Source organism: Oryzomicrobium sp. (assembly GCF_021287045.1).
Taxonomy (GTDB): domain Bacteria; phylum Pseudomonadota; class Gammaproteobacteria; order Burkholderiales; family Rhodocyclaceae; genus Oryzomicrobium.
The window spans coordinates 1-115,343 of the sequence record NZ_JAJTBG010000007.1 but is presented as its reverse complement, the minus strand read 5'-3'; the positions used below and the strand labels follow the sequence as shown (position 1 = coordinate 115,343).

The window sequence follows — 115,343 nt, the reverse complement described above, 5'->3', positions numbered from 1 at the left end:
CTGGCGGCCGGAGAAAGCCGGCGCCTGGCGCAGATACGCGGCAACGTCGCCACCCTTTCCGGGCTGGTGGACAACTTCCTGCTGACGGAAGCCCTCGACCACGGCGGCTTGGCCCTCTCCCGCACGCATTGCCCCATCCGCCCCCTGCTCGAAGAGGCGGTGCGCATGCTGGGCGAGGATGCCGGCAAGCGGGTCGTGCTGACGGTCGAACCCTCCGACGCAGCGTTTAGCCTCGACCCCACCCTGCTGGGCATGGCCGTGGGCAATCTGATGGACAACGCCCTGCGCTATTCGCCACCCGACACCGCCGTGGAAATCGCGGCAACAGTAAGCGCCGGAGAACTGCGCATCAGGATCGCCGACCGGGGCCCATCCCTGAACGACGAGGATTTGGCGATGCTGGGAACCCCCTACTACCGCGCCGACTCGTCGCTGGGCAAGAAAGGCAGCGGCTTGGGCTACTACTTCGCCAGACGCATCGTCGAAGCCCATGGCGGCAACTTGCAGGCCAGCGCCGGGGATGGTGGCGGGATGGTGGTGGAGATCGGGCTTCGTGGTACGGCAAAACTACACACAGCGACAGGTCCGCAAGAACGACTGTGCGATGTGGTGCATTGAGTTGTTTATTTTTTCGGCTTATTAGCTGCCTGTACGGCAGTGAAGTCCACCACCAGGCCGGTGCGGTCGGGCGACCTTTTCTGAGCTGCCTATACGGCAGTGAAGGCGGATTGGCGTACTAGGTTTCGGCTCTCGCTTTTCTGAGCTGCCTATACGGCAGTGAAGGACCTTGCCGGCGCGGCGGCCGACCGTGGCATTTTCTGAGCTGCCTATACGGCAGTGAAGCACGATCCGGATGCGGCTTTCGGATTGCGGCTTTTCTGAGCTGCCTATACGGCGGTGAAGGCGGGACAGGCTCTTGATGGCCAGCTTGCCCATTTCTGAGCTGCCTATACGGCAGTGAAGAAGGAAGTTATTGCGCAAGTGCTTGATTCATTTTTCTGAGCTGCCTATACGGCAGTGAAGGGTCTTGGGGCTGGACTGCTGGGCGGTATCTTTTTCTGAGCTGCCTATACGGCAGTGAAGTCGTCCGGTTCGCCGTCCGGCAGCTTGGACTTTTTCTGAGCTGCCTATACGGCAGTGAAGGGAGAGCGGTGACGTGTTCGCCGCGCTGCCCATTTCTGAGCTGCCTATACGGCAGTGAAGCGTAGAGGCGGATCATGGCCTTGCTCCTTGATTTTCTGAGCTGCCTATACGGCAGTGAAGGGTTCTTCTCAGCAGGCTTGGGAGGCGGTGCATTTCTGAGCGGCCTATACGGCAGTGAAGATTGTCGTCCAGGGTCAGCCGGATGCGCATCGGTTTCTGAGCTGCCTATACGGCAGTGAAGAAGGACACTTCGTGGCGCACGATTCCGTTGTCTTTCTGAGCTGCCTATACGGCAGTGAAGCGGGCGGAAGTTCAAGTCCCAGATCGACCACTTTTCTGAGCTGCCTATACGGCAGTGAAGCATGCCGTTACGGCGTAACGGTCACTCCCGTTTTTCTGAGCTGCCTATACGGCAGTGAAGGATGGCCATTGGCACGGCCTCGCGTTCGGTACTTTCTGAGCTGCCTATACGGCAGTGAAGTTCAGCTGTCAGTTGCATGGCTTTTCCTAGGTTTTCTGAGCTGCCTATACGGCAGTGAAGAACAAGGACTATCTGCCGAACACGAACAAGATTTTCTGAGCTGCCTATACGGCAGTGAAGGAGGATTTGCTGCTCGCCCGCGGCGCTGTCGATTTCTGAGCTGCCTATACGGCAGTGAAGCAACTGGACTCAGGGCGGCCCGATCATCGAGCTTTCTGAGCTGCCTATACGGCAGTGAAGGTATGCCCCGGCCTCGATCCAGAACTGAAAGATTTCTGAGCTGCCTATACGGCAGTGAAGCCAATAGGGCATCGCCTGGTTCCACGCGAACATTTCTGAGCTGCCTATACGGCAGTGAAGGCCCGGCGTCTCCGTGGCCGTGGTTTCGGACTTTTCTGAGCTGCCTATACGGCAGTGAAGCTGAAAGAATCCGGGGCGGGGGTCTTGATGATTTTCTGAGCTGCCTATACGGCAGTGAAGGAGCAGGGACGAATCCCACTCGACCTCGGGGTTTTCTGAGCTGCCTATACGGCAGTGAAGCTTCCCCGTGCCGGCAAGAGCTACGCCTCAATTTTCTGAGCTGCCTATACGGCAGTGAAGGGGAGGGTCTATAGGAAGGAAAGGTTTCAGCCTTTCTGAGCTGCCTATACGGCAGTGAAGGCCGCCTTGCCTGACGCCCGCCGGATGCGCCTTTTCTGAGCTGCCTATACGGCAGTGAAGCCAGCGCTCCGTCGGGATCGGCGTCTTTCCCTTTTCTGAGCTGCCTATACGGCAGTGAAGCACCAGCCACCCCAGGGCCTTCAAGTCGTTCTTTTCTGAGCTGCCTATACGGCAGTGAAGCGAGCGATACCATAGAAAAGGAATTCGGAACCTTTCTGAGCTGCCTATACGGCAGTGAAGATCGTCGGATCAATGATCGACCATTGCTCTTCTTTCTGAGCTGCCTATACGGCAGTGAAGAACCTATCTGGAAGGCATCATCGCCAGCATCATTTTCTGAGCTGCCTATACGGCAGTGAAGCTCAAGCCCCGCCTCTTTCTGGGTTTCGGCAATTTCTGAGCTGCCTATACGGCAGTGAAGCGGGTTCGGGGTTTCATTGTTTTATTCCAGTTTTTCTGAGCTGCCTATACGGCAGTGAAGGATACAAACCCACGGCCAAAGCCTGAATTTAATTTCTGAGCTGCCTATACGGCAGTGAAGACAACTGCTCCGCCATCGTTAAGACAGGCGGTTTTCTGAGCTGCCTATACGGCAGTGAAGATGGCCTGCCGCTTTGATGATTGCCGCTGCCATTTCTGAGCTGCCTATACGGCAGTGAAGAAAACAGACCAGCGGGCGGCCAGCGGCTCCGTTTTCTGAGCTGCCTATACGGCAGTGAAGGCGAAACAGGTCAACGCCAGGATGGCGGCGACTTTCTGAGCTGCCTATACGGCAGTGAAGGGGGCTATTCAGGGCGCATTGTGGCTGCCGATTTTCTGAGCTGCCTATACGGCAGTGAAGGGTTGGCGCTGGCGTTGTTGCGGCCAAGACATTTTCTGAGCTGCCTATACGGCAGTGAAGGACGGCACGCGCGCGGAGCGCGCCGGTCTTGCTTTCTGAGCTGCCTATACGGCAGTGAAGCCTGCTCCCCAGCGACAACGACGACGCCACCTTTTCTGAGCTGCCTATACGGCAGTGAAGTTCAAGCTCATCGAAACACTTGTGCAGGTACTTTTTCTGAGCTGCCTATACGGCAGTGAAGCGGTATGAAAAAACGCAGCACAGCGCGTTTGTTTTCTGAGCTGCCTATACGGCAGTGAAGAACGCGCCGCTGGTCAGTTCTGCGAAGCGGTTTTTCTGAGCTGCCTATACGGCAGTGAAGCTTGGCCACGGCCTCCTGCAGGTCGTTGAGCATTTCTGAGCTGCCTATACGGCAGTGAAGTTCCGTCACATTGGAAGCCTCAAAGGCTTTCATTTCTGAGCTGCCTATACGGCAGTGAAGGTCATGGAGCTGGGCTTCACCGCCGCCGAATTTTTCTGAGCTGCCTATACGGCAGTGAAGTTCTTCACAGCCTCCAGGTCCAGGTTGCCTTTTTTCTGAGCTGCCTATACGGCAGTGAAGTTGTTCGGCCAGTGCGGCGCTATCTTCTTCCATTTCTGAGCTGCCTATACGGCAGTGAAGGTGGCGCACGATTCCGTTGTCGGCGCAGTACTGTTTCTGAGCTGCCTATACGGCAGTGAAGCGCTCTGCTCAAATTTTGAGCAAAAGGGCGTTTTCTGAGCTGCCTATACGGCAGTGAAGGGAAATCGACGGACAGCCCTGGTTCGCCGGGACTTTCTGAGCTGCCTATACGGCAGTGAAGTGTCCAGCAGTTCCTCGGACACAAGTCCTACATTTCTGAGCTGCCTATACGGCAGTGAAGCAGGGCCAGACCGTCGATTTCACCGCCGAAGATTTCTGAGCTGCCTATACGGCAGTGAAGGTCCATTGTCCAATGCAAGCCAATGCTCTTTATTTCTGAGCTGCCTATACGGCAGTGAAGAAGTCAAGAAGGATTGGAGCTTTTCGCCAAGTTTTCTGAGCTGCCTATACGGCAGTGAAGGGAACAAGCCGAAGACCGTTACCGGACCAGATTTTCTGAGCTGCCTATACGGCAGTGAAGCTGGGCCTCGGCATGCAGCGCCGCGGCCTGCATTTCTGAGCTGCCTATACGGCAGTGAAGCGCCCTATGACCCCCGCAGAACTGATTGACCATTTCTGAGCTGCCTATACGGCAGTGAAGATATGTGATCGGAAGGGATCAGGCCACCACCCTTTCTGAGCTGCCTATACGGCAGTGAAGGGGAGTTTTGGCGGACTTTTCTCTTGCGTGCCATTTCTGAGCTGCCTATACGGCAGTGAAGTCAATGGTCCACCCCAGCTTCGGCGAGGCCAGTTTCTGAGCTGCCTATACGGCAGTGAAGAAATTCCGCTTCACCTCGAAGTTGCGCCTGGCTTTCTGAGCTGCCTATACGGCAGTGAAGCGGGTGGCGTGCATTGTCTGTGCCTCGAATCATTTCTGAGCTGCCTATACGGCAGTGAAGTTCTTCATGCGGTTCGTCGAGCCACTCAAGTGCTTTCTGAGCTGCCTATACGGCAGTGAAGCTAAATACAACGAGGGGAATCTGGCCGGTGAATTTCTGAGCTGCCTATACGGCAGTGAAGAACGCCAGGATGCCGGCGACGGTTCCCTTCCTTTTCTGAGCTGCCTATACGGCAGTGAAGGTGGCCCTGCTGGGCGCGGCGTGGAACATCAATTTCTGAGCTGCCTATACGGCAGTGAAGTTGTTCAGCATGTCAATATGACTTTTGGCATATTTCTGAGCTGCCTATACGGCAGTGAAGGGTTCAATGCCCAGCTTCCCCGGCGAGTACCATTTCTGAGCTGCCTATACGGCAGTGAAGAATTCGTCCGAAGAGGCGGTGGTGGCGTAGTGTTTCTGAGCTGCCTATACGGCAGTGAAGTCCCTTCCAAGATTTCGCCTTCCAGGTCACCATTTCTGAGCTGCCTATACGGCAGTGAAGATCAGGAGTGTTGCAAATATCTGATTCACTTATTTCTGAGCTGCCTATACGGCAGTGAAGCCGAAAGGGGCCGCCGAAGATGAGCACGAAGATTTCTGAGCTGCCTATACGGCAGTGAAGCTGCCCGCAGGCCCCGGCGGTAGGTTCCGTTTTTTCTGAGCTGCCTATACGGCAGTGAAGCTGCTGTTCCGCAAGCCCCTGGTGGGCACCGTTTTCTGAGCTGCCTATACGGCAGTGAAGTAGCCACAACATTACCCCAGCCCCTTGCCTGGCAAGGAACTCCAACATTTTCTCCTGGCTTGACCCAAAAATAACGCCCCTTCTCCACTTCCTTTAAAAACAAGGAGATGGCAAAGGGGCGAGAAAAAGGGTTAGAACCAGGGCAGTGTGGCGGTCGGGCTGAGGCCGTAGGCGCTGAAGGCGCCCGGGCTGGCGCCGGCCTGGTCAGGCAGGTGCTCGATGAACAGGCGGAACTGCTGGCCGGTGCTGGCGCTGCGCAGCGTCAGGTAAGGCAGGTCGAGCCGCCTGGCGCTGGCATCGGGAATGGCCTGGGCGGCTTCGGCCTCACCGATGCCCTTGCGCCGCATCAGCCGCCGCCGCAGGCGCTCCGGGCTGCTTTTGGCCTGGACCCGGCGGACGAGGCAGTGCCCGGCCCCCGGGGGAATCGGGGCAACCTGCCCCACCGCCAGGTGATCGGCCATGCCGGCCAGCCAGCCGCTGCCCAGGAAGGCCGACAACTCGCCGGCACCGCCGTGCAGCCGCAGGCAGCCCCCCAGACTGGGGCGCCGGGCATCCACCTCGGGGAAACTGATGCCAATGCGCCCTTCGCCATGGGCCACCAAACCACGGTGGAACTTGGCGAACAGGGCATTCATCAGCAACGGCTGGGGGAATTCCGGGTCGGGCAAAAGACGGAGGTCGACATAGGCGTCCATGGCGCGGGCCTCATTCCTTGTCGCTGTCGCCGAACACGCCGCCCCGGATCAGGGTGGCCATGACGAAGTGCCGGCCACCTTCGTCCGGCACCTGGTCCTTGAGCACCCAGCCGTCGAGCAGAGTGTAGAAGTCCCCCTTGCGCGGCTGCCGGTAGGCCTTGCCCTGGCTGGTGACGGAGCCGTAGGGCTCGACCGCGATGGGGCCCAGGCCATCGCCGTCCTCGTCCGGGTACCAGGTGTCGACGGTGCGCAGGGCATTGCCGACCTTCTGGCTGTGCAGGGCGGCCACCTCGTTCACCGCGTACAGCACCTTGCTCTTCTGGCCGCGCTTGTCGCCCTTGTCCAGCACCAGCTCCTGGGAGGGATAGACCTCCTGGCCGTCGCCGACCCGGGCGTAGGCCACCACTTCGAGCAGAACGTGGTCCCGGCCCGCCAGGCCCTGGGCGATGGTGCTGGCCAACTGCGCCAAGTCCTTGGCCGAAGCGGCCGGCACGTCGAAGTTGCGCAGGCTGAAGGCCATGGCGTCGAAACGCCAGGTGTGACTGGCCTCGCCGCCCACCAGATGGCGCACCACGACCTCGACCTGTTCGGCACCGACCCGGTTGCGCCACAGGAAGCGGCCATTGGCCAGGTTGATGGCGTAGCGGCGCGCCAACTCGGCAAAGCCGATCTCGTCCACGTAGCTTTGCACCGTGGCTTGCAGCTTGGTTCGGTAGGCGGCGTTGTTGCAGGCCGACGGCTGGCCGGCGCCGCCCAGCACGCGCAAGGTGAAGCGCACGCGCAGGGTGTCGGCGTCGTTGGGCAGGGCCGCCACGTCCACCGTTTGCAGGTTGGGGTTTTCGATGGCGGCGTCGAGCTTGGCGGCGTCGGCCCCCTTGGTCTTGAGCCGGTTCGAGATGGTGCCGCGCACGGATTTTTCGCGCAGGGCGACGGCCGACCACTGCCCGTCGGCGGTGCGATCCGCCCAGCGGCCGGCGGCAAACAGCGCGTCGGAAGGGTCGAGCTTGCGTTCAAAGGCGAGGACGGAGGCGGTGGTGAGTTCGTTCTTGGCCATGGTCAGGCTCCTTGCATGGTGGTTTCGCCGGCGCCGGCGAGGGTATCGACGTGATCAACGTAATGGTTGGTGCAGCGGTACAACCCGGCGAGCGGATCGGCGGTGCTGTGCCACAACAATTGCTCCAGGCAGCCGAGGCGGTGCGGCCCGAGCCACTGCCCAAGCGAATAGAGGCTTTCGACGAAGCGCAGCGGGGTGGCATCGTCCCGGGCGCCGCCGACCTCGCCCGGCCCGTGGAGCGGCGACAGACCCGCGTAGCCGACCGGCAGAGGCACCAGCCAGCCGGGCCGTCTCTCAACGTCCCAAGCGACCTTGGTGGCCTCTTTGGTGGCGTCCTTGGTAACCTCTTTAACCGCCTGCGGCCCGGGGCCGGCAGCAGCTTCACCCTCGGCCACCGGAACCGGCGGGGCCGTCTCCACGGGCGGAACGGGCGCATGGTTGAGGCCGCTGAGGTGGAGCAAGGCATCGAGCAGACCGGCTCCGGGCGCCTCGGCCTGCAACGCCGCCAGCCGTTCGGCCAGCAGGTCGGGGCGATGGACCAAGGCGAAGCCCGGCAAGAGCCGGCGGCGCAACCTGGCAAAGGCGCGGCACTGCTCGTTCCGGGATTCGGGCCAATCCAGCCAGTGTGCCTGCCACCTCGGCTTGGCGGGCAGGATGCTGCCCCCGGCCAGGCGCATGCCCAGGGCGGCCTGGCCCGCCGCTTCGGCAAACATCTGGCCTTCGAGGGCTTCGATGAAGCCGTGCTGCCGCACCCCGAGGACCAGGCTCACCTCCAGGTGGGCCTTGCCCTCCTCGACAATGGCGGGCGGCGTGCCATCAGCGACGAACTTGGCCGCATCGCGCTTGAGGTACACCGGATTGCGGCTCTGGGTGAACACCAGATGCCGGCGGCGGTTTGGGGTGAACACCTGGGGATCGAAGCCGTGGCAGACGATGCCCACGCCTTCGAACGCCACGCCGTGACTTGCCGCCAGCCGCCGTTCGAGGGCATGGGCGAAGCCGAGAAAGGCGCTGGGCGCGGGAAAGCCCCAGGTCAGGGGCCCGGAAACGGCATTGGCGTTCTGCACCCGCAACCGGGGCAGGAGCAGCACGCCGACCGGACCGGAGGGGCGGAAAGGGTTGCGGTCATTCATCGCCCAGGTTCTCCTTCAGCAGGTTCAGCTCCCGGTCCAGCACCCGCCGCCATTCCAGGGCCTCGTCGTCGCCAAAGCCGGTCTTGTCGGTTTGCAGCCGGCCATTCAGCCATGCGGCGAAGCGGCGGCACACCTCGTCCTTCCACGCCCCACCGAGGTAATGGGCCTGGCTGGCTTCGTCATCGCGGTGGTGCAGTGGATCGAGCCAGCATTGCTCGTCCAAGTTGAGCCGGCAGCCTTCGCCGACGCTCCAGCCCGGTTCCAGGGTGCGCAGTTCGGCGGCCATTTGCAGAACCTGATCGACCAGGTCCGCCACCAGTTGCTCCCGGGTGGCGCGAATGCGGACATTGCTGGGGGCATTGCGCACGCTGACCAGGAAATCGCGCAGAACCACGGCCAGCCGCCGGACTTCGGGCCGTGCGCCGAACTGGCGCCGGGCCATGAAGACCGTGTCGCAACCCAGGGGCGGCTTCACCTCCGCCGATTTCCACACGGGCGGCAGGGACGGCAGCAGGTAGTTCTCGCCCCGGCGCTCGCTGTTGAGTTGGCTGATGTTCTGGGGTTTGGAACCGCCGAAGCTCTGGATGGCCAGCCGGGGATAGTCCCGGAACCCCCGCTCGCTGTGCTTGCCGGCGCGCCGGGCCTCCCGGGCTGCCTTGGCGCCGTCGGAGAACAGGTCGTCGTTGATGCGCCGGTAGGCCGCATGGGCCAGTGACGACGAGAACAGCGGGGCCAGCAGATGGTATTGCCCCTCCCCCACCGGCCAGTAGATCTGCCGGGCCAGCTTGTGGGAGGCGGGCCGCCCGCGGGAACGGCCCAGGCCGGCAAAAGCCGACAGCCATTCACCGGCCTGGGCCGGGTCGTCGGAAAGGGCCGCAGCCAGGGCCGGGTCGCCGGCCTCGGCGCGCTCCAGCAATGTGCGGCCATCCACCTTCAGGCGCAGGAACTTGTAGACGTCGAGGGCCGCCGCGTTGCCGACCACGTCCGGCGCCCAGTCGTCGCCCAGAGTATGGGTGCCGAGTTCCAGCGGCGGCGCCGCCGGATTGCCCCGGCTGGCCAGGCTCGACCCATCCGCCGAGGGGTGGGTGAACTTGACGGCGTGGGACACCAGTTGAATCTGCCCCACCCGGCGCACCGCATCGGCCAGCCACGCGGCCGGGCGATGCTCGTCGATGAGCCGCTGCCGGGTCTCGTCATCCCCGGCCTTGAGCTTGTCCAGCTTGGGCTGGAGGCGATCCTGCAAAAAATCGATGATGGCTCGCTGAATGCGCGCCACATCGTCCATAACCGTTACGGTCGAAGCCACTATGTACTCCTTCCTAGTAGGGGGACGGTAGGGATAAAATCGGCCCCGGAGCAAAAGCTCCGGGGCCGGCTTTCAGGCTATTAAGGTTGGGTACGTGCTAGACACCAGTTCCTCCCTTTCTGCCGCATCTGGCCCTGCGGCTTGGCTCCTCGTTCTCAACGAGTAGTTGGCTTCACCCGACGACGAGGTCTGATCACCTCGTCGTCTTTCCACCTCGTCGTCTTTCTGCACCAAAAAATTTAACCTAGTTATTTCTATTTGGAAAATTATAAAAAGGTATTTATTTTTCGTCTAGAGTACTAGCATGACTGCATAAAGTGCAAGTCTTTTTTAGAAACAGCCCAATTCATGCATACCGGTGCGACAATCCGGGCCACTGCTGGATTCAAGCAGCTCAGAAGTAGTTATTTCTTTCAGGGAAATCCCTTCACTGCCGGACAGGCAGCAAACGCAGAAGCCATAGGCTTCTGCGTTTTCATTTCCACGCTCGGCTGAACCCCAGCATCGGGTGATAGCGCCAGAGCTGCGGGGCCTCCTCGCCCTCAGGCAGGTCGAGGGTGCCGAAGCGGCGCGCGCAGTCGAGGGGTTCCAGGCCCATGGCATCGGCCAGGTCGAGCAGGGCCGGCAGGTAGGCGGGCACGGCCCAGGAGGCGATGCCCGGCCCCTGGGCCAGCCCCTCGTCCAGCTGGCGTAGGCGGCTGGATTCCGGACTCGGCTCCATGGCGGGGGGCTTGTGCAGTTGCCAGAAGCCAACCTGGGCGCCGTCCTCGTCCGGCAGCAGGGCGAAGCAACAGTGCTGCTGAATCTGCCGGCGAAACGGCTGCTGGCGTTGCAACGCGCCGCTCAGATGGGCAGGGGTGTTCCACCACCAATGCACCGGGTCGGCCACTTGGGCATTCCCCGGGCTGGCGCCCAGCATCAGGTCGATGAGCCGGGCGTGCTCCAGATCGGCCAGGTTGCCGTGGGGATCGAGTCCATCCCGGGGACGGATGCGGGGCCGGGCATCCACTACCGCCCATTGTTCGGGAATGAGCACCTCCCCCAGCCGGTGGCTGCGTAAGGCGAAGTCCCCGCCTTCAAAGCCAGGGCGGATGAAGGCCAGCCCTTTTCCACCCGTCATGTGGTGGCGGAAGTTGCTGTCGAGCAGGGCGATGTTGGGAGCGTCGGCCGGGCAGGAGCGCTTGCGGTGGCGCCAGACCCGGCCGGCCAGTTGGATGATCGAGCGCATCGACGAGGGTTCGACGATGGCCCAGTCGTAGTCGTGGTCGCGCCCCACTTCGGCGACGGCGGTCGCCAGGACGATGAAGAGGTGGTCGCCCTCTTCGCCCCTATCCAGGGCTTGCCGTACCGAGGGCAGGCCGAACACGGCCTGCTCGTCGTGGCGGTCCAGGGCGGCGTCCAGCTCCCGTTCGATGGCGGCGCGCACCAGCAGGGGATGGCGCGAATGGTAGGCGCACAGGTGAATGCGGTAGCCGGCAGGAGCCCCCTGCTGGAAGAGGGCCAACGCCGTGTCGAACAGGGGGTCGATGTTGGCCATGCGGATGAGGCCGAAACTAACCCGCTTACCGCTACCGGGATCGATGCCGTGATGGCGGTGGTGCATGATCAGCGCCCGGTCGCGCAACACCTCCGCCAGGCCGGCGCCCAGTTCCCCACGCCGCCGGGCCGCATCATTCGCGGTCGGTGTGGGAAGATTCAAGGGAACCAGTTCGGCCCGGCGCCGTGGCTCGCCATCGCTGGCCAGACGTTCGATGCGTCGGGCCACGAAGGCGTTGTGGCGCGCCAGGAAAGCCCCAGTAGCTTCGTCGTCGCCATGGTCGCCCTGGTCGGTACCGAATTCGTCGAACCAGGCGCAGCAGACCGCCAGCCGCTCGCCGGCCTCGCCCCGGTTGCGCTGGAATTCCCTGCGGCCGGCACAGTAGGCGAGGAACAGCCCCTGGACCAGGGCTGGCGGCAGGGTGGCCGACGACAACAGCACCCGGCTGCCGAGCATGCCGGCCCAATGGACCAGCCGCGCCAGGGCGGGCAGGTCGTCGAGGCCGAAGTCGTCCGGTTCGTCCAGCACCAGGTCGGAGGTCATCAGGCGCAGCATGGGCAGGATCTGGTGCCCGCCCCGGGTGCTCTCGCAGGCCGGCATGAGGTGGTCCACCGTGCAGACCAGCACCGGCGCATCGAGCAAGGCGGAAGCCTGGCGGCCCCGGCTGGCGGCGCGGCGGGTGCTGGCGCCACGCCCTTCTTCCCCATACCCGCTGCCCTCGGCCTCGCCCTCCCCCGCCTCTTCTTCCGCGCCGCCCTTGCGTTCCGGGTACAGCCAGTCCTTGAGGGGGCCATCCTCCAGGCTGCTCCGGTAGCGCACGTAGCTGTGCTCCGGCAGAAGATCCAATGCCGATTCGCTGCCGCTGCCGGCCGGGCCGGGTTCGGCCTTGCCCTGCTCGTGCAACGCGCGCACGGCGGCGCCCCCGACCAGGACGGCCATGTCCTCCTCGGCCAATTCGAGCCGCTTCCGGTAAGCATCGCCGGTTTGCAGGGTGAGGGTGCGCAACCCTAGGGCGACGGTGAAGCGTGTCCCCCGGGCCGGGTCTGCCAGACCATAGAGGATGCGGGCGTTGGCCAGAGTCTTGCCGCAACCGGTGGAGGCCATGTTCACGCCGAAGAAGCCCTGGGTGGCACTGCGTTCGCGCAGGGCCCCGGCCAGGTCCGCCGCGGCATTCTGCCAGCGGTAGGCCCCCGTGCTTCTGGCGCGCAGACCCATATGGCGGGCGATGCGCGGAACGCTGTACTCCAACCGGGGCAGGGCGCGCATCAGGCGGCCGGCATTGACCTCGACACCGATCAGGTGCTCGTCGAGGCGTTGGTTGAGGTAGGGTTTGCCCGCCTCGTCACGCCGAGAATTGGCATAGAGCGCCTTGGCGCCCTTTTTCAGTGGATCGCCGTAACGGGCATGGCTGGGCTGGGACGAATAGTAGTGGTCGGCCAGCATCAGGGCGAGGCGCGACAGGTGCAGGACGTAAGGGCTGGACAGCAGCCGTGCCGCTTGCTCGCCGGTCAGCCTCGGCCGGCGCAGGATGGCCTGGGCGACCATGGCGGCGTGCTGGCGCCAGTGGCGGCTGGTCAGGGGCAGGCTGTCGAAGCGCCAGCACGCCTCCGCATCCTTGTCGCTTGCCGCCCGGCTGCCGCACCAGTCGTGAGTGGTGGCGAGGGGAATGTTGTCCAGATTGCGCGCGGACAATGCCCAGGCGGGATTCGTCGCCGTCGGCAGCCGGTGATGGCTCACCACCAGCCAGCCGACGGCCCGGGCCAGTGGCGTATGCAGGGTGCGGAACGGGCCGAGGGTGCGCCCATCGTCGACCTTCAAGCAGTCGCGGACGAGCGGCTCGGCGTCGATGTCGGGATCGGCCAGACGCTCCAGCCAGGCCCGGTCGTCCTTGCCGTCTTCGCCGACGAAGGCGGCAAAGAGGCGCAGCGAAACCCATTCGTGGCGAAACGGGTCGGCCACCGGCTGGGCGCTGACGAGCTTTTTCTGGAACGCCAGACTGGCCTTGCCCAGGTCGTGGAACAAGGCCGCCAGGCGGGCCAGGAGGGCGATGTCCTCGCCGGTGTGCCAGTCGTTTTCATCGCCGCTGCGCAGGACGTCGCGGCGGGTGGTGTTGGTGGGCGTGGCGCCGCGCAGGTTGAAGCGCCGGGCGTCGCCGACGATCCACAGCAGTTCGCTGTGGTCCTTGCCCCGTATCCAGTGGCAGGCAACGGCCGTATTCTTGCGCGCCGACCGGCGCAGGAGGCGGTAGAGGGTATCCAGCCCTTGCTGGGTGATGGCCGTCCGCCAGGTGCGCTCGCCGCAGCGTTCGGCGAACTGGTCGATGACGCGACGGGTCTGGACCAGGGCGTTCTTGGTGCATTGGGAAACCAGCAGGACGTTCATTGGCCCGCCCCTCCCACCTCCAGGGCAATGGCCTTGACCGTATCGATCATGAAGTCGAGGGCCTCGGCGCGGACCAGGGTGTCGATGCAAGCTTCGCGGAAGCCCTGCTCGTCGTCGCCGCGCATGGCGGAAATGAAGGCTTGAGGTAAGACCAGGGCATCCTTCACCAGGTCGGCGATGTCGAACACCAGGCCGCCACGCCGGGTCTTGCCGTGCAGCACCGCCAAGCCATGGGGCAACCCCAGGACCCAGGCAGCCGTGGCGCCGAGACCGTAGGCCAGGTAATTGCCGTGATCGAGGAAGCGGTTGGCCGGATCGGCCCCCGCCCCGTTGCGGGTCCGGACGAAATCGCCATAGTCGGTGGCATCGCAGGCGAAGCGGAACAGCTTTTTCGTCAGGCGGGCCTCTTCGGTGAGCAGTTCGGTGTTGTCCGCCGCCAGGCCGATCTGGCGGCGCGATTCGTCCAGCGCGGATTCGAACCGCCCGGCGGGCACGGCAAACCCGGCGTCGGCCAACGCCCGGCTGCCGCCCCAGTGCTCGCGAATGCGCTCAAGCCGCGCCCGCTGCACGCGCTTGGCGGCATCGAGGCGGCGCGCATCGTCGAACCAGAAGCGCACCCAGTGTTGCAGATATTCGGTGGGCCGGTACTCGCTTTGCGGCGAGAACCAGGCCACGTCGAAGTCGACCTCGTTGGCGCTGTAGAGCGGCGTCCCGCCCCCACCGCAAAACCCCACCAGCACACCGGCCTTGGCCAGCTCGCGCATGGCCGCCTGGGTGATGGACGTGCCGGTTCCGAGCAGAACGGTCGTGGTGTTGGCAATGGGGATGTTCCAGTACAGCGACTGTTTGCCTTCGTCGGTCACGTATTCGACGCGCCCGCCATTCACCAGCACCCGGCAATGCTGGAGGTAGTAGATGTTGGCCCGCTTGGAATGCAGGATGGTCTTGAGTTCGCTGGGGGTGAAAGCGTCCATGACAGTCGGCGGCGCAAACAGGGGAAGGAGTCGCGGAATCGGCGTCGAGCCGGCGGCGGTCGTCCCCGGCGCATGCCGGCCCCGAAACCACCAGGCACCGGATATACATCCGGCTCCACGGCATTCTGGACATGCCCAAGGCATCGCCGCGGCGATGATAAGAGCATCGCACGCCCCAGGAGGCCGGGCAACCAGTGGCAAGCCATGTATCGGCCCCACCGCCACCACCGAAGGGCCGTCCATTGCGAGCGGAAGCACCGCAATGACGAAGAGGCGGACTTGCGCCCGCCTCTTCGCGCCGCTGAAATCGGCCTGGCATTGCACCAGGCCGAAAGATCAGTCCCGGTCAGTTCCAGTCGCTGCCGCCGTCGCTCCCGCCATCGTCCCAGGACGAGGTGTCGTTGACGCCGAAGTCGTTGCCGCCCAGGTCGTTGAAATAGGTGTCCTGGAAGGTGGAGCCGATGTCGGCCGGATTGCGGACCGCGCCTTCATGTGCGGTGCCCTCACGGCCGTCGATGAAGCGGTGCATCAGGGCTTCCCCCGCCACCACGCCGGCGCCCAGGGCCGCGCCGGTGGCCAGGCCGCCCATCATCCGCGAGCCGAGGCCGGGTTCTACCGGGCCGACCGGGCCATACCCCGGCGCACCGTAAGGCGCGGCCCCCGGGCCGTAGCCATAGCCCGTGCCCGCCCCCGCCGGTTGGGGGGCGCCGGCGGGGATGTAGCCGCCGCTCGGCGCCAGGCCACCCCGGCTCGCCATCAGGCGAGTCGCCAGGACGATGAAGGCGATCAGGCCGAATCCGCCGGCCACCAGCCCCCAGGGAAAGGACGCGCCGCCCGCCGCCGGGGACACCATGGATTGGACCGGCGCCATCGCCGATGTCGTGCGGGCCTTGTTCGTCGAGCCGAGCAATCCCTTGAGGTTCTGCACCGCTTCGGGCTTGGCGAAGGGCAGCCCCGGAGCCAGCCGTTCCGCCGTGGCCAGTTCGGCCGTCGCCTTGTCGAACTGGCCCTGCTTGGCCAGCAGTTCGGCCTCGACGTAATGGGCCTTGCCGCTGCCCGGGTGGGCTTGCAGCACCTCGTGCATCATCGACTGGGCCTGGGACAGGTTGCCCGACTGGGCGGCCTGGTAGACCTGGTGCAGGCTCGGCTCGTCGGCCCGGGCCATGCCGCTGGCCAGGGCGACGGCCAGCGTCATCAGCAGTCCTACGACAATGTTCTTGCGCATCGCACGCTCCTTCACGCAAAACGCCCGAATCGGGCGGCGCACGCGGCCAAGGCCGCGCCTTCGTTTCGTCACGGTGAGAAGTTAAGAGCGCGGCAGTGCGGCTTCAACGGCGGTTTTGCAACCAATTCGTAAGCCTCTGTTTCAGATTCCGCCCGCCATCGTTTCACTGGATGGGAACCTCGCGCGGATCATGCGGGGCACGAATCTTCATGCAGACCGTTTCCCCCTGGAGATTTTCCAGGGGGAAACGGCGGGCGCAACATCACGCCTTGCGGATGACCCATTCGACCTGAGGATCGGTACCACCGCTCTGTACGCCCTTGGTGGTCAACCAGACTTGGCCTTCCTGCTGGTAATACGTCAGGTAGGGTTTGTCCGTGTAGTGCAGGTTGCGAATGCGGACCACGTCGCCCGCCCGCAACTCGGCCCCCGGCGAGCCTCTCTGCTTCTCTATCGACCAGCCCTGCCGGGTTTGGTCGTAATTTTTCTTGTAGTAGTAAAGGGCCGTGGTGTCCCAGGCACCGAGATAACAGTAGTCTCCCGTGCTCGATTCCGTTGTGCGGATGGAGAAAGCACCGCCATCGCGGACCGCCTGGGTGCCGTCGCTGGCTCCGCTGCGGTTCTCGAAGACGAGGGAAATGGCCGAATCCAGAAGGCGTGGGTAGTACTGGGTGGTCAAGGCATAAGGGGCCTCCTTCATGGCTCCCAGGTAGATACCGTTGTTGGCCTGCAAGGTGAACCGGTTGCCGAAGGCAAGGACTGCCGGCTCCCGCCCGTGGCGCGCATCCTCCTGGGCTTCGGCGGCCTCAGGCAGGCGCACGATCCAGCGACTCCGCTCCGGCTGCTCTTTTCCGGTCGTCAGATAGCGATAGCCATCATTGAAGTCGTACCATTGGATGTTCTGCTGCCCGTAGCTGATGTTCTCGATCAGGATGCTATCGCCGGGGGCGATCATGTCGCCATCGCTGCCGCCGACCTTGTGCACGATCCACCCCTGTTTCTGGGTGTCGGAATCCGGGGTGTAATAGTAAAGGGCCGGGGTCGCCCAAGCGCCGAGTTCGGAATACTTGCCCGCCGCCGCTTCGGTGGTGCGGATTCGCACCTTGCAGCCTGAAACCAGCGCTGTCCTCCCCGACTCGAGGATGAATTCGAGCGTTACCCCCTTGCTATCCATGCGCGGATAGTACTGTTCCGTCGCCAGCAATGCGCCGACGAAGGCCCCCGTCGGTGACTGCAAACGCAAGGGTACGGTAACGCAGCCTTGCGCCGTGTCGATGGTGACCCCCAGGTCCTGCTTCACCACGGACGCCACCAGATCGAGGTGGCTCCGGGCCGAGCGATTGAAGCGGTAATAGTCGGTGCTGCGCTTGTCGCCAGCGTTCTTGAACCCCGCCAGCCAGCGCTCGGGATCGTAGGCCGGAGGCACGTCGAGCCCCAGGTCGGCAAGCCGCTTCTGCCACATTTTGCAACGCCGCTCGGCAGACTCCCGGCCGGCCTCGTCCCCCTGCATGACCAGTATCTCGCGCAGGACCGCTTCCTTCGCGGCATCGATCACGCTGCCTTGGGCCGCATCCAGCGGATCGAACACGGTGTTCGCGCGGATACAGCGCATTGCCCAGGTGATCTGCTTGAACGCCTTCACGTAGCAATCCGGATTGTTCTTGACTATCCATTGGCTGGACCACATCGGCTTGTAGCGGTAGGTCATCCAGGGATAGTCGGGCAGATGGCCCATGCGGCCATGGCCCAGGTAGCAGACGGAATTGGCGAACAGGCTCGGCGGCGTCGCTTCCTCACCTCGGATCAGGTCGTTGATGAGTTCGGCGTTGCTTTGGCTCCAGTCCTTGTAATAGGCACGCTTCCAGACGACCTCGGTTTCCCGGCCGTCGGCCCCGATGTTGAACACCTGCTCCGCGGCATCGTTGACGCACCAGACCGGCGATCCCGTGTAGAACATGTGGGCCCAGGTGTCGGCCAGGACATGCATGCGGATGCCGGTGAGATGAAGCAGATAGTCCTGGCCCAGGTGATGTTCCCGGATGTCGTTGACCATCTTGCCCGCCAAACCGCTGTTGGGGAGGCACAGCATCTTGAAGCTGTCCTCTTCGACCTTGCCGAAGCGCCACGTCAAGGTCGAACGGGGCCCCTCGAACACCTTCTGCTCGGGCGTTGCGCCATAGTTACCAGGCAGGAAATGAAACGCCGACCAGACCTGGCGCAGGTTGTCCAGATACGACCCGCCCCAGCGCAGCGGATTCACCTCGAAGTCCGCCAGGTCGGGGACGGTGGAATGGACGGTCGGAACCGGCCGAAAATCCGAAATGTAGTAAGCGCCGTTGCCATCGACCAGATACGCCATGGTCGAATCATCCACGTACTGTGCGGCATGGGCGATCACGACCGCCTCATCCGTCCCATGCCCCGCCAGGCGGGCCGCCGCGTAGGTTGCGTAGTAATGAAAATCGATGTCCATTCCGACCTCCACTGATGTGAGTGAGTGAAATGCCCGGAGGCATGTTCCAGTCGGATCGGCGTGTGCCGGCGATCAAACGTCCACTACGTCCCCTTTTCGCAGGCACATACCAATCCTGCGGGCCAGGGTACAGTCAAATTTATTTATTTGACATATCCAATTGGTATTGCCAGACCTATCTCAATGGGCGTATCCGTCTGACAAAACGCCGTATTCGGGGCAGTACTCAGACGCAGCGGGCTCGATGCACGTGAACGGCCCACAACGGTCTGGCGAAGACCATTGACCATTGCGCATGCGCTAAAGGCAGCGCAAAGCGGCACTAACGAGAAGGGGAAATGGGCAGAAAGCCCCCGCCGATTTGCTCTGCCCATGGACAGAACCGGGAGGGAATGGGCGCACCACCGGACAGCGTGCGCCGAAGGTGCTCAACGCAGCCAAGCAGCGAAACAACCCATTGATTTAATGGGGTATTTAGGGGTATAGTGCGCGGTTTTGCTGCATCGACGTTTCGATGCTTGGTGCCGGGAAAGGGACTCGAACCCTTACACCTTGCGGCGGCGGATTTTGAATCCGCTGCGTCTACCGATTCCGCCATCCCGGCATGGGTGGCCTGCGACGCGGGGCGCATCTGCCGGAGTTCCGGCAACGGCCCGCGGGGCCTGGCAAGGAGGCGGATTATCCAGTATCCCGCCCCGGGCGGCAAGCCGCGGCCCCATCCTTTTCGTGCACTTTTGTATGTCCCTCACCGTCGACGATTTCGATTTTCCCCTTCCGCCCGAGCTGATCGCCCAGCACCCGGCCGCCGAGCGCACCGCCAGCCGCCTGCTGCACGTGGCCGGGCCGGCCCTGACCGACCTGGGCTTTACCGACCTGCCCTCCCTGCTCGCCCCCGGCGACCTGCTGGTGTTCAACGACACCCGGGTGATCAAGGCCCGCTTTTTCGGCGCCAAGGACAGCGGCGGCGCGGTGGAGGTGCTGGTGGAGCGCATCGCCGAGCCCCACCGGGCCCTGGCCCAGGTGCGCGCCTCCAAGTCGCCCAAACCGGGCACCCGGCTGCTGCTGGAGAACAGCTTCGGCGTCACCGTCACCGGCCGGGAGGGGGAATTCTTCGTCCTCGAACTGCCCGACGGCGGGCCTGATTTCTGGCAACTGACCGAGGCCCACGGGCGCCTGCCCCTGCCCCCCTACATCACCCACGGCGCCGAGGCCGAGGACGAATCCCGCTACCAGACGGTCTATGCCCGCGCCCCCGGTGCGGTGGCCGCCCCCACCGCCGGGCTGCACTTCGACGAGGCCCTTCTGGGGCGGCTCAAGGCGATGGGGGTGGAGCAGGCCTTCCTCACCCTGCACGTGGGAGCCGGCACCTTCCAGCCGGTGCGGGTAAGCAACATCGCCGACCATCACATGCACAGCGAGCGCTTCGAGATTCCCGCAGCCACCGCCGAGGCCATCGCCGCGACCCGCGCCCGGGGCGGCCGGGTGGTGGCGGTGGGCACCACCAGCCTGCGCGCCCTGGAATCCGCCGCTCTGCAAGGCCGCCGGGAAGACGGCACGGTGCCGGCCGGGGGCGCGGAAACCGACATTTTCATCACCCCGGGCTACCAGTTCCGGGTGGTGGACCGGCTGGTCACCAACTTTCACCTGCCCAAGTCCACCCTGCTGATGCTGGTGGCCGCCCTGGCTGGGTTCGACACCATCCGCGCCGCCTACGCCCACGCCGTGGCGCAGCGCTACCGTTTCTTCAGCTACGGCGATGCCATGCTGTTGGAGCGGGCGGCCCCGCCCCGGGCGTAAGCCGTTCAGTCCACTCGCCCCGCCCTGCGCAGACCACCGCCTTCGCCCGATATTTTTTCCAGTTTCCCCGTCTTTCCGCTCCCATGTCCGACAAGAAATTCGAACTCCTCGCCACCGACGGCCGCGCCCGCCGGGGCCGCCTGACCCTGCCCCACGGGGTGGTGGAAACCCCGGTGTTCATGCCGGTGGGCACCTACGGCACGGTCAAGGCCATGACGCCCCAGGCCCTGCGCGACATCGAGGCCCAGATCTGCCTGGGCAACACCTTCCATCTGTGGCTGCGCCCGGGGCTGGCGGTGGTGCGCGCCCACGGCGGCCTGCACGGCTTCATGGGCTGGGAAAAGCCGATCCTCACCGACTCCGGCGGCTTCCAGGTGTTCTCCCTGGGCGCCCTGCGCAAGATCACCGAGGAAGGGGTGAAGTTCGCCTCGCCCATCGACGGGGCCAAGCTGTTCCTCACTCCGGAGGAGTCGATGCGCATCCAGACGGTGCTCAACTCCGATGTCGTCATGATCTTCGACGAATGCACCCCCTACCCGGCCAGCCACGACGAGGCGGCCAAGTCGATGCGCCTGTCGCTGCGCTGGGCCAAGCGTTCCCGGGAAGAATTCGACCGCCAGGAGAACCCCAACACCCTGTTCGCCATCGTCCAGGGCGGCATGTACGAGGACCTGCGCGACGAGTCCCTGGCTGCCCTGCAAGACATCGGCTTCTTCGGCTTCGCCATCGGCGGCCTGTCGGTGGGCGAACCCAAGGAGGACATGGAACGCATCCTGGCCCACACGGCGCCGAAGCTACCGGCGGACAAGCCCCACTACCTGATGGGCGTGGGCACGCCGGAAGACATCGTGTACGCCGTGGGCGAAGGCATCGACATGTTCGACTGCGTGATGCCCACCCGCAACGCCCGCAACGGCCACCTGTTCACCCGCTACGGCGACGTCAAGATCAAGAACGCCCGCTACCGGGAGGACACCCGGCCCCTGGACGAGTCCTGCGACTGCTACGCCTGCCGCAATTTTTCCCGGGCCTACCTGCACCACCTGTTCCGCACCGGCGAGATTCTCGGTTCCATGCTCAACACCATCCACAACCTGCGCTACTACCAGGTATTGATGGAGGAAATCCGCGCCGCCATCGCCGCCGGCGAATACGACGACTTCCGCCGCCGCTTCGCTGCGGAACGGTCCCGGGGACCGGCGTAAAACGACGGCTGGCGGCGCGCGGCCGCAGCCCCCTTGCAATCGGCCCGCCCGCCCCCAATTACATACGGTTAATCAAGGTCCGGCACTGCCGGTGATACACTTCCAGACTTAAATTTTTGCCGGTCCGGCCCGATTTTCGCGGCCTGGCCCCACCTTTTAGCCAATTACCAGAACCGGAGAACCCCAGTGCTGATTTCCCTCGCCCACGCCCAGACCGCGGCCGCCCCGGCCGGTCCCGCCGACAGCTTCATGCAGCTGCTGCCCATCATCCTGATGTTCGTCGTGCTGTGGTTCCTGATGATCCGGCCCCAGATGAAGCGCGCCAAGGAACAGAAGGCCATGGTCGAAGCCCTGCAAAAGGGTGACGAAGTGGTGACCCAGGGCGGCATCGTCGGTCGCATCGCCAAGGTGGGCGACAACTACATCCACCTGGAAGTGTCCGAAGGCAAGGACGGCCCCGTCGAACTGGTGGTGCAAAAAGGTGCCGTGCAGGTGCTGCTGCCCAAGGGCACGCTGAAGTCCCTGTAAGCGGGACGAAACCGGGGGCGCCGCAAGCGCCCCTTTCGCTTTTTTGCCGCCCCCGTCTTTCTTCCCCGCCCTCCTCCTGCCGGCTCCCTGTCTCGCATTGAAACCATGAACCGCTACCCGCTCTGGAAATACATCACGGTGGCTGTGGCCCTGTTGCTGGGCCTCATTTACACCCTGCCCAACTTCTTCGGCGAATCCCCCGCCGTGCAGGTGTCCTCCGCCAAGGCCACCCTTAAGCCCGACGCCCGGCTCGAAGCCCAGGTCCAGGACATCGTCAAGGCGGCGGGTCTCAACGCCACCGGCATCCAGCTCGACGCCAACAGCGTCAAGATCCGTCTGGCCGATACCGATACCCAGCTCAAGGCCAAGGACGCCCTGGAGAAGGCCCTCAACACCGATCCCCAGGACCCCCAGTACGTGGTGGCCCTGAACCTGCTCTCCGCCTCGCCCCAGTGGCTCACCAGTCTGCACGCCCTGCCCATGTACCTGGGCCTGGACCTGCGCGGCGGTGTGCACTTCCTGCTCCAGGTGGACATGAAGGGGGCCGTGACCAAGCGCCAGGACTCCCTGGCCGCCGACCTGCGCACCCTGCTGCGCGACAAGAACGTGCGCCATTCCGGCATCAACCGGGAAGGCGACCGGGTGGTCGTCCGCTTCCGCGACGAGGACACCCGCACCGCCGGCCGCCGCGCCATCGAGGATGCCCAGCAGGATCTGACCCTGGCCGACGGTACCAGCGGCAGCGATCTGACCCTGACCGCTACCCTCAAGCCCGAGGCCATCAAGCGCCTGCAGGAATTCGCCCTCAAGCAGAACATCACCACCCTGCACAACCGGATCAACGAATTGGGCGTAGCCGAACCGGTGATCCAGCAGCAGGGCGCCGACCGCATCGTCGTGCAACTGCCCGGCGTGCAGGACACGGCCAAGGCCAAGGACATCCTGGGCCGCACCGCCACCCTGGAAATCCGCATGGTGGACGACACCCCGGGCGCCCTGGACGCCGCCCTGGCCGGCCAGGTGCCTTTCGGCACCGAGCTGTACAAGGAACGCGGCGGTCTGCCGCTGCTGGTGAAGAAGCAAGTGGTGCTGACCGGCGACCGTCTCACCGACGCCCAGCCGGGCTTCGACGGCCAGACCCACGAGCCCGCCGTGCACCTCACCCTGGACGCCGCCGGCGCCCGCATCTTCCGCGACATCACCCGGGAGAGCGTGGGCAAGCGCATGGCCATCCTGCTCATTGAAAAGGGCAAGGGCGAAGTGGTCACCGCCCCGGTGATCCGCACCGAAATCGGCGGCGGCCGGGTGCAGATTTCCGGCCGCATGAGCACCGAGGAAGCCAACGACACCGCCCTGCTGCTGCGCGCCGGCTCCCTGGCCGCGCCGATGGACATCGTCGAGGAACGGACCATCGGCCCGTCCCTGGGCGCCGAGAACATCAGCAAGGGCTTCCACTCCACCCTGTGGGGCTTCGCCGCCATCGCCCTGTTCATGATCGTGTACTACCAGGTGTTCGGCCTGATCTCGGTGACTGCCCTGGCCTCCAACCTGCTGCTGCTGGTGGCCCTGCTATCGCTGCTGCAAGCCACCCTGACCCTGCCCGGCATCGCCGCCATCGCCCTGACCCTGGGCATGGCCATCGACGCCAACGTGCTGATCAACGAGCGGGTGCGCGAGGAACTGCGCGCCGGGCTGCCGCCCCAATCGGCCATCGCCGCCGGCTACGAGCGCGCCTGGGCGACCATTCTCGACTCCAACGTCACCACCCTGATCGCCGGCGTGGCCCTGCTCATCTTCGGCTCCGGCCCGGTGCGCGGCTTCGCCGTGGTGCACTGCCTCGGCATCCTCACCTCCATCTTCAGCTCCGTGGTCATCTCCCGCGCCATCACCAACCTGGTGTACGGCCGCAAGAAGAAGCTGGAGAAGGTGCATATCGGCCAGGTGTGGAAACCCGGCAACTCCACCGCCGTCGCCAAGTAAGCCCGGGAGAACGATCTCATGGAATTTTTCCGCATCAAGAAAGACATCCCCTTCATGCGCCATGCGCTGGTGTTCAACGTCATCTCGTTGCTCACCTTCGCCCTGGCGGTGTTCTTTCTCGCCCACCGCGGGTTGCACCTGTCGGTGGAATTCACCGGCGGCACCCTGATCGAGGTCAAGTACGAGCAGTCCGCCGACCTGGAAGGCATCCGCGGCGCCCTGGGCAAGGCCGGCTATTCGGACTTCGCCGTGCAGAACTTCGGGTCCAGCCAGGACGTGCTGATCCGCCTGCCACTCAAGTCCGACCAGCAGAGCGCCCAGATCGGCCAGCAGGTGATGGACGTGCTCAACGCCGGCGTACCCGGCGCCAACCTCTCCCGCGTCGAGTTCGTCGGCCCCCAGGTGGGCCGCGAACTGGCCGAGAACGGCGCCCTGGCCCTGCTGCTGGTGATCGTCGGCATCGTCATCTACCTGGCGGTCCGCTTCGAGTGGCGCTTTGCCGTCTCGGCGATCATCGCCAACCTGCACGACGTGGTGATCATCCTGGGCTTCTTCGCCTTCTTCCAGTGGGAATTCTCCCTCTCGGTGCTGGCGGCGGTGCTGGCGGTGCTGGGCTACTCGGTGAACGAATCGGTGGTGGTGTTCGACCGGGTGCGCGAAACCTTCAAGAAGGTGCGCGGCCTGGCCACGCCCCAGGTGCTCGACCACGCCATCACCAGCACCATCTCCCGGACCATCATCACCCATGGTTCGACCCAGATGATGGTGCTGTCGATGCTGGTGTTCGGCGGCGAGACCCTGCACTACTTCGCCATGGCCCTGACCATCGGCATCTGCTTCGGCATCTACTCGTCGGTGCTGGTGGCCAGCCCCCTGGTGATGTGGCTGGGCGTCTCCCGCGAACAGTTCATCAAGCCCCCCAAGGCCAAGGACCCCAACATGACCGAGGACGGCGCCTGCGTCTGAGCCTTCCGGTCTTGCACCAAAGAAAAAGCCGCGCCACTCAATGGCGCGGCTTTTTCTTTGCCTGTTCAGCATAGGAAGGTGCGGTACACCTCCGCTCGAGACGGTCAGCCTCCTGGTGCCCGCAACCTCACGACACAGTCAGATGTTCAGCCGGTAGCCCTTGCTGGCAACGCTGCCATGCTAGCTCGAGCCCTTGGGAAACAGCGCTGGCAAATGCCGCGCTGTCGAACAAGGGAGAAGTAAGACGCTGGCTGGCCAGGCGGTTCCTCAAGAGCGCAAGATGCGCCCTATTCCGGGCCAGGGCGAGCAACATGGCCTCATAAGCCGCTTCCCCCTCGGCCACCAGTTCCGGCAGGCCGGCAGCTTGTACCACGCTGGCGGATACTCGGGAGACGAAGGTATCGCCGCAGCAGGCCGCTTGGGGAACCCCAGCCCACAGGGCGTCGCTGGCCGTGGTGTGGGCATTGACCGGGTAGGTATCCAGGGCAAGGTCGGCGCATGCCATCCTGCCCAGGTGATCGGCCAGTGGCATGCGCGGCGCCCAAATGAGACGCCCTTCGTCCACACCGGCCTCCGCCGCCGCCTGCAGCAGGCCAGACTTGGCCACAGAAGGCAGGTCGAGCAGCCACAGCACGGCGTCAGGCACCTGCTGCAGCAGACGCATCCACAGTGAAAATACCGCCCGGGTAATCTTGTAAGGCTGGTGGAACGCAGCCAGGACCCAAGCATCCTCGGGCAATCCCAACGCACGGCGGCCAGGGTTCTGGCCTATTTCTCGGTGGCAATCGTTGGGCTGGTAGCAATGGGGCAGACGGAGAATCCGTTCGGAGTAGCCAGCCTCGGCCCCGACGGGAATGACCACCGGGTCGGCAATGATGTAATCGATCCACGGTGCTCCCATGGTTCCCGGAAAGCCTAGCCACTGCATCTGCAACGCTGCCGGGCGTTGCGCCAGGACGGGGGCGCGATACCCCTGCGTCCATCCCTTGAGGTCGATGGCAATATCGATCCGGTCCGCACGAATCCGGTCCGCCACCTGGGAATCGGACAAGGCCCGGATATCGACCCATTCCGGGATGACCTGGCGGAGGCGCTGCCGATAGGCATCCGGTTGGTCCGGACTGAAGTCGTAGGCAACCAGTTGGAAGCGACCAGGATCGAGTGCCTCCAGCACGCCGACCATCAGGTGTGCAGTCGCATGATCGCGGAAATCCGACGAAAGCAGGCCGACGCGCAATGCCTTGCCGGAAGTTAAGTGCGCGCCCCCTACCGGCGGACAAGTAGTGGACGGTGCGCAACGGGAAGCAAAATGCTGTGCCACCCGCAACTGTTCGCCGGCCGAGGTTCCAGGAGTCGTGAGATATGCAAATGGAGAAACAAGCAGCCCACCCTGCGCCATCAGGGCATCGGCGGAGGCCAACTGCTCGCCCATCGCCGCCTCGAGAAGCTCCGCCCCCTCCCAATCCACCATCTGACGGCAGGCATGGGCGGCCAGCAGCAGCCAGTCAGCCCTGGGAGTGCGTTGCACGGCCTCGATGAAGGCCCCTCTTGCCGTAACTTGGTCGCCCAGATCCGCACTGACACAGCCAAGGTTATAGAACGCCTGGTCGTAATCCGGATCGAGCTCCAGGGCACGCAAGAAAACCGCCTTCGCTTCCTCGAACGCACCGGCCTCACGCAAGGCGGTGCCCAGGTTGTTATGCGCCATGGCCCATTCTGGCTTCAGTTCCACGGCCCGGGTGCCGGCAGCCACGGCTTCTTTGAGAGCCGTCCGGTTCTGCAATGCGACAGACAGATTGGACCAGGCCAATGCGTTGCCTGGATTGAGATCGACGGCCTTCTGCAACCAGCTTTCCGCCTCAGCATCCTCACCGGCCTGAAGTAGCAAGCCTCCCAGCATGCCCATGGCGGCATCGTCATCCGGCAGGGAGGCGACATTGAAACGACAAAATGCCAACTGCACGCTGGTGTCGCCCAATTCCAGCACAAGCTCACGACAAAGCTGCGCGAGAATTCTATCCCCGGGAGCACGCTCGAACGCCAGCCAGAACTGTTCCAGGGCCTCAGCCTTGCGCTGCCACGCCAGGTAGGCACACCCCAGGTTGTAGCGGTGAGTGGAGGCATCGGGTTGCAGTTCGATGGCCCGTCGATGCACCGTTACTGCTTCATCGAAACGCCCGGAATCCGCCAGGGCGTTGCCGAGATTGCTGAACGTCTGGGCATCTTCGGGAAGAAGGCGGGCAGCTGCCTGCAATGCATCCACCGCCGCTGCAGCCTCTCCCTTGGCATGGAGGGCACTGCCCAGCAGCTTGTGGAGCACACCGTTACCGACATCCCTGGCAAGCAGCCCCCGTGCCCCGGCAACCACCTCATCGTAGCGTCCGGCAGAAAAAGCCCGGACCAAGGGGGTCAAGGCTTCAAGTGGAGGAGTGGTGGAAGAAGCGGCGGGGCGAAAAGAGGCGGGCATATCCGGCGGCGAAGGAGGAAAGGTAATGGCCCTTATGGGCAAAAGCCCTCTCCAAACAGAAGGCAAAGCCGGAGTCTAGCAGGCCCCCCGCTCCCCTACCCCCGTGATGATTGCCATGCGCCGCGCTTCAGGCAGCTTGCTCCTGCACACACGTTGGCCAGCAAGTCACCGTGCCACGTGCCAGACGTTGGCCATGCCCTCGCCGCCGGCATCGCCGGGGGCCTTGTCCTTGCTCCAGTAATACAGGGGCTTGCCCTTGTAGGCCCATTGCTGGCGGCCGTCGTCGCGGGTGACCAGGGTCCAGGCCCCCATTGGCTTGGCGCCTGCCTCGGCGTAGAGCGGCGGCCAGTTGGTGGAGCAGGGGCCGATGCAGGTGCTCTTCGAGCCGTCCGCCGGGTCCCGGTCCAGGGTGTAGAGGGTCATGCCGTTGGCCCCGACCAGCATGCCGCCCTGCAAGCGGGCGGGCGCCATGGTGTCGCCGGGGGTGGCACAGGCGGTCAGGGACAGCAGGCTGGCCAATGCCAGCCCGTACAGATGCGTGCTTTTCATGATGACGTTCCTCATTGGCTGCGTGGAGGTCGGTCCGCCATGCCTGGCCACGCCCGGCAGGTGGATCGCCGTGCTGCGCTTGGTGCTTGGTGCAATGTGATTGGGCAGCCGCCCCCTTGGGATGTTCCACGGGGTCACCCACCGGCTTCGCGGTAAACTGAACCAATGAACCGTCTTTTTCATGGGAGAAACCGGCCGATGAGCGCGCAACGCATCTACCTGTGGGACCTGCCAACCCGCCTTTTCCACTGGCTGCTGCTGGCCGCCTTCGCGGCGGCGTTCATCACCGGTCAGATCGGGGGCAACCTGATCGTCTGGCACGGCCGCCTGGGCGTGCTAATTCTCGGCCTGGTGGTGTTCCGCCTCATTTGGGGGGTGATCGGCTCCACCTACGCCCGCTTCAGCCAGTTCGTCGCCGGCCCGGGCGCCATCGCCCGCTACCTGCGCGGCCAGTGGCAGGGCATCGGCCACAATCCCCTGGGCGCCCTGTCGGTGCTGGCCCTGCTCGGCCTGGTGGGCATCCAGGTGGGCACCGGCCTGTTCGCCAACGACGACATCGCCTTCACCGGCCATCTCTACGCCCTGGTGGATGCCGGACTGTCGAACCGGCTCACCGGCGTGCACAAGCTGCTGTCCAACCTGCTCATCGCCCTGGTGGTCGTCCACGTACTGGCGGTGGCCTACTACCGCCGGGTGAAGCGGCACGACCTGCTGACCCCCATGGTCACCGGCTGGAAGCACGATGCGCCCGCCCACAGCCGCTCGGCCCAGGGTGGCGGTCCCGTGGCCTTCCTGGCCGCCGCCGCGATCGCCGGCGGCGTGGCCTGGGCGGTGGGCAGTGGCTGGGCCAGCCAGACCTTTTCCCCTCCCCCGCCGCCCCCTGCCGCGGTGGAAACGCCCAGCTGGTAGGCCCCGCCACAGCGGGCAGCAACGAAAAAGCCGCCGGATATCGGATATCCGGCGGCTTTTTCGTTTTCGGCGGCAGCCGGCAGCCTGATGGCCGCCGTCCGGAACAGGATCAGTCCTTGCGGAACTTGTCGTGGCAGCCCTTGCAGGTCTCGCCGGTCTTGCCGAACTGGGCCTTGATCGCAGCCACGTCGCCAGTGGCAGCCACCTTCTCCAGCTCGTTGGCGGCGGCGCCGAAGGCGCGGGCCAGCTTGCCGGCCTCTTCCTGCTGGGCGAAGAACTCGGACTTGAGGCGGGTTTCCTTCCAGCCAGCCCCCTTGTCGCTGCCCGGCACGTACAGGGCGCCCATGCCGGAATTGGCCACGGTGGCGATGGCGCGGGCGGCGTTGGCCACCTGTTCCTTGTTGAAATTGCCGTCCAGGTTGGCCTTGATCTTGCCCATGTTCCAGGCCAGGAAGCCGTAGGCGGACTGGCGGAACTTGATGGCATCCTCGGTCTTCATCTGGGCGTGGGCGCCGGCGGTGCAGGCAAGGCAGACGACGGCGCAGGCGATGCGGGAGAGCAGCTTCATTGTTTTATGACTCCTGTTGGGCCCCGAAGGGGTCGATGGACGATCGGTCCGCGCCCGCCGGGAGCACCGGCGGGGCAGCGGGACCATTATTCCATGATCCTAGCGGGCAGCATGTAACCGAGGTTACAGAGCCGCCCCGGCCCGCAGCCTGCGGCCTTACTCGGCGAAGACGTGCTTGATGCGCAGGGTGATGCCGGTTTCGATGATCTGGAGCAGGCGGTCGATGTTGGGGTGCTTGCCCGGATTGGCACGGGCGTCCTCGGTGTGCTCGGCGTAGATTTCCAGGCCCTTCTGGGCGGCCTGGGGGGTGATGGCGCCGTAAGTCTGGGCCAGGTGGTTGTACACCGCCACGGAGCCGGCGCTGCCCGGCTTGTTTTCGAGCAGGGCCACGGCGTTGCCGTCGGCGTCGAGCAGGTTGATGGCGGCCAGGTGGGAAATGCCGGGGAGCTTTTTCAGGTTGTCAGCAAACATCGTTTCGCGGCGACAAAGGTCGAAGAAAGAAGTCGAAGAAGAAGCGACGGAGCTGAAACGGCCCCGTCCGGGGATATGGGAGCAGGCCGGCCCCAGGGCCGGTGGCGTCAGCGTCGCCGGGCCAGCCCGAGGACGAGGCCGGTGGCCACGCCGGCGAACACCAGCGACAGGACGATGCCAGGCACGCCGCGCTGGTGGCCCATCAGCCACCACACCAGGGCACCGCCCAGAGCGCCGGCGGCGCCGCCGATCAGGGCGCCGCGCAGCCCCGCCGCCCGCAGGCGGCGCAGGCGATCCTCCGGCGCCTCGTCACCCGCGCAGTGGGGGCAATAGAGGGCGTCGGCGGGTACGTCGTTACCGCATTTGGGGCAGCGCATGGCGGAATTGGCGGCCGTTGCGTCAGATGCGCTTGGCCAGCTCGGCGGCCTTGCCGGTGTAGTCCCAGGGGGTGAGCTTGAGCAACTCGGCCTTGGCGGCCTCCGGGATTTCCAGGGTGGCGACGAAAGCCTGCATGCCCTCGCGGGAGACGCGGGTACCCCGGGTCAGCTCCTTGAGCTTCTCGTAGGGGTTGGCGATGCCGTAGCGGCGCATCACGGTCTGGATCGGCTCAGCAAGCAGTTCCCAGTTGGCGTTGAGGTCGTCGTGCATGGCCTGGGCGTTGGCTTCCAGCTTGTTCAAGCCGCGCAGCAGGGAATCGTAGCCGAGCAGGGCGTAGCCGAGGCCGACGCCCATGTTGCGCAGCACGGTGGAGTCGGTCAGGTCGCGCTGCCAGCGGGAGATCGGCAACTTCTCGGAAAGGTGCTTGAGCACGGCGTTGGCCAGGCCCAGGTTGCCCTCGGAGTTCTCGAAGTCGATCGGGTTGACCTTGTGCGGCATGGTGGAGGAACCCACTTCGCCGGCCTTGACCTTCTGCTTGAAGAAGCCCAGGGAAATGTAGCCCCACACGTCCCGGTCCAGGTCGATCAGGATGGTGTTGGCCCGGGCGAAGGCGTCGAACAGCTCGGCCATGGCGTCATGGGGCTCGATCTGGATGGTGTAGGGGTTGAATTCCAGCCCCAGGCTCTCGACGAAGCGCTTGGCGAAACCTTCCCAGTCGTAGCCGGGATAGGCAGCCAGGTGGGCGTTGTAGTTGCCCACGGCACCGTTGATCTTGCCGAGCAGGCCGACCTGCTCGATGCGGCTGCGGGCACGGGTCAGGCGGTACACCGTGTTGGCCAGCTCCTTGCCCATGGTGGACGGCGTGGCGGGCTGGCCGTGGGTGCGGCTCATCATCGGCACGTCGGCCAGCTGGTGGGCCAATTCGCGCAGGCGGGCGATGACCTTGTCCAGGGACGGCAGCAGGGCCTCTTCCCGGGCCAGTTTGAGCATCAGGGCGTGGGACAGGTTGTTGATGTCCTCCGAGGTGCAAGCGAAGTGGATGAACTCGCTGACCTTGGTGACCTCGGCGTTGGCCTTGGTCTTGTCCTTGATCCAGTACTCCAGGGCCTTCACGTCGTGGTTGGTGGTGGCCTCGATGTCCTTCACCGCCTGGGCGTCAGCTTCGGAGAAGTTGTTCACCAGGGCGTCCAGCTCGGCCACGGTGGCGGCGGAGAAGGCCGGAATCTCGGCAAAGTGGGGTTCGGCCGCCAGGGCCTTGAGCCACTCGATCTCGACCTTGAGACGGTGACGGATCAGGCCGTATTCGGAGAAGGCGGAGCGCAGGGCGTCAACCTTGGCGGCATAGCGACCATCGAGGGGCGAGAGGGCCGTGAGGAAACTGGCGGGCATAGGGAACATCCAAGAAAACGGAAGGATCGTGGCGACAATCGGAGAGACAAGCGAAGAAATTCAGCTTCAAGTCAGGTAAGCTGGCACCATTTTGGTGCGCGCTCCGGTCATCAAAGCTTTGTATTTTATCACGCACCCTTTGTGCACATCCCGTTAGCTAGGCGGGTCCGGCCGGTGCGGCACGGGGCGAATGCTATACTTTGCCCCTGTTGTTCATCCGGCTCGACCTCTCGCCCGAGAAACCGACAAGAAGAGAACCATGAAGCTGTTCGGCACCCATACCAGCCCCTACGCCCGCAAGGTGCGTATCGTCCTGGCCGAAAAGAAGATCGATTACGACCTGGTGATCGACGTCCCCCGCTCTCCCGACAGCGCTGTGCCCGTGCACAACCCCTTGGGTCGCATTCCCGTGCTGGTGCTGGACGACGGCACCCCGGTGTTCGATTCGCCGGTGATCGTCGAATACCTGGACAACGTCACCCCCAACAACAAGCTGATGCCCCAGCCCAACCGGGAACGAATGGAAGTGAAGCGCTGGGAAGCCCTGGCCGACGGCCTGCTCGATTCGGCCGTAGCGATCCGCAACGAATCCCTGCGCAAGGCCAAGGAACAGAACGTCGAGTGGATCGCCCTGCACAACCAGGCGATCACCCGCACCCTGACCTTCATGGCCGACGAACTGGGCGACCTGGCCTACTGCATGGGCACCCACTTCGGCCTGGCCGACATCGCCGTGGGCAGCGCCCTGGGCTACCTGGACTTCCGCTTCCCGGAAATCGCCTGGCGCGAAGCCCATCCCAACCTGGCCCGGCTCTACGAGAAGCTGGAACAGCGCCCCTCGTTCCAGGAAACCGCCCCCCGGGACGCCTGATTCCACGGGCCTCTCCGGACCTACCCCTCGGATCGCCGCGCCTGGCGCGGCTTTCCAGGCAGACGCCCCGGAGATCGGCGCCCCGCCTGGATTTCCAGCCGGGGGCAACAAAAAAGCCCGTCGCAATGACGGGCTTTTTTGTTGCGGCGGCCGGGCCGAGACCCAGGCCGTGGCTCAGTCGCGGAAGTTGCCGTACTTGATGGGGAAGTCGGTGATCGACTTCTTCACCAGGGTAATGGTTTCCTGCAGGACGTCGCGCTTGGCGCCGGTGACGCGCACCGCGTCGCCCTGGATGGCGGCCTGGACCTTGAGCTTGGAGTCCTTGATCAGCTTGACGATTTTCTTGGCCAGCTCGCTCTCGATACCGATCTTGATCTTGAGCTCCTGCTTGACCTTGTCGCCGGACACCTTCTGCACCGCCTGGGCGTCCAGGCGCTTGGTGCAGTCGGGCTCCTTCTTCTCCATTTCGGGGAAGAGGATGACCTTGACCTGGTCGAGCTGGAAGTCCGAGTCGGCATAGACCGTGACGATCTTGTCCTTCTCGTTCATCTCGACCTTGGCGCTGGTGCCCTTGAAGTCGTGGCGGCCGACGATCTTCTTGCCGGTGGCGTCGATGGCGTTCTTGAGCGCCACCATGTCCACTTCGGAGGAAAAGTCGAAAGACGGCATTCGACCCTCCGCTCAGCCGAAGTAGCAGACGTAGTGGTAGGGCTCGACCACTTCGATGTCGAAGCTGGAGTCGCCCGGCACGTTGAAGGCCTGGCCCGGGCCGGAGGTCTTCCATTCGGTCTCGCCCTTGAGGCGATAGCGGCAGGAGCCGGCCACGGTTTCCATGACTTCCGGGGCACCGGTGTTGAAGGTCAGGGAGGCGGGCAGGATCACGCCCACAGTCTTCTTCGAGCCGTCGGCGAACAGCACGGTGTGGGAGATGCACTTGCCGTCGAAGTAGACGTTGGCCTGCTTGACGACGGAAACGTTGTCGAATTGGGTCGCTTGGGACATGGGTCAGATTCCCCAGATTTTCTGAATGATGGTTTTGGCGATGAAGCCGAGCATGCCGAAGGCCAGGACGAAGAAGAGCACGAAGGTGCCCGTCTTGCCGGCCTTCGACTTCCAGGCGATCTCGGCGATGATGAACAGCATGAAGAGGATGAACAGCCCGATCCCGAAGGTCGAACCGAAATCCGAAATCTGCTCTTCCGTGAAGCCGAACAGGGTTCCTTCCACCGGGCTACCTCTTCTCCGCCGTTAGCCGCGCTTGGCCCGGGCGTTGGCGGCGATGCGCAGACGCAGGGCGTTGAGGCGGATGAAGCCGTGGGCATCCTTCTGGTCGTAGGCGCCGGCGTCGTCCTCGAAGGTGGCGATGGTCGGGTCGAACAGGGAATCGGTCTTGGAATCCCGGCTGACGACGATCACGTTGCCCTTGTACAGCTTGACCCGCACCCAGCCGTTCACCGTTTCCTGGGTGGTGTCGATCAAGGCTTGCAGGGCGCGGCGCTCCGGGCTCCACCAGTAGCCGGTGTACACCAGGCTAGCGTAGCGGGGCATCAGGTCGTCCTTGAGGTGGGCGACTTCCCGGTCCAGGGTGATGGATTCGATGGCGCGGTGGGCCTTGAGCAGGATGGTGCCCCCCGGGGTTTCGTAGCAGCCGCGGGACTTCATGCCGACGTAGCGGTTTTCCACCAGGTCGAGGCGGCCGATGCCGTGCTTGCCGCCCAGTTCGTTGAGCTTGGCCAGCAGTTCGTGGGCCTTCATGCGGGTGCCGTTGATGGCCACCAGGTCGCCCTTCTCGAATTCCAGATCCACGTACTCGGCGGCATCCGGCGCCTTCTCCGGGGACACGGTCCAGCGCCACATGTCTTCCTCGGCCTCGGCGGCCGGGTTTTCCAGGTGACGGCCTTCGAAGGAGATGTGCAGCAGGTTGGCGTCCATGGAGTACGGCGAGCCGCCCTGCTTGTGCTTCATCTCGATGGGGATGCCGGCCTTCTCGGCGTAGGCGAGCAGCTTCTCGCGGGAGAGCAGGTCCCACTCGCGCCACGGGGCGATCACCTTCACGTTGGGCATCAGGGCGTAGTAGCCGAGCTCGAAACGCACCTGGTCGTTGCCCTTGCCGGTGGCGCCGTGGGAGACGGCATCGGCGCCGGTCTGGCGGGCGATCTCGATCTGGCGCTTGGCGATCAGCGGGCGGGCGATGGAGGTGCCGAGCAGGTACTCGCCCTCGTACAGGGCGTTGGCGCGGAACATGGGGAAGACGAAGTCGCGCACGAACTCTTCGCGCAGGTCGTCGATGAAGATGTTCTCGGGCTTGATGCCGAACTTGAGCGCCTTCTGGCGGGCCGGCTCCAACTCTTCGCCCTGGCCCAGGTCGGCGGTGAAGGTCACCACTTCGCACTGGTAGGTGTCTTGCAGCCATTTCAGGATGACCGAGGTGTCCAGGCCGCCGGAGTAGGCGAGGACCGCTTTTTTCACGTCGCTCATGATGTGTGCCTTACAACAGGAAATTGAAAACGAATGGGGGTTGGGCCGGCCGGGTCAGTTGGCCTCGACCCGGCCGAGCAGCAGGTATTCCATCAGGGCCTTCTGGGCGTGCAGGCGGTTTTCCGCCTCGTCCCAGACCACCGACTGGGGCCCGTCGATGACCTCGGCGGAGACTTCCTCGCCGCGGTGTGCCGGCAGGCAGTGCATGAACACAGCGGAGGGATCGGCCACCCGCATCATGTCGCCATCGACCTGGAAGTCGGCGAAGTCCTTGAGACGCTCTTCGTTCTCGGCCTCGAAGCCCATAGAGGTCCACACGTCGGTGGTCACCAGGTGGGCACCGCGGACGGCATCCATGGGGTCGGCGAAGGCCTCGAAGTGGGTACCGGCCACGCCGGCCCGCTCCGGCTCGACTTCATAGCCTTCCGGAGTGGACACATTGACCTTGAAGTCGAAGATTTCGGCGGCTTGCAGCCAGGTGTTGCAAACGTTGTTGGAGTCGCCGATCCAGGCCACGGTCTTGCCCGTGATGTCGCCCCGGTGCTCGATCCAGGTGAAGATGTCGGCCAGGATCTGGCAGGGGTGGTATTCGTTGGTCAGGCCGTTGATCACCGGCACCCTGGAATTGGCGGCGAAGCGCTCGACGATGTCCTGCTCGAAGGTGCGGATCATCACCAGGTCGCTCATGCGCGAGATCACCTGGGCCGCGTCTTCCACCGGCTCGCCCCGGCCCAGCTGGGAATCCCGGGTGTTCAGGTAGATGGCGGCGCCGCCCAGCTGGTGCATGCCGGCCTCGAAGGACAGGCGGGTACGGGTGGAGGCCTTCTCGAAAATCATCACCAGGGTGCGGTCGGCCAGGGGCCAGTAGCGCTCGTACCCCTTGAACTTGCGCTTGATCCAGGCGGCGCGCTCGAAGATGTAGGCGTACTCGTCCCGGGTGAAATCCTTGAACTGGAGATAATGCTTGAGTGACGACATGGGTCTCCCTCCTTATCGTTATGGGCGGCGTCCGGATCAGGCGCCGAGGAAGGTCCGGATCAGGGGCGCGAGGCGGGCCACCAGTTCCCGGGCCTCGTCCTCGGTGAAGACCAGGGCCGGCAGCAGGCGTACTACCTTCTCGGCGGTGACGTTGATCAGCAGGCCGGCCTCCAGGCCCCGGGTCACCAACTCGCCGCAGGGGCGGTCGAGCTCGACGCCGATCATCAGGCCGCGGCCGCGGATCTCGACCACGCCGGAAACGCCGGCCAGGGCCTCGGCCAGGCCGGTACGGATCAGCTCGCCGACCTTGATGGCGTTGTCGCGCAGGCCGTCGCGGTCGATGCAGTCCAGGGTGGTCAGCGCCGCGGCGCAGGCCAGCGGATTGCCGCCGAAGGTGGAACCGTGGTTGCCCGGGCCGAACAGGCCGGCCGCCTTGCCAGAGACCAGGCAAGCGCCAATCGGCACGCCGGAGCCCAGGCCCTTGGCCAGGGTGGCCACGTCCGGCAGCACGCCGGACTGCTGGTAGCCGAACCAGGTACCGGTCCGGCCGATGCCGCACTGCACCTCGTCGCAGATCAGCAGCCAGCCCTTTTCGTCGCACAGGGCACGCAGTTGGCGCTGGAATTCCAGGTCGGCGATGTGGATGCCGCCCTCGCCCTGGACCATCTCCAGCATCACCGCCACCACGTTCTGGTTGTGGCCGGCAACGCTGCGGATCGCTTCCAGGTCGTTGTAGGGAACGCGCACGAAGCCCGACACCAGGGGCTCGAAGCCGGCCTGGGCCTTGCGGTTGCCGGTGGCCGACAGGGTCGCCAGGGTGCGGCCGTGGAAGGCCTTTTCCATGACGATAATGGCCGGATTGTCCACGCCCTGCTGGTGGCCGTAGAAGCGGGCCAGCTTGATGGCGGCCTCGTTGGCCTCGCAGCCGGAGTTGCAGAAGAACACCTCGTCCATGCCGGACACGGCGGCCAGGCGATCGGAGAGCTGTTCCTGAAGGGGAATGCGGTACAGGTTGGACGTGTGCAGCACCCGGGCGGCCTGGGCGGCGATGCTGGCCACCAGGTCGGGATGGTTGTGGCCCAGGGTGGAGACGGCGATGCCGGAAAGGGCATCCAGATAGCGCTTGCCGTCGGTATCGACGAGCCAGGAACCTTCGCCGTGGGAGAACGCCACGGGAAGCCGGGCGTAGGTATTCATCAGGTGAGACATGAGCAATCCCGCTGCCGGCCGCCGGCCTGCCCGGCGGCTCGGAAACGGTGTCGCGTCGAGCGCATCCGGCGGGGCGGAAAAAAGGATAAGCGGCGGGGCCGTCGAACCTTCCGGGGCTGGCCGCCCTGGCCGGTCTGAATCCCGCCGCTCAGCTTGTAAGACCTCAGAGTTTAAGCGAAATCACCGCCCCGGCACAAACCGGAGGCGCCCGACGCGGGCATTTGTGCCGCTCCGGACGCAATCTTTACGGCATGGCGCGTGGGGAAAGCGCCAAGGATGGCGCCCCAATCGCGAAAATGCACCAAAATGGTGCGAAACATCATGATTTCCACCGTTACCCGCTCGCCGCCAGCATGGGGCCAGGCCGGTAAACGACAAAGGCCGGGAACATGTCCCGGCCCTGCATCCTACGTTGCCGGCCCAGAGGGGTCGGCACTCCATCAAATTCGGTGCTTAAACGATCAGCCGGCTTCCGCCAGGGCATCCAGGCAGGCCGCGGCGTGACGGCCGCCGCCGACCTGGCGGCGCGTCTCCAGCACCTCGCAATCGTGGTAGATCTGGCGCAGCTTGGTCACCGCCTCCTGCTCGTCGCGGCCGTAGATGAGCAGATTGTCCACTACCCCGCCATGCCGGGTGCGAATGCGAAAGCCGTATTTGGTCACGAGCAGAGGTTGCACGGAAAAACCTTAACCGGTTCAGGGCGATAGGCGAGTATAGGCAGCCGTCACGAAATGCGCAACGCATTTTGCTGGGCAAAAGCCGTTCGCGGCAGATGAAACGGCGCCTCCCCGGAGGGGCGTGACTCTGCTAGAATCCGCATCGAAAAAAGCGCCCACACCTCCTCCCGGCGCGCAGGATCGGCACGGAAGGACAGGGCTTCGGAGACAGCCCCACGCGCGCCACCAAGTGAGCACCATGACGGATCACAACGCGGACACCACCGCACGCAACTTCATCATCGTCGGCCTGACCCACGAAGGCCGGCGGTTCCGCCCCAGCGACTGGGCAGAGCGGCTCTGCGGCGTCATGTCCGCCTTCGGCGCCGAAAAGCGCATGAAGTACTCCCCCTACGTCGGCCCCTGCTCCAGCTCCGGCGAAAAGGCCGTCTTCGTCGACGGCCAGCTCTACGACATAGAACCCCTGGCCTACCGCTTCCTGCGCAACTTCGCCGCCGACAACGAGCTGCAACTGGTGGAAGGCTGCGAGCGCCCGGCCAACTGAAGCACGGCGGGTCCCGGCTCAGCGCCCTACCTTCCCGGAAAACGCGCATAAAAAAACGGCACCCTGGGGTGCCGTTTTTCTTGGCTGCGCCTTGGCGCAGCGTGCTGTCGGAGCCGGTTAGGCAGCGGCAGCCATCGCCTTGATCTGGGCGGACAGGCGGCTCTTGTGGCGGGAGACCTTGTTCTTGTGAACAATCCGCTTGTCGGCGATGCTGTCGATCACCGACACAGACTCTTGAAACACCGCTTGAGCAGCTGCCTTGTCACCCGCGTCGATCGCCTTGCGCACCTTTTTGATCGCAGTACGCAGCGTCGAGCGCAGGCTGGCGTTGTGGGCGCGTTGCTTTTCGGCTTGACGCGCGCGTTTGCGAGCTTGTGCGCTATTGGCCATGGAATTCGTTCCTAAAAAAGATAGGGTGGTTTTGCTAAAGAGGCCGGAATATACCGGCTTTTCCTCGATGGATCAAGCGTCTTTTCGCAGCGGTGCCGCGGCACCCCTCACGACAGGGCGCCCTCCACCGAGCGGGAAAGAATGAAGACGTAATCGGAAAACTCGGGACGGTGGATGTCCAGGTGCTGGAACATCAGATCCGCCGCCAGCTCGCCCTTGCCGTCGCGGATGGCCTCGGCGATGGCCATGTGCTCCTGGGCGGTGGCGGTGCGCCGTCCGGCCACCCGGTGGATGTGCCCCCGGTAGGGCTCGGCGCGGCGGCGCAACTGTTTCACCGATTCTTCCAGCAGGCGGTTGCAGCTGCCGGCATAGATCAATTCATGGAAGCGGGTGTTGGCGCTGGTATAGACCGCCGCCTCGTCGTCGGCCGCCGCCTGGAGCGTCTCCTGGGCCGCCGCCAGCAGCTTGGCCACGTCCGCCGGCTTCATGCGCCGCGCCGCGAGGCGCGCCGAGGCCGATTCCATCACCGCCAGCATTTCGAACAGCTCGAACACGCTGGCCAGGGAAATGCGCGAAACGAACACTCCCTGGCGGGCCCGGTGTTCGGCCAGCCCGTCGGACACCAGCCGGTTGAGCGCTTCCCGCACCGGCGTGCGCGATACGCCGAAGCGGGCGGCCAGCTGCCGCTCGTCCAGCCGCTCCCCAGGTGGATAGGTGGCGTTGAGGATGTCGGCCTCGATGGCCCGACTGATCCGCTCGGCCTGGGAGCCCCCTTCTTGTTGTGGCATTGCATCAAACCCCGATAAATGACCTGCAAATCATACAGTTTTTTCCTGCTGGCACAGCCATGGCGCCACAAGAAAAACTAAAAACATTTTTTGGTATACCAAAAAAAAATTATTGGTATATATTGAACCCAACAATGCCCCAAACCGGTGCAGCGTCGCCCTCAGAATCATCTGGCAGCCCTTATCGGAAAGAAGGCCGCGAACGGCATGATCACCGTGCCTTACAGCCTCGATTCCAGGCCGATTGAGAGAGAGAGCGCATCGCGCAACGGCAACTGACGGCGCCATTCTGGCATACCAGAACAACCATAAGAAGCACCAAACGGTGCCCGGCGGTAACGCCACGCAACCCCGACCCCAAGGAGGAACTGTCTTGCCTCATTCCGGATTCACCGGCGCCAGCGTCGCAGCGCGGCTTACCGCCCTGTTCGACGCCGGCACCGAATCCCCCCTCCCCTCCACCTCCGGCCTGCGCCTGGCCCACGGCAGCGTCGCGGGCCGCCCGGTGCTGGCCGCCGCTACCGATCCGGCCCGGGACAAGGGCGTGCTCGGCATTGCCGAATGCGCCGATCTGCGCCGCGCCGTCCGCCGCGCCCGGGAAAACCGGCAGCCCCTGGTGCTGCTGATCGATTCCGCCGGCGCCCGGCTCGACGATGGCCTGCCCATACAGGGCGCCCTGCGCGGACTGATGACCGAGCTGCTCGACGCCGGGCTCGACGGCCTGCCGATGATTTCCCTGCTCGGGCGCAACGTCTTCGGCGGCGCCAGCATGCTGGCCTTCACCGCCGGGCAACGCTGCTACGCTCCGGGCACCCTGCTCGCCATGTCCGGCCCCCGGGTCCTGGAAAGCGCCGGCGGCGGCGACCGGACCACGGTGCTGGCCGCCATCGACGGCCGTTCACGCAGCCGCCACGGCGGCGCCGAACGCCTGCTCGACGACACCCTGCCGGCCTACGCCGCCGCCCTGCGCGAGTGGGTGGCGGCTCTGCCCGCCTCGGAGCAAGCGCCCGACGGTCTGGACGACGAGCGCCGCCGCCTGGCCCAGCGCCTCGGCCATGGGCTGAACGAAGCGGCGCCGCCGCCGGCCGCCCTCACCGGCTTCGATGCGGTGCCGGGCCCCCTGGCCTGCCGGGGCCGGGCATTCGTCGGCGCCGCCGACGTGCTCAAGCTCGCCACCCTGGCCGAAAGCGCCGCCGCCCCCCTGGAACTGCTGCTCGATTGTGCCGGCCACAGCGTGCGCCTGGGCGACGAGGCCCTGATCCTCACCCAGTACCTGGTCCACCTCGCCCGCACCCTGCGCCGCCGGGTGGGCAACGGGCAGGAAGTGCGCCTGCGCATCGCCGGCGAGATTTCCGGCGGCATCTACATCGCCGCCGCCGGCGCCGCCTCGTCGGTGGACATCGCCCCCGGCGGCAGCGTACGCACCCTGCCCCAGACCTCCCTCGACAGCATCCTCACCCGTCCGGATGCCGCCAGCACCAACGCCAGCGCCGACTTCGCCCACTACGCCGAATTCGGTGTGGCCGACACCGTCAGCGCACTGGCCTGATTTTCATAACAAGGGCCAGCTCCGCAACGCCCGCATACCCAACCCCAACGCCATGAACGCCAATATCTTCGCCACTTTCGAAGCCATCGCCCGGGACGCCGGCCAGGCGCCCTTCCTCGAAACCGACGACGGCCAGGTCATCAGCTACGCCGACATGCTCGGCCTGACCGCCCGCTACGCCAACACCCTGACCCGCCTGGGCGTCCAGCCCGGCGACCGGGTGGCGGTCCAGGTGGACAAGTCGGCACAGAACTTCTGCCTCTACCTGGCCACCCTGCGCCTGGGTGCCATTTACCTGCCCCTCAACACCGCCTACCAGCTGGGCGAGCTGCAATACTTCCTGGAAGACGCCGAACCCCGCGTCTTCGTCTGCGCCCCGGCCGACCACGCCGTGAAGAGCGAGCTGGCCGCCCGCCACGGCGTGGCCCACTGCCTGACCCTGGCCGATGACGGCAGCGGCAGCCTGACCGCCCTGGCCGCCGGCGAATCGGACGTCTTCGCCACCGCCACCGCCCAGCCCGACGACGTGGCCATCATCATCTACACCTCGGGCACCACCGGCCGCCCCAAGGGGGCCATGCTCACCCACGCCAACCTGCTCAGCAACGGCCGCGCCCTGACCAAGCTGTGGGGCTTCACCGAGAAGGACGTGCTGCTCCACGCCCTGCCCCTGTTCCACGCCCACGGCCTGTTCATCTCCAGCCACTGCGCCCTGCTGTCGAAGAGCCGCATCCTGTTCCTCAAGAAGTTCAACGCCGAGCAGGTGCTGGCCCTGCTGCCCCAGGCCACGGTGATGGTGGGGGTGCCCACCTTCTACACCCGGCTGCTCGACCAGCCCGGCTTCACCGCCGCCAGCGCCGCCAACATGCGCGTTTTCATCTCCGGCTCGGCCCCCCTGCTGGCGGAAACCAACCGGGAATTCGAGCAGCGCACCGGCCAGATCGTGCTGGAACGCTACGGCATGACCGAGTCGGCCATCATCGCCTCCAACCCCTTCGCCGGCGAACGGCGCATCGGCTCGGTGGGCCTGGCCATCGACGGGGTCGAGGTGCGCATCGCCGACGGCGACGACCGGCCCCTGGCCGCCGACCAGGTGGGCGGCATCCAGATCCGCGGCAGCGGCGTGATGAAGGGCTACTGGCGCAAGCCGGAGAAGACCGCCGAGGAGTTCACCGCCGACGGCTGGTTCCGCACCGGCGACCTGGGCACCCTGAGCGCCGACGGCTACCTGACCATCGTCGGCCGGGCCAAGGATCTGGTGATCTCCGGCGGCTACAACGTCTATCCCAAGGAAGTGGAAATGGCCATCGACGCCCTGCCCGGCGTGGTCGAATCCGCCGTGATCGGTGTGCCCGACCGGGACTTCGGCGAGGCCGTCACCGCCGTGGTGGTGCGCAAGGACGAAAGCCTCGCCAGCGATGGCATCATCACGCCCCTCAAAGGCCAGCTGGCCAATTACAAGGTGCCCAAGCACGTCCACTTCGTCACCGAACTGCCGCGCAACGCCATGGGCAAGGTGCTCAAGAACGTGCTGCGCGACACCTACGGAAAAACCGGCACGGCTGCCTAACAGCCGGCCACCCCACCCCAACCCCAACCGATCCATCACATCCATCCCAATGGAGGAGACCATGACTCAAGCCTTCAACCCCACCCGCCGCCTGGTCTGCGGCACCCTGGCCAGCCTGCCCCTGGTGGGCCTGTCCGGGCTCTCCGGCAATGCCTTCGCCCAGAATTCCACGGCCCTCAAGATCTCCCACCAGTTCCCCGGCTCCACCGGCAACGACGGCGACTTCCGCGACCGCATCTGCCGCATCTTCGCCGCCGAGGTGGAAAAGCGCTCCGGCGGGGCGCTCAAGTTCAACGTCTATCCGGGCTCGTCCCTGATGAAGACCAACGCCCAGTTCAGCGCCCTGCGGCGCGGCGCCCTGGACATGAGCTTCTTCCCCATCTCCTACGCCGGCGGCGAGGTGCCCGAGCTGAACATCGCCCTGATGCCGGGCCTGGTCACCTCCTACGAGCAAGGCTTCGCCTGGAAGAACGGCGAGATCGGCAAGGCCCTCAACGACCTGCTGTTCGACAAGGGCGCCGTACCCATCACCTGGGTGTGGGAAGCGGGCAGCATCGCCAGCAAGACCAAGCCGGTGATCACCCCGGACGACGTCAAGGGCATGAAGATCCGCGGCGGCAGCCGGGAAGTGGACCTGATGCTCAAGGCCGCCGGCTCCGCCGTGGTCACCCTGCCTTCCAACGAGCTGTACGCCGCCATGCAGACCGGCGCCGTGGATTCGGTCATCACCTCTTCCACCAGCCTGCTGTCGTTCCGACTGGAAGAAGTCTCCAAGCACCTCACCACCGGCCGCAGCAAGTCGTTCTGGTTCATGGCCGTGCCGCTGCTGATGTCCCGGGCCGTGTTCGAGAAGCTGCCCAAGGACCAGCAGACCCTGATCCTCCAGGTCGGCGCCGAGATCGAGAAGTACGGCCTGGACGCGGTGAAGACCGACGACCGCAACGTGGCCACGGTGTACCAGAAGGCCGGCGCCAAGACCTACGACCTGGACGCCGCCACCGTCGACAAGTGGCGCGCCATCGCCCGGGACAGCGCCTGGAAGGACTACGCCGCCAAATCGCCCAATTGCGCCCGCTTCCTGCAACTGGCCGAAAAGGTGACCGGATGAGCCACGGTTTCGAACTGGAAGGCCTCAAGCCGGCAACGCCCCCGCCGGCCGGGGGCCTGACCGGGTTGGCGGCCCGGGGGCTGGCCGGGCTCAACCGGGCCATCCTCGGCCTGTCCATGCTGGCCCTGCTGGCCGCCGCCCTCGTCCTCACCGGCAGCGTCTTCCTGCGCTACTACCTGCACGTGCCCACCGACTGGCAGGACGAGGCCGCCGTCTTCCTCCTGGTCGGTGCCACCTTCCTGTGCGGCGCCTACGTGCAGGAACAACGCAGCCACGTCGGCATCGAGTCCCTGGCCAGCCTGCTGCCCCCCTGGGCCGACCGGCTGCGCCGCCTGTTCTGCGATGCCGCCTCCTGCCTCTTCTGCACCTTCTTCGCCTGGAAGTCCTGGACCCTCTTCCACGAGGCCTTCGTCGAGGGCCAGACCACCTCGTCGGCCTGGGCGCCGCCCCTGTGGATTCCCTACGGCCTGATGGCCACGGGCATGACGCTGTTGGCCCTCCAGCTGCTGGTGCAGACCCTGTCCTATTTCTCCCACGTCGCCGCATCCAAGGAGGTCGCATGAGCGAGAGCCTCGTCGGAACCCTCTACGGCCTGGGCACCTTGCTGCTGATGTTCTCGGGCATGCCCATCGCCTTCGCCCTGGGGCTGATCGCCGTCGTCTTCATGTTCTTCTTCATGCCCGGCTCCGCCCTGGATACGGTCACCCAGAACGTCTATGAGGAAATGGCCAGCATCACCCTGCTGTCGATCCCCCTGTTCATCCTCAAAGGGGCCGCCATCGGCAAGTCCCGCGCCGGCGCCGACCTGTATTCGGCGATCCACGCCTGGATGCACAAGATCCCCGGCGGCCTGGGCATCGCCAACGTGTTCGCCTGCGCCCTGTTCGCCGCCATGGCCGGCTCCAGCCCGGCCACCTGTTCGGCCATCGGCAGCGCCGGCATCCCCGAGATGCGCGCCCGGGGCTATTCGCCGGGCTTCGCCGCCGGGATCATCGCCGCCGGCGGCACCCTGGGCATCCTGCTGCCGCCGTCGATCACCATGATCCTGTTCGCGGTGGCCGCCGAGCAGTCCCTGGGGCGCCTGTTCCTCGCCGGGGTGGGTCCGGGCCTGCTGCTGGTGGGCCTGTTCGCCGGCTACGCGGCCTGGCGCTACAAGAAGGAATACAACCAGGCCCTGGACGTCTACCGGGCAGGGGGGCCGAAGTCGGCCTACCTGGACGAGCTGAACATGACCCTGGCCGACAAGACCCGCATGCTGCCCCGGGTGCTGCCCTTCGTGGTGCTCTTGATCGGCGTGATGGTGGCCCTCTACGGCGGCTACGCCACGCCGTCCGAGACCGCCGGCCTGGGCGGGGTGCTGGCCCTGGGCCTGATCGCCCTGGTCTATGGCCTGTGGCGCCCGCGCCAGCTGACCCCGATCCTGTCGAGCACCCTCAAGGAATCGACCATGCTGATGTTCATCATCGGCATGTCCCTCCTCTACTCCTACGTGATGAGCTACCTGCACATCAGCCAGTCGGCGGCGGAGTGGATCGTCGGATTGCAACTCTCCAAGTGGGTGCTGCTCGCCACCATCCTCACCATGGTGATCGGCCTGGGCTTCTTCCTGCCGCCGGTGTCGATCATCCTGATGACCGCCCCGATCATCCTGCCGCCGCTCAAGGCCGCCGGCTTCGACCTGATCTGGTTCGGCGTGGTGATGACCGTGGTCATGGAGATGGGCCTGATCCACCCGCCGGTGGGCCTCAACATCTTCGTCATCAAGAACGTGGCGCCGGACATTCCCTTGAAGGACGTCATCTGGGGCGTCATGCCCTTCGTCGGACTGATGTTCGTCGCCGTCGCCCTGCTCTGCCTCTTCCCCGGCATCGCCACCTGGTTCCCCGACCTCGTCATGGGGCCGGCGACCCTGCCCGGCGGCGGCTGACAGTTCCCTTAAACTACCCCCCTTCCCCCGCTCCGGCGGGGGTTTTTTCTTCTTCCCACGCAACGACGGAGCACAACGTGGAGCGCATGGCAAACGACACCCTGCTGCGCCTGGACCGCATCCTGGACCTGGCGGAAACCTTTCTCACCGGCCGCCCCCAGGCCCCCGACTGGAACGCCTCCTGCGCCTTCGCCTGGCGCCGGCGGCGCAGCCTGGGCAGCCTGGAGGCCCTGCGCGACGACGCCCTGGATGCCGCGCCGGAGCTGGTGGGCCTGACCCGGGAGCAGCAACTGGTGGAACGCAACACTGCCCAGTTCGTCGCCGGGCTGCCGGCCAACCACGTGCTGCTGGCCGGGGCCCGGGGCACCGGCAAGTCCTCCCTGGTCAAGGCCATGGTCGCCCGCCACCGCCGCCAGGGGCTGCGCCTGGTGGAAATCGACCGCCAGCATCTGGACGACCTGCCGGACGTGATCGAGCTGCTGCGCGACCGGCCGGAGCGCTTCATCCTCTTTCTCGACGACCTGTCCTTCGACGCCGGCGACACCGGCTACAAGTCCCTCAAGGTGGCCCTGGACGGTTCCCTGGGCGCCCCCGGCGACAACGTGCTGATCTACGCCACCTCCAACCGCCGCCACCTGGTGGCCGAGAACGCCAGCGACAACCTGGGTTACCACAGCGCCGACAACGGCAGCGGCGAGCTGCACCCCGGCGACGCGGTGGAAGAAAAAATATCCCTGGCCGAGCGCTTCGGCCTGCGCCTGGTGTTCTACCCCCTCTCCGAGGACGAATACCTGGCCATCGCCCTGCACTGGGTCGAACACCTGGGCAGCCGCCCCAAGGGCGCCAAGGCCGCCGCCGCCCGGCGCGAGGCCCTGGCCTGGAGCGCCGAGCGGGGCGCCCGCAGCGGCCGGGTGGCCTACCAGTTCGCCCGGGATTACGTGGGCCGCCAGGGGCTGACGGACTGAGCGCCCCGGCCGCTGCGGCGGCAGGCGGCCGGGCAGCGGGAACGGCGGCGGGCTGCTAAGATGCGCTGCCCGCTCCGGAGCGGGGCCGGCGCCCGGCCCCCCGCACCCCTGCCGCTCCGGCCCGGGCGCCCATAAAACGCCCCCCGCTTCCCATGAACCTTTTGCGAGCGCTGGCCACGGTCAGCGGCATGACCCTGCTTTCCCGCGTCCTCGGCTTCGCCCGGGACTTCGCCATCGCCCGGGCCTTCGGCGCCGGGCTGGCCACCGACGCCTTCTTCGTCGCCTTCAAGCTGCCCAACCTGCTGCGCCGCCTGTTCGCCGAGGGCGCCTTCTCCCAAGCCTTCGTGCCGCTCCTGGGCGAATACCGCAACCGGCGCGGCCACGAGGCCACCAAGCTCCTGGTAGACCGGGTCGCCAGCGCCCTGGCCCTGGTGGTGCTGCTGGTCACCCTGATCGGCATGGCCGGCTCCTTCTACGTGGTCTGGGTGTCCGCCCCGGGCTTCGCCGACGACGCGCAGAAGATGCAACTGACGGTGACCCTGACCCGGATCGCCTTCCCCTACATCTTCTTCATGTCCCTGACGGCCCTGGCCGCCGGCATCCTCAACACCTGGAGCCGCTTCGCCCTGCCGGCCTTCACCCCGGTGATGCTGAACGTCTCGTTCATCGTCATGGCCCTGTTCGCCGCGCCCCACTTCGATCCGCCGGTGCTGGCCCTGGCCTGGGCGGTGTTCATCGGCGGCTTTTTGCAACTGGCGATCCAGGTGCCGGCCCTGAAGAAACTGGACCTGCTGCCCCGGCTGTGGATCAACCCCCTGGTGTGCTTCCGCGACGAGGGCGTGCGCCGCCTGCTCAAGCTGATGGCCCCGGCGGTGGTGGGGGTGTCGGTGTCCCAGGTCAGCCTGCTCATCAACACCATCTTCGCTTCGTTCCTGGAGAACGGCTCGGTGTCCTGGCTGTACTACGCCGACCGGCTGATGGAGTTTCCCTCCGGCATGCTCGGCGTGGCCCTGGGCACCATCCTGCTGCCCTCCCTGTCCCGCTACCACGCCGACGGCAACCACGACGAATACAGCCGCCTGCTCGACTGGGGCCTGCGCCTGTGCCTCTTGCTCACCCTGCCCGCCGCCGTGGGCCTGGCGGTGCTGGGCGTGCCCCTCGTCTCGACCCTGTTCCAGCACGGCGCCTTCGGCGCCCACGACGTGCTGGCCACCCGTTCCGCCCTGGTGGCCTACAGCGTCGGCCTGACCGGCCTGATCCTGGTCAAGGTGCTGGCCCCGGGCTTCTACGCCCGGCAGAACGTCAAGACCCCGGTGAAGATCGCCCTGGTGTCCCTGACCGCCACCCAGTTGATGAACCTGGCCTTCATCTGGCACCTCAAACATGCCGGCCTGGCCCTGTCCATCGGCCTGGCCGCCTGCTTCAACGCCTTCTTGCTCTACCGCGGTCTGCGCCGCCACGACATCTTCACCCCCCAGGCCGGCTGGCGCCCGTTCACCGCCAAGCTGGCTATCGCCCTGGCGGTGCTCGCTGCCGCCCTGTGGGTCGGCAGCGGCCCGGAAGCCGCCTGGCTGACCATGGGCGGCGCCGAGCGCCTGGTGCGCCTGGTGCTGCTGGTGTGCGGCGGCGTCCTGGCCTACTTTGCCACCTTGTTCGCCCTGGGCTTTAGAATGAGGGACTTCCGCCGCCGCGGCGCGGAGTGAGGGGCGAGGCTTAAGCCACGGCCCGCCCCCGCCGGCCCCGGCCCACGGTTCACCATTCGGAGGATTCCGCCCATGGAACTGACCAGCACCAGCCTCGTGGATGGCGCCCCCATCCCGGGCGATTTCGCCTTCTGCCTGCCGGACCCGGCGCACCACGTCTGCCTGGGCCGTAACCGCAACCCCCAGCTGTCCTGGCGCGACGTGCCCGCCGGCACCCGTTCCCTGGCCCTGATCTGCCACGACCCGGACGTGCCCTCCCAGGGCGACGACGTGAACCAGCCCGGCCGCACCGTGCCCGCCAGCCTGCCCCGGGTGGATTTCTTCCACTGGGTGCTGGTGGACTTGCCGGCGGGACTGACCCAGATCGGCGAGGGCGAGTTCAGCCACGCGGTCACCCCCCGGGGCAAGGCCGGCCCGGCTACCCTGCACGGCGCCCGGCACGGCCTCAACGACTACACCGGCTGGTTCGCCGGCGACGCCGACATGAGCGGCGACTACTTCGGTTACGACGGCCCCTGCCCGCCGTGGAACGACGAACTGCCGCACCGCTATGTGTTCACCCTGTTCGCCCTGGACGTGCCGAGCCTGGCGGTGAGCGGCCGCTTCACCGGCCAGCAGGCCCGGGACGCCATGGCCGGCCACATCCTGGCCCAGGCCAGCCTTACCGTGCGCTATACCTTGAATCCGGCGGTGGTGTTGTAATCCCGCCGCGCGCATCGTGCCTTCCCTGATCTGGAAGGCTGCGATGCGCCGGAGCATGCCATCCCCCTTGCCAACCAAAGGCGAGCGCTGCCTTCGCCACCCATAGGTGGCGAAAACGGCCTGAGCATTGACGCGGCCCATCCCCCCCGACGGGGCCGTCTGCCGGCCGCAACTCCCGCGATTCCCGCCCCCCACACCGAAGCCGCGACGCTCCGGCCACCCTGACGAACGGCCCGCCCTGGGCCGCCGCAGCGCGCATTGCTGCGAGCGCAATATTCCACTCGGATTTGCTCAGATTTGCTCAGTTTCAGAAAAGCAAATCCCGCTACCCTCCCCCGCTTGAATCGTCACATCTGCGGGGAGGCCGTCATGAATAAAATCCACAGTACCGTCTGGAGCCAGGCACGCCGGGCTTACGTCGTCGCCCACGAAAAGGCCGCCACCGGCGGGAGGCCCTCCAGCATCCGCACCATGACGGCAGCAGTAGCGGCTGCAGTGTTGGCCCTGGCAGGGGGCGAGGCCCTGGCAGCTTGTGATGCAACGGGCTACTCGAGCTCCACCCAGGTGCTGGATAACGGCCATTGCCTCGAAATCTCCGGCACGGTTGCGCCCAGTACGAACAATGGCCCCGGCGTCGAGGTGATCTCGGGTAGCGACATCACCAACGGAGGCGCCATCGAAACCAGCGGCCTCAATGGTAACGGTATAAACATCGGACCTGGGCACGCCCTCAGCGGCACCCTGCAAAACAACGGGCTGATTGTTTCCCACATGTTTCTCGATGGGTCTTCCCTTGGCACCAACGGCATCATGGTCAATGCCGGCACCGTGGGCAGCGTGGTCAACTCGGCTACGAGCGTCATCATCAGCGACCACGGTGCAGGCATCCAAGTCCAGGCAGGGGGCACGATCAACAATGGCGTGACCAACAGCGGCGAAATCAGCGGCGGCAAATACGGCATCCGGGTGGAAAGCCAGGGCCAGATTTTTGGCGGCATCACCAACAGCGGGACGCTGAGCGGCACTCAAGCAGGCATCGGCATCCATGGCGGCACCCCCTACGGCCAGTTCGCCCCAAGCCTCTTCGGCAGCATTACCAACCAGGCCGGTGGCCAAATCTCTGCCTGGAACAACGGCATCGACATTTTCCAGGCCGTGATTAACGGCGGTATCACCAACGAGGCAGGTGGAACCATCTCCGGCCAGGATGGGGATGGGATTCATATCAGCGCCCAATCCACCATCATCGGCGACATCACCAATTCGGGCACCATTACCGGCAACGACGTTTACAGCGCCGGCATTCGCATCGAGCAAGGCTCCTCCGTGCAGGGGAATATCGTCAACAATGGCGAAATCAATGCCAATACCGGTATTTTTATCCGGATGGACAACACGGTTTCTGGCAACATCCAGAATAGCTCAACCGGCCGGATCACCATGACGGGGGACAATGGCGGCGGTATCGTCGTCGATTGGACAAGCACCGTCCAGGGCAGTATCGCCAACAATGGCACCATCGTTGCCGCGCCGGATAGCAACGGCACGATGGGCAGCATGGTGGGCATCTATGTCAAGGACGGCAGCACCGTAAACTACGGCGTCAACAACTACGGCACCATCCAGCTTGGCGGAGACAACAGCACGGGCATTGCAATCGATAGCGCCACCATTGGTAGCGGTGGTGGCGGTGTTGCAAATTATGGCGTCATCAACGATGGCGGCACCTCCCTCAGCGGTGGCATCAGCATTCGGAACGGCGCCTTCGTGCATGACGAAATCCTCAACGCCGAAACCGGCACCATCGACGTCGGCCATGGCGGCTTTGGCATCGGTGTCTTTAACAGTTCCGTCGCCGGCATCATTAATTTCGGCCGCATCAGCACCCTCGATGACGGAACAGGCATCCGCCTCGAAAACGCCTCTCTGGGAGGCAACATCACGAACTTTGGCCCTCTCAATGGTGGAATCAGCGGTATCGCGCTGACCAGCAATACCGTGGTCCATGGTGACATCATCAACGGCGGCACGATTGCCGGCGACAACACAAGCTCTGGAGCCGGCATCCTTATCGAAGGGGCCACCCTTACGGGCAGCATCGCTAACTATCAGCTCATTCGCGGACAGGGGACGGACCTCAAGGGGGGTATCGTCGTCGGCTATTTTGACGACGGCGCACATGCTGCCAGCGAGATCGGCCAGGGCATCACCAACTATGGCACCATCACCGGCGGCTACTACGGCATCGGCCTAGGCAATGGCGCGGCGGTAAACGGCGGCATCGTCAACAACGGTTATATCTACGGCGACAGCAGGGCGATCCGGCTGGACTGGGGAAGCATGCTGACCGGGGGGCTCGTCAACAACGGCCGCATTGAAAGCGCCAACGTTGCCATCAAGGTGGGTTCCGCATCGGGCTTTCCCACCAGCTTGCTGGCGGGTGGCATCACCAACACGGGCACCATTGCCGGCAGCGATACGGGCATCGCCGTCGTGGACAACGGCGCCATCTCGGGCGGCCTGACCAACAGCGGCACCATCAGCGGCGGCAATTACGCCATCAACGTGGATGGCACGTCCTCCCTCGACAGCATCCACATCCGAGGCAACGACACGGCCCTGTTCGTCGGCGACGTGGTGGCACCGAACACCCCCACCTTCGTCGATTCCGGGGCGGTCTACACGCTGCAGAACGGCAACCAGTTCACCGTCTCCAGCTTCACCAACAACGGCACCCTCAAGATCGGCGAGGGCAGCACCGCCGCCATCACCGGCAACCTCGTCAATACCGGTACCTTCAGCCCGGCAGTGGCGAGCATGACCAACTACGGCAAGATCAACGTGTCCGGCTCCGCCACTCTGGGCGGCGTCGCGTACGTCAACGTGATCGGCACCCCCACCCTCACGGTGGGCTCCACCCTCACCGGCGTGATCCACGCCACCGGAGGGGTCAGCGGCCAATTCGCCGGTGTCGGCGACAATTCGGCCTTGTACGATTTCAAGGGAGTCTACGCCGCCAACGACTTCGGCCTGAAGATCGTCGCGGCGGGCGACAACGGCGGCCCCACCGTGTTGGGCAGCGCCCAGGAGCACAACAACACCCCCGGCCTCGGCGCCGCCCGGGTGCTGGACCAGGTGGTCGTCGGCAACGACCCGGCCTGGGCCCGCGTGCGCACCGCCCTGGGCCAGTTGAGCACGACCCAGCAGGTTTCCCAGGCGGTCAGCCAGACCCTGCCCCTGCTCACCGGCAGCAGCATCGCCGCCGCCAACTCGGCCTTGTCCGGCGTCAACCGGGTGATCCAGGCCCGCATCGAGGCCAACCGGGGCCTGTCGTCCGGCGAGGAGTTCTTCAACGACGGCAACGTGTGGGCCAAGCCCTTCGGCTCCTGGGCCCGCCAGGACAATTCGGGCGGCGTGGCCGGCTACAAGGCCACCACCGCCGGCCTGGCTCTCGGCATCGACCGCTCCGTCACCGCCCGCACCCGGGTCGGCTTTGCCCTGGCCTATGCCAACGCCAGCGTGACCGGGCAGTCGGACGTGGCGCCCAACAGCGCCAAGGTGGATCTGTACCAGTTGATCAGCTACGGCAGCTACAGCCTGGATGCGACCCGGGAAATCAACTGGCAGGTCGATGTGGGCAACAACCGCAACGAGGGAAGCCGGCAGATCCGCTTCCTGGGCGAGACGGCCCGGTCCACCTACAACAGCCTGACCGCCCACGCCGGCGTGGGCCTGGGCTGGTCCTACGCCCTGGGGGAGCAGACCCGCTGGCTGCCGTCGGTCCGCGCCGACTACACCTGGATCCGGGATGCGGGATATACCGAGCACGGCGCCGACGCGCTCAACCTCAAGGTCGATGGCCGCACCACGGACCAGCTGCTGCTGGCCGCCGACGGCAAGGTCAGCCATCAGCTGGCCGACGGCCTGGCGGTGATGGGCAACCTGGGGGTCGGCTACGACGCCCTGAGCAAGCGCGCCGCCATGACTTCGGCCTTCGCCGGCGAACCCGGCCAGTCGTTCGTCACCTACGGCGTCTCGCCCAAGCCCTGGCTGGCCCGGGCCGGCCTCGGCATCTCCAAGTCGCTCAAGAACGGGCCGGAAGTCACCGCCCGCTACGACCTGGAACTGCGCGAGGGCTTCAACAACCAGACGGCTTCGGTCAAACTCCGCTGGAATTTCTGACCGGCCTCCCTGCAACCTCACCGACTCAAAGCCGCGGATCTGGACTCTCCGCGGCTTTTTTCCATCCCATGATTTCTCCTGCCCTGCGGGAACGCTTTGCCACTGCCGCCGCCCTGGAATCCCAGGGCAGGTTTGCGGAGGCCGAGACGTGCTGCCGCCAAATCGTCGCCGAGGCACCCCACTTCCATCCCGCCTGGCATGCCCTGGGCCTGCTCCTCTTCAGGGCCGGCAAGCTGCCGGAGGCCGTGAACTGCCTGGAGTCGGCCATTGCCGGCGATGGCCAGGTGGCTCTTTACCACAGCAACCTGGGCGAACTGTACCGGCGCCAGGGCCAGCCGGAACGGGCCGTGGCAGCCGGCCTGGAGGCCACGCGGCTGGCCCCCGGGCAGCGGGATGCCCACTACAACCTGGGCCTAGCCTACGGCGACGCCGGGGCGCACGAACAGGCCGCCGCCAGCTACCGCAGGGCACTGGAGATCGCCCCGGACCACGCCCTCTCCTGGAACAACCTGGGCGCCACCCTGGAACGCCTGAGAGACCAGGACGCCGCCCTGGCCGCCTATGAAAAAGCCGCGGCCCTCGATCCGCGCCATGCCATCGCCCGCAACAACCTCGGCGTCCTCTACCTGGAAAAGAAGCAGTCCGGCGCGGCACGCCAGGCCCTCGCCGCAGCCAACGGGGAATACCACCAGCAGGGCATCGAACACTACCGGGCCGGCCGTTTCGCGGCGGCCATGGAATGCTATGAGCGGGCCCTGGCGATCCAGGCGGAACAACCGGCCGTGCTCAACAGCAAGGGTTTCCTGCTCCAGGACCTGGGATTCCTGGACGAAGCCCAGGCATGCTTTGCCCAGGCCGTCGACCTGGACCCCGACATGGCCATGCCGCGCCTGAACCTGGGCATGCTGCAATTGAAGCGGGGGGACTGGGCGGCCGGCTGGGAAAACTACGAGGCCCGCTGGACGGGCTCGGCGGAGGCCGCGAACGGCACCCTGAACTGCCCGGACAGCCCCCTGCCCCAGTGGACGGGCCAGGGCGAAACCGCCGGCAAGCGGCTGCTGCTGATCTCCGAGCAGGGCTTTGGCGACGTGATGCAATTTTCCCGCTACCTGCCCCTGGCCACCGAACGCTTCGCCAAGGTGGGCTTCGCCTGCGCCCCGCCGCTCCAGCGCCTTCTGGAATGGTCCTTCGGCGACCGCGTCGCGTTCTTCACCCGCCTGCCGGCGGACAACGACGCCTGGGATTGGCAATACCCGCTGCTTTCGCTGCCCCGGGCCTTTGGCACCCGGCCGGATACGGTGCCGCGGACGGTGCCGTACCTCCGCGTTCTCCCACCGGCCCAGGATTACTGGCGCGAACGGCTGGAACGGGCGGCCCCCGGGCGCCCGCGCATCGGCATTGCCTGGGCCGGACGCAAGGCCCACCAGGCCGACGCCCGCCGCAGCCTGAAATTCGAGCGGTTGCGGCCCCTGCTGGAAAACCGGAACGTGACCTGGGTCAGCTTGCAGAAATGGGCCCCCGAAGACGAGCGTCCGGCCATTCCGGACGGGGTGGATTGGCTGGACTGGACAGACGAGCTGAACGACTTTGCCGACAGCGCCGCCCTGGCGGCCAACCTGGACCTGGTGATCACCATCGATTCCGCCGTGGTTCACCTGGCCGGCGCCCTCAACCGGCCCGTCTGGATGCTCAACCGCTTCGACGGCGAGTGGCGCTGGCTGCATCGCCGCGCCGATAGCCCCTGGTATCCCTCCCTGCGTATCTTCAACCAGTCGTCCTTCGGGGACTGGGATGGGGTGCTGGCGGACGTATCCCAGGCCCTGGCGGCCCGTTTCCCCGCCTGAGGGCCGGGGAAGCTCCGTTGGTCAGCGGCCAGCGGCGCAGGGCGCTGCTACAGGGCGAAGGGCGGCAGGCGCGGTGCCCGCACCGGGGGGCAATCCCAACGGTAGTCGGGCAGGCCGTCGTGGCTAAAGGGCGGATAGGCTTCGCCGGCGATCAGGGGCGCCAGGTAGCGGCGCCCGGCGGGGCTGGCGTGGAGGCCGTCGGCAGTGAGGAAATCGGCCGGCACCTTGCGCTCCCGGTCGGCCAGGCCCTCCAGGGCGGCCGGCACCAGGTCCCAGCGGTAGGGCTCGTCGGCCAGGCGGCGAATCGCCACCATCACCCCGGTAGTGCCCGACAGGCTCCATTCCAGGCCCGCCGCCCCCACGGCCCAGGCCTGCTCCAGATCGACCCGGGAGGCCAGATGGCGCGCCGAGCGTTGCAGGTAGTCGGCCACGGCGCAGTGGCACTTGACGCCGAGCCGGGCCTGGAGCCGGTCCGCCAGCCAGGGGCCGACACCGCCCAGTTGCTCGTGGCCGTAGGTGGTGGAGTCCCGCTCCACCGCCAGGGGCTTGCCGTCGGGGCCGGACAGCCCTTCGGCCACGGTGATGGCGCAGTAGCCGACCCGGGCGATGGTGGCTTCCACCGCCGCCGCCACCCGGGCCTCGTCGAAGGGCACCTCGGGCAGCAGGATCAGGTGGGGCGCCGCACCGGGGGCGTCCTGGGCCAGGGCGGTGGACAGGGCCATCCAGCCGGCGTGGCGGCCCATCACTTCGAGAATGAACACCTTGGTGGCCCGGGCGCCGCCGCTCATGGCCGCCAGGTCCAGGCTGGCTTCGCGCATCGAGGTGGCCAGGTACTTGGCCGCCGAGCCGAAGCCGGGGGAGACGTCGGTGTCGAGCAGGTCGTTGTCCACCGTCTTGGGCAGGCCGACGGCGGTGATGTCCAGGCCATAGCGCCGGCCCAGTTCGACGAACAGGCGGGCGGTCTCCATGGATCCGTTGCCCCCGTTGACCAGCACGTGGCCGATGTCGTGGGCGCGCAGCACCGCCGCCACCCGGTCCCACTGGTCGGGACGTTCGTCGTAGGGCGGCAGCAGCCGCCGGCTGGCGCCGAAAGCACCGCCCGGCAGCTGGCGTAAACGCAGCACGGCCTCGTCGGATAACGAGGCCGTGTCGATCAGCTCTTCCTTGAGCACCCCGGAGAAACCGTTGCGCGCCGCCAGCACGGTGCCGATCGGCGCCCCGGCCTTGGCCAGGCTGCGGGCGGCGTCGATGACGCCCCCTGCCGTGGCGTTGATGACCGCCGTCACGCCGCCGGACTGGAAGTACAGCGCGTTCCTGGAGCGTGCAGCGATCAACGGGCAGGTCCGGAGGAAAGGACGTGCTGAGGCTTACTTGAGGGCGGCGAAAGCGCGGGCGGTGATCTCGTCCACGCCACCCACGCCGGCGATCTTGCGCACCTTGGGAGCCTTGGCGTCGCCAGTGGCGGCCCACTCGGAGTAGTAGGCCACCAGGGGCTCGGTCTGGGCGTGGTAGACGTCGAGGCGCTTCTTGACGGTCTCTTCCTTGTCGTCGTCGCGCTGCACCAGGTCCTCGCCGGTCACGTCGTCCTTGCCTTCGACCTTGGGCGGGTTGTACTTGACGTGGTAGGTACGGCCCGAGGGCAGGTGGGCGCGGCGGCCGGCCATGCGCTCGATGATGTCGGCGTCGGGCACGTCGATTTCGAGAACGAAGTCGATGGCCACGCCGGCCTCCTTCATGGCCTCGGCCTGGGGAATGGTGCGGGGAAAGCCGTCGAACAGGTAGCCGTTCTTGCAGTCGTCCTGGGTCAGGCGCTCTTTCACCATGCCGATGATCACCTCATCGGGCACCAGACCGCCGGCGTCCATGAACTTCTTGGCTTCCAGGCCCAGGGCGGTGCCGGCCTTGACGTGGGCGCGCAGCATGTCGCCGGTGGAAATCTGGGGAATGCCGAACTTCTCGCGGATGAATTGGGCTTGAGTGCCTTTGCCGGCGCCCGGGGCGCCCAGAAGAATCAGTCGCATGGTGTGGTCCTCGGAAATGTGGATATCGACGAAACGGTTTCTTGAAAACGTCTGGAAACGTCGGTTTTGGGGCTGTTCAAAACGCGGCCCGGTGGTTCCGGGCATCTGTTTTTATGCGGGATCGCCGGCGGCGCGAACCTTACCCGCAATGGGCCGGGTTGGTCAAACCGCCCGGCCGCCAGGGGCCTTGGATTCAGCGCGTTCGGCCGATGTCACGAATGCGGCCCGCACCCGCTCGGCGTCTTCCGGCGTATCCACTCCGGCGGCGGGGGGATGGTCCACCGTGGCCACGGTGATGCGGTAGCCGTGCCACAGGGCGCGCAGTTGTTCCAGGGCCTCGAACTGCTCCAGGGGCGAGGCGGCCAGCCCGGCGTAGGCGTGCAGGAAGGACGCCCGGTAGGCGTACAGCCCGACGTGGCGCAGGGCCGGCAGCCCGGCTGGCAGCGCTTCGCGGCTGGCGGCGAAGGCGTCCCGGGCGTAGGGGATCGGCGCTCGGGAGAAGTACAGGGCGTCGCCGTCGGCCCGGCACACCACCTTGACCACGTTGGGGTTGAAGAAGTCCTCGGCGGCGACGATCGGGTGGGCCACCGTGGCGATGTCGGCGCCGCTCTCGGCCAGCCGCGCGGCGGTCAGCGCCACCAGGGCCGGATCGATCAGGGGCTCGTCGCCCTGGACGTTCACCACCAGGGTATCGCCGCCCCAGCCCTGCTGTTCGGCCACCTCGGCGAGACGGTCGGTGCCGCTCGGGTGGTCGGGTCGGGTCAGGGCCGCGGCGAAGCCGTGCTCGCGCACCGCGGCGGCCACGCCGTCATGGTCGGTAGCCACCAGCACGGACTGGGCGCCGGCACGGGCAGCGGCCTCGGCGACGCGCACCACCATGGGCTTGCCGGCCAGATCGAGGAGCGGCTTGCCCGGCAGGCGGGTGGAGGCGAAGCGGGCCGGAATGACGACGTGGAAGGGAACGGTCATGGCGAGGAAGGCGGAAGGTGTCCCGGCGACAGGCCTGGGAGCGGATGATCCGGCGCGGGGCGCGGCAGCCCGGCCGGGAAGGAATCCGGAAGCGCTGAACCCTGGCGGGTCAGGCCTCGTCGGCGCTCAGGGGGCGGGCTTCCTGTTCGAGCATCACCGGGATGTCGTCGCGGATCGGGTAGGCCAGCTTGCAGGGTTTGCAGACCAGCTCCTGCTTAGTCTTTTGGTATTCCAGGTTGCCCTTGCACACCGGGCAGACCAGGATGTCGAGCAGGCGAGCATCCATCGATTTTCTCCAGAACGTAAGCCGCCAGGTCCGGGGCGAGGCGGGCCGCCACGGGCAGCACCCAGGCCTCCTGCGCCCGGCCGGCCAGCGGCAGGGAGCGGCATTTTACCCCATCCTTCTCGGTCATCAGGACCACGGCATCCTCCAGCCCGGCGAAATCTTCCGGGCCGTAGGCGTGGTGGTCGGGAAAGGCCCGGTTTTCGCAGGACAGGCCGAGATCGCCCAAGGTGGCGAAGAAACGGGACGGGTCGCCGATGCCGGCGATGGCCACCGCCCGCCGGCCGCCGGCGGCCAGCCGGGCCGCCAGTTCGGCCGGGGCGATGCGGCGGCTGGGGTCGTCGAGGGCGACGAAGTCCTCCGGCGCCAGGGTCATGTCGAACACCGGCACCGCCCCCAGGTGGGCGTCGAGCCGGCCGGCCAGGGCGGTCCGGCCGCCATTGACCACCACCGCGCCCCCCCCGGCCAGCCGGCCCAGGCGGGGGAGCGGATCGCGCAGGGGGCCGGCGGGCAGGCGCCAGCCATTGCCGGGGCCGCGCCGGTCGAACACGGCGATTTCCAAGTCCCGGCCCAGGCGCAGGTGCTGCAAGCCGTCGTCGCACAGGATCAGGTCGGTATCCGGATGGGCGGCCAGCAGGGCGCGGGCGGCGGCGGCCCGATCCCGGCCGACCCACACCGGCACGCCGGTGGCGGCCAGCAGCAGGGGCTCGTCCCCCACCACCGCCGGATCGTCGCCCGGGGCCACCGGCCGGGGGGCGTCGCCCGCCGCACCGCCGCTGCCGCCGTAACCCCGGCTGACGATGCCCGGGCGCTTGCCCCGGGCCGCCAGTTCCCGGGCCAGGGCCTGGGTCAGGGGCGTTTTGCCGGCGCCGCCCACGGTGAGGTTGCCCACCACCACCACCGGCACCGGCAGCCGCTCGGTCCGCGCCCAGCCCCGGGCGTAGGCCAGGCGGCGCAGGCCGCTGACGGCGGCGAATAGGCCGGATAGGGGCACCAGGGGCCACAGGCCGGCGGCCAGGCGGGGACGGAACCAGGCCCGGGCCAGGGCCGCGGCCAGGCCGTCGCGGGGCGCCGGGGCGGAGGGAAGGGTCACGTGGGGAACGGTCGGGAAGAATCGGCGGCAGGCCTACAGGCAGTGTGCCGAAAGCTCGGCCGCCAGGCCCCGGAGCATGGAGCGGGACGGCGGCGGCCGCCCCGCATCCATCAGTGTCCGGTCTGCTGGGTGGCGAAGGAGATGTGAGGGTAGCCGGCCGCCTGGGCCGCCTGCATCACGTCCACCACCGACTGGTGGGTGGCCTTGGCGTCGGCGCTGATGACGATCAGCGGGTCGGGGCGGTCGCCGGCGGCCCGCTTCAGGCCCTCGGCGATGGTGCCGACCTCGCCGTTGGCCAGGGTCTGCTTGTCCACCACCACCTGGCCGGCGGCGGTGACCGCCACGTTGATCTCGTTGGGTTTTTCCTGCTTCTGCTCGGCATCGGCCTGGGGCAGGTTGATCTCCAGCCCGGAGAAGCGGGAATAGGTGGTGGTGAGCATGAGGAAGATGATGATGACAAGCAGCACGTCGATCATCGGGATCAGGTTGATCTCCGGCTCTTCCCGGCCGCGGCCGCGACGAAAGTCCATGGCCGGCTCCTTACGTGCGGTCGCCGTGGACCACTTCCACCAGCCGCACCGCCTGCTGCTCCATGTCGATCACCAGGGCATCGACCTTGGCGCGGAAGTGGCGCCAGAAGATCATGCTGGGAATGGCGATGATCAGGCCGAAGCCGGTGTTGTAGAGGGCGATGGAGATGCCGTGGGCGAGTTGCTGCGGGTTGCCGCCGGAGGGGCCTTGGGAGCCGAAGATTTCGATCATGCCGACGATGGTGCCAAACAGGCCCATCAGGGGGGAGATCGAGGCGATGGTGCCAAGGGTGGTCAGGTAGCGTTCCAGTTCGTGGGTGACGGCGCGGCCGGCTTCCTCGATGGATTCCTTCATCACTTCCCGGGAGGCGCGCACGTTGCGCAGGCCGGCGGCCAGTACCCGGCCCAGGGGGGAGCCGGCTTCGAGCCCGGCCACCAGTTGTTCGTTGACCCCGCCCTGTCGGTACTGCTGCACCACCTGCTGGAGCAGCCCGGCGGGCACGACCTTGGTGCTGCGCAGGGCCTGGAGCCGCTCGATGATGAGGGCCAGGGCGATGATCGAGGCGAGCAGCAGGAACCAGATGGGCCAGCCGGCGGCTTGAATGATGGCGAACACGGAACTCTCCGGGATTCAGGCGGGACCGCCGGCGGCGATCCCCAAAAAAGGCGCCGGGATGGGGCGCCGGGGTCGGGGCAACGCCGTGACGCACGTCACGGCGCGAAAGTCGGAACTTTATCCGGCGCCCCGTCCCCGGGCAAGGGCGCCATGCCGTACGGATTTATCCACAAAGTCTGTGGATAACTCTGTGAATAGGTTGTCGAGGAACGCCGCAAAGGGCCGTGGCAGCGAAATACGGCTTACCTTGCACATTTTTTACGCAAGAATATTTATCGTTAAAAATCAATACGTTGAATTTTATTCACGGTGACAAGCGGCATAGCGGGTGAGCAAGCACTCTCCCACCTTGACAGTTCGCCGGCCTGTGGATCAATCAGGCCGCGGCGGCCTCCGCTACAATGCCGGCATGGCTGAATTTCCACCCGAATTTTCATCGTTTCCAGGGGATTCCTCCCCCTCGTCCGCCCCGCCCCTGCGCGAAGAAAAGCCCTTGCCCATCTCGGCGCTCAACCGCCGGGTGCGCCAGATTCTGGAGGGCAACTTCCCCCTGTGCTGGGTCAGCGGCGAAATCTCCAACCTGACCCTGGCCGCCTCCGGCCACGCCTATTTCTCCTTGAAGGACGACCAGGCCCAGGCCCGCTGCGTGATGTTCCGCAGCCGGGTGCAGACCCTGGGCTTCCGCCCCGAGAACGGCCAGAAGGTCGAGGCCCGGGTGCTGGTGTCCCTCTACGAGCCCCGGGGCGACTTCCAACTCAACGTCGAAGCCCTGCGCCCCGCCGGCCTGGGCAATCTCTACGAGCAGTTCGTGCGGCTCAAGGCCCGGCTCGACGCCGAGGGGCTGTTCGCCGCAGAAAACCGCCTGCCGATCCCGGCCTACCCGCGCCGCATCGGCATCGTCACCAGCCCCCAGGCCGCCGCCCTGCGCGACGTGCTCACCACCCTGGCGCGGCGCGCACCGCACATTCCGGTGATTCTCTACCCCACCCCGGTCCAGGGCGACGAGGCACCGCCGCGCATCGTCGCCGCCCTGGAGGCCGCCTACGCCCGGGCCGAGGTGGACGTGCTGCTGGTGGTGCGCGGCGGCGGCAGCATCGAGGATCTGTGGGCCTTCAACGACGAGCGGGTGGTGCGCGCCGTGGCCGCCGCCCCCCTGCCGGTGGTGAGCGGCATCGGCCACGAGACCGATTTCACCCTCACCGACTTCGCCGCCGACCTGCGCGCCCCCACCCCCACCGGCGCCGCCGAACTGGCCAGCCCGGACCGGGAAGCCCTGCTCGACCGGCTCGACGAGCTGCACCGCCGCCTGGCGCGCCGCGCCGGCCGGCTGATCGACGACCACGGCCAGCGCCTCGACTACCTGGCGCGGCGCCTGATCCACCCGGCCCAGCGCATCGCCCGGCACCGGGAAACCCTGCAAGCCCTGGCCCAGCGTCTGGCCCAGGCCGGCCGCCGCCGGCTGGCCGAGCAGCACACCGCCCTCTCCCGCCTGGACGGCCGGCTGCGCGCCCGCCGCCCCAGCGTGGCGCCCCAGCAGGCCCGGCTGGCGGCCTTGGAGCAGCGCCTGCACGGCACGGCGCGCCAGCGCCTGGAAAGCACCCGGCAGCGCCTCGCCCATCTGGGCGCGGCGCTCGCCCATCTGTCGCCGGAAGGCGTCCTGGCCCGGGGCTACGCCCTGGCCTTCGACGCCGAGGGCCGTATCGTCCGCCAGGCGGCGGCGCTGCGCCCGGGGGACGGCCTGTCCCTGCGCCTGCACGAAGGATCGGCGGCGGTCCGGGTCGAATCCACCAGCCTGGTGCCGGCCGCCGCACCCAAGCGCGGCTGACCGCGAAGTTGTGCTCGCCACGCCCCCCGCATAGAATCCAAAGGTTCAGAGCGCCGCTTCCCGGCTGGTTCGCTGGTCTGCTGGCTTGGTATGGCGCTCCAACATCCCCCACTGCAACGGAGAACAATATGGAACATCAACTGCCCCCCCTGCCCTACGCCAAGAACGCCCTGGCGCCGCACATCTCCGAAGAAACCTTCGAGTACCACTACGGCAAGCACCACCAGGCCTACGTGACCAACCTGAACAACCTGATCAAGGGCACCGAGTACGAGAACCTGGGTCTGGAAGAAATCTTCAAGAAGGCCCCGGCCGGCGGCATCTACAACAACGCCGCCCAGGTGTGGAACCACACCTTCTTCTGGAACTCCATGAAGCCGAATGGCGGTGGCGCTCCCACCGGCGCCCTGGCTGACGCCATCAACAAGAAGTGGGGTTCCTTCGACGAGTTCAAGAAGGCCTTCACCGCCTCCGCCGTGGGCAACTTCGGCTCCGGCTGGACCTGGCTGGTGAAGAAGGACGACGGTTCCGTGGACATCGCCAACACCGGCGCCGCCGGCAACCCGCTCAAGACCGGCGAGGGCAAGCCCCTGCTGACCATCGACGTGTGGGAACACGCCTACTACATCGACTACCGCAACGCCCGTCCCAAGTTCGTGGAAACCTTCCTGGCTTCCCTGGCCAACTGGGACTTCGCCGCGCAGAACTTCGCCTGATCGACGTCTCCTGACGCCGCAGCGCCCACCGGCGCTGCCGACGGGGCGGGACCACATGTGCATCATGTGGCCCCGCCCCGTTTGTTTTGGCAGCGGCGCGAGCGGGGCGGAAAGGCGGAGCGCCATGTTCGCCAATCGGGCATCGCCCCCGCGAACACGGATTCGGCGCAAACGGCGGGGCAAGGCGCGGCGGCAGCGAGCGGGAATGCGCCACCCAATACTTGAATTTTTTTAATACGTCCCAACAGGCCGAATTCCAAACTCCAATACTGGCGCGGACCTTCATATTTCAGCAGGCTGGATATATTAATTTTATTAAAGTATTCCCCCCAGGTGGGAGGCCCGCCGCCACGGCGCCGGGGTGCGCCCGGAGAGCCGGAACGGCTGGCAGGCCGACAAGCGGGCAGGCCCGCCGCACCCAATCCCGCGCGGTGCGCCCCCCCCCGATTCCCACGCCCTCTGGCGCCCCTGTGGCACAGGGGATCGAAACCGACTGTGCTGCGGGAACCCATCCCCCTGGCGGCACGCCTCGCCTGCATTCAGTGCGCTTTTGGCAGGCTTTCGGCACCCCTTCTGCGCATTTCCGGCACGGGGCCATCACTCCGGGCCGAGTGCAGCAGACAAAGACCGGGGCAAACAAACTGTCATGCCGGTTTTTTGACTTTTCTGTACCTGCCCCGGCCAAGGCGGCGGCGCACAATGACGGCTGCTCCGCCGTGGAGCGGCTTGCCCGCGTGATGCCATGAACGCCACCCTGACCCTGCCCCATCCCCCCTCGCCCCCCGCCGACGCTTCCGTTGCCCGCATTCCCGGCAACAAAGGCATCTGGGTGGGCATCTTCTGCGAACTCACCGAGTTCGGCCTGATGTTCCTGGTCTATTTCATCGCCCGGGCCCACCATCCGGAGGCGTTCAGCGCCGGCGCGGCGCGCCTGTCCCTGGCGGCCGGCACGGCCAACACGGTGTTCATGTTGAGCAGCAGCTACGCCATCGCCCGGGCGCTGTCCGCCATCCGCCGCGACGAGCAGCGCGCCTGCCTGCGCTGGCTGGGGGCCGCTCTGGTGCTGGGGTTGGGCTATCCGGTGGTGAAGTTCTTCGAGGTGCAGTGGAACATCGCCCAGGGCATCGACGGCAGCGCCGGCATCTTCTTCACCACCTACTACTACCTGACCTTCAACCACCTGGTCCACGTCAGCTGGGGCATCCTCGGCCTGCTCTGGGTGATGGCCCGCACCCGCATGGGCGCCTATTCGGCGGCGGACTACCAGGGGCTGGAAGCCCTGGGCTGCTACTGGCACGCCACCGACCTGATCTGGTTGGCCATCTTCCCCCTCTTTTACGTGCTGCACTGAGGAGCGCGCCATGACCCCCGACAAGCGCCTGACCCGGACCTGGCTGGTCCTCCTCGCCCTCACCCTGGGCGGGGGCTTTCTCGGCGAGAGCCACTACGGCGGCATCGTCCTGGCGGTGGCCGCCGCCCTGCTGGTGGCAGTGAAGAGCCGCCTGGTGATCGTCCATTTCCTGGAACTGAACCAGGCCCACCCGCGCATCCGCCGGGTGGTGGGCACCTATTTCGCCGCCATGCCCGCCCTGATGGTGCTGACCGCCCTGGCCGGCCCCCAGATCGTGCGCTGGACGTCCCTGGGCGGCTGATCGCGGCCGTCCCCGGGCGCCCCCTTCACCAGTTGTTCAGCGGCCGCCCAGGCGCCGCGCCGCCAAGAGCGGCAGGCGCAGCACGAAGCCGATGAACAGCCGGGTGTGCATCCAGGTGAGCAGGGTGTTGTCGCGCAGGTAGTTGAAGTGGGAAACGCCCCCTTCCTCGGGGCGCAGGTACTTTACCGGGGCCGGCAGGTTCACCGGCGGCACGCCGCGCCAGGCCAGGCGCACCACGGCTTCCGGATCGAAGTCGAAACGGCGCATCCAGCGCTGGCCGCGCATCACCGCGCGCAGCGGGTCGATGGGATAGACGCGGAAGCCGTACAGCGAATCGCCGATGCCCATCCACAGGGTTTCCAGGTTGGCCCACCAGTTGGACACCTTGCGTCCCTTGACGCGCAGCGCCGGGGCGCTGGCGTCGAACACCGGCACCCCCAGCACCATGGCCCCCGGCGTTTCCCGGGAGCGGGCCATAAAGGCGGGGATCAGATCGGCGGGATGCTGGCCGTCCGAATCCATGGTCAAGGCGTGGGTGAAACCCGCCGCCGCGGCCAGGTCCAGACCGTGCAGCACCGCCGCCCCCTTGCCCCGGTTCTCCGGCAGCACCTCCACCCGCAGCCCCGGGTCCTCGGCGGCCATGGCCAGGAGCCCCTCGGCGGTGCCGTCCCGGCTGCCGTCCACCACCACCCACACCGGGTTCCACCAAGCCCGGGCGGCCCGCACCGTGGCATAGACCTGTTCCCCCGGGTTGTAGCTGGGGATGAGCACCAGGTGGGTGGTGGAGGGTGCGGCGGCGGATTCGGTCATGGGTACAGGCAAGAGGGAGGAAAGAATGTGGGGAATCAGAAATGAATCAAGACACGGCCCGGGAGCGGACCGGTACCGACTCCGCGTCGGCGCAGCGGCAGGACGCCCCGTCCGCCGGCCCATGGTCCGGCTGCGGCCGGGAGGGCGACGGGGACAGGGCCCCGGCGAAATAGGCTTCCAGCTCCCGGGTGAAGGCATGGGGGTCCTGGGGCGGGTCGAAGCGCTGTCCCAGGCGGATGCGGTAGGTGATGGGCAGCTCGGGCCGGCGCAGCACCGGCCAGCCCTTGCTCAGATAGGGCGAATCGGTCTCGATGAACACGGTCTGGATCGGCGCCTGGGCCCGGTGCGCCACCAGGGCCACGCTGCCCTTGAACGGCCCCACCGGGCCGCCGGTGGTACGGGTGCCCTCGGGGAACACCAGCAGGTGGTTGCCCTGGTGCAGATCGTCCACCGCCAGCAGGATCATGCCGAACAGGGAATCGTTGCGGATGTAGCGGGCGAGCCGCGCCCCGGCGCCGAGGAACAGGTTGTCCATCAACTCGGCCTTCATGATGCAGGCCACGTCGGGCAGGCGCGACACCACCATCACCGCGTCGAGCAGGCAGGGATGGTTGGGGGCGATGATCAGGGGGCCGGAATCGCGCAGGGTATCCAGGGCCTTCAGGTCGAAGCGGCAGGCCCCCAAGGCCGACAGGCCGGCCAGGTAGAGGCGGAAGCCGCCCATGATGCCGAGGCGGCCGACCCGCAGCCCGGCCCGGCGCGGCAGCAGGGGATAGAGGAGCACCGCCAGCAGGGACCAGCCCAGGCACAGCACGCCCAGGAGAACCCAGCCGAGGGCGACGGCCACGGCGGCATGGACGCGGCGCAGCGGCGGGGGCAAGCGGCGCACGAGTTCGTGCGGCAGGAAAAACGACATCAATGAACCACGCGGGAGAGATGGAAGAAGGTTACTGCTCGATCCACCCGCCGGCACGTCGGCACCGGCGGGCGGGTGGGGTCGATCAATAGTCCCACTCCACTTTCTTCGACGATTCGCCCAGCACCCAGGCGACCGCCAGCCCGGCGGCCAGGTACTGGTCGCGCCTGACCAGGGGGCTGTCCTCGAAGGCCGCGCCCTTGAGGGTGTCCCAGCGGACGAAGGCGCCCACCCAGGTGCTCTTGAAGCGCTTGGACAAGGACGACAGCACCTGAGTGCCCGCGTAACCGCCGCCCGCCTGGTAGGCCGGGCGGCCGGCGGCGGCGTACTGAGGCGCCACCGAATAGAAATAATCGTTGTAGCGGCGCGACTGGAACAGGGGGCCGGCCAGCAGCCCCAGGTTCCAACCGTTGAAGCCGGCCACGTCCTCCACGTCCAGGTTGAGGCGCGGCGAGAACACCCAGCCCAGGGACTTGGGGCTCGATTCGACGGTGAAGGCGGCGCGTACCGGCAGGCGCAGGTCGAGCTTGGTGCGGTGGTCGGTGGTGCGCCACAGGTTCACGTCCAGGGAGGGGCCGACTTCCACGGTGGGCTTGAGGTCGGTCATGCCCTGGCGGGCGTCGTTCTTGTCGCTGTTGACCGGCAGTGAGGCGGCGCCGCTGATGTTGAGCTCGACCCGGTCGGTGTCGAGCAGGGTGCCGCGCACGCCATTGCGGTCGGCCTTGAGGAATTCGCCGCGATAGACGAAGTACGGCATCGGCAGGGCGTAGGCGCGGCTCTGACTGGAGCCCCGGTAGTCGGGCATGACCAGGCCGCCGACGCCCATGCCGGCCTCCCACAGGGGCTTTTCGTCGGCTGCCGCAGGCTGGGCCAGCACTGCGCAGGCGGTGGCGAGGATGGCGGCGGTCAGGCCGGGGCGCAGCAGCGGGGAGCGTAACAGGATGGGAAACGTGGAATACGGTGCAACGGGAAACGGCACGTTCAGAACTCCAGGGAATGGCCGGTACTGGCTTCGATCTCGACCAAAAGATCGGCGCGACAGACGTCGGCTTGCAGGTAGAAGGCCCGGGCCGCCGGCAGCACCCGGCCGATTTCGGCCCGGACGGCCGGAAGATCGGCGGGATGGCGGATGTAAATCTTGAGTAGGCAGTCGGCCAGACGGTAGCCGGCGCCGGGCGCGACCCGGTTGGCCTCGGCGATCACCGCCTCCAGGTTGGCCAGGGTCTCCCGGGTCTGGGCGGCCACGTCCCCCATGTGCAGGGTCCGGTGGCCGACGATACTGGCGGTGCCGGAGATGAACAGCACGTCCTGCCCGCCATGGCGCACCACGGCGGCGCGGGAGAAGGTGGGGCTGCGCGGCCCGTACTCGCGGGGATAGTGGTAGGCGCTGGTCTGGCGCGGATTTTCCACCGGAATCGGCGCTTGCCGGCCGGCGAGGAAGAACACCACCAGGTGGCCGCCGATGGTGCCCAGGGCGCAGGCCGCCGGCACGTTCTGGACCACGGGCCGGCCGCTGGCGAGAAAGGCGTCCTGGCGGCCGATGTTGAACTGGCGGTAGCGCTCCAGGCCGAAGCTCTCGCCGTTGATGTCGTCCAGGTAATTCCACACCCGCAGCAGGTAGGGATAGCCCTCGGCGGCAAGCAGGGCGAAGACGGCCCTGTAGGCGGCCTCGGCGGCCTGTTGCAGGGGCGTGGCGCCATCCCGGGGGGAGAAGTCCGCCTCGTCCAGGGTGACGGCGCCGAACAGCAGGTTGGGCCCGGCCCGCCATGCCAGGGGTCCGGCACGACCGGCACGCAGCGGCGCGTCGCCGCGCCAGGCCTCGATCCAGGCCGGATGGCCGTCGAGCACCGGGGTGGAAACGAAGCTCCGGGGGGCCTCGCCGGGCAGGGCCAGCGGCGCGGCGGCAAAAACGGCGCTCCCGAGGAGGTCGTCCTGGAGCGCCAGCAGCGGCGCGGTGTTCCGGGCATCCCCCGCCGGCTCGCCCGTCCAGGGCTGACAGGCGACGATCAGGGGTGTTGCGCCCGGATGGTGCGGTACAGCGCTCATTGTCCTCCGACGCCGGATTCCGGCATTTCCACGTAGCGAATGTTCATGCGCCGCTTGCGCCAGGCCGCCAGGGAACGGGGCAGGTGGCGCAGCGACATGAGGTAGTAGATGGCCTTGAAGGCGAGCAGGGAGCGCCAGATCGGCGTGCGGCCGAAGATGTCGCCGGCCAGCACCGAGAGCAGGGCCTCTTCCATGCGCAGCTTGTTGCTCGGCGCCATGAACAGGTCGCGCATGGTGGGGTTGGTGACCCGGTAGATGAACCAGGAGAATTCCTTCGGCCCGTGCTTCATCACCCGGTCGAAGGCGGCCATGGCCTGGGCGGTCCGGGCCGGTTCGCGCAGGGCCGTGTCCACCGCCTCGGCGCCGGCGAAGGCGCCGTTCATGGCCAGCATGACCCCGGAGGAGAACACCGGGTCGATGAAGGCGTAGGCGTCGCCGATCAGCAGGTAGCCGGGGCCGTGGGTGCGGTCGGTGACGTAGGAGAAATTGCCGGTGGCCTCCACCCCGGCCATCAGCTCGGCGCCCTGGAGCCGCTCGGCCAGGGCCGGGCAGAGCTGGATGGTATCGAGGAAGAAGTCCGTGAGGGATTTCTGCCGGGTCTTCATGTAGTAGGGCCAGACCGTGGCGCCGACGCTGGTGGCGCCGTCGGACAGGGGGATGAACCAGAACCAGCCGTGCTCGAACCAGAAGATGGTGATGTGCCCCGCAGCCTGCCCCTCGTGGCGGCGGGCATTGCGGAAGTGGCCGTACATGGCCGAGCTGTTGTGCCTGGGGTTGCGCTGCTTGGCCTGGAAGCGGTTGGCCAGGAAGGTGTCGCGCCCCGAGGCGTCCACCACGAAGCGGGCGGCGAAGGTTTCTTCCCGGCCGTCGTCGTGGCGGGCCTGGACGGTGGCGCCGCTGCCGTCGGGCTGGAAGTCCACCGCCCGCACCTTGCAGCCCTCGATCACCGTGGCGCCCTTGGCGGCGGCGTTGTCGATCAGGACCTTGTCGAAATCGGAGCGGCGCACCTGGTAGGCGTGGGGCATGGACTTGTCCCAGGCCCGGGCGAAGAAGAAGGTCTGCCGCTGATCGTGCCAGGGCGAGACGAATTCGGCCCCCCATTTTTCCATGCCGATGGCGCGCACCTGGTCGGCCACGCCGAGGCGTTCGAACAGGGGCAGGTTGGCCGGCAGCAGGGATTCGCCGATGTGGAAGCGTGGATGACGGTCCTTGTCCAGCAAGGTCACCCGGTGGCCTTTTTCAGCCAGCAACGCCGCAGCGGTGGAGCCCGCCGGCCCGCCGCCGATGACGAGGACGTCGCACGAGGGTACGGCCGGATTTGCAGCGGTTGTTTCCCAATTCATGACATCCCTCCTGGCCGCGGCCGTTGGAGACGATCGGCAGGCATGGTGCAGCACGCTCTGGTATCGTTGCGCCCTGCCCATGATGTTGTTCTATCCGGCGCCCTGCGCCGGCCCCCCATCTGAGCGACGTATATGACAACCGCCCAGGCAAGCCGGCAAATTTTACTACATCACTCCCGCCCTACCGCCGGGCGGCGACGACTTGCCGGAACGGGGAGCCTGCACTAGCCTTTTCGCAGCACCACCGCGCCCGCCGCGACGGTAGCACCAAACCCGGCAGGCCAGGCCTGCCGACGAAAACAACGAGGGGACCCCAAATGCAGTGGTTCGACAACCTGAGTCTGCGCACCAAACTCTTTCTCAACTTCGCCATCTCGGGCGGCGTGCTGGTGCTGGCGATCCTGTTCTGCCTGTTGCAGATCCGCCAACTGGGCAACAGCACCAACGAGATCATCACCAACTGGCTCCCGTCCATCCAGGCCACCGGCAAGATCAGCCAGGAGCGCCTGCGCTACCGGGTGCGCAGCCTGGAATACATGCTCGGCACCTCGCCCGAGGAACGCGCCAAGATCGAAAGCTCCCTGAAAAAGCTTGACGGCGACCTCCAGACCATCGTCAAGGAATACCAGCCGCTGATCAGCGGTCCCGACGAGCAGAAGCTCGTCGAGCAGGTGCAGCAGGGCGTCGCCGATTACCGGAAGGTGGTGGAAGAAGGCATCGCCCTGATGAACGAAGGCAAGATGGAAGAAGCCCAGCAGCTTCGCCGTGGCGCCTGGGTGGACAAGGCCAACAAGCTGCGCGACGCCACTGACGCCCTCACCGCCTTCAACCGGGACGGCGCCAGCCATGCCTCTGACGATGGCAATGCCCACATCCATGAAGCCATGACCGGCGGCATCGTCGCCCTGGCCCTTGGCCTGGGCATCGCGATCGCGGCTTCCCTGCTGCTGTCCAACCGCATGTCCCGACAGCTGGAAGTGGCCGTCGAGACCGCCCGGCGCATCGCCGCCGGCGACCTGCAAGGCCCGGTGCCGGCCGCTGGCCAGGACGAGGTGGGCAAGCTGATCGCCGCCATGGCCGAAATGCAGCGCTCCCTGCGCACGACCCTGTCCCAGACCCGGGACAACGCCGACCGGATCTCCAGCGCCGCGCAGCAGCTCAACAGCGGCGCCGCGCAACTAGAGCAGAGTGCCAGCGCCCAGAGCGCCGCGGCATCGGCGATCGCCGCCAACATCGAGGAACTGACCGTTTCGATCAACCACGTCTCGGACAGCACCACCGATTCCAGCCGCCTGGCCGCCGACTCCGATACCCAGGCCCGCACCGGCCGGGACACCCTCCTGCGCATGGTGGATGAAATCACCCGTGTCTCGGAGGTGGTCAATACCGCCGCGACCCAGGTGGCGGCGCTGGAAGGCCAGTCGGCCCAGATTTCCCACATCGTCAGCGTGATCCGCGACATCGCCGACCAGACCAACCTGCTGGCCCTCAACGCCGCCATCGAAGCCGCCCGGGCCGGCGAGCATGGCCGCGGCTTCGCCGTGGTGGCCGACGAGGTGCGCAAGCTCTCGGAACGCACCGCCCAATCCACCAGCGAGATCACCCAGATGGTAAGCGCCATCCAGGAATCGACCCGCCAGGTGGTGGCAGGCATCCAGGCCGGCGTCACCTCGGTGGACACCAGCGTCACCCTGGCACGGGAAGCCGGCGACACGGTGTCCCAGCTCCAGGAGATGGCCCAGCGCGTCGCCCAATTGGTGGGGGACGTGGCTGAGGCCCTGCGCGAGCAGTCGTCGGCCTCCACCGACGTGGCCCGCCGGGTCGAGGAAATCGCCACCCACGCCGAGGAGAACAGCGCCACCACCGCCGAAACTGCCGGCGCCGCGCGCACCCTGGACGGCGTTGCCCGCAACATGCAGGAGGTGGTGGGGCGTTTCCGCCTCTGACCCGCCTGGCCGCTTCGGCGGGGTATCGGCAAAGCCGACACACTCCGCCGCGGCCCTTCCCCACTGCATCACTGCCCAACAAAAAGCCCCGCCGAAGCGGGGCTTTTTGTTGCCGGGAGGAATCCCGTCGGGAACGGCTCGGCGAACTCAGCGCAGCTGTTCGTAGAGCAGGCCCAGGATGCGCTTGGCGGTATCCGAGGTATCGGAGCCCCCTTCGCGAGTGAGCACCTGGACCTGGGTGGATTCGCCGCCGTCCCGCACCAGGATGCGGTACTGAACGTTGTTCTCCACCTTCGGCGAGCTCTTCCAGAACGCCAGCTTGGAGAGCAGGCCGGGGTCCTTGTTGGCGGCATCCGATTCCGGATCCACGTAACGGACGAAGAACAGGCCCTTGGAGCGGTCCCGGTCTTCCACGGTGAAGCCGACCCGGTCGAGGGCCAGGCCGACCCGGCGCCAGGCCCGGTCGAAGCGCTCGTCCACCACCACCTGAGCGGAACCGTCGCCGCCGTTGACCACCCGGGCCTTCTCCTGGGTCTTGGTGCTGGAAGCGGCGATCTGGGCCTCGGCACGCTTTTCCTCGACGCCGAAGCGCACCATCAGGCGGCGCAGCATCTCGGCTTCCAGGTCGGGGTCGGAGGCCCGGGGCTGCCAGCGGGTCTGGTCCTTCTGGGGCGTGATGTAGACCTCTTCCATGCCGCGGTGGCTGATGAAGATGTCGGTGGTGCCCGGCTGGGCGCCCGGCTCCAGGCGAGTGCGGAACTTGTCGCGCTCACCAGTGGAGTACAGGGAGTCGAGCAGCTTGCCCAGGGTGTTGCGCAGCCAGTCCTCGCCGATCTTGGCGCGGTTTTCCGCCCAATCGGTTTCCATCACGCCGGCGTCGGGCTGCTCCACCTTGACGATGAAGCCGGTCTCCTGCCAGAACTCCTTGACGGTGTCCCAGACCTTGTCCGGCGCCTGGTCCACCACCAGCCAGCGCTGGGTGCCGGACCGCTCGATGTGGGTCTTTTCCACCTGGGGCAGGACGGCAGTGTTCTGCACCTGGGTCTTGGCGGTGTCCCGCTCGGCGTTGTAGGCCGAGAAGGTGGCCGTGCCCTTGCCGCCCACGTCGGGGACGGCGTAGCGGTCGTCCTTGGTGGGCGCGGTCAGGTCGGGGGGAACTTCCAGGGTGGGAACCTGGGCCTTGCTGGCGGACTTGTAATCGATCTTCTTCGAGTCGGGCATGATGCCGCAGCCGGCAGTGGCGGCTACCGCCATCGCCACACCCGCAGCCATGGCCAGGCGGGCGGAATGAATGTCAGGGCGCTTCAAAATCGTCGGCTCTCGCTTCGTGGTTGGCGAAAAAGGGGAAGTGCAAAAAGGGCGAAGGCGGCGGCTTGCGCCGCCGCCCGGATCGTCAGGCCAGGACGCCAGCCTGGCGCATCGCCCCGCGCACCCGTTCGTGGTACTCGGGGGACAGGGCGGTGAGGGGCAGGCGGATGCCGCCGGGGATCAGCCCCAGCTGCTGCACGGCCCACTTCACCGGAATCGGGTTGGCTTCGCAGAACAGGTGCTTGTGCAGACCGAGCAGCTTGGCGTTGATCTCGCGGGCGGTCTTGACGTCGCCCGCCCGGGCGGCCACCACCATCTCGTGCATCAGGCGAGGGGCCACGTTGTTGGTCACCGAGATCACGCCATGGGCGCCGAGCAACAGCAGGGCGCAGCCGGAAGCGTCGTCGCCGCTGTAGACGGCGAAGCCCTCGGGGGCGCGCAGGATCAGGTCGGTGCCGCGCTCGATGTTGCCGGTGGCGTCCTTGATGCCGATGATGTTGTCGATGGCGGACAGGCGGATCGCGGTGTCGTTGCTCATGTCGGCCACGGTACGGCCGGGCACGTTGTAGAGGATCACTGGAATGTCCACCGCCTCGGCGATGGCGCGGAAGTGCTGGTACAGCCCTTCCTGGGTCGGCTTGTTGTAGTAGGGCACCACCGACAGCACCGCGTCGGCGCCCACGTCCTTGGCGAAGCGGGTCAGCTCAATGGCCTCGGCGGTGGAGTTGGCGCCGGTGCCGGCGATCACCGGCAGGCGGCCCGCGGCGTGCTCGACGGTGGTCTTGATCAGTTCGCAGTGCTCTTCCACGCCCACGGTGGGGGATTCGCCAGTGGTGCCGACGATGACGATGCCGTCGGTGCCTTCGGCAGCGTGGAAATCGATCAGGCGGCGCAGGGCGGCGAGATCGAGGCGGCCATCGTCCTGCATGGGAGTGACGATGGCAACGAGGGATCCGGTAATCATGGCGGAGTTTGCAGGAGAAAATCTAAAGCGTTCGATTCTACCCGAACGCCGGTTGCCGGGAAGTCCTCGAACGAGAACCCCGATTTGGGCGGCAGGACGGCGTGGCGCCCTACCGCCCCGGGCGGTCAGAGATCGGCCAGTACGCGCAGGTGGACGCCCACGCTGCGTGCCAGGGACGACAGCACGTAGCCGCCTTCGAGCATGGAGACGATGCGCCCCTTGCAGGCCTGGTCGGCAAAGCGCTTGATCTCCCGGGTGACGTAGGCATAGTCGGATTCCACCAGCTTCATGCTGCCCATGTCGTCCTCGTAGTGGGCGTCGAAACCGGCCGAGATGAAGATCATCTCGGGCTGGAACTCGCGCAGGCGCGGCATCCAGATGTCCGACACGACCATGCGGAATTCTTCCCCGGACGTCCCCGCCGGCAGGGGGACGTTGCACATGTTCTCGGCAGTGCAATCGGCGCCGCTGTAGGGGAAGAACGGGTGCTGGAACATGCTCACCATCAGCACCCGGGGATCGTCCTTGAAGATGTCCTCGGTGCCGTTGCCGTGGTGCACGTCGAAATCGACGACGGCCACCCGCGACAAGCCATGCACTTCCAGGGCATGGCGGGCGGCGATGGCCACGTTGTTGAGGAAGCAGAAGCCCAGGGCCGTCTCCCGCTCGGCATGGTGGCCGGGGGGGCGGATGGCACAGAAGGCGTTGGGCGCCTCGCCCTGCATCACCATGTCCACCGCCATGACGCCGGCCCCGGCGGAGCGCAGGGCCGCCTGCCAGGTGTGGGGGTTCATGGCCGTATCCGGGTCCAGGTGCACGATGCCGCTTTCCGGGGAACTGCGTTTGAGCTTTTCCAGGTAGCCCACCGGATGAACGCGGCGCAGTTGCTCCAGGGTGGCCAGGGGCGCGTCGTAGTGGGTGAAATAGGCGTCGATGCCCTGGGCGATCAGGTGGTCGGAAATGGCGGTCAGTCGGCTCGGGGATTCCGGATGGAACGACCCCATGTCGTGAAGAAAGCAATCCTTGTGACTGATGAAGGCGGTGGTGGTCACAACTTCTACCCTGCGTTGAAGTGGTCTGGAGCGAATCTATCGGCGCAAACGAGCCCGCACTGGCGGACTCGCGGCCGTCGACTCGACGATTCCTGCGCCGTGGCTCCGGTTGGGGGACGGGCCGGCTGCTGTTATGACTACCCGGCGCTCAAGGGCCGTTATCGTTGTGTCCCGGACCATCGCCGTGGCCGGGGTAGTGCCGTTCTCTTCTGGCATTATCATCCCATTTTACCGGGCGCCACAACTCGCCGACCGTGCTGAAATGCCGCACTGGCCGGCCTTTTCCGCCCTTTGACCGCTCTGCCCGCCCCCACCGCCATGCTCCATTCCCCTTCGGCCATCATGGATTCCGCCCTGCCCGCTGCCCGCCACCACGCCATCGTCCGCATCCTCGCCGCCGCAGACGAGGTCATCCTGGGCAAGCCGGACGCCCTGCGCCTGGCGTTGGCCTGCCTGCTCGCCCGGGGACACCTGCTCATCGAGGACCTGCCCGGCGTCGGCAAGACCACCCTGGCCCACGCCCTGGCCCGGCTGCTCGGCCTGCACTTCTCCCGCCTCCAGTTCACCAGCGACCTCCTGCCGGCGGACATCCTGGGGGTGAGCCTCTACGAACGGGATGCCGAAGGCGCCCGCTTCCGCTTCGTGCCCGGCCCCGTGTTCGCCCAGGTGGTGCTGGCCGACGAGATCAACCGGGCCAGCCCCAAGACCCAGAGCGCCCTGCTCGAAGCCATGGAAGAAGGCCAGGTCACGGTGGACGGCGAAACCCGGCGGCTGCCCGAGCCCTTCTTCGTCATCGCCACCCAGAACCCCTCCCACCAGGTCGGTACCTTTCCCCTGCCCGAATCCCAGCTGGACCGCTTCCTGATGCGCCTGTCCCTGGGCTACCCGGACCCGGCGGCGGAAAAGGCGCTGCTCGCCGGCGGCAGCCGGCGCGACCGGGTCGATGCACTGGAATCCTTGCTCGCCCCGGGCGAACTGGCCGCCTTGCAACAGGCCGCCGGCCAGGTCCATGCCGCCGCCCCGGTGGTGGACTATGTTTATGCCCTGACCGCCGCCACCCGCCAGGACCAGCGCTTCCGCCACGGCCTGTCCCCCCGGGCCGCCCTGGGCCTGCTCGCTGCCGCCCGGGCCCACGCCTTCATCGACGGACGCGACCATGTGTTACCCGAAGACGTCCAGGCCGTGTTTCCTGCCGTGGCCGGCCACCGCCTCCACCACCGGGGTAGCGAGAGCGGCTTGTCGGCCACCGATGCCCGCAGCCTGATCGAGGCGGTGCCCCTGCCGTGACCCGGCCCCTGCCGGCACGAAGCGGCTTCCTGCGCCGCTGGCGGGACCGCGCCCTGGAGCGCTGGCTGTACGGCCGCGCCCCCGACACGGTGCCGCTGACTCTTGGCCAGCGGCGTATCTACATCCTGCCCAGCGGCGCCGGACTGGGGTTCGCCGCCACCCTGGCCACCATGCTGCTGGCGGCGGTCAACTACGACCTGGGCCTGGGCTACGCCGTGGTCTTCCTGCTGGCCGGTGTCGGCACCCTGGGCATGGGCCTCACCTACCGCAACCTGGCGGGGCTGACCCTGACCGCCGGCCCCACCGAAAACGGCATGGCCGGCACCACCCTCGGCGTCGTGCTGCGTGCCAGCCAGCGCCGCAGCGAACCCCGCCCCGGCCTGGGCTTCGGCTTCGGCTTCGCCCCGACAGATGGTGACGGCCCCACCGCCTGGCTCGACCTGGCCGCCGGCAGCGAGGCGGAAGTAGTCCTGCCCCTGGCTGCCCCGAAGCGCGGCCCCCTGCCCATCCCGCCGATCCGGGTGGAAAGCCGCTACCCCCTGGGGCTGTTCACCGCTTGGTCGATCTGGCGCCCCACCGTGTCCGCCCTGGTCTATCCGGCCCCGGCGGACCCGGCTCCGCCCTTGCCGCCCCAAGCGGCCGGCAGCGGCGCTCGGTCTACCCGGCGCACCCAGGCCGGCAACGAGGATTTCGCCGGGCTGCGCCCGCGCACCCCCGCCGATCCGTTGCGCCACGTGGCCTGGAAGTTGGTGGCCCGCCAGGGTGACGGCGAGCGGCGCCGGAGCGAACTGCCCCTCAAACAGTTCGAAAGCGACGCTGCCGGAGAGCTGTGGCTGCGCTGGGAGGACGTGCCGCCGCCCGCCACCGGCCTGGCGCCGGAACAGGCCCTGGAAAAGCGCCTGGCCGTGCTCTGCGCCTGGGTGCTCGCCGCCGACGCCCTAGACGCCCCCTACGGGCTGCGCCTGCCCGGTACTGCCCTGCCTCCGTCCCGGGGCGAAGCCCACCGGGAAGCCTGCCTGGCCCGGCTCGCCCTGTTCGGCTTTGCCGACGACGGCGTGCCGGCGACGATGCCCGCTCCGGAAATGGCCCCATGAGCGCCCCATCCGCCGCCGGCCGCCAGCGTACCGAACTGGCCTGGCTACTCGGGGTCGCGGCCCTGGTGTCCGCCCCTCTGCTTCCGGCCCTGCCGCCCTGGGCCGGCATCGCGGTGGCCGTCCTGCTGGGCGGGCGCGCCCTGCTGCTGCGCCGCGACGCCGCCCCGCTGCCGCCCTGGCTGGTGCTGGCCGGCGCCCTGGCGGTGCTGGCAGCCGTCGGGCTGGAATTCCGCACCCTGTTCGGCCGCGGGCCCGGTGTCGCCCTGCTGGCCTTTCTGCTGGCCCTCAAGTTCTATGAATTCCGCCCGCCGCCGAACCCCCGCCCCTACCCGGGCCGGGACGCCTGGGTGGTCATTCTGCTGGCCTGCTTTCTTTTGCTGGCCCAGTTCTTCGAATCCCAATCCCTCGTCACCGGCGCCTGGGCCTTCGCCTGCTGCACCGCCATCGTCGTCACCCTGATCCGCCTGCACAGCGGCGGCCAGGCCCCGGCGCCCCGGGCCCTGGTCGGCCGGGGGCTGGCCCTCGCCCTGCTCGCCCTGCCGTTCATGACCGCCCTCTACCTGCTCTTCCCGCGCATCGACGGCCCCTTGTGGGGGCTGCCCCGGGACGCCTTCAGTGGCCGTAGCGGGCTGTCCGACACCATGGCGCCGGGGTCCATCGCCAAGCTGATCCAATCCGGCGAGATCGCCTTCCGGGTACGCTTCGACGGCCCGACCCCGGCCAAATCCCTACTCTACTTCCGCGGCCCGGTCCTGGAGGCCTTCGACGGGCGCACCTGGAGCGCCCTGCCTCCGCCGCGCCGCGCCACGGCGGCCATCGCCGCCGTCCCCGGCCAACCCGACTACGCCTACACCCTGACCCTGGAACCCCACGGCAACCGCTGGCTGCTGGCCCTGGACCACCCCACCGCCTGGCAGGGCGACGCCCGGCTGGCTGCCACCGGCGAGCTGCAAAGCGACGCGCCGGTAGTCAAGCGCCTGCGCTACGAGGCCCGTGCCCAACCCGCCGCCCGGCTGGCGGCGGATGAAATGCCGGCCATGCTGGAACGAGCCCTGCGCCTACCACTGGCCATCGGGGAGCACGGCAATCCCAGGGCCCGGGCCCTGGGTGCCGCCCTGAGCCAGGAAACTGCCCGGCTGCCAACTGCCGAACGCCCCTACCGGATCGCCGCCCTGCTACTCGAGCGCTTTCGCAATGACGGCTTCACCTATTCCCTGACCCCGCCCCTGCTCGGCGCCAACCCGGTGGACGAGTTCCTGTTCGGCACCAGGCGCGGCTTCTGCGAACACTTCGCCTCGGCCTTTGTGGTGGTGATGCGCGCTGCCGGCGTGCCGGCCCGGGTGGTGACGGGTTACCAGGGCGGGGAGCGAAATCCTCTGGATGATTTCTGGGTAGTCCGCCAGTCGGACGCCCACGCCTGGGCCGAGGTCTGGGCCCCAGGCGACGGCTGGGTGCGCATGGACCCCACTGCCGCCGTATCGCCGGCCCGGGTCGAGTCGGGGCTGGCCGATGCCACACCACTGGGCGAGCCCCTGCCCCCGCTGATGCGCGTCGACTGGCCCTTGCTGCGCCAGTTACGCTACCGCTGGGAGGCCGCCCAGAACGGCTGGAACCAGTGGGTGCTCGGGTACAATTCCCAACGCCAGCAGGACCTGCTCGAGCGCCTGGGCTGGCCCGACGCCGACTGGCGCCGGCTGCTGCCCCTGCTCACCGCCGCCTGCGGCGCCCTGCTGGCCCTGGCCGGACTGGCGGCCGCCTGGCCCGGACGCCGCGCCGCGCCAGCCGACGTCCCTGGACGCCTGTGGCAGTCGCTCTGCCGCCGGCTCGCCCGCCGCGGCGTGGCCCGGGCACCCCACGAGGGCCCGGCCGACTTCGCCCGCCGCGTCGCCGTACAATTTCCCGCCTGGGGGCCGCTGGTGGACGAGGCCGCCGCCTGCTACATCCAGCTGCGCTACCGCCCGCCCGAGGGCGCCGATCAGCGCCGCCCCCTCGCCCGGCTGCGGGCCCTGGCCCGCGCCGCCCTGTTCCGGAGACCCCGTTGAAGACACATTCCCGCCGCCACGCCCTGCCCGCCCTCTGCTTTGCCCTGGGGCTGGGAGGCCTGTCGGTCTTTGCCGCCCCCCCCGTTGCCGCCCAGGAAGGGGTGGCCGCTGCCATCGCCGCAACTCGGCCCTTTCTCGGCGATCCCGACGTGGAGAGCTTTATCGACGAAATGGCAGCCAAGTACGGCATGGATGCGGCCACCCTGCACCGGGACTTTGCCCTGACCGCCCCGAACAAGACGGTGCTGAAGGCCATCGCGCCGCCGACCCGGGTGGAGCAGCGCTCCTGGGTCCGCTACCGGGAACGTTTCGTAAACGCCCGCCGCGTCGGCGCCGGGCTGACCTTCATGGCCGAACACGCCCGGGAGCTGGAGGCGGCCGAAGAGCGCTACGGCGTACCCCGGGAAATCATCGCCGCGATCATCGGCGTGGAAACCGAATACGGGGTGAACCCGGGGCGCTTCAAGGTGTTCGAGGCCCTGGCCACCCTGGCCTTCCGCTACCCGCCCCGGGCCGCCTATTTCCGCGGCGAACTGGAGCAGTTCCTGCTGTTTACCCGGGAGAACGGCATGGACGATCTAGCCGTGAAGGGTTCCTACGCCGGCGCCATCGGCATTCCCCAGTTCATGCCGAGCAGCCTGCGCCGCTATGCGGTGGATTTCGACGGCAACGGCCAGATCGATCTGCGCGGCAGCAGCAAGGACGCGGTCGGCAGCGTCGCCGCCTTCCTGGAAGCCCACGGCTGGCGGCGCGGCGCGGCGATCGCACTGCCCGTCCAGGTCGATGCCGGCCAGGCCCAGTCCCTGGTGGACGAGGGCATCCGCCCCCAACGCAGCCTGAGCGAACTGGCCGGGCGGGGCGTGGCGGTGCCGGCGAGCCTGTTGCGCCCCGGCCAGGAAGAGGTGGATAACAAGGCGGCCCTGGTGGATCTGGTATCGCCGGAAGCGCCCACCGAATACTGGCTGGGCTTCGACAACTTCTATGTGATCACCCGCTACAACCGCTCGAGCTTCTACTCCATGTCGGTGTTCCAACTCGCGGAAGCGCTGCGCACCGGCGCGGTGGACGGTGTGCCAGTGGCGCCCCGGCCCATCGGTGCGCCGGCGGCGGCCAGGACCAAGCCGGCCGCTGCGGCTAAATCAGGCTCTCGCGGGAAACGCCGCGCCGGCGGATGATCCGGCGCAACTGGCCCAGGGCCTCGACCTGAATCTGCCTGACCCGCTCCCGGGTCAGGCATAGGTCGGCAGCGATGGATTCGAGGGTGGCCACTTCCAGCCCGTTGAGGCCGTAGCGGCGTTCGATCACCTGGCGCTGCCGGTCGGAAAGCTCGGTCACCCAGTGGTTGACCAGGCCCGACAATTCGGAGGACTGCAACAGCCCGACCGGGTCGGCACTGCTCTCGTCGGCGATGGCGTCGGCCACCGTGTGGTTGGGGTCCACGTCCAGGGGTGCATCCAGGGATGCGGTGTGCTCGTTGAGCGCCAGCAGACGCCGCACGTCATCCACCGGCTTGTCCACCAGGGCGGCGATTTCCTCCACCCCATATTCCTGGGCGTGGTTCGCCTCGAGCTGCCGGATCGCCCGCAGCACGCCGTTGATTTCCTTGACCACATGCACCGGCAGACGGATGGTGCGGGACTGGTTCATGATCGCCCGCTCGATGTTCTGGCGAATCCACCACGTTGCGTAGGTGGAAAAGCGAAAGCCCCGGTCGGGCTCGAACTTGTCCAGGGCGTGCATCAGCCCCAAGTTGCCCTCTTCGACCAGGTCCAGGAGGGGAATGCCGCGGTTGAGGTAGTGCTTGGCGATGTTCACCACCAGCCGCAGGTTGTGCTCGATCATCTTCTGCCGCGCCTGGAAATCCCCGTCCCGGGCGCAACGGGCCGTGGCCGCCTCCTCGTCCGGGGTCAGAAGCGGCTTGGCGCCGATGTCGTTGAGGTAAATCTGGGTGACGTCGTTGAGGAGTTCGACCTCGGGCGCCGCCGTCTCGCCATTCGGCTCGGGGGCGGAGTCCCCGTTCAGGTCGCTCCCCTCCCCGTCAGCCGCCCCTTCCGGTTCGGCAGTATCTTCGGAGAAATCCTCCTCGGCATCATCGGCGAACTCGGAATGGCGGCTGTTCATGGTCATCGTGGCGGCAAATGTTTCAGAGGATCCACCGGCTTACCCTGACGCCGCACCTCGAAATGGAGCTTCGTGGTATCGGTATCCGTGTTGCCGATCTCGGCAATCTTCTGCCCCTTCACGACGTTCTGCCCTTCTTTCACCAGAACGTTGCTGTTATGAGCATAAGCGGTCAGGTAGGTGGCGTTGTGCTTGATGATGACGAGCTTGCCGTAACCGCGCAGTCCTACACCGGCATAAACCACCTTGCCTTCGGCCGCGGCCAGCACCGGGTCGCCGGTCTTGCCGGCGATATCGATACCCTTGCTGCTGTCCGAGAATCCCGACAGGGTTTTTCCCGATGCAGGCCAGCCCCAGGCCGGCTCGTCTCCCTCTTTGGAGTCGCGGGATTCCGGCTTGGTTTCCGCCTTCGGTTCAATTTTTTGCTCAGGCTTGGCCGCCACCGTCCCGGCCGCCGCCCCTGCCGCTGTTCCAGCCTGGGCCGCCGCCAGGGCCTGATCGGTATAGGGTTCCTTGCCGGCGCGAGGCTCTCGCTTGATGCCGTCGCTGGAAACCGGTGCCGCAACCGGCGCAGCGGGCACTGCGGCGCTGCCGTCCAGGGAGCGTTTCTCAATGGCCGCCCCCGGACCGATGGGCTTGGCCACGGCCACGCCGGAATCGCCTGGCGCCTTCACGCACAGCACCTGGCCAACCAGAATGCGGTTGGGGTTGTCGATCCGGTTCCAGACGATCACGTCCTTGTAATCGGCACCGTGTTCCAGGGCGATGCTGTAGAGGGTGTCGCCCTTCTTGACCGTATAGTTTTCGGGGCAACCGGGCACACCGGTGGCCGCAACAGGCGTACCCGCCCCCCGCGCGGAGGGCTGGGCGCGGTCCACCACCGGGGCGGGATGCTGGGTGGCACAACCGGCGGCCAACAGGCCAATACCGAGAACGGGGAAAACAAATCGACGAAAAATCATTCTGTTCCGGGAAGTAGCGGGACGAATCGGACCGCGTCCAGTTTGGTCTCAACAAACCCCTGGGGGGTGCGCTCCACGAGATGCAGCGTCTGCTCGATGCTTCCGATCGGCAGCACCATTCTGCCACCCGGCGCCAGCTGCTGCAAAAGCGCCTGGGGCATGGCGGGGGCCGAGGCCGCCAGGATGATGGTGTCGAACGGGGCCGCCTCGGGCAGTCCCAACTGGCCGTCGGCGTGCTTGAGGCGCACGTTGAAGAGCTTGAGGGTGCGCAGGTTGGCCTTGGCCTTTTCCAGCAGCGGCGCGATCCGCTCCACGGCGTAGACCTCGCTGGTCAGGCGCCCCAGCACCGCTGCCTGGTAGCCGCAGCCGGCCCCCACTTCCAGGGTCTTTCCCAGGCCGCTCCGGCCGCTGCGCAGGAGCTCGATCATGCGGGCGACGATGAACGGCTGGGAGATGGTCTGGGAAAAGCCCAGCGGCAGCGCCGTGTCCTCGTAGGCCCGTGATGCCAGGGCCTCTTCGACGAACAGGTGGCGGGGAATGTCGCCCATGACCGCCAGCACCGCCTCGTCGCGGATGCCCTGCTCGCGCAGGCGCTCGATCATGCGCACGCGGGTGCGTGCGGAGGTCATGCCAAGTCCGAGAGTGGGTCGGTTCATGTCAGCCAGTCGCGAATCAGGGGAAGTTGCCCGGTATGGGTGAGATCGAGCTGCAACGGGGTCACGGAAACATGGCCGGCGGCCACTGCGTGGAAATCGGTGCCTTCGCCGGCGTCCTGGGCCGACCCGGCGGCGCCGACCCAGTAGACGGTCTCGCCCCGGGGGGTCTTGGCCCGCACTACGGGTTCCGCCTTGTGGCGCTTGCCCAGGCGGGTGATGCGCACCTCGCCGAGCTGGTCGGGCGGCAGATCCGGCACGTTGACATTGAGCAGAACCGGCTCTTTCAGGGGGTTTTCCGCATATTGCCGGACCAAACGCCGGGCGACCTGGGCCGCAGTTTCAAAATGCTTGTCGCTACGGCTGACCAGGGAAACCGCTATCGCGGGAATCCCTAGTAGATAACCTTCGGTTGCCGCGGCCACGGTTCCGGAATAAACCGTGTCATCGCCCATATTGGCGCCATGGTTAATTCCTGAAACGATCATGTCCGGCAATTCATCGAGCATTCCGGTTACAGCCAGATGAACGCAATCGGTGGGCGTGCCATTGACATAATAAAACCCGTTGGCGGCACGCCGTAAAGATAGGGGACGATCCAGGGTAAGGGAGTTGCTCGCCCCGCTGCGATCGCGTTCCGGGGCTACCACGGTAATGTCGGCTATATCCGCCAAGGCCTTGGCCAGAGCCTCGATACCGGGGGCGAAATAACCGTCGTCGTTACTCAGCAAAATGCGCATGAAAGTCGTGAAGCCAAGGGAAGCGAAGCGCGCATTATCGCCTGAGCGCCCTGTTCTGTGCACGGCCCGTGCAACCCGTTTCACCACGGGGTAATCCAGCAGGACCGGCAAAGAAAAAGGGCGGATCCAAAGATCCGCCCTTTCAGCCTTCGGAGAGACTGGTTCTGGCCGCTCAGACGGCCAGTTCTTCGAGCTTGCGCCCTTGGCCCAGCCAGGCTTCGACCCACTGGGGCTTACGGCCACGGCCGGTCCAGGTCAGAGCGGTGTTCTCGGGATGACGGTATTTGATCGCCACCGGCTTGCTGACGCGCACCTTGGCTTCCTTGGCGCCGCCGATCAACTGATCGATGGAAAAGCCGCGGGCTTCAGCCAGGGCCTTCACCTCGTCCAACACTTTCTTCTTTTCCTGCTCTTCGCGCTTACCGATCTCGGCGGGGATTTGCTTTTGCAGTTGCTTGAGTTCGGCCAGGGACAGGGTGGAAATATCCATGTGTTTCTCCTGATTATGATTTTGGGTGGAAGGTTTCAACCGCGATAATACTTGAGCCAGAAAATGGCTTGCAACAATTATAAGCAGGAATTTTTCGGATCAGGCATGTGAATAACCCGTAGCCGATGAACGGCAAGTAATAAATCCTGCATCGAGATGGTGCATATCTAGGCCGCTGGACCGCCGCTATTCAACATTAGTGAATTTCGTGGGGGATTCTCCGGAATCAGTCCCCTGACGCCGGCCTGATTAAAGAGCGGCAACGCCCAGATAAAAGCCAGAAAAAAGAAGGGCTGATTTCTGCCGGACCCACCAGGTTAGCCGGAACTAAAAATGAAAAAAGCCCGGTGATTGCTCACCGGGCTTTTCCGTTTTCTTTGGTCGGGGCGGCGGGATTCGAACTCGCGACCCCTTGCACCCCATGCAAGTGCGCTACCAGGCTGCGCTACGCCCCGACACAGAGCGCATTATATCAAAAATCCGGCGTTGTGCATCTTTTTCTTCGTTATCGCCGATTTCTTAAACTTGCAGCAGTTCGAGAACCACGCCCAACTCCTGCCGCAAGGCGGCCGGAGACAGGCCGGACGCGGGCTCGTCACCCTCTTCCAGACGGTGGCGTGCACCGCTGATGGTGAAACCTTGGTTGTAGAGCAGCTCGCGGATGCGGCGCACCAGCAGTACTTCGTGGTGCTGATAGTAGCGCCGGTTGCCCCGCCGCTTGACCGGCTTGAGCTGGGTGAATTCCTGCTCCCAGTAGCGCAGCACGTGAGGCTTCACCCCACACAACTCGCTGACTTCGCCGATGGTGAAATAGCGCTTGGCCGGGATCGGCGGCAGGTCGTCCTGGCTCACGGACTTAGGATTCGTTTCCATCGTAGGACTGCTCCACTTCGCCCTTCAGTTTCTGGCTGGCATGGAAGGTCACCACGCGCCGTGCCGAAATGGGGATTTCTTCGCCGGTCTTGGGGTTGCGCCCGGGACGCTGGGGTTTGTCGCGCAGCTGGAAGTTGCCGAAACCGGACAACTTGACCCCTTCGCCGCGCTCCAGGGCGTCGCGGATTTCCTCGAAGAAAGCCTCGACCATGTCCTTGGCTTCGCGTTTGTTGAGGCCGACCTTTTCGAACAGAAGGTCGGCGAGTTCTGCTTTTGTGAGCGTCGACATGAACTTCCCTGATTAGGCGCGGAGTTTTGCCCCGACCTCGCGTTCCAGCGCAGCAAGCAACTGGGCGAATGCGGCATCCACCTCCGCATCCTGCAAAGTTTTTTGAGTATCTTGCATAACTATACGGAATGCAAGGCTTTTTTCCCCTTCGCCGACCCCTTTCCCGGTGTACACGTCGAACAGCTGGACGTCCTGGACGATGGCCGGACGGCCCTGGTTCAAGGCCGCCATCACCTGGGCAAATGGTGTATCGATCGACAGCACCACCGCCAGGTCGCGCACCACTGCCTGGTACTTGGAAACCTCGGCGAACTGGGGCAGACGGGCTGCGGTGAGCGGATCGAGATCCAGTTCGAACACCACGGGCGCCAGCGGCAAATCGTACTTTTGCGCCCATTCCGGGTGAAGTTCGCCCAGAACGCCGATTTCCCGATCGTTGATCAGGACGCGGGCAGAGCGGCCGGGGTGCAGGGCGGGATGGACGGCCTTTTCGAAACGGACGGACAACGGCTGGAGCAGGAATTCCAGGTCGGCCTTGACGTCGTAGAAATCCACCTGACGCGCCGGAGCTCCCCACTGCTCGGCCAAGGCGCCACCGTAGGCCAGACCGGCCAGCTTCCAGGGCTGGCGGAAGCCGGTCGGTTCGCCGGCATCGCGCCAGAAGCAGCGGCCGGTTTCGAACAGGCGCACCCTACTCTGCTTGCGCTTGAGGTTGGTGGCGAGATTCTCTACCAGCCCGGCGATCAGGGTGGTGCGCATCACCGCCAGCTGGCTGGCGATGGGGTTGGCGAGGCGGATCGGCGTGGTGTTGGCGGCGAAATCAGCCTCCCAACTTTCTTCGACGAAGGCGAAGTTCACCACTTCCTGGTAACCGCGGCTGGCCAGGAGATGCCTGACCGTCGCCACCGGGCGGCGGTCTTCGGTGACGGAAAGCATGGCCAAGCTGCCCTGAGGCGCCGGCGAGGGAATGTTGTCGTAGCCGTGCAGGCGCGCCACTTCCTCGATCAGATCTTCCTCGATCTCGATGTCAAAACGGTAGGACGGGGGCGTGACGACGAAATCACCGCCCTCTTCGAGGACCTCAAGACCCATATTGGCCAAGTGACGGGCGACGTCCGCCGGGGCCAGATCGATGCCCAGCACCTTGGCCACCCGGGTCGGGCGCAAGCGCACCGGGGCGCGCCGGGGCAGTTCGGCGCACGCCTCTTCCACTGGCCCGGCCTGGCCGCCGCACAGTTCGAGCACCAGTTGGGTCGCCCGCTCGATGGCCCGGGGCGCCAAGTTGAAATCCACGCCCCGCTCGAAGCGGTGGGAGGCATCCGACGAGAAGCCGTAGCGGCGCGCCCGGCCGGCGATGGCCGCTGGCGCGAAGAAGGCCGATTCCAGGAACAGGTCGGTGGTTTCCAGGGTGATGCCGGACTCTTCGCCGCCCATGATGCCGGCCACGGCCAGGGCCTTGGCGTCGTCGGCGATAACCAGCACGTCGTCGGCCAGGGTCAGGGTCTGACCGTTGAGGATTTCCAGCTGCTCACCTGCCTTGGCCATGCGTGCACGGACCGTGCCGGCAAGCTTGGCATCGTCGAAAGCATGCAGGGGCTGACCCAGTTCGAGCATGACGTAGTTGGTGATGTCCACCAGGACCGAGATGGAGCGGATGCCGCTGCGTTCCAGGCGGCGCACCATCCAGGCCGGCGTCGGCGCCTTGGCGTTCACGCCGCGGATGATCCGCCCGCAGTAGCGCGGACAAGCCGACGGGGCGTCCAGCGCTACCGCACGACGGTCGACGATGGTCGCCGGCACCGAAGCCACTTCCGGCAGGCGCGCCGGAGTGGTGGTCAGGGCCGCCACTTCCCGGGCGATGCCGCTCAGGGACAGGCAGTCGGCCCGGTTGGGGGTGAGCTTGAGGGTAAAGCACTGGTCGTCCAGATCCAGATACTGGCGGATAGCCGTCCCTACCGGAGCGTCGTCGGGCAGCACCAGCAAGCCGGAGGACTCTTCGGCGATGCCCAGTTCCTTGGCCGAACAGAGCATGCCGGAGGATTCGATGCCGCGCACCTTGGCTACCTTGATGGTGAAGTCGCCGGGCAGCACGGCGCCGGGCAGGGCGCAGGGCACCTTGAGGCCAACGGCCACGTTGGGCGCGCCGCAGACGATCTGCTGGACGGTGCCGCCGATGTCCACCTGGCAGACGTTGAGACGGTCGGCATCTGGGTGCTTGACCACTTCCTTGACCTGGGCCACCACCACCTGGGTGAACGGCGGCGCCACCGGATCGAGTTCTTCGACCTCGAGACCGGCCATGGTCAGCAGATGGGACAGGGCGGCGGTGTCGAGCGCCGGGTTGACGAGGCTGCGCAGCCAGGATTCGGAGAATTTCATACGACCTCGGGATATTCGGGAGTGGCGCGATGGGCGATCGAGCGTGAAACGGTCAGCGAGTCGGGGTCAAAACCGGAATCAGACGAACTGCTTGAGGAAGCGCAGGTCGCCGTCGAAGAACAGGCGCAGGTCGTTGACGCCGTAACGCAGCATGGTCAGGCGGTCCGGGCCCATGCCGAAGGCGAAGCCGGTATAGGCCTCGGGGTCGATACCGGCGTGGCGCAGCACGTTGGGGTGGACCATGCCGCAGCCGGCGATCTCCAACCAACGGCCCTTCAGGGCACCGCTCATGAAGGCCACGTCGATCTCGGCGGAAGGCTCGGTGAACGGGAAGAAGGAGGGACGGAAGCGCACCTGCAGGTCGTCGCTCTCGAAGAAGCGGCGCAGGAAGTCGGCGATCACGCCCTTCAGGTCGGCGAAGGAAACGTTCTGCCCCACCCACAGGCCTTCGACCTGGTGGAACATGGGAGAGTGGGTGGCGTCGGAATCGACCCGGTAGACCCGGCCCGGGGCAATGATGCGAATCTCGGGCATCACCGGCAGGTGGGCGTACTTGGCCACGTGGGCCTGCATGTAGCGAGCCTGGATCGGGCTGGTGTGGGTGCGCAGCAGCACGTTTTCTTCCACCTTGCCGGCGTCGTCGAGCAGGTAGAAGGTGTCGTGCATCGACCGGGCCGGGTGGTCTTCCGGCGTGTTGAGCGCGGTGAAGTTGAAGAAATCGGTCTCAATTTCCGGGCCGTCGGCCACGGCGAAACCGATCGAGCGGAACAGGGCCTCGATGCGGTCCAGGGTGCGGGAGACCGGATGCAGGCCACCTCGGGTCTCGCCCCGGCCGGGCAGGGTCACATCCAGGGCCTCTTCGGCCAGGCGGGCTTCCAGAACGGCGCGCTTGAGGGCGTCGCGGCGGGCGGTCAGGGCCTCTTCCACGGCGGTCTTGGCGCGGTTGATGGCGGCGCCGGCTTCCTTGCGGGCGTCGGGATCGAGCTTGCCCAGGCCCTTCATCAGTTCGGTGATCTGGCCGCTCTTACCCAGGAAGCGGGCCTTGGCCTGTTCCAGGGCATCCCCGGTTTCGGCGCCGGCGAAGGCGAGGCGCGCTTCTTCAATGATTCTTTCGAGTTCCATGGCGGGTTCCAGCTAGACAGAACGGTGAGGCTGTTGAGACTTGTCGGGGCTCAGGGCCGGCGGGGCGGCAGGACGGACGACAGCAGAAAAAAAAGGAGGCTTACGCCTCCTTTTCGGGTTCCCTTGCGGGTCAGGCAGCGAGGCTCGCCTTGGCCTGGTTGGCCAGTTGGGCAAACGCCGCCTTGTCGAAGACTGCCAGATCAGCGAGAACCTTGCGGTCCACTTCGATCTGCGCCTTCTTCAGGCCGTTCATGAAGGTGCTGTACTTCAGGCCGACTTCACGGGCAGCCGCGTTGATACGGGCGATCCACAGAGCACGGAACTGACGCTTGCGCTGACGACGGTCGCGGTAGGCGTACTGACCGGCCTTCATCACCGCTTGCTTGGCAACGCGGTATACGTTCTTGCGGCGACCGCGATAACCCTTGGCTTGGGCCAGGACCTTCTTGTGACGGGCGCGGGCCGTCACACCACGTTTGACTCGGGGCATCTTTCGTTCTCCTTAGCTTAGGCGTAGGGCATCATCGACCGCACCTGGGCCGTATCGGAATCGTGCACCTGGCACATCCCGCGCAGCTGGCGCTTGGACTTGGTGGTCTTCTTGGTCAGGATGTGGCGCTTGAACGCCTGGGAACGCTTGATACTCCCGCTCGAGCGGACCTTGAAGCGCTTCTTGGCGCCGCTCTTCGTCTTCATCTTGGGCATGTTAATGCTCCATTATTTGATGCCTGCCAGGCGGCCCCCGACGGGAGCGCTTTCTAGCCTATCAGGCACTTGTAGGCCCCAATGCTCCGGGGCCGATCCTGCATGGTCGAGAAGGGCTTATTTCTTCTTGACCGGCGCCAGCATCATCACCATCTGGCGCCCTTCCATCTTGGGCATCTGCTCGACCTGGGCATACTCGTCCACGTCGGCCTTGAACCGCTCCAGCTGGCGCATACCGATTTCCTGGTGGGCCATTTCGCGCCCCCGGAAACGCAGCGTCACTTTGACCTTGTCCCCTTCCTGCAGGAACCGGACCATGTTGCGCAGCTTGATCTGGTAGTCGTTCTCGTCGGTGCCGGGACGGATCTTGATTTCCTTCACCTGCACCTGCTTCTGCTTCAGCTTGGCCTCGTGCGCCTTCTTCGCCTCCTGGTACTTGAACTTGCCGTAATCCATGATCCGGCACACGGGTGGCTTCGCCAGGGGGGCGATTTCCACCAGTTCAAGACCAGCCTCATCGGCCATCTGCATTGCGTTGCGGGTAGTGACAACCCCCAGTTGCTCCCCATCTTCGCCGATCAACCGGATTTCCGGGACATTGATCTCATGGCCGATGCGGTGACTCTTGTTGAGTGCTATGGCTCTCGCTCCGAAAGTCTTCCCCCGCTTTCTGCGGGGGCAAAAACTAAGCCGTGCCCTTTCGCGACGCGATCTCCTCCCGGAGTCGCTCCACCAGAACGTTCAAGGGCAACTGCCCGAGGTCCTGGCCGCCGCGAATTCGCACGGCCACCATGCGTTCCGCCTTTTCCTTGTCGCCCACGATGAGCTGATAGGGTTGGCGGTGATTCACGCTATGCTCGCGAATTTTATAGGTAATTTTCTCATTCCGCAAATCCGCCTCTGCCCGGACGCCCGCCTGGCGCAGGGTTTTGACCACTTCCTCGGCGTAATCGGCCTGTTTTTCGGAAATGTTCAACACCACCGACTGGATCGGCGCCAACCACAGGGGCAGCGCACCTGAGTAGTTTTCCACCAGGATGCCGATGAAGCGCTCCAGGGACCCCAGGATGGCGCGGTGCAGCATGACGGGCACTTTGCGGGTATTGTCCGCCGCCACGTATTCCGCACCCAGGCGGCCCGGCATGGAGAAATCCACCTGCATAGTGCCGCACTGCCAGGAACGGCCGATGGCGTCCTTGATGTGGAACTCGATCTTGGGGCCGTAGAAGGCGCCCTCGCCAGGCAGCTCTTCCCACTCCAGCCCGGAGACCTTCAGGCCGGCGCGCAGGGCCTCTTCGGCCTTGTCCCAGATTTCGTCGGAACCCACCCGGCCGTCCGGGCGCAGGGCCAGCTTGACCGCCACGTGATGGAAGCCGAAGTCGGCGTACACCTTCTTCACCAGAGCGTTGAAGGCGGTCACCTCAGACTCGATCTGGTCCTCGGTGCAGAAGATGTGGCCATCGTCCTGGACGAAGCCGCGCACCCGCATCAGGCCATGCAGGGCGCCAGAAGCCTCGTTGCGGTGGCAGGAGCCAAACTCGCCGTAACGTAGGGGCAGATCCCGGTAGGAGCGCAGGTCGGAGTTGAACACCTGGATGTGCCCCGGGCAGTTCATCGGCTTGATGGCGTAGTCGCGCTTCTCCGACTCGGTGGTGAACATGTTGTTCTTGTAGTGCTCCCAGTGACCGGACTTTTCCCACAGGGTGCGGTCGAGAATTTGCGGGCAGCGGATTTCCTGGTAGCCGTTGTCCCGGTACACGTTGCGCATGTACTGCTCGATTTCCTGCCAGATGGCCCAGCCCTTGGGGTGCCAGAACACCATGCCCGGCGCCTCTTCCTGCATGTGGAACAGGTCGAGCTGTTTGCCCAGGCGGCGGTGGTCGCGCTTTTCCGCCTCTTCGAGCATGTGCAGGTAGGCGTCCTGCTCATCCTTCTTGGCCCAGGCGGTGCCGTAGATGCGCTGCAGCATCTCGTTCTTGGCATCGCCGCGCCAGTAGGCGCCGGCCACCTTCATCAGCTTGAAGACTTTGAGCTTGCCGGTGGAGGGCACGTGGGGGCCGCGGCACAGGTCGACGAAATCGCCTTCCCGGTACAGGGACACTTCCTGGTCAGCAGGGATGGCCTCGATCAGTTCGGCCTTGTACTTTTCGCCCTGGCCGAGGAAGAACTTGACCGCCTCGTCCCGGGACCAGACTTCGCGGGACACGGGAATGTCGCGCTTGGCCAGTTCGGCCATCTTCTTCTCGATGGCTTCCAGATCTTCCGGGGTAAAGGGACGGGTATAGGCGAAGTCGTAGTAAAAGCCGTTGTCGATGACCGGACCGATGGTCACCTGGGCCTCGGGGAACAGCTCCTTGACCGCGTAGGCGAGCAGGTGGGCGGTGGAGTGGCGGATGACCTCCAGGCCGTCCGCATCCTTGTCGGTGACGATGGCCAGGCTGGCATCGCGGTCGATGACGAAGGAGGTATCCACCAGCTTGCCGTCGACCTTGCCGGCCAGTGCCGCACGGGCCAGCCCGGCACCAATGGAGGCGGCCACCTCGGCCACGCTCACGGGTTTATCGAAGCTCCGCACGGAGCCGTCGGGCAACTGCACGTTCACCACGGCGCTGGACATCTTTTCCGACCTCACTCAAAAAATCGGCAAAAAAAAAGTGCGGTCTAAGCCGCACTTTTTTATTTTCACAAACCTGCTACCAGGTTTCAGGCGAACTCGACCATTAACGAAACGTTTTGGCCTGGGTAGTTCGGAAGAACATTTTCTTTCGCCTGAAGAATTCTGGTAGGCGCGATTGGATTCGAACCAACGACCCCCACCATGTCAAGGTGGTGCTCTAACCAACTGAGCTACGCGCCTAAAGAGGTGCGCATTATATCTAACTTTTAGGCTTGCGCAAGCCGGATTTCGATTTTTCTCGTTTTTTTCACTTTTCCGCCGGCCAGGCCGCGAGGAATTCACGCCAGTGGGGCTTGTTCAGAGCCTCCAGCTGGGTACGCACGAAAGCCACCTCCTCGTCCCTGGTCTGGCGCGAAATCTCGCCGCGCAGCAGGCGGAACTGGGTGAACACCAGGTAGGTGTTCACCACGTCGGTTTCGCAGTAGTCGCGGATTTCGCCAATCTTGCCGTCCTTCCAGGCATCCCACACCTTGCCGCCGTCCATGCCCAGCTTGCCGGGAAAGCCCATCAGTTTGGCCAATTCGTCCAGTGGCGCGTTGGCCCGGGGCTGGTAGAGGGCCAGCAGGTCCATCAGGTCCAGATGCCGGGTGTGGTAGCGGCTGATGTAGTTGTTCCACTTGAAGTCCCGGGAATCGGCGTAGTCGCCGTCGCCCAGGTCCCAGTAGCGCGGCGCCGACACGCCATGCACCATGCCTCGGTAGTGCAGCACCGGCAGATCGAAGCCGCCGCCGTTCCAGGAAACGATCTGGGGTGTGAACTTCTCGATGCCGTCGTAGAAGCGCTGAATGATCTCGCCCTCGCCCTGCTCCGGCTCGGACAGGGACCACACGCGGAACTCGTTACCCAGGCGCAGCACGCAGGAGATCGTCGCCACCCGCTGCAGGTGCAGGGGCAGGAAATCGTTGCCGTGGCTGGCCCGCCGCTTGGCGAAGGCAAGCTCGGCCACCTCGTCGTCGGACAGGTCGTTCGACAGGTCGTGGAGCCGGCGGTAGCCGGCCACGTCGGGAATGGTCTCGATGTCGAAAACCAGCACCGGCGGAACGGAAGACTTCACGAACCCTTACCTCAGGCCGGAAAAACGCCGGTGGACAGGTAGCGGTCGCCCCGGTCGCAGACGACGGTAACGATGGTGGCGTTGTCCACCTCCCTGGCGATGCGCAGGGCCACGGCCATGGCGCCGCCGGAGGAGATGCCGGCGAAGATGCCCTCTTCCCGCGCCAGGCGCCGGGTCATGTCCTCGGCCTCGGCCTGGGAGACGGGCTCGACCCGGTCCACCCGGGCCCGGTCGTAGATGCTGGGCAGGTAAGCTTCCGGCCACTTGCGGATGCCGGGGATCTGGGAACCCTCGGACGGCTCGCAGCCAACGATCTGGATCGTCGGGTTCTGGGCCTTGAGGAAGCGCGAAGTACCCATGATCGTGCCGGTGGTGCCCATGCTGGATACGAAGTGGGTCACCTGACCGTTGGTGTCGCGCCAGATTTCAGGGCCAGTCCCCTGGAAGTGGGCCTCTGGATTGTCCGGGTTGCTGAACTGGTCGAGCATCACGCCCTTGCCTTCGGCCACCATCTTCTCGGCCACGTCCCGGGCCAACTCCATGCCGCCATCCTTGGGGGTGAGCACCAACTCGGCCCCGTAGGCGCGCATGGTCTGGCGCCGCTCCAGGCTCTGGTTCTCCGGCATGATCAGGATCATGCGATAACCGCGGATGGCGGCGGCCATGGCCAGGGCGATGCCGGTGTTGCCGGAGGTGGCCTCGATCAGGGTGTCGCCCGGCTTGATGGCGCCCCGGGTCTCAGCCCGGGCAATCATCGACAGGGCCGGCCGGTCCTTCACCGAGCCGGCTGGATTGTTGCCTTCCAGTTTGGCCAGGATGACGTTGCCGCGGGCCTCGATCTCGGCGCCCGGCAGGCGCTGCAGGCGCACCAGGGGGGTGTTGCCGACAAAATCCTCTAGGGTCTTATACACGACTGCTCAACCATTTCACGTAGTTGGCCACGCCTTCCTCGACGGTGGCGAAGGGAGCATCGTACCCCGCCTCGCGCAGGCGGGTCAGATCGGCCTGGGTAAAGGCCTGGTATTTGCCCTTCAGTTGCTCCGGGAAGGGTACGTATTCGATCTTGCCGGCGGCGCGGAGTTCGTCCAGGGCCATGGCCGGCTGGCTCTCCTGAGCCCGAGCGCCGTTGATCGAGGCCACCGCCACATCGTTGAACGACTGGGCGCGGCCGGAGCCGAGGTTGAAGATACCGGACACGTTCGGATGGTCGAGGAACCACAGGTTCACCTTGGCCACGTCGCCGACGTAGACGAAGTCGCGCTGCTGCTCGCCCGGACCATAGCCGTGGGAGCCCTCGAACAGCTTGACCTTCTGATCGGCTCGGTACTGGTGGAAGTGATGGAAGGCCACCGAGGCCATGCGCCCCTTGTGGTCCTCCCGGGGACCGTAAACGTTGAAGTAGCGGAAGCCGACGATCTGGGCGCCGGCATCGGGCAGGCGGCGGCGCACCACCTGGTCGAACAGGAACTTGGAGTAGCCGTAGACGTTGAGCGGCGCCTCGTACTGGCGCTCCTCGCGGAACACGCTGCTGCCGCCATAGGTGGCGGCGCTGGAAGCGTAGAGGAACTGGACGTCCTGATCCTGGCACCAGTCGAGCAGGATGGTGGAGTAACGGTAGTTGTTCTCCATCATGTAGCGCCCGTCGGTCTCCATGGTGTCGGAGCAGGCCCCCTCGTGGAAGACGGCCTCCACGTCGCCGTCGAAGTCGCCGGCCTGGAGGCGTTCGATGAACTCGTGCTTGTCCAGGTAATCGGCGATCTCGCAATCCACCAGATTCTTGAACTTGTCGGCCTTGGTCAGGTTGTCCACGGCCAGGATGTTGGTGACGCCCCGCTCGTTGAGCGCCTTGACGATGTTGGCGCCGACAAAACCAGCGGCACCGGTGACGATGGTGTACATGAACGCTCCTTACGCCGCCCCGCGCAGGGCGGCATCCAATTCTTCGCGGGTGACGGTGGCCGTACCCAGCTTGCCGACGACGATGCCGCCGGCCAGGTTGGCGGCGCGCACCGCCTCCGCCCAGCCGGCGCCGCTGGCCAGCATGGCGGCCAGGGTGGCGATCACCGTGTCACCGGCACCGGAAACATCGAAGACTTCCCGGGCCACCGCCGGCTGGCGCACCACACCGTCGGCACCGAACAGGGACATGCCTTCCTCGCTACGGGTCACCAGCAGGGCCTCCAGATTCAACTCCTGGCGCAGGGCCTGGGCCTTTTCGACCAACTGGGTTTCGTCCTTCCAGCTGCCGGTCACCTGGCGAAACTCGGCCCGGTTGGGGGTCAGCACGGTGGCCCCGGCGTACTTGGAATAATCGTCGCCCTTCGGATCCACCAGCACCTTCTTGCCGGCCTGGCGGGCTAGTTGGATCATCTCGGCGATGTGGGTCAGGCCGCCCTTGCCGTAGTCGGACAGGATCACCGCGTCCACACCGGACAGGCGCTGGGCGAAATCCGCCAACTTGGCGCGCAGCACTTCGTGGGACGGCGTGGTTTCGAAGTCGATGCGCAGCAGTTGCTGCTGCCGGCCGATGACCCTCAGCTTGACCGTGGTGTCGATGGCCGGATCGGCGTGTAGGCTAGCAGCCACGCTCTCTTCGGCCATCAGGGCGCCGAGGCGGCGCCCCGCCTCATCGTCACCCACCACCGACAACAGGCTGACCTGGGCGCCCAGGGCGGCGGCGTTGCGCGCCACGTTGGCCGCCCCGCCCGGGCGTTCTTCGCTGCGCTCCACCTTGACCACCGGCACCGGCGCCTCGGGAGAAATGCGCGACACATCGCCGAACCAGTAGCGATCCAGCATCACGTCACCCACCACCAGCAGGCGGGTGGCGGAGAAATCAGGAAGTCCTTGCATCAAACGACTCGCTAAAAGTTAGCGTCCCGCTCAGAGGCGGCCGATGGGAAAGTATTCGATGCCGCAGCTGCGCGGGAAGGCCGGGTCGTAGAGGTTGCGGCCGTCGAACACCACCGGCGCCTTGAGACGGGCCTTCAGGGTGTCGAAATCGGGGCTGCGGAATTCCTTCCACTCGGTGACGATGGCCAGGGCGTCGGCGCCTTCGAGAGCCGCATTGGCGCTGTCGACCAGGGCAACGCGTGCATCGTCGCCGAAAATGCGCTTGGCCTCGTGGGTCGCCACCGGGTCGTAGGCGCTCACGGTGGCGCCAGCCGCCAGCAGATCAGCGATCAGCTCCCGGGACGGCGCTTCGCGCATGTCGTCGGTGTTGGGTTTGAAGGCCAGCCCCCACAGGGCGAAATGCTTGCCGCGCAGGTCGTCGCCGAAACGCGCCTTGATCTTGCGGGTGAGCACGTGCTTCTGGGCTTCATTGGCCTCCTCGACCGCGTTCAGCACCTTCAGGTCGATGCCGGCCGCATCCTTGGCGGTCTTGAGCAACGCCTTCACGTCCTTGGGGAAGCAGGAGCCGCCGTAGCCGCAGCCCGGGTAGAGGAAGTGGTACCCGATGCGCGGATCGGAACCGATGCCCTGGCGCACCATCTCGATGTCGGCGCCCAGCTTCTCGGCCAGATTGGCCAGTTCGTTCATGAAGCTGATGCGGGTGGCCAGCATGGCGTTGGCGGCGTACTTGGTCAGTTCGGCGCTCTTCACGTCCATCACCAGGAGACGCTCCCGGTTGCGCTGGAAGGGCGCGTAGAGGGCGCGCATCAGGTTGATGGCGCGCTCGTCGTCGGCACCGACGACGATGCGGTCCGGACGCATGAAGTCCTCCACCGCCGCCCCTTCCTTGAGGAACTCGGGGTTGGAGACCACGCTGTAGGGCACTTCGACGCCACGCTTCTCCAGCTCGCCGGCCACGGCGGCGCGCACCTTGTCGGCGGTGCCCACGGGCACGGTGGACTTGTCGACGATGACCTTGTAGTCGGTCATGCGCTGACCGATGCTGCGAGCGGCGGCGGTGACGTACTGGAGATCGGCGGAGCCGTCTTCGTCCGGAGGGGTGCCCACGGCGATGAACTGGACGGTGCCGAACTGCACCGCCTTGTCCACGTCGGTGGTGAAGTGCAGGCGGCCGGCGGCCACGTTGCGCTTGACCATGTCGAGCAGGCCCGGCTCGTAGATGGGGATGCCGCCTTCGTTGAGGATGCGGATCTTCTCCGGATCCACATCCAGGCAGAGCACGTCGTTACCCACTTCGGCCAGGCAGGTCCCGGTCACCAGGCCCACATAGCCGGTACCGACAACAGTCACTTTCATCGCATTCACCTTATCTTTTGAAAATTCTTCGCCGAGACATCGCGCCCTCGGCCACAAAATCGCCCCGGCCGTATGCTCAGGCCGTGAAGTCCATGTCCTCGACCCGGCGCGGCGGGTAGGTTTCCCAGCCGCCGCAGGCGGGGCAGCGCCAGTAATGCTGGCGCGCCTTAAAGCCGCAGGCGGTGCAGCGGTTGCGCGCGTGGCGCCGGGTATGGGCAGACACCGCCGACTTCATCAGTTCGGCATCGGCCCGCTCTTGCCCGTCCAACTCCTGCAGGCGGGCCTCGAGGAAGCGGTCCAGGCCAAGCAGGGTCGGGTTGCGCTGCAGTTCGTCCCGGGCCAACAGGCGGGCCGCAGCCGCCCCTTCATGCTCGAAGACGAAGCGAAAGACGTAATCAAGCAAGTCGAGGCTGGGGTAGCGCTCCAGATAACCGCGCAGCAGGCGCAGCCCTTCCTCGACCCGGCCCTGGCGCCGGTAGGCCGCCATCAGGCGGGGCGCTGCCAGGGCCAGGTAGACCGGGTTCTGATTCTCAATGCGCTGCCACAGCGCGATGGCCGCACCATCGTCGCTGTCCCGAGCGCGCAGTTCGCCCACCGCCAGGGTGGCACGCACACACGCGCGGTCAAGGGAAAGGGCGGTTTCCAGGTGCTCCCGGGCGGAATCCCAGCGGGAATTAGCCATTTCCCGCTCGGCCAGTTCGCAGTGGTAGTGGGCCACTTCCTTCGGCGACGCCAGGCCGGGCATGTCGGCAGCGATCTGGATGGCCCGCTCCCAATCCTTTTCCAGTTGGAAGATTTCCAGCAGGGCGCGGCGTGCCTCGTCGTCCCGGGCCGTACCGCGCAAGCGGGTGAAGACTTCTTCGGCCCGGTCGAGCAGGCCGGCCTTCATGTAGTCCTGACCCAGTTCCGAGAGCGCCTGAAGCTGCACCTCGGCGGGCAGCCCCTCCCTGTCCGCCAGCCCCTGGTGCAGGCGGATGGCGCGCTCCAACTCGCCACGACGGCGGAACAGGCTGCCCAGGGCAAAGTGCAACTCGATGGTCTCGGGGGCGACCCGCACCACCTCGTTGAAGGCATCGATGGCCTTGTCCGGCTCCTCGTTGAGCAGGAAGTTGAGGCCCTTGAAATAGGAAGCGGGCAGGGAGCGGGATTCCCGTACCACCTGCTTGATGTCGACCCGGGCAGCCAACCAGCCCAGCCCGAAAAAGAGGGGAAAGAGCAGCAGCTGCCAGGTTTGGAATTCGGGCATGGGAGGTTACAGCTCCCGGGGAGGCATCACGGGAGCGGCGGCATCGGCGGCCGGGCCGGTGGAGCGGGCGATCTGGCGGCGCAACTGGCCGTTCTCGCGCTTCAGGCCGAACAGCACGCCCACCAGGGCCACCATGCCAATGACCACGCCGGCCACGAAGAATGCCAGCAGGAGCATGATCAGCGGGGCGTTCCAGGCGGTACCGAAGAAGAATTTCAGCTGCGCCGGCTCGGTATTCTTGATGGCAAAGCCGAGGAGCAGGATGAAGACGGCGAAGCGGAACAACCAGAGGGCGATACGCATGGATCAGGCCGCGCGGGTAGGGGTGATCAGGATAGCCACGGAGGCAGGACAACGACAAGCCCCGGCACGGGGAAATCCCCAGGGCGCCAGGCCGAAAAGAAACGGGCGGCGAAAGCTCGCCGCCCGGAATTTACCACAGGACGCAGGAATCAGCCGTCGAGATCGACCCGTTCCCGCAATTCCTTGCCGGCCTTGAAATGAGGCACCCACTTTTCGGGCACGCTCACCTTGTCCCCGGATTTGGGATTGCGTCCGACCCGGGGGGGCCGGTAATTCAGCGAAAAACTGCCGAAGCCACGGATTTCGATGCGATCGCCCCGGGACAGGGCCCCGGCCATGGCATCAAGGATCATTTTGACCGCGAAATCGGCATCCTTCGCCACCAGCTGCGGAAAACGCGCCGCAAGCCGGGCGATGAGCTCGGATTTGGTCATGGCGGAGTCATGAAGCAACATGGTATAGCCATGCCGACCCGGCAGCGCCTTGCGAGCGCTGCCGGATCAACCGGGATCAGCCTTGCTGGTTCAGCTTGGCCTTGAGCAGGGCACCCAGGTTGGTGGTGCCCGCGGCGCCGGAGCCTTCGGAAGCAATCTTCTGCAGGGCTTCGTGTTGCTCGGCGCTATCCTTGGCCTTGATGGAAAGGTTGATCTGACGGGACTTGCGATCCACGTTCACGATCATGGCTTCCAACTCTTCGCCCACCTTCAGCACGGAGGACAGGTCCTCGATACGGTCGCGGGAGAATTCGGAAACGCGCAGGTAGCCTTCCACCTCTTCGGACAGGGCAACCACGGCACCCTTGGCGTCCACGCTCTTCACGGTGCCCTTGACCACGGAGTTCTTCTCGTGGGTGGCGATGAAGGAGGTGAACGGGTCGCCTTCCAGCTGCTTGACGCCCAGGGAGATGCGCTCCTTCTCTACGTCGATGGCCAGCACCATGGCCTCCACCTCGTCGCCCTTCTTGAAGGAACGGATGGCGTCTTCGCCGGTGGTGGTCCAGGACAGGTCGGAGAGGTGCACCAGGCCGTCGATGCCACCGGGCAGGCCGATGAACACGCCGAAGTCGGTGATGGACTTGATGGCGCCCTTGACCTTGTCGCCCTTCTTGAAGTTGGCGGCGAACTCGTCCCAGGGGTTGGCCATGCACTGCTTCATGCCCAGGGAGATGCGGCGGCGGTCTTCGTCGATTTCGAGGATCATCACTTCGACCTCGTCGCCCAGCTGGACGACCTTGGTCGGGTGGATGTTCTTGTTGGTCCAGTCCATTTCGGAAACGTGCACCAGACCCTCGATACCGGATTCGATTTCCACGAACGCGCCGTAGTCGGTGATGTTGGTGACCTTGCCGAACAGGCGGGTACCGGAGGGGTAACGACGGGAGATGCCGACCCACGGATCTTCGCCCAGCTGCTTCAGGCCCAGGGAGACGCGGTTCTTCTCCTGGTCGAACTTGAGCACCTTGGCGGTGACTTCGTCACCCACGGTGAGCACTTCGGAGGGGTGACGGACGCGGCGCCAGGCCAGGTCGGTGATGTGCAGCAGGCCGTCGATGCCGCCCAGGTCCACGAACGCACCGTAGTCGGTGATGTTCTTGACGATACCCTTGACGACAGTACCTTCCTTGAGGGTTTCGAGCAGCTTCTGGCGCTCTTCGCCCATGGTCTCTTCGAGCACGGCACGGCGGGACAGCACCACGTTGTTGCGCTTGCGGTCCAGCTTGATGACCTTGAAGTCCAGGGTCTTGCCTTCGTACGGGGTGGTGTCCTTGACCGGACGCATGTCCACCAGGGAGCCCGGCAGGAAGGCGCGCACGCCGTTGACCATGACGGTCAGACCGCCCTTGACCTTGCCGGTGATGGTACCGGCCACCAGGGTGCCGTCGGCGAGGGCGGCGTCGAGCTTGTTCCAGGCAGCGATGCGCTTGGCGCGATCGCGGGACAGGCGGGTTTCACCGAAGCCGTCTTCGAGCTGCTCGATGGCCACCTGCACGAAATCGCCAGGGGCGACTTCCAGTTCGCCCTGGTCGTTGAGGAATTCGACGACAGGAACGTAGCTTTCGGACTTCAGTCCGGCGTTAACGACCACGAAGTTCTGGTCGACGCGCACCACTTCGGCGGTGATGACCTCGCCCTGACGCATTTCCTGGCGGGCAAGGCTCTCTTCGAAGAGCTGGGCAAAGCTTTCCATGGTGAGTTCAGACATGAGGAATTTCCAGTGTCACATACCGTGACGGGGTTGAAGTTGAAACACTGCCGCCACCGCGTCCCGACAATGGGAGGAGAAGTGCGGGGGCAGCCCCTGGGCACCCAGAAGACAAAGCCGACCGCTGAACGGTCGGCTCGGTACGGCGAGCACCTCGCGGATGCGTATTACTGCTGGGTCGTGCCGCCTGCGGCCTGATGCCAGGCCAGCACCTGGCCCACCGCTTGATCGATGGACAGGCCGGACGTTTCGAGCAATTGCGCATCCGCATTCTGCTGGAGCGGCGCCACGGCGCGCTGGCTGTCGCGCTCATCACGCGTGCGCAGCTCCTGCAAAATCTTATCAAGGCTAGCAGAGAAACCTTTTTCGATCAACTGCTTATAGCGCCGCTCCGCGCGCACCTCGGCGGTGGCGGTGAGAAACACCTTCAGATGGGCATCCGGAAAGACCACCGAACCCATGTCCCGGCCGTCCGAAACCAGGCCCGGAGCGGTACGGAAAGCCCGTTGGCGGAAGAGCAGCGCCTCGCGCACGGCGGGCAGCGCCGCCACGGCGGAAGCCCCGCCGGAGATGGCTTCGGCGCGGATGGCGTCGCTCACGTCCTCGCTACCCAGCCGCACCACGCCCTCGGCAAAGCTCACGTCCAAGGCGGCCGCCACGGCGGCCACGCCGGCTTCGTCGTCCCAGGCCACCCCGGCCCGCTGCGCCGCCAGGGCGGTGAGGCGGTAGAGGGCGCCGGAATCCAGGTAATCCCAGCCCAACGCCGCCGCCACCCGGGCGGCCACGGTGCCCTTGCCGGAGGCGGACGGCCCGTCGATGGCGATCACCGGCGCCGCCACGGCCACTTCGGCCAGGCGTTCGAAATAATCCGGGAAGGTCTTGGCGGTACAGCCCGGGTCCAGGATGCGCAGCGGCGTGGCGAAGGCGCCCAGGGAAAAGCACATGGCCATGCGGTGGTCGTCGTAGGTGCCGATGGCGGCCGGACGCAGGCGGGGCACCGGGGTGATGCGCAGGTAGTCGGCGCCCTCCTCCACCTCGGCGCCGAGCTTGCGCAGCTCGATGGCCATGGCGGCGATGCGGTCGGTTTCCTTGACCCGCCAGCTGGCGATGTTGGACAGGGTGGTGGTGCCGTCGGCGAAAAGGGCCACCACCGCCAGGGTCATGGCCGCGTCGGGGATATGGTTGCAGTCCATGTCCACCGCCAGGATGCGACCGCCCTCGGGGCGCCGCGCCTCGATCCAGTTGTCGCCCATGTCGATGCGGGCGCCCATCTTGGCCAGGGCCTCAGCGAAGGCCACGTCGCCCTGAACCGAATCCCTACCCACGCCTTCGACCCGCACCGGCCCGCCGCCGATCAGGCCGGCGGCGAGGAAGTAGGAGGCCGACGAGGCGTCGCCTTCCACGTAGATGATGCCCGGGCTGTGGTAGCGGGCGCCGGCGGCGACGGTGAAGCGGGACCAGCCCTCGCGCTGCACGGTGACGCCGAAGCGGGCCATGGCCGCCAGGGTGATCTCGATGTAGGGCTTGGAGATCAGCTCCCCTTCCACCACCACCGTCACCTGGCGGTCGAGCAGCGGCAGGGCCATCAGCAGGCCGGTGAGGAACTGGCTGGAAACGTCGCCTCGCACCGACACGGTGGCCACGTCGGAAATCACCGGCGGATGGATCGCCAGGGGCGGATAGCCCGGGTTTTCCAGGTAGTCGATGCGGGCGCCCAGCTGGCGCAGGGCATCCACCAGGTCGCCGATGGGCCGCTCGTGCATACGCGCCACCCCCTTCAGCACGTATTCGCCGCCGGCCAGGGCCAGGGCCGCGGTCAGGGGGCGGAAAGCGGTGCCGGCATTGCCCAGGAACAGTTCCAGGGCCTGATGGGGAAAGCCGGAGAAGGCCCCTTCGCCGCCGATGCCCTTGACCCGGTAGGCGTGGTGGCCGAGGCGGGTGACCAGCACCCCCAGGGCCTCCAGGGCTTCGAGCATGCGGGCCGTGTCGTCGGATTCGAGCAGGTCGCGCACCTCGGTCTCGCCGTCGGACAGGGCGGCCAGCAGCAGGATGCGATTGGAAAAACTCTTCGAGCCGGGCAGGCGCACGGTGCCGGAAGAGGACAGCAGTTGGGGCAGGTCGAGGAAGTCCATGGGTCCTGACAGATAAAGACGGAATTCGGTACGAAAACGAAGGATTGGGCAGCAGCCGAGCGGTCAATCAGACCAGCTTGCCCTCGGCCCAGGCGCGCCGCGCCGTGCGGGCCGAGTCGAAGGCCGCTTCCAGGGCGGCGCCGTCGCCGCTGGCCAGGGCCTCGCGCAACCCGGCGAGCTGGGCGGTGTAGCGGTCCAGCTCTTCGAGCAGGGCCGCCCGGTTGGCCAGGCAGATGTCGCGCCACATTTCCGGGTGGCTGGCGGCGATGCGGGTGAAGTCGCGGAAGCCCGAGGCGGCGAAGGTGAAGAACATATCTCGGTCGTCGCGCACCGCCAGATCGTGGACCAGGGCGAAGGACAACAGGTGCGGCAGGTGCGACACGGCGGCGAATACCCGGTCGTGGTCCGCCGGAGTCAACGTGTGCAGCACCGCGCCGCAGGCCGTCCAGGCATCCCGCACCCGGGCCACGGCGGCCGGCGGGTTCTCGGGCAGGGGGGTAACCACCACTTTGCGCTCCCGGTACAGGTCGGCCTTGGCCGCCGCCGGGCCGCTGTTTTCGGCCCCGGCAATCGGATGGGCGGGGACGAACTGGCCGATCCGGCCGCCGAAGGCGGCGTAGGCATTGGCCACCACGTCGTGCTTGGTGCTGCCCCCGTCGGTAACCACCGTATCGGGCCCCAGGTGGGGAGCCAGGGCCTGCATCAGGGTGCCCATGCCGCCCACGGGGGTGGCCAGCAGCACCAGGTCCGCATTCGGCGCCTCGGCGGCGATCGATTCGCCAATGCGGTCGATCAGACCGAGGCGCAAGGCCTCTTCCAGCCCGGCGCGGGTGCGACCGAAGCCCACCACCTCGCCCACCGCCCCGGCGGCCTTGAGGGCGGCGGCGAAGGAGCCGCCGATCAGGCCCACGCCGAAGACGAGGACTTTGTTCAAACGAAAGGAAGGAATCGGGTCGGTCATGGCCGGAAAAACGATGCGGAGTTCGGTGCGGGTTCGCGGTGAAATGGCGACGGCGTGTGAATGAACACGGCTTACAGGGCCTTTTCCAGGGCGGCGAGGAAGCGGGCATTCTCGGGCTCGGTGCCCACCGTCACCCGCAGCCACTCGGGCATGCCGTAGCTGGCGATGGGGCGCACGATCACCCCCTGGGCCAGCAGCCTGGCATTGACCGCCACGCCGTTGCCCACCTTGAAGGTGACGAAGTTGGCCTGGGACGGCAGGTGGCCGAGGCCGAGCCGCTTCAGGCCCATCACCAACTGCTCCATGCCCGCCCGGTTCATTGCGTAGCTCTCGGCAACGAAGCCGTGATCCTCCAGCGCCCCCAAGGCGGCCGCCTGGGCCAGGCTGTTCACGTTGAAGGGCTGGCGTACCCGGTTAATCAGGTCCACCACCTCGGCAGCGGCCAGGGCGTAGCCGATGCGCAGGCCGGCCATGCCGTAGATCTTGGAGAAGGTGCGGGAGACCAGCAGATTGGGGAATTGCCGCAACCAGCCCACCGTCTCGCCGCGCAATTCGGGGGGCAGGTACTCGTGGTAGGCCTCGTCCAGCACCACCAGCACGTCGGCCGGCACCCGAGCGAGGAAGGCATGGAGCGCTTCCGGCGGAATGTGGGTCCCGGTGGGGTTGTTGGGGTTGGCGACGAAGACGATGCGGGTATCGGCGCCGATGGCCGCCGCCATGGCGTCCAGGTCGTGACCGTAGTCCCGGGCCGGCACCTCGATGCACTCACCGCCGGCGGCCAGGGTGGCCAGGGGATAGACGGCGAAGGCATGGCGCGAGAAGACGGCGCTGCGGCCGGGGGCGAGGAACACCCGGGCCACCAGTTCAAGCAGGTCGTTGGAACCGTTGCCCAGTGCGATCTGGTCGACGCCGACGCCATGGCGCTCGGCCAGGGCCGCCTTGAGGGCGAAGCCGTTGCCGTCCGGGTAGCGCTCCAGGTCGCCCAGGGCGCGCTCCATGGCCGCCCGGGCCCGGGGGCTCATGCCCCTGGGATTCTCGTTGGAGGCAAGCTTGATGATGTGGCGCTCGTCCACACCCTGCTCCCGGGCCAGCTCGGCAATCGGCTTGCCCGGCTGGTACGGAGAGATGGCCCGCACGTAGGGCAGGGACTGGTCCACCAGAGCCATGAGAATCCTTTCGCTAGACGGGGAGCAGAAAGCGGCGCCGGAAGCGGAGCCCGCTTCACCAGAAGCTGTGGTCACGCCGCCAGGCGCGGACGCCGGCAAGACCGGTGCAGCTCAGTACACCGCCACCGGGTAGGAGCCGAGCAGCTTCAGGTAGCCGGCCCGAGCTTCGAGCTGACGCAGGGCGTGGGCGACGCCGGGGTCGTCGCGGTGGCCGTCCACGTCCACGTAGAACACGTACTCCCACAGGGCATGGCGCGCCGGGCGGGATTCCAGGCGGCTCATCGACACCCCGGCCTCGGAGAACGGCGAAAGCAGGTCCGCCAAGGCGCCGGAGCGGTTGGGGGTGGAGACGATCAGGGAGGTCTTGTCACGGCCCGACGCACCGGCATCGTGGCGACCGAGCACCAGGAAGCGGGTGGTGTTGTTCGGCTCATCCTCGATGTTGGCGGCCAGCTTGGGCAGCTGGTAGCGATCCGCCGCGGCTTCGCCGGCGATGGCCGCCGTGCCCGGCTCGGTGGCAGCCAGCTGGGCCGCCTGGGCGTTGCTGCCCACGGAAATGCGCGGCACCCCGGGCAGGTTGCGGTTGAGCCATTCGTGGCACTGGGCCAGGGACTGGGCGTGGGAGGCCACCTTGGTCACCGTGGACAGGTCGGCTTCCTTGCACAGCAAGTGCTGGTGGATACGCAGCACCACCTCGCCGCAGATCTTCAGCGAGGTGCCGAGCAGCAGGTCCAGGGTGCGGCCCACGGCGCCCTCGGTGGAATTTTCCACCGGCACCACGGCGTAGTCGGCGTGGCCTGCCTCCACGTCGCGGAACACGTCGTCGATGGACGACTGGGGCAGCAGCCGGGTGGCATGGCCGAAGTGCTTGACTGCGGCCTGTTCGGAGAAGGTGCCCAGGGGGCCGAGGAAGGCGATGCCCAGCGGCTGCTCCAGGGACAGGCAGGCCGACATCACTTCGCGGAAGAACCAGGTGACGCTCTCGTTGGAGAGGGGCCCCGGGTTGGTGTCCTGGATGCGGCGCAGCACCTGGGCCTCGCGCTCGGGCCGGTAGATGTGGCCGTCCTCGCCGTAGCGCCCCTTGATCTCGCCGACCTTCTGGGCGCACTTGGCGCGGCGGTTGAGCAGGTCGAGCAACTCGGCGTCGATGCTGTCGATTTCGCCGCGGACGGCGCCCAGCTCCTTCTGCAGATCGTCGTTCATGGCTGAGGCCTCAACCGCGGCGGGCCTGGAAGTCGGCCATGTAGGCCACCAGGGCCTGCACCGCCTCCACCGGGGTGGCGTTGTAGAGCGAGGCGCGCATGCCGCCCACCGACTTGTGGCCCTTCAGGCCGGCCAGACCGGCCGCCTTGGCGCCGGCCAGGAAGTCGGCGTCGAGGGCGGCGTCGGCCAGCACGAAGGGCACGTTCATGCGCGAGCGCACCGACTTTTCCACCGGGTTGCGATAGAAGCCGCCGCTGGCGTCGATGGCGGCGTAGAGCAGGCGGGCTTTTTCGGCGTTACGCGCCTCCATGGCCGCCACGCCGCCCAGGCCCTGCATCCATTGGAACACCAGGCCGGCGATGTAGATGGCGAACGTCGGCGGGGTGTTGAGCATGGAGCCGTTGTCGGCCATCACCTTGTAGTCCAGGACCGTCGGCAGGCTCGCCGGGGCGCGGCCGATCAGGTCGTCGCGCACGAGCACCAGGGTGATGCCCGAGGGGCCGATGTTCTTCTGCGCACCGGCGTAGATCAGGCCGTAGCGGCTCACGTCCATGGGGCGCGAGAGGATGTGGGACGACAGGTCGCCCACCACCGGCACGCCGGCCGGCACCGCGTTCAGCAGGGCGTCGTCGAACAGCTCGACGCCGTGGATGGTCTCGTTGGTGCAAAGGTGGAAGTAGGCGGCCTGGGCATCGAAGTCGATGTCGGCGGGCGCCGGCAGGGTGGTGAAGCCGCCGGCCTCGGTGCTGCCCGCCAGGCGGGCGCGGCCACCGGTCTGGGGAGCGACCTGCTGGGCTTCCTTGTAGGCCTTCTTCGACCAGGAGCCGGTCACCAGGTAGTCGGCGGAACGGCTGCCGAGCAGGTTGAGGGGAATCTGGGCGAACTGCTGGGTGGCGCCGCCTTGCAGGAAGAGCACCTTGTAGTTGGCGGGGATGCCCATCAGCGTGCGCAGATCGGCCTCGGTGCGCTCGATCACTGCGGTGAATTCCTTGCCGCGGTGGCTCATTTCCATGATGCCCATACCGGCGCCATGCCAGTTGAGCAGTTCGTCGCGCACCTGCTCCAGCACAGGCTGAGGCAGGGCCGCCGGGCCGGCGCTGAAGTTCCAGATGCGGCCGTAGGGTTGTTGCTGGATGGTCATTCTTCGCTCACCTCGCCGTCGGCGCCGGCATCTTCCTCATCGCCGTCGCCCGTGTTCAGACCTTCGGTTTCCACCACTTTTTCCAGGCCGGCCAGCTTTTCGCCCTCGTCCAAGGAGATCAGGGTGACGCCCTGGGTAGCGCGGCCCAACTCGCGGATTTCGGAGACCCGGGTGCGGATCAACACGCCGCCGGTGGTGATCAGCATCACTTCGTCGGACTCCACCACCAGCTTGGCACCGACCACGATGCCGTTGCGCTCGGACTGCTGGATGGCGATCACGCCCTGGGTGCCGCGGCCGGAGTGGCGGAACTCGGACAGGGCGGTGCGCTTGCCGTAGCCGTTTTCGGTGGCGATCAACACGGTCTGGGTTTCGTTCTCGGCCACCAGCAGGGAGATGACTCGCTGGCCTTCCTGGAGTTTCATGCCGCGCACGCCGCGGGCGTTGCGGCCCATGGGACGGACATCCTCTTCGTCGAACCACACCGCCTTGCCGCCGTCGGACACCAGCATGATGTCGTTCTGGCCATTGGTCAGCTCGGCGCCGATCAGATAGTCGCCCTCATCCAGGGCCACGGCGATGATGCCGGCCTTGCGCGGGTTGGAGAAGTCGGACAGGGGAGTCTTCTTGACGGTGCCCTGGACGGAGCACATGAAGATGTAGCGGTCCTCGGCAAATTCCTTCACCGGCAGGATGGCGTTGATCTTCTCGCCCTCTTCCATCGGGAACATGTTCACGATCGGCTTGCCGCGGCTGGTGCGGCTGCCCTGGGGCACTTCATAGACCTTGAGCCAGTACACCCGGCCCCGGTTGGAGAAGCACAGGATGTAGTCGTGAGTGTTGGCGACAAACAGGTGGTCGACGAAGTCGTCGTCCTTGATCGAGGCCGCCTGCTTGCCCCGGCCGCCGCGGCGCTGGGCACGGTAATCGGTGAGGGGCTGGGACTTGACGTAGCCGGTATGGGACAGGGTCACCACCATGTCCTGGGGCGTGATCAGGTCCTCGATGCCCAGATCCTGGGCGTAGGTGACGATCTCGGAGCGGCGCTTGTCCTTGGCCCCGTCGCCGAACTGGGCGCGGATGGCGGTCAGTTCCTCGACGATGATGGCGGTGATGCGCGCCGGCTTGGCCAGAATGTCGAGCAGATCGGCAATGGTTTCCATCACTTCCCGGTACTCGCCGACGATCTTGTCCTGCTCCAGGCCGGTCAGGCGCTGCAGGCGCAGCTCCAGGATGGCCTGGGCCTGGGCTTCAGACAGCCGGTAGCCCTGGTCGGACAGGCCGAATTCGGGGGACAGTCCTTCAGGGCGGGACGCGTCGGCCACCGAGCGGGCCAGCATCTCTTCCACCACCGGGCTGCGCCAGGTGCGCGCCAGCAGGGCACGGCGGGCATCCGCCGGGGTCGGCGCAGCTTTGATCAGGGCAATGATCTCGTCCACGTTGGACAGGGCCACTGCCAGGCCTTCGAGCACGTGGCCCCGTTCCCGGGCCTTGCGCAGTTCGAACACGGTGCGGCGGGTCACCACCTCGCGCCGGTGGGCGAGGAAGCACTCCAGCATCTGCTTCAGGTTGAGCAGGCGCGGCTGGCCGTCCACCAGGGCGACCATGTTCATGCCGAAGGTGTCCTGCAACTGGGTCTGCTTGTACAGGTTGTTGAGCACCACCTCGGGCATTTCGCCGCGCTTGAGCTCGATCACCACCCGCATGCCGGACTTGTCGGACTCGTCCTGGATGTGGGAGATGCCTTCGATCTTCTTGTCGTTGACCAGCTCGGCGATCTTTTCGAGCAGGGTCTTCTTGTTCACCTGGTAGGGCAGCTCGTCGACGATGATCGCCTGCTTGCCACCCTTTTCCAGATCCTCGACGTGGGTCTTGGCGCGCATCACCACCCGGCCGCGGCCGGTGTGGTAACCCTCGCGCACCCCGTTGATGCCGTAGATGATGCCGGCGGTGGGGAAGTCGGGGGCCGGGATGTACTCGATCAGGTCGTCGACCGTCAGCCCGGGGTTTTCCAGCAGGGCCAAGCAGCCGGCCACCACCTCGGACAGGTTGTGGGGCGGGATGTTGGTGGCCATGCCCACCGCGATGCCGGACGAGCCGTTGATCAGCAGGTTGGGAATCTTGGCCGGCAGGATCAGGGGTTCCTGCTCGGAACCGTCATAGTTGGGACCGAAGTCGACGGTTTCCTTGTCGATGTCGGCGAGCAGTTCGTGGCCGATGCGGGCCATGCGCACTTCGGTGTAACGCATGGCGGCGGCGTTGTCGCCGTCCACCGAGCCGAAGTTGCCCTGGCCGTCCACCAGCATGTAGCGCAGGGAAAAGTCCTGGGCCATGCGCACAATGGTGTCGTACACCGCGGTGTCGCCGTGGGGGTGGTACTTACCGATCACGTCGCCGACCACACGGGCGGACTTCTTGTAGGCCTTGTTCCAGTCGTTGCCCAGTTCGTGCATGGCGAACAGCACGCGGCGATGCACGGGCTTGAGGCCGTCCCGCACATCCGGCAGGGCCCGGCCCACGATCACGCTCATGGCGTAATCGAGGTAGGAGCGCCGCATCTCGTCTTCGAGACTGACCGGTAGGGTTTCCTTGGCGAATTGTTCCATGCGTTCGGTTCCCGCCCTGCACCGAGGGCATCGTGAGCAAATAAACGAAGAATTCTAGCATGGCGGCGCCCCCGACCACGGCGCCCCGCCCTAGTGCGCCCCGCGACCGACCGGCCGGGCAAGCGCCGCCGACCGGCGATTGGAGGTGCAAGGCGAATATGATAAATACGCAGTTCCGCCGCCCCGCCGGCCATTTACGCCTGCCCCCCACGATGCCCATGGCCGATCACCGCCTGCCAGACCCCGTTCCGATCGATACCCTGCTGCTGCCCCGCTGGCTGATTCCCGTCGAACCCGCCAACGTCGTGCTCGACGACCATGCCGTCGCCATCGAAAGCGGCAAAATCGTCGCCGTGCTGCCCCGAAGCGAGGCCTTGCAGCGCTACGCCCCGCGACAGACCCGGGAACTGCCGGATCACATCCTGATTCCCGGCCTGATCAACCTGCACACCCATGCCGCCATGGCCCTGCTCAAGGGCTACGCCGACGACCGCCCCTTGCAGGACTGGCTGCAACGCCACATCTGGCCGGCGGAAACCCGGCTCGTCTCACCGGACTTCGTCCGCGACGGCACCCTGCTGGCCTGCGCCGAAATGCTCCGGGGCGGCACCACCTGCTTCAACGACATGTACTTTTTTCCCCGGGAAGCAGCCCAGGCGTCGCTGCAGTTGGGGATGCGGGCCTCCATCGGCATGACTGTGATGGAATTTCCCAATGCCTACGCCCACGACGCCGAGGACTACCTGAACAAGGGCTTGGCCGTGCGCGACGAGTTGCGCGATGAGCCCCTGCTCTCCTTTACTCTGGCACCCCATGCGCCTTATACGGTCAACGACGCCACCTTCACGCGCATCCTGACCCTGGCGGAACAACTGGACGTCCCGATCCACCTGCACGTCCACGAAACGCACCAGGAAATCAGCGACAGCATGGCCCAGTACGGCCTGCGTCCCCTGGAACGGCTCGACCGGCTGGGCCTGGTCGGCCCGAACCTGATCGCCGTCCATGCGGTGCATCTCACGCCCGGGGAAATCGACCTGCTCGCCCGCCACGGCAGCTCCGTCGCCCACTGCCCGGCATCCAACCTCAAGCTCGGCAGCGGCCTCGCCCCCAGCGCAGCTCTCCTCGATGCGGGCGTCAATGTGGGCATCGGCACCGATGGCAGCGCCAGCAACAACAGGCTCGACATGCTCGGTGAAATGCGCCTGGCCGCCCTGCTCGCCAAGGGCACGACCGGCCGGGCCGATTGCTGGCCCGCCCACCAGGCCCTGCGCGCCGCCACCCTGGCCGGCGCCCGGGCCCTGGGCCTGGAGCGGGCGCTGGGCTCGATCGAAGCCGGCAAACACGCCGACCTGTGCGCCCTGGCCGTGACCAGCAGCGACCACCTGCCCTGCTTCGATCCCGCCTCCCATGTTGTTCATGTTTTAGGGCGGGAAAATGTCAGCCACGTCTGGGTTGGCGGCGAACTTTGTGTTGAAAACGGAGTCTTGAGAAACGCCAGCGATGATTCATTGCGGGTTATCGGGCAAGTATGGCAGAATAAAACTCAAGGTTAGGTCCGTGCGCACTCGCTCAGGTCAACAAACAGGACGGGACGCCCGAACCGACTCCCCGGCAGGTTTTTCGAAAAAAGAGGATCGATCATGAAGAAAATCGCGAAACACTCCTTGGTGGCGGTTCTGTTCGCTGGTCTGGGCTTTGCCGCCCAAGTCCAGGCTCAGGCTCCCGCCGCTGGCACCAGCGTTTATGCTATCGACGCCCGCGGCGTCGTCGCCCGTGACAACTTCGGCGACTGCTGGCGCACCGGCTACTGGTCCCCAGCTGCAGCCGCTCAGGACCCGAACGGCTGCACCTGCGACAAGGACATCCTGCCGAAGGAAGTCTGCGAGCCGAAGGCTGGCGCTGCCGCTACTCCCGCCGCTGCTGGCGTGAAGCCCGCCGCTGAGAAGATCACCCTCTCCGCTGACGCCCTGTTCGACTTCAACAAGGCCACCCTCCGTCCGGAAGGCAAGGCCAAGCTGGACGAGCTGGCCGAGAAGGTCAAGCAGATCAAGCTGGAAGTGATCATCGCCGTCGGCCACGCCGACCGCATCGGCACCGACGCCTACAACCAGAAGCTGTCCGAGAAGCGCGCCGCTTCCGTGAAGGAATACCTGGTCGGCAAGGGTGTTGAAGCCAACCGCGTGTACACCGAAGGCAAGGGCAAGAAGCAGCCCGTGACCGGTGACAAGTGCAAGGGCAGCAAGAAGACCAAGGCTCTCATCGAGTGCCTGCAGCCCGATCGCCGCGTTGAAATCGAAGTGATCGGCACCAAGTAATCGCTTGGCGGTCAAAAAAAGCCCTGCGCAAGCAGGGCTTTTTTATTTGTATCATCCCCGCTCCCGCTCTTTCCGTTGAAACTAACGAGTTTTTGACCATGAACGCCGATCCCGCCGAACTGCAGAAATTCAGCGACCTCGCCCACCGCTGGTGGGACCCGAACAGCGAGTTCAAGCCGCTGCACGACATCAACCCGCTGCGCCTTGACTGGATCGAACGGACCGCCGGCCTGGCCGGCAAGAAAGTGCTCGACGTCGGCTGTGGCGGCGGCCTGCTCTCCGAAGGCATGGCCGCACGTGGCGCCACGGTCACCGGCATCGACCTGTCGGAAAAAGCCCTGGGCGTTGCCCGCCTTCACCTGCTGGAAACCGGCCGCCAGGCGGAATACCGGCTGATTGCCGCCGAAGCCCTGGCCGACGAGCAACCCGGCGCATTCGACATCGTCACCTGCCTGGAAATGCTCGAGCACGTCCCGGACCCCGCCCAGACCATCGCCGCCTGCGCCCGACTGGTCAAACCCGGAGGCCAGGTGTTCTTCTCCACGCTCAACCGCAATCCCAAGAGCTACCTACTGGCCGTGCTCGGTGCCGAGTACGTTCTCAAAATGCTGCCCAAGGGCACCCACGACTACGCCAAGTTCATCCGCCCCTCCGAACTGGCCCGCTGGGCCCGGGCGAGCGATCTGGAGCCGGCCGAACTGATCGGCATGCGCTACAACCCACTCACCAAGCGCTACAGCCTGGGCACGGATACCGGAGTCAACTACTTGGTGCGGACCATCAAGAATGCCTGAAGCACGCCCCGGCCTTGTCCTCTTCGACCTGGACGGCACGCTCGCCGACACGGCGCCCGACCTGGGCGCCGCCGCCAACCGGCTGCGGATCGAGGACGGCCTGCCGCTGATCGATGACGAGACATTGCGCCCTTACACCTCCCAGGGCGCCCGGGGCCTGCTCTTCGCCGCCTACGGCATGACCGCCGAAGACCCGCGCTTCGAGCGTTACCGGGCCCGTTTCCTCACCCACTACGCTGCCGCCATCTGCCGCCGCACCCAACTGTTCGACGGCATCGCCGACCTGCTCGCCGCCCTGGAAGCCGTCGCCATCCCCTGGGGAGTGGTCACCAATAAGCACGCCCGCTTCACCCTCCCCCTCCTTGAAGCGCTGCAACTGGACCAGCGAGCTGTCTGCATCGTTTCCGGCGACACCACCCAGCGCCCCAAACCGGCCCCTGATCCGCTCCTGTTCGCCTGCACCCAGGTGGGCGCCCTGCCCGCCGCCACTTGGTATGTCGGCGACGACCTGCGCGACATCCTGGCCGGCAAGGCGGCTGGCATGGGCACCATAGCCGTCCGCTACGGCTACCTGGGCGACGGCGGCAATCCAGTCGAATGGGGGGCCGACCACCTGGTGGATCATCCGGACGAAATCGCCACCTTGTTCGGCTTGGCGTGCTAGACTATCCATTGGTTTTCATCTGCAAAACCGACCTGAAACGGCTGCATAGCATCGCAGCCAGCGTTTTCTGGGGGCGACCTGGCTTCGACGTGGGTTGCGAAGCAGAGCAGGGCATACCGAGGACCAGTGACCTCGTAAATCCATCTGGAAACAACTAAACGCCAACGACGAGCGTTTCGCTCTCGCCGCTTAACCCGGCGAGCTCTGCACCGGCACGCTGATGGGCCGGGCCCCGCAAGGGGCAGCAGAGTCATTCACATCAGATAAGGGTCGGCTCTGCCGCATGGCCGACCACGAAAACCTAGCGGATCGCCTGAAGCGAGCCTGTTCGGCCGGCGCGTCACGGCTAAAACCCAATAGACCGGACTAAGTATGTAGAACTGCCTGTAGAGGGCTTGCGGACGGGGGTTCGATCCCCCCCGCCTCCACCAAAATCTGTTCCAAAGCAGTCCAAAAATGTCACTGGGACCATAAGTTTGCCGAAAGGCAGGCTTATGCTTCCAATACAAGCCGGCAAAGATATGCTTCCTGGTAAGAGGAAGTTAAAGCCCGATCAGAAATGATCGGGCTTTTTTATTTCGAAGAGTCCGTTTCTCGGCCTTTGCTGTCATTGGCTGATCGCGTTGAATCGGGCAGCAACGCATCACATACCGGCCGTTCTGCAATGAGGGGGCGCGAAAGGCAGCTTCTCTGTCTAGAGAACGCGAACTACCGACCCCAAAACAGACCGTTGTGGCAATTCGCAAGGAGACCAGCTTCGCTGGGGCTGCTGTTGTTGTTCCACCCAGTAGGATCATCACTGATCACTATTGAAGGGGCTGTCCCCAGGCTGCTTGCCATTATTGTGTTGTACAAGGCTCAGTGTTCTGCATCAGGGTATTCTAGGCGACGTCCCCCCGTTTTCAGTAGCAGTGGGCTTTAGAATCCGAGGTTAATTTAC

98 protein-coding genes, 3 tRNA genes, 1 other RNA gene and 1 CRISPR repeat array (1 of these 103 running past the window's edge) are annotated in these 115,343 nt (G+C 66.1%); of the genes, 33 read left to right on the top strand and 69 right to left on the bottom strand.

Annotation, left to right across the window (positions count from 1 at the left end):
- Positions 1-618, top strand: partial view of a sensor histidine kinase gene (locus LWW89_RS09530; RefSeq protein WP_293263746.1) — the 3' portion only. It extends 1,326 nt beyond the left edge of the window; only the last 618 of its 1,944 coding nucleotides appear in the window; its start codon lies beyond the left edge, outside the window; its stop codon occupies positions 616-618.
- A 17-nt stretch (positions 619-635) separates the two neighbouring features.
- A CRISPR array of direct repeats spans positions 636-5,409; the repeat unit is 28 nt; unit sequence TTTCTGAGCTGCCTATACGGCAGTGAAG.
- 131 nt (positions 5,410-5,540) lie between these two features.
- Here the strand turns inward: LWW89_RS09530 and cas6f are convergent.
- The 9 genes from cas6f to LWW89_RS09485 all read right to left on the bottom strand — a co-directional run bounded on the left by cas6f (position 5,541) and on the right by LWW89_RS09485 (position 18,792).
- The gene (cas6f, locus tag LWW89_RS09525) at positions 5,541-6,104 is read right to left on the bottom strand and encodes a type I-F CRISPR-associated endoribonuclease Cas6/Csy4 (RefSeq protein WP_293263745.1); all 564 of its coding nucleotides are present in this window, start codon (positions 6,102-6,104) and stop codon (positions 5,541-5,543) included.
- A 10-nt stretch (positions 6,105-6,114) separates the two neighbouring features.
- Positions 6,115-7,158: a type I-F CRISPR-associated protein Csy3 gene (gene csy3 / locus LWW89_RS09520; protein ID WP_293263744.1), complete on the bottom strand. Its 1,044-nt coding sequence runs from the start codon at positions 7,156-7,158 to the stop codon at positions 6,115-6,117.
- Positions 7,159-7,160: 2 nt separating this feature from the next.
- Positions 7,161-8,291: a type I-F CRISPR-associated protein Csy2 gene (gene csy2 / locus LWW89_RS09515; RefSeq protein ID WP_293263743.1), complete on the bottom strand. Its 1,131-nt coding sequence runs from the start codon at positions 8,289-8,291 to the stop codon at positions 7,161-7,163.
- Positions 8,284-9,597 (bottom strand): type I-F CRISPR-associated protein Csy1, encoded by a 1,314-nt coding sequence (gene csy1 / locus LWW89_RS09510; protein WP_293263742.1) that lies wholly within the window; start codon positions 9,595-9,597, stop codon positions 8,284-8,286. Before csy1 ends, csy2 begins: the two co-directional genes overlap by 8 nt.
- A gap of 475 nt (positions 9,598-10,072) precedes the next feature.
- On the bottom strand, positions 10,073-13,516 hold the full coding sequence (cas3f, locus tag LWW89_RS09505; protein ID WP_293263741.1) for a type I-F CRISPR-associated helicase Cas3f: 3,444 nt from the start codon (positions 13,514-13,516) through the stop codon (positions 10,073-10,075).
- The gene (gene cas1f / locus LWW89_RS09500) at positions 13,513-14,490 is read right to left on the bottom strand and encodes a type I-F CRISPR-associated endonuclease Cas1f (protein ID WP_293263740.1); all 978 of its coding nucleotides are present in this window, start codon (positions 14,488-14,490) and stop codon (positions 13,513-13,515) included. The genes cas3f and cas1f overlap by 4 nt, the downstream gene beginning before the upstream one ends.
- A 346-nt stretch (positions 14,491-14,836) precedes the next feature.
- Positions 14,837-15,715 carry a tetratricopeptide repeat protein gene (locus tag LWW89_RS09495; protein WP_293263739.1) on the bottom strand — a complete coding sequence of 293 codons (879 nt, stop codon included), beginning with the start codon at positions 15,713-15,715 and terminating at the stop codon, positions 14,837-14,839.
- A 262-nt stretch (positions 15,716-15,977) separates the two neighbouring features.
- Positions 15,978-18,188 (bottom strand): DUF6765 family protein, encoded by a 2,211-nt coding sequence (locus LWW89_RS09490; protein ID WP_293263738.1) that lies wholly within the window; start codon positions 18,186-18,188, stop codon positions 15,978-15,980.
- Between the two features lie 519 nt (positions 18,189-18,707).
- Positions 18,708-18,792 (bottom strand) — tRNA-Leu (locus tag LWW89_RS09485).
- Positions 18,793-18,926: 134 nt separating this feature from the next.
- Here LWW89_RS09485 and queA point away from each other — a divergent pair.
- From queA to secF, 5 genes are all read left to right on the top strand, one after another.
- Positions 18,927-19,985 carry a tRNA preQ1(34) S-adenosylmethionine ribosyltransferase-isomerase QueA gene (gene queA, locus LWW89_RS09480; protein WP_293263737.1) on the top strand — a complete coding sequence of 353 codons (1,059 nt, stop codon included), beginning with the start codon at positions 18,927-18,929 and terminating at the stop codon, positions 19,983-19,985.
- 83 nt (positions 19,986-20,068) lie between these two features.
- Positions 20,069-21,190 carry a tRNA guanosine(34) transglycosylase Tgt gene (tgt, locus tag LWW89_RS09475; RefSeq protein WP_293263736.1) on the top strand — a complete coding sequence of 374 codons (1,122 nt, stop codon included), beginning with the start codon at positions 20,069-20,071 and terminating at the stop codon, positions 21,188-21,190.
- Positions 21,191-21,439: 249 nt separating this feature from the next.
- A complete protein-coding gene (yajC, locus tag LWW89_RS09470) occupies positions 21,440-21,718 on the top strand; it encodes a preprotein translocase subunit YajC (RefSeq protein WP_365781390.1) in 279 nt (92 codons plus the stop codon).
- A gap of 105 nt (positions 21,719-21,823) precedes the next feature.
- Positions 21,824-23,698: a protein translocase subunit SecD gene (gene secD / locus LWW89_RS09465; protein ID WP_293263734.1), complete on the top strand. Its 1,875-nt coding sequence runs from the start codon at positions 21,824-21,826 to the stop codon at positions 23,696-23,698.
- Positions 23,699-23,716: 18 nt separating this feature from the next.
- Positions 23,717-24,664 (top strand): protein translocase subunit SecF, encoded by a 948-nt coding sequence (gene secF / locus LWW89_RS09460; protein ID WP_293263733.1) that lies wholly within the window; start codon positions 23,717-23,719, stop codon positions 24,662-24,664.
- Positions 24,665-24,791: 127 nt separating this feature from the next.
- On the opposite strand, the gene LWW89_RS09455 is transcribed toward secF, so the two are convergent.
- Together LWW89_RS09455 and LWW89_RS09450 are read right to left on the bottom strand one after the other, a co-directional pair.
- Complete coding sequence (locus tag LWW89_RS09455) at positions 24,792-27,077, bottom strand: glycosyltransferase family 41 protein (RefSeq protein ID WP_293263732.1); 2,286 nt, start codon at positions 27,075-27,077, stop codon at positions 24,792-24,794.
- Positions 27,078-27,296: 219 nt separating this feature from the next.
- Entirely contained in the window at positions 27,297-27,680 is a 384-nt protein-coding gene (locus tag LWW89_RS09450) for a hypothetical protein (protein ID WP_293263731.1), read from the bottom strand.
- Positions 27,681-27,878: 198 nt separating this feature from the next.
- Between LWW89_RS09450 and LWW89_RS09445 the strand changes: the two genes are divergently transcribed.
- Entirely contained in the window at positions 27,879-28,589 is a 711-nt protein-coding gene (locus tag LWW89_RS09445; RefSeq protein ID WP_293263730.1) for a cytochrome b/b6 domain-containing protein, read from the top strand.
- Between the two features lie 109 nt (positions 28,590-28,698).
- Here LWW89_RS09445 and LWW89_RS09440 read toward each other — a convergent pair whose 3' ends face one another.
- The 4 genes from LWW89_RS09440 to purB all read right to left on the bottom strand — a co-directional run bounded on the left by LWW89_RS09440 (position 28,699) and on the right by purB (position 31,395).
- A complete protein-coding gene (locus LWW89_RS09440) occupies positions 28,699-29,157 on the bottom strand; it encodes a cytochrome c (RefSeq protein WP_293263729.1) in 459 nt (152 codons plus the stop codon).
- Positions 29,158-29,313: 156 nt separating this feature from the next.
- A complete protein-coding gene (locus LWW89_RS09435; protein ID WP_293263728.1) occupies positions 29,314-29,628 on the bottom strand; it encodes a DUF2322 family protein in 315 nt (104 codons plus the stop codon).
- A 107-nt stretch (positions 29,629-29,735) separates the two neighbouring features.
- Positions 29,736-30,005, bottom strand: coding sequence for a zinc ribbon domain-containing protein (locus LWW89_RS09430; protein ID WP_293263727.1), 270 nt, complete (start codon positions 30,003-30,005; stop codon positions 29,736-29,738).
- Positions 30,006-30,027: 22 nt separating this feature from the next.
- Positions 30,028-31,395, bottom strand: a complete 1,368-nt coding sequence (gene purB, locus LWW89_RS09425) for an adenylosuccinate lyase (protein WP_054620349.1) — start codon at positions 31,393-31,395, stop codon at positions 30,028-30,030.
- A 259-nt stretch (positions 31,396-31,654) separates the two neighbouring features.
- On the opposite strand from purB, the gene LWW89_RS09420 reads away from it, so the two are divergent.
- Positions 31,655-32,266, top strand: coding sequence for a glutathione S-transferase N-terminal domain-containing protein (locus tag LWW89_RS09420; RefSeq protein ID WP_293263726.1), 612 nt, complete (start codon positions 31,655-31,657; stop codon positions 32,264-32,266).
- A 174-nt stretch (positions 32,267-32,440) separates the two neighbouring features.
- Here the strand turns inward: LWW89_RS09420 and LWW89_RS09415 are convergent, their stop codons facing one another.
- The 7 genes from LWW89_RS09415 to LWW89_RS09385 form a co-directional block, all read right to left on the bottom strand.
- Positions 32,441-32,935: a YajQ family cyclic di-GMP-binding protein gene (locus LWW89_RS09415; protein WP_293263725.1), complete on the bottom strand. Its 495-nt coding sequence runs from the start codon at positions 32,933-32,935 to the stop codon at positions 32,441-32,443.
- Between the two features lie 12 nt (positions 32,936-32,947).
- Positions 32,948-33,268 (bottom strand): pyrimidine/purine nucleoside phosphorylase, encoded by a 321-nt coding sequence (locus LWW89_RS09410; RefSeq protein WP_293263724.1) that lies wholly within the window; start codon positions 33,266-33,268, stop codon positions 32,948-32,950.
- Between the two features lie 3 nt (positions 33,269-33,271).
- On the bottom strand, positions 33,272-33,493 hold the full coding sequence (locus LWW89_RS09405; protein WP_293263723.1) for a DUF2788 domain-containing protein: 222 nt from the start codon (positions 33,491-33,493) through the stop codon (positions 33,272-33,274).
- Between the two features lie 21 nt (positions 33,494-33,514).
- Entirely contained in the window at positions 33,515-34,744 is a 1,230-nt protein-coding gene (locus tag LWW89_RS09400; RefSeq protein ID WP_054622110.1) for an argininosuccinate synthase, read from the bottom strand.
- Positions 34,745-34,798: 54 nt separating this feature from the next.
- Positions 34,799-35,722, bottom strand: a complete 924-nt coding sequence (argF, locus tag LWW89_RS09395) for an ornithine carbamoyltransferase (protein WP_293263722.1) — start codon at positions 35,720-35,722, stop codon at positions 34,799-34,801.
- 36 nt (positions 35,723-35,758) lie between these two features.
- Positions 35,759-36,931 (bottom strand): aspartate aminotransferase family protein, encoded by a 1,173-nt coding sequence (locus tag LWW89_RS09390; RefSeq protein ID WP_293263721.1) that lies wholly within the window; start codon positions 36,929-36,931, stop codon positions 35,759-35,761.
- A 461-nt stretch (positions 36,932-37,392) separates the two neighbouring features.
- Positions 37,393-37,608, bottom strand: coding sequence for a hypothetical protein (locus LWW89_RS09385; RefSeq protein ID WP_293263720.1), 216 nt, complete (start codon positions 37,606-37,608; stop codon positions 37,393-37,395).
- Between the two features lie 238 nt (positions 37,609-37,846).
- Between LWW89_RS09385 and LWW89_RS09380 the strand changes: the two genes are divergently transcribed.
- The gene (locus tag LWW89_RS09380) at positions 37,847-38,152 is read left to right on the top strand and encodes a DUF3579 domain-containing protein (RefSeq protein ID WP_293263719.1); all 306 of its coding nucleotides are present in this window, start codon (positions 37,847-37,849) and stop codon (positions 38,150-38,152) included.
- A gap of 117 nt (positions 38,153-38,269) precedes the next feature.
- Here the strand turns inward: LWW89_RS09380 and rpsT are convergent, their stop codons facing one another.
- Positions 38,270-38,542 (bottom strand): 30S ribosomal protein S20, encoded by a 273-nt coding sequence (rpsT, locus tag LWW89_RS09375; RefSeq protein ID WP_293263718.1) that lies wholly within the window; start codon positions 38,540-38,542, stop codon positions 38,270-38,272.
- A 107-nt stretch (positions 38,543-38,649) separates the two neighbouring features.
- On the bottom strand, positions 38,650-39,330 hold the full coding sequence (locus tag LWW89_RS09370; protein WP_293263717.1) for a GntR family transcriptional regulator: 681 nt from the start codon (positions 39,328-39,330) through the stop codon (positions 38,650-38,652).
- Between the two features lie 373 nt (positions 39,331-39,703).
- On the opposite strand from LWW89_RS09370, the gene LWW89_RS09365 reads away from it, so the two are divergent.
- The 10 genes from LWW89_RS09365 to LWW89_RS09320 all read left to right on the top strand — a co-directional run bounded on the left by LWW89_RS09365 (position 39,704) and on the right by LWW89_RS09320 (position 54,880).
- Positions 39,704-40,879: a biotin-independent malonate decarboxylase subunit gamma gene (locus tag LWW89_RS09365; RefSeq protein WP_293263716.1), complete on the top strand. Its 1,176-nt coding sequence runs from the start codon at positions 39,704-39,706 to the stop codon at positions 40,877-40,879.
- A gap of 52 nt (positions 40,880-40,931) precedes the next feature.
- Positions 40,932-42,449, top strand: coding sequence for a malonyl-CoA synthase (locus LWW89_RS09360; RefSeq protein WP_293263715.1), 1,518 nt, complete (start codon positions 40,932-40,934; stop codon positions 42,447-42,449).
- Positions 42,450-42,510: 61 nt separating this feature from the next.
- On the top strand, positions 42,511-43,557 hold the full coding sequence (gene dctP / locus LWW89_RS09355; RefSeq protein WP_293263714.1) for a TRAP transporter substrate-binding protein DctP: 1,047 nt from the start codon (positions 42,511-42,513) through the stop codon (positions 43,555-43,557).
- Positions 43,554-44,120 (top strand): TRAP transporter small permease, encoded by a 567-nt coding sequence (locus tag LWW89_RS09350; RefSeq protein ID WP_293263713.1) that lies wholly within the window; start codon positions 43,554-43,556, stop codon positions 44,118-44,120. Before dctP ends, LWW89_RS09350 begins: the two co-directional genes overlap by 4 nt.
- On the top strand, positions 44,117-45,484 hold the full coding sequence (locus LWW89_RS09345) for a TRAP transporter large permease (protein WP_293263712.1): 1,368 nt from the start codon (positions 44,117-44,119) through the stop codon (positions 45,482-45,484). Before LWW89_RS09350 ends, LWW89_RS09345 begins: the two co-directional genes overlap by 4 nt.
- Positions 45,485-45,570: 86 nt before the next feature.
- The gene (locus tag LWW89_RS09340) at positions 45,571-46,449 is read left to right on the top strand and encodes an ATP-binding protein (protein ID WP_293263711.1); all 879 of its coding nucleotides are present in this window, start codon (positions 45,571-45,573) and stop codon (positions 46,447-46,449) included.
- Positions 46,450-46,601: 152 nt separating this feature from the next.
- Positions 46,602-48,152 (top strand): murein biosynthesis integral membrane protein MurJ, encoded by a 1,551-nt coding sequence (gene murJ, locus LWW89_RS09335; RefSeq protein ID WP_293263710.1) that lies wholly within the window; start codon positions 46,602-46,604, stop codon positions 48,150-48,152.
- Between the two features lie 72 nt (positions 48,153-48,224).
- Positions 48,225-48,854: a YbhB/YbcL family Raf kinase inhibitor-like protein gene (locus tag LWW89_RS09330; protein ID WP_293263709.1), complete on the top strand. Its 630-nt coding sequence runs from the start codon at positions 48,225-48,227 to the stop codon at positions 48,852-48,854.
- 369 nt (positions 48,855-49,223) lie between these two features.
- Positions 49,224-53,036 (top strand): autotransporter domain-containing protein, encoded by a 3,813-nt coding sequence (locus tag LWW89_RS09325; protein ID WP_293263708.1) that lies wholly within the window; start codon positions 49,224-49,226, stop codon positions 53,034-53,036.
- Between the two features lie 68 nt (positions 53,037-53,104).
- Entirely contained in the window at positions 53,105-54,880 is a 1,776-nt protein-coding gene (locus LWW89_RS09320) for a tetratricopeptide repeat protein (protein WP_293263707.1), read from the top strand.
- Positions 54,881-54,927: 47 nt separating this feature from the next.
- Here LWW89_RS09320 and LWW89_RS09315 read toward each other — a convergent pair whose 3' ends face one another.
- The 7 genes from LWW89_RS09315 to LWW89_RS09285 form a co-directional block, all read right to left on the bottom strand.
- The gene (locus LWW89_RS09315; RefSeq protein WP_293263706.1) at positions 54,928-56,214 is read right to left on the bottom strand and encodes a 6-phosphofructokinase; all 1,287 of its coding nucleotides are present in this window, start codon (positions 56,212-56,214) and stop codon (positions 54,928-54,930) included.
- 33 nt (positions 56,215-56,247) lie between these two features.
- The gene (adk, locus tag LWW89_RS09310; RefSeq protein ID WP_293263705.1) at positions 56,248-56,901 is read right to left on the bottom strand and encodes an adenylate kinase; all 654 of its coding nucleotides are present in this window, start codon (positions 56,899-56,901) and stop codon (positions 56,248-56,250) included.
- Between the two features lie 162 nt (positions 56,902-57,063).
- Positions 57,064-57,870: a 3-deoxy-manno-octulosonate cytidylyltransferase gene (gene kdsB, locus LWW89_RS09305; RefSeq protein ID WP_293263704.1), complete on the bottom strand. Its 807-nt coding sequence runs from the start codon at positions 57,868-57,870 to the stop codon at positions 57,064-57,066.
- Between the two features lie 109 nt (positions 57,871-57,979).
- A complete protein-coding gene (locus LWW89_RS09300) occupies positions 57,980-58,156 on the bottom strand; it encodes a Trm112 family protein (protein ID WP_293263703.1) in 177 nt (58 codons plus the stop codon).
- Entirely contained in the window at positions 58,086-59,246 is a 1,161-nt protein-coding gene (gene lpxK, locus LWW89_RS09295) for a tetraacyldisaccharide 4'-kinase (RefSeq protein ID WP_293263702.1), read from the bottom strand. Before lpxK ends, LWW89_RS09300 begins: the two co-directional genes overlap by 71 nt.
- Before the next feature lie 110 nt (positions 59,247-59,356).
- Positions 59,357-59,776, bottom strand: a complete 420-nt coding sequence (locus tag LWW89_RS09290) for a biopolymer transporter ExbD (protein WP_293263701.1) — start codon at positions 59,774-59,776, stop codon at positions 59,357-59,359.
- A gap of 10 nt (positions 59,777-59,786) precedes the next feature.
- On the bottom strand, positions 59,787-60,392 hold the full coding sequence (locus LWW89_RS09285) for a MotA/TolQ/ExbB proton channel family protein (RefSeq protein ID WP_293263700.1): 606 nt from the start codon (positions 60,390-60,392) through the stop codon (positions 59,787-59,789).
- Positions 60,393-60,801: 409 nt separating this feature from the next.
- Between LWW89_RS09285 and xseA the strand changes: the two genes are divergently transcribed.
- The 4 genes from xseA (at position 60,802) to LWW89_RS09265 (ending at position 64,585) form a co-directional block, all read left to right on the top strand.
- A complete protein-coding gene (gene xseA / locus LWW89_RS09280) occupies positions 60,802-62,217 on the top strand; it encodes an exodeoxyribonuclease VII large subunit (protein WP_293263699.1) in 1,416 nt (471 codons plus the stop codon).
- A 128-nt stretch (positions 62,218-62,345) separates the two neighbouring features.
- Complete coding sequence (locus LWW89_RS09275) at positions 62,346-62,933, top strand: Fe-Mn family superoxide dismutase (RefSeq protein ID WP_293263698.1); 588 nt, start codon at positions 62,346-62,348, stop codon at positions 62,931-62,933.
- A gap of 742 nt (positions 62,934-63,675) precedes the next feature.
- Positions 63,676-64,284: a cytochrome c oxidase subunit 3 family protein gene (locus tag LWW89_RS09270; RefSeq protein WP_293263697.1), complete on the top strand. Its 609-nt coding sequence runs from the start codon at positions 63,676-63,678 to the stop codon at positions 64,282-64,284.
- 10 nt (positions 64,285-64,294) lie between these two features.
- Positions 64,295-64,585: a cytochrome C oxidase subunit IV family protein gene (locus tag LWW89_RS09265; RefSeq protein ID WP_293263696.1), complete on the top strand. Its 291-nt coding sequence runs from the start codon at positions 64,295-64,297 to the stop codon at positions 64,583-64,585.
- A gap of 36 nt (positions 64,586-64,621) precedes the next feature.
- Here the strand turns inward: LWW89_RS09265 and LWW89_RS09260 are convergent, their stop codons facing one another.
- From LWW89_RS09260 to LWW89_RS09240, 5 genes are all read right to left on the bottom strand, one after another.
- Entirely contained in the window at positions 64,622-65,395 is a 774-nt protein-coding gene (locus LWW89_RS09260; RefSeq protein WP_293263695.1) for a glycosyltransferase family 2 protein, read from the bottom strand.
- A gap of 46 nt (positions 65,396-65,441) precedes the next feature.
- A complete protein-coding gene (locus tag LWW89_RS09255; protein ID WP_293263694.1) occupies positions 65,442-66,284 on the bottom strand; it encodes a lysophospholipid acyltransferase family protein in 843 nt (280 codons plus the stop codon).
- Between the two features lie 112 nt (positions 66,285-66,396).
- Positions 66,397-67,290 carry a MipA/OmpV family protein gene (locus LWW89_RS09250; protein WP_293263693.1) on the bottom strand — a complete coding sequence of 298 codons (894 nt, stop codon included), beginning with the start codon at positions 67,288-67,290 and terminating at the stop codon, positions 66,397-66,399.
- A 2-nt stretch (positions 67,291-67,292) separates the two neighbouring features.
- The gene (locus tag LWW89_RS09245; protein ID WP_293263692.1) at positions 67,293-68,357 is read right to left on the bottom strand and encodes a hypothetical protein; all 1,065 of its coding nucleotides are present in this window, start codon (positions 68,355-68,357) and stop codon (positions 67,293-67,295) included.
- Positions 68,354-69,700, bottom strand: coding sequence for an NAD(P)/FAD-dependent oxidoreductase (locus LWW89_RS09240; RefSeq protein WP_293263691.1), 1,347 nt, complete (start codon positions 69,698-69,700; stop codon positions 68,354-68,356). Before LWW89_RS09240 ends, LWW89_RS09245 begins: the two co-directional genes overlap by 4 nt.
- Positions 69,701-70,017: 317 nt before the next feature.
- On the opposite strand from LWW89_RS09240, the gene LWW89_RS09235 reads away from it, so the two are divergent.
- On the top strand, positions 70,018-71,646 hold the full coding sequence (locus LWW89_RS09235) for a methyl-accepting chemotaxis protein (RefSeq protein WP_293263690.1): 1,629 nt from the start codon (positions 70,018-70,020) through the stop codon (positions 71,644-71,646).
- A gap of 147 nt (positions 71,647-71,793) precedes the next feature.
- On the opposite strand, the gene bamC is transcribed toward LWW89_RS09235, so the two are convergent.
- The 3 genes from bamC to LWW89_RS09220 all read right to left on the bottom strand — a co-directional run bounded on the left by bamC (position 71,794) and on the right by LWW89_RS09220 (position 74,970).
- Positions 71,794-72,918 carry an outer membrane protein assembly factor BamC gene (gene bamC, locus LWW89_RS09230; protein ID WP_293263868.1) on the bottom strand — a complete coding sequence of 375 codons (1,125 nt, stop codon included), beginning with the start codon at positions 72,916-72,918 and terminating at the stop codon, positions 71,794-71,796.
- A gap of 121 nt (positions 72,919-73,039) precedes the next feature.
- A complete protein-coding gene (gene dapA / locus LWW89_RS09225; RefSeq protein WP_293263689.1) occupies positions 73,040-73,918 on the bottom strand; it encodes a 4-hydroxy-tetrahydrodipicolinate synthase in 879 nt (292 codons plus the stop codon).
- Positions 73,919-74,043: 125 nt separating this feature from the next.
- On the bottom strand, positions 74,044-74,970 hold the full coding sequence (locus LWW89_RS09220; protein ID WP_293263688.1) for a histone deacetylase family protein: 927 nt from the start codon (positions 74,968-74,970) through the stop codon (positions 74,044-74,046).
- A gap of 342 nt (positions 74,971-75,312) precedes the next feature.
- Between LWW89_RS09220 and LWW89_RS09215 the strand changes: the two genes are divergently transcribed.
- The 4 genes from LWW89_RS09215 to mltB are packed head-to-tail and all read left to right on the top strand — an operon-like array spanning position 75,313 to position 80,568.
- Positions 75,313-76,257, top strand: coding sequence for an AAA family ATPase (locus LWW89_RS09215; RefSeq protein WP_293263867.1), 945 nt, complete (start codon positions 75,313-75,315; stop codon positions 76,255-76,257).
- The gene (locus LWW89_RS09210) at positions 76,254-77,351 is read left to right on the top strand and encodes a DUF58 domain-containing protein (RefSeq protein WP_293263687.1); all 1,098 of its coding nucleotides are present in this window, start codon (positions 76,254-76,256) and stop codon (positions 77,349-77,351) included. The genes LWW89_RS09215 and LWW89_RS09210 overlap by 4 nt, the downstream gene beginning before the upstream one ends.
- On the top strand, positions 77,348-79,393 hold the full coding sequence (locus tag LWW89_RS09205) for a DUF3488 and transglutaminase-like domain-containing protein (protein ID WP_293263686.1): 2,046 nt from the start codon (positions 77,348-77,350) through the stop codon (positions 79,391-79,393). Before LWW89_RS09210 ends, LWW89_RS09205 begins: the two co-directional genes overlap by 4 nt.
- Positions 79,390-80,568: a lytic murein transglycosylase B gene (mltB, locus tag LWW89_RS09200; protein ID WP_293263685.1), complete on the top strand. Its 1,179-nt coding sequence runs from the start codon at positions 79,390-79,392 to the stop codon at positions 80,566-80,568. Before LWW89_RS09205 ends, mltB begins: the two co-directional genes overlap by 4 nt.
- Here the strand turns inward: mltB and rpoS are convergent.
- The 30 genes from rpoS to gyrA form a co-directional block, all read right to left on the bottom strand.
- Complete coding sequence (gene rpoS, locus LWW89_RS09195; RefSeq protein WP_293263684.1) at positions 80,528-81,520, bottom strand: RNA polymerase sigma factor RpoS; 993 nt, start codon at positions 81,518-81,520, stop codon at positions 80,528-80,530. The two genes, mltB and rpoS, sit on opposite strands and share 41 nt — an antisense overlap.
- Positions 81,517-82,476, bottom strand: a complete 960-nt coding sequence (locus LWW89_RS09190) for a peptidoglycan DD-metalloendopeptidase family protein (protein WP_293263683.1) — start codon at positions 82,474-82,476, stop codon at positions 81,517-81,519. Before LWW89_RS09190 ends, rpoS begins: the two co-directional genes overlap by 4 nt.
- Positions 82,473-83,105, bottom strand: a complete 633-nt coding sequence (locus LWW89_RS09185) for a protein-L-isoaspartate(D-aspartate) O-methyltransferase (RefSeq protein ID WP_293263682.1) — start codon at positions 83,103-83,105, stop codon at positions 82,473-82,475. Before LWW89_RS09185 ends, LWW89_RS09190 begins: the two co-directional genes overlap by 4 nt.
- 23 nt (positions 83,106-83,128) lie before the next feature.
- Positions 83,129-83,869, bottom strand: a complete 741-nt coding sequence (gene surE / locus LWW89_RS09180; RefSeq protein WP_293263681.1) for a 5'/3'-nucleotidase SurE — start codon at positions 83,867-83,869, stop codon at positions 83,129-83,131.
- 172 nt (positions 83,870-84,041) lie between these two features.
- On the bottom strand, positions 84,042-84,359 hold the full coding sequence (locus LWW89_RS09175; RefSeq protein WP_293263680.1) for an H-NS histone family protein: 318 nt from the start codon (positions 84,357-84,359) through the stop codon (positions 84,042-84,044).
- Between the two features lie 378 nt (positions 84,360-84,737).
- Positions 84,738-84,814 (bottom strand) — tRNA-Pro (locus LWW89_RS09170).
- Positions 84,815-84,878: 64 nt separating this feature from the next.
- Positions 84,879-85,232: a MerR family transcriptional regulator gene (locus LWW89_RS09165; protein ID WP_293263679.1), complete on the bottom strand. Its 354-nt coding sequence runs from the start codon at positions 85,230-85,232 to the stop codon at positions 84,879-84,881.
- Positions 85,216-85,521 carry an integration host factor subunit alpha gene (locus LWW89_RS09160; protein WP_054622072.1) on the bottom strand — a complete coding sequence of 102 codons (306 nt, stop codon included), beginning with the start codon at positions 85,519-85,521 and terminating at the stop codon, positions 85,216-85,218. Before LWW89_RS09160 ends, LWW89_RS09165 begins: the two co-directional genes overlap by 17 nt.
- A gap of 12 nt (positions 85,522-85,533) precedes the next feature.
- Positions 85,534-87,900, bottom strand: coding sequence for a phenylalanine--tRNA ligase subunit beta (gene pheT / locus LWW89_RS09155; protein ID WP_293263678.1), 2,367 nt, complete (start codon positions 87,898-87,900; stop codon positions 85,534-85,536).
- A 78-nt stretch (positions 87,901-87,978) separates the two neighbouring features.
- Positions 87,979-89,022: a phenylalanine--tRNA ligase subunit alpha gene (gene pheS / locus LWW89_RS09150; protein WP_293263677.1), complete on the bottom strand. Its 1,044-nt coding sequence runs from the start codon at positions 89,020-89,022 to the stop codon at positions 87,979-87,981.
- Positions 89,023-89,152: 130 nt separating this feature from the next.
- On the bottom strand, positions 89,153-89,512 hold the full coding sequence (gene rplT, locus LWW89_RS09145; RefSeq protein WP_293263676.1) for a 50S ribosomal protein L20: 360 nt from the start codon (positions 89,510-89,512) through the stop codon (positions 89,153-89,155).
- A gap of 17 nt (positions 89,513-89,529) precedes the next feature.
- Positions 89,530-89,727, bottom strand: a complete 198-nt coding sequence (gene rpmI / locus LWW89_RS09140; RefSeq protein WP_054622068.1) for a 50S ribosomal protein L35 — start codon at positions 89,725-89,727, stop codon at positions 89,530-89,532.
- Positions 89,728-89,844: 117 nt separating this feature from the next.
- Positions 89,845-90,366, bottom strand: coding sequence for a translation initiation factor IF-3 (gene infC / locus LWW89_RS09135; RefSeq protein WP_293263866.1), 522 nt, complete (start codon positions 90,364-90,366; stop codon positions 89,845-89,847).
- Positions 90,367-90,412: 46 nt separating this feature from the next.
- Entirely contained in the window at positions 90,413-92,332 is a 1,920-nt protein-coding gene (gene thrS / locus LWW89_RS09130) for a threonine--tRNA ligase (RefSeq protein ID WP_293263865.1), read from the bottom strand.
- A 175-nt stretch (positions 92,333-92,507) separates the two neighbouring features.
- A tRNA-Val gene (locus tag LWW89_RS09125) sits at positions 92,508-92,584 on the bottom strand.
- 67 nt (positions 92,585-92,651) lie between these two features.
- The gene (locus tag LWW89_RS09120; RefSeq protein WP_293263675.1) at positions 92,652-93,458 is read right to left on the bottom strand and encodes a 3'-5' exonuclease; all 807 of its coding nucleotides are present in this window, start codon (positions 93,456-93,458) and stop codon (positions 92,652-92,654) included.
- Positions 93,459-93,469: 11 nt separating this feature from the next.
- Positions 93,470-94,369, bottom strand: a complete 900-nt coding sequence (cysM, locus tag LWW89_RS09115; RefSeq protein WP_293263674.1) for a cysteine synthase CysM — start codon at positions 94,367-94,369, stop codon at positions 93,470-93,472.
- Entirely contained in the window at positions 94,362-95,357 is a 996-nt protein-coding gene (gene rfaD / locus LWW89_RS09110) for an ADP-glyceromanno-heptose 6-epimerase (RefSeq protein ID WP_293263673.1), read from the bottom strand. The genes cysM and rfaD overlap by 8 nt, the downstream gene beginning before the upstream one ends.
- Before the next feature lie 9 nt (positions 95,358-95,366).
- A complete protein-coding gene (rfaE1, locus tag LWW89_RS09105; RefSeq protein ID WP_293263672.1) occupies positions 95,367-96,311 on the bottom strand; it encodes a D-glycero-beta-D-manno-heptose-7-phosphate kinase in 945 nt (314 codons plus the stop codon).
- Between the two features lie 30 nt (positions 96,312-96,341).
- On the bottom strand, positions 96,342-97,667 hold the full coding sequence (locus tag LWW89_RS09100) for a UDP-glucose/GDP-mannose dehydrogenase family protein (RefSeq protein ID WP_293263671.1): 1,326 nt from the start codon (positions 97,665-97,667) through the stop codon (positions 96,342-96,344).
- A 76-nt stretch (positions 97,668-97,743) separates the two neighbouring features.
- Positions 97,744-98,913, bottom strand: a complete 1,170-nt coding sequence (gene lapB, locus LWW89_RS09095) for a lipopolysaccharide assembly protein LapB (protein ID WP_293263670.1) — start codon at positions 98,911-98,913, stop codon at positions 97,744-97,746.
- A 6-nt stretch (positions 98,914-98,919) separates the two neighbouring features.
- Entirely contained in the window at positions 98,920-99,216 is a 297-nt protein-coding gene (locus LWW89_RS09090) for a LapA family protein (protein WP_293263669.1), read from the bottom strand.
- Positions 99,217-99,365: 149 nt separating this feature from the next.
- Positions 99,366-99,650: an integration host factor subunit beta gene (locus tag LWW89_RS09085; protein WP_293263668.1), complete on the bottom strand. Its 285-nt coding sequence runs from the start codon at positions 99,648-99,650 to the stop codon at positions 99,366-99,368.
- Positions 99,651-99,726: 76 nt separating this feature from the next.
- A complete protein-coding gene (gene rpsA, locus LWW89_RS09080; protein WP_365781385.1) occupies positions 99,727-101,403 on the bottom strand; it encodes a 30S ribosomal protein S1 in 1,677 nt (558 codons plus the stop codon).
- A 182-nt stretch (positions 101,404-101,585) separates the two neighbouring features.
- Positions 101,586-103,550, bottom strand: coding sequence for a bifunctional 3-phosphoshikimate 1-carboxyvinyltransferase/cytidylate kinase (locus tag LWW89_RS09075; protein ID WP_293263666.1), 1,965 nt, complete (start codon positions 103,548-103,550; stop codon positions 101,586-101,588).
- Positions 103,551-103,617: 67 nt separating this feature from the next.
- Positions 103,618-104,484 (bottom strand): prephenate dehydrogenase/arogenate dehydrogenase family protein, encoded by an 867-nt coding sequence (locus LWW89_RS09070; RefSeq protein WP_293263665.1) that lies wholly within the window; start codon positions 104,482-104,484, stop codon positions 103,618-103,620.
- A gap of 98 nt (positions 104,485-104,582) precedes the next feature.
- Positions 104,583-105,677 (bottom strand): histidinol-phosphate transaminase, encoded by a 1,095-nt coding sequence (gene hisC / locus LWW89_RS09065; RefSeq protein ID WP_293263664.1) that lies wholly within the window; start codon positions 105,675-105,677, stop codon positions 104,583-104,585.
- Positions 105,678-105,788: 111 nt separating this feature from the next.
- A complete protein-coding gene (gene pheA / locus LWW89_RS09060) occupies positions 105,789-106,880 on the bottom strand; it encodes a prephenate dehydratase (RefSeq protein WP_293263663.1) in 1,092 nt (363 codons plus the stop codon).
- 10 nt (positions 106,881-106,890) lie between these two features.
- Positions 106,891-108,021, bottom strand: a complete 1,131-nt coding sequence (gene serC / locus LWW89_RS09055; protein WP_293263662.1) for a 3-phosphoserine/phosphohydroxythreonine transaminase — start codon at positions 108,019-108,021, stop codon at positions 106,891-106,893.
- The gene (gene gyrA, locus LWW89_RS09050; protein ID WP_293263661.1) at positions 108,018-110,627 is read right to left on the bottom strand and encodes a DNA gyrase subunit A; all 2,610 of its coding nucleotides are present in this window, start codon (positions 110,625-110,627) and stop codon (positions 108,018-108,020) included. The genes serC and gyrA overlap by 4 nt, the downstream gene beginning before the upstream one ends.
- A gap of 218 nt (positions 110,628-110,845) precedes the next feature.
- Between gyrA and LWW89_RS09045 the strand changes: the two genes are divergently transcribed.
- The 5 genes from LWW89_RS09045 to ssrA all read left to right on the top strand — a co-directional run bounded on the left by LWW89_RS09045 (position 110,846) and on the right by ssrA (position 114,834).
- Positions 110,846-112,183 carry a TRZ/ATZ family hydrolase gene (locus LWW89_RS09045; RefSeq protein WP_293263660.1) on the top strand — a complete coding sequence of 446 codons (1,338 nt, stop codon included), beginning with the start codon at positions 110,846-110,848 and terminating at the stop codon, positions 112,181-112,183.
- A gap of 87 nt (positions 112,184-112,270) precedes the next feature.
- Positions 112,271-112,945: an OmpA family protein gene (locus tag LWW89_RS09040; protein WP_293263659.1), complete on the top strand. Its 675-nt coding sequence runs from the start codon at positions 112,271-112,273 to the stop codon at positions 112,943-112,945.
- A 98-nt stretch (positions 112,946-113,043) separates the two neighbouring features.
- A complete protein-coding gene (gene ubiG, locus LWW89_RS09035) occupies positions 113,044-113,739 on the top strand; it encodes a bifunctional 2-polyprenyl-6-hydroxyphenol methylase/3-demethylubiquinol 3-O-methyltransferase UbiG (protein ID WP_293263658.1) in 696 nt (231 codons plus the stop codon).
- Complete coding sequence (locus LWW89_RS09030; protein ID WP_293263657.1) at positions 113,732-114,403, top strand: HAD-IA family hydrolase; 672 nt, start codon at positions 113,732-113,734, stop codon at positions 114,401-114,403. Before ubiG ends, LWW89_RS09030 begins: the two co-directional genes overlap by 8 nt.
- Before the next feature lie 69 nt (positions 114,404-114,472).
- Positions 114,473-114,834, top strand: a transfer-messenger RNA (tmRNA) gene (gene ssrA / locus LWW89_RS09025).
- Positions 114,835-115,343 lie beyond the last annotated feature (509 nt).

Coding starts and splice junctions, on each gene's coding strand:
- cas6f (WP_293263745.1), bottom strand. CDS start 6,104: ATGGACGCCTATGTCGACCTCCGTCTTTTGCCCGACCCGGAATTCCCC.
- csy3 (WP_293263744.1), bottom strand. CDS start 7,158: ATGGCCAAGAACGAACTCACCACCGCCTCCGTCCTCGCCTTTGAACGC.
- csy2 (WP_293263743.1), bottom strand. CDS start 8,291: ATGAATGACCGCAACCCTTTCCGCCCCTCCGGTCCGGTCGGCGTGCTG.
- cas3f (WP_293263741.1), bottom strand. CDS start 13,516: ATGAACGTCCTGCTGGTTTCCCAATGCACCAAGAACGCCCTGGTCCAG.
- cas1f (WP_293263740.1), bottom strand. CDS start 14,490: ATGGACGCTTTCACCCCCAGCGAACTCAAGACCATCCTGCATTCCAAG.
- LWW89_RS09495 (WP_293263739.1), bottom strand. CDS start 15,715: ATGCGCAAGAACATTGTCGTAGGACTGCTGATGACGCTGGCCGTCGCC.
- LWW89_RS09490 (WP_293263738.1), bottom strand. CDS start 18,188: ATGGACATCGATTTTCATTACTACGCAACCTACGCGGCGGCCCGCCTG.
- queA (WP_293263737.1), top strand. CDS start 18,927: ATGTCCCTCACCGTCGACGATTTCGATTTTCCCCTTCCGCCCGAGCTG.
- tgt (WP_293263736.1), top strand. CDS start 20,069: ATGTCCGACAAGAAATTCGAACTCCTCGCCACCGACGGCCGCGCCCGC.
- yajC (WP_365781390.1), top strand. CDS start 21,440: ATGCAGCTGCTGCCCATCATCCTGATGTTCGTCGTGCTGTGGTTCCTG.
- secD (WP_293263734.1), top strand. CDS start 21,824: ATGAACCGCTACCCGCTCTGGAAATACATCACGGTGGCTGTGGCCCTG.
- secF (WP_293263733.1), top strand. CDS start 23,717: ATGGAATTTTTCCGCATCAAGAAAGACATCCCCTTCATGCGCCATGCG.
- LWW89_RS09450 (WP_293263731.1), bottom strand. CDS start 27,680: ATGAAAAGCACGCATCTGTACGGGCTGGCATTGGCCAGCCTGCTGTCC.
- LWW89_RS09445 (WP_293263730.1), top strand. CDS start 27,879: ATGAGCGCGCAACGCATCTACCTGTGGGACCTGCCAACCCGCCTTTTC.
- LWW89_RS09440 (WP_293263729.1), bottom strand. CDS start 29,157: ATGAAGCTGCTCTCCCGCATCGCCTGCGCCGTCGTCTGCCTTGCCTGC.
- LWW89_RS09435 (WP_293263728.1), bottom strand. CDS start 29,628: ATGTTTGCTGACAACCTGAAAAAGCTCCCCGGCATTTCCCACCTGGCC.
- LWW89_RS09430 (WP_293263727.1), bottom strand. CDS start 30,005: ATGCGCTGCCCCAAATGCGGTAACGACGTACCCGCCGACGCCCTCTAT.
- purB (WP_054620349.1), bottom strand. CDS start 31,395: ATGCCCGCCAGTTTCCTCACGGCCCTCTCGCCCCTCGATGGTCGCTAT.
- LWW89_RS09420 (WP_293263726.1), top strand. CDS start 31,655: ATGAAGCTGTTCGGCACCCATACCAGCCCCTACGCCCGCAAGGTGCGT.
- LWW89_RS09415 (WP_293263725.1), bottom strand. CDS start 32,935: ATGCCGTCTTTCGACTTTTCCTCCGAAGTGGACATGGTGGCGCTCAAG.
- LWW89_RS09410 (WP_293263724.1), bottom strand. CDS start 33,268: ATGTCCCAAGCGACCCAATTCGACAACGTTTCCGTCGTCAAGCAGGCC.
- LWW89_RS09400 (WP_054622110.1), bottom strand. CDS start 34,744: ATGAGCGACGTGAAAAAAGCGGTCCTCGCCTACTCCGGCGGCCTGGAC.
- argF (WP_293263722.1), bottom strand. CDS start 35,722: ATGTCGTCACTCAAGCATTATCTCCAGTTCAAGGATTTCACCCGGGAC.
- LWW89_RS09390 (WP_293263721.1), bottom strand. CDS start 36,931: ATGTCTCACCTGATGAATACCTACGCCCGGCTTCCCGTGGCGTTCTCC.
- LWW89_RS09380 (WP_293263719.1), top strand. CDS start 37,847: ATGACGGATCACAACGCGGACACCACCGCACGCAACTTCATCATCGTC.
- rpsT (WP_293263718.1), bottom strand. CDS start 38,542: ATGGCCAATAGCGCACAAGCTCGCAAACGCGCGCGTCAAGCCGAAAAG.
- LWW89_RS09370 (WP_293263717.1), bottom strand. CDS start 39,330: ATGCCACAACAAGAAGGGGGCTCCCAGGCCGAGCGGATCAGTCGGGCC.
- LWW89_RS09360 (WP_293263715.1), top strand. CDS start 40,932: ATGAACGCCAATATCTTCGCCACTTTCGAAGCCATCGCCCGGGACGCC.
- dctP (WP_293263714.1), top strand. CDS start 42,511: ATGACTCAAGCCTTCAACCCCACCCGCCGCCTGGTCTGCGGCACCCTG.
- LWW89_RS09350 (WP_293263713.1), top strand. CDS start 43,554: ATGAGCCACGGTTTCGAACTGGAAGGCCTCAAGCCGGCAACGCCCCCG.
- LWW89_RS09345 (WP_293263712.1), top strand. CDS start 44,117: ATGAGCGAGAGCCTCGTCGGAACCCTCTACGGCCTGGGCACCTTGCTG.
- LWW89_RS09340 (WP_293263711.1), top strand. CDS start 45,571: ATGGCAAACGACACCCTGCTGCGCCTGGACCGCATCCTGGACCTGGCG.
- murJ (WP_293263710.1), top strand. CDS start 46,602: ATGAACCTTTTGCGAGCGCTGGCCACGGTCAGCGGCATGACCCTGCTT.
- LWW89_RS09330 (WP_293263709.1), top strand. CDS start 48,225: ATGGAACTGACCAGCACCAGCCTCGTGGATGGCGCCCCCATCCCGGGC.
- LWW89_RS09325 (WP_293263708.1), top strand. CDS start 49,224: ATGAATAAAATCCACAGTACCGTCTGGAGCCAGGCACGCCGGGCTTAC.
- LWW89_RS09320 (WP_293263707.1), top strand. CDS start 53,105: ATGATTTCTCCTGCCCTGCGGGAACGCTTTGCCACTGCCGCCGCCCTG.
- adk (WP_293263705.1), bottom strand. CDS start 56,901: ATGCGACTGATTCTTCTGGGCGCCCCGGGCGCCGGCAAAGGCACTCAA.
- kdsB (WP_293263704.1), bottom strand. CDS start 57,870: ATGACCGTTCCCTTCCACGTCGTCATTCCGGCCCGCTTCGCCTCCACC.
- LWW89_RS09300 (WP_293263703.1), bottom strand. CDS start 58,156: ATGGATGCTCGCCTGCTCGACATCCTGGTCTGCCCGGTGTGCAAGGGC.
- LWW89_RS09290 (WP_293263701.1), bottom strand. CDS start 59,776: ATGGACTTTCGTCGCGGCCGCGGCCGGGAAGAGCCGGAGATCAACCTG.
- xseA (WP_293263699.1), top strand. CDS start 60,802: ATGGCTGAATTTCCACCCGAATTTTCATCGTTTCCAGGGGATTCCTCC.
- LWW89_RS09275 (WP_293263698.1), top strand. CDS start 62,346: ATGGAACATCAACTGCCCCCCCTGCCCTACGCCAAGAACGCCCTGGCG.
- LWW89_RS09270 (WP_293263697.1), top strand. CDS start 63,676: ATGAACGCCACCCTGACCCTGCCCCATCCCCCCTCGCCCCCCGCCGAC.
- LWW89_RS09265 (WP_293263696.1), top strand. CDS start 64,295: ATGACCCCCGACAAGCGCCTGACCCGGACCTGGCTGGTCCTCCTCGCC.
- LWW89_RS09260 (WP_293263695.1), bottom strand. CDS start 65,395: ATGACCGAATCCGCCGCCGCACCCTCCACCACCCACCTGGTGCTCATC.
- LWW89_RS09245 (WP_293263692.1), bottom strand. CDS start 68,357: ATGAGCGCTGTACCGCACCATCCGGGCGCAACACCCCTGATCGTCGCC.
- LWW89_RS09240 (WP_293263691.1), bottom strand. CDS start 69,700: ATGAATTGGGAAACAACCGCTGCAAATCCGGCCGTACCCTCGTGCGAC.
- LWW89_RS09235 (WP_293263690.1), top strand. CDS start 70,018: ATGCAGTGGTTCGACAACCTGAGTCTGCGCACCAAACTCTTTCTCAAC.
- bamC (WP_293263868.1), bottom strand. CDS start 72,918: ATGGCTGCGGGTGTGGCGATGGCGGTAGCCGCCACTGCCGGCTGCGGC.
- dapA (WP_293263689.1), bottom strand. CDS start 73,918: ATGATTACCGGATCCCTCGTTGCCATCGTCACTCCCATGCAGGACGAT.
- LWW89_RS09215 (WP_293263867.1), top strand. CDS start 75,313: ATGGATTCCGCCCTGCCCGCTGCCCGCCACCACGCCATCGTCCGCATC.
- LWW89_RS09205 (WP_293263686.1), top strand. CDS start 77,348: ATGAGCGCCCCATCCGCCGCCGGCCGCCAGCGTACCGAACTGGCCTGG.
- rpoS (WP_293263684.1), bottom strand. CDS start 81,520: ATGACCATGAACAGCCGCCATTCCGAGTTCGCCGATGATGCCGAGGAG.
- LWW89_RS09190 (WP_293263683.1), bottom strand. CDS start 82,476: ATGATTTTTCGTCGATTTGTTTTCCCCGTTCTCGGTATTGGCCTGTTG.
- LWW89_RS09185 (WP_293263682.1), bottom strand. CDS start 83,105: ATGACCTCCGCACGCACCCGCGTGCGCATGATCGAGCGCCTGCGCGAG.
- surE (WP_293263681.1), bottom strand. CDS start 83,869: ATGCGCATTTTGCTGAGTAACGACGACGGTTATTTCGCCCCCGGTATC.
- LWW89_RS09175 (WP_293263680.1), bottom strand. CDS start 84,359: ATGGATATTTCCACCCTGTCCCTGGCCGAACTCAAGCAACTGCAAAAG.
- LWW89_RS09165 (WP_293263679.1), bottom strand. CDS start 85,232: ATGGAAACGAATCCTAAGTCCGTGAGCCAGGACGACCTGCCGCCGATC.
- LWW89_RS09160 (WP_054622072.1), bottom strand. CDS start 85,521: ATGTCGACGCTCACAAAAGCAGAACTCGCCGACCTTCTGTTCGAAAAG.
- pheT (WP_293263678.1), bottom strand. CDS start 87,900: ATGAAATTCTCCGAATCCTGGCTGCGCAGCCTCGTCAACCCGGCGCTC.
- pheS (WP_293263677.1), bottom strand. CDS start 89,022: ATGGAACTCGAAAGAATCATTGAAGAAGCGCGCCTCGCCTTCGCCGGC.
- rplT (WP_293263676.1), bottom strand. CDS start 89,512: ATGCCCCGAGTCAAACGTGGTGTGACGGCCCGCGCCCGTCACAAGAAG.
- rpmI (WP_054622068.1), bottom strand. CDS start 89,727: ATGCCCAAGATGAAGACGAAGAGCGGCGCCAAGAAGCGCTTCAAGGTC.
- rfaD (WP_293263673.1), bottom strand. CDS start 95,357: ATGTACACCATCGTCACCGGTGCCGCTGGTTTTGTCGGCGCCAACATC.
- rfaE1 (WP_293263672.1), bottom strand. CDS start 96,311: ATGCAAGGACTTCCTGATTTCTCCGCCACCCGCCTGCTGGTGGTGGGT.
- LWW89_RS09100 (WP_293263671.1), bottom strand. CDS start 97,667: ATGAAAGTGACTGTTGTCGGTACCGGCTATGTGGGCCTGGTGACCGGG.
- lapB (WP_293263670.1), bottom strand. CDS start 98,913: ATGCCCGAATTCCAAACCTGGCAGCTGCTGCTCTTTCCCCTCTTTTTC.
- LWW89_RS09090 (WP_293263669.1), bottom strand. CDS start 99,216: ATGCGTATCGCCCTCTGGTTGTTCCGCTTCGCCGTCTTCATCCTGCTC.
- LWW89_RS09085 (WP_293263668.1), bottom strand. CDS start 99,650: ATGACCAAATCCGAGCTCATCGCCCGGCTTGCGGCGCGTTTTCCGCAG.
- rpsA (WP_365781385.1), bottom strand. CDS start 101,403: ATGGAAAGCTTTGCCCAGCTCTTCGAAGAGAGCCTTGCCCGCCAGGAA.
- LWW89_RS09075 (WP_293263666.1), bottom strand. CDS start 103,550: ATGGACTTCCTCGACCTGCCCCAACTGCTGTCCTCTTCCGGCACCGTG.
- hisC (WP_293263664.1), bottom strand. CDS start 105,677: ATGGCTCTGGTGGACCAGTCCCTGCCCTACGTGCGGGCCATCTCTCCG.
- pheA (WP_293263663.1), bottom strand. CDS start 106,880: ATGAACGACGATCTGCAGAAGGAGCTGGGCGCCGTCCGCGGCGAAATC.
- serC (WP_293263662.1), bottom strand. CDS start 108,021: ATGACCATCCAGCAACAACCCTACGGCCGCATCTGGAACTTCAGCGCC.
- gyrA (WP_293263661.1), bottom strand. CDS start 110,627: ATGGAACAATTCGCCAAGGAAACCCTACCGGTCAGTCTCGAAGACGAG.
- LWW89_RS09045 (WP_293263660.1), top strand. CDS start 110,846: ATGGCCGATCACCGCCTGCCAGACCCCGTTCCGATCGATACCCTGCTG.
- LWW89_RS09040 (WP_293263659.1), top strand. CDS start 112,271: ATGAAGAAAATCGCGAAACACTCCTTGGTGGCGGTTCTGTTCGCTGGT.
- ubiG (WP_293263658.1), top strand. CDS start 113,044: ATGAACGCCGATCCCGCCGAACTGCAGAAATTCAGCGACCTCGCCCAC.
- LWW89_RS09030 (WP_293263657.1), top strand. CDS start 113,732: ATGCCTGAAGCACGCCCCGGCCTTGTCCTCTTCGACCTGGACGGCACG.